Genomic DNA, 112,946 nt, shown 5'->3' with positions numbered 1-112,946 from the left:
ACCACCGCGTCGCCGCGGGCGAGACCGGCATCGGCATCGCCCATGCCTATGGCGTCGATTGGGGCGAGGTGGTGACGATCAACGCGCTTGCCGAGCCCTATATCCTGCGCGTCGGTCAGCGCTTGCGCCTGCCTGCTTCGGCCCGGCCGCTGACCCCTGAGCAGGTCGATGTCGCCGCGCGCGCCGCCGCCTTCCGTCTCGACATCGACGATATCATGACCGGCAGCCAGCCCGCGCTCGCCGCCAGAACGCGCCCCGCCGCCGCCAGCGCCGCGCCGCGCGCGCCCGTCACCACCGCCATCGCGCCGCCCGCCGCCCTTTCGGGCCGTTTCCAATGGCCGCTGCAGGGCAAGCTGATCGCACGTTTCGGTCCGCTTGCACCCGGCAAGGTCAATGACGGGATCAACATCGCCGCCGCGCGCGGGACGCCGATCCATGCCGCGGCGGCCGGGGTCGTCGCCTATGCCGGCGATCAGATTGCGGTCTATGGCGGCCTGATCCTCATCGATCATGGCGGCGGCTGGATGAGCGCTTATGGCCATGCGGCCAAGATCGACGTCCAGCGCGGACAGGCGGTCAAGGCGGGCGAGGTGATCGGCCTCGCCGGCGCCACCGGGCAGGTGCAATCGCCGCAACTCCATTTCCAGCTCCGCAAGAATCGGATACCCGTCGATCCGATGAAGCAGTTGCCGCCGCGATGAGCCGTCGTCCGTCCGACCGACTGAAGCTCCAGCACCGGTTTCAACCGCTGCGCCGCGCGAGCAAATGGCCCGTCTGGGCGGATGTCACCGCGCGGCTCGGCCTCGCCTTCTTGCTGATCGCCTTCGTCGTCCTCGTGCACTGGATCGATCGCGCCGGACTGAAGGACAGCCACGACGGCCACATCAGCTTCCTCGACGTCGTCTATTTCACGATGATTTCTGTCACGACCACCGGGTTCGGCGATATTGCGCCGGTATCGGACCGCTCGCGCCTGATCGAGGCGCTGATCGTGACCCCGATCCGCATCGCCGTGCTCTTCATCTTCGTCGGCACGGCCTATAGTTTCGTCATCAAACGCACATGGGAAAAATGGCGCATGGCTCGCATCCAGGCAAAACTCACCGATCACATCGTCGTTCTGGGCTTCGGCGTCAGCGGCGGCGAGGCGGTTCACGAACTGATCGCGCGCGGCACCGATCCCGCTTGCATTGTCGTCATCGATCCGTCGCACCAGCGCATCAATGCCGCCGAAGCGATGGGTTGCAACGTGCTGGAGGGTGACGCGTCGAGCGACGAAACCTTGCTTGATGTGCGGATCGCCCAGGCCCGCTCGGTGCTGGTATCGGCGGGACGCGACGACACCTCGATCCTGATTGTCCTGACCGTCCGCCATCTTGCACCGCAGGTACCGATCAGCGTCGTCATCCGGACCCAGGACAATGAATTGCTCGCGCGTCAGGCCGGCGCGAACGACGTCATTAACCCGGTCAGCTTCACTGGACTGCTGCTCGCCGGATCGGCGCAGGGTGCGCACATCGCCGACTATATGGCCGACCTGGCCTCGGTATCGGGCAAGGTGCAGCTCAACGAACGTCCGGTGCACCCCGAAGAAATCGGCAAGAGCATCGACGAACTTGCCAGCGGCGGCCGCGGCCTGCGCATCTATCGCGGCGGTCAGCCGATCGGTTTCTGGGAAGCGGGCGCAAAATCCCTGCAGAGCGGCGACATATTGGTCGAAGTCATCCCGTGCGAGGCGTGCGAAGCCGATTAGGCTTTAAGCCCAAGCAGCCGGCGCGTGACAAGGGCGCAAAAATCGCCTATGCGCGCGGCCAATCATGACAATCAAGACCCTCCCCGCCCAGCCGAAAGTTGGCATGGTTTCGCTCGGCTGTCCGAAGGCACTCGTCGACAGCGAACGGATTCTGACCAAATTGCGCGCCGACGGCTATGGCCTGTCGCCCGATTACGCCGGCGCCGACGTCGTGCTCGTCAACACCTGCGGCTTCCTCGACAGCGCGAAGGAGGAAAGCCTGGAGGCGATCGGCGAAGCGATGGCGGAGAATGGCCGCGTCATCGTCACCGGCTGCATGGGCGACGAGGCGGAGGTCATTCGCGCGCGTTTCCCCAACGTCCTCGCGGTCACCGGTGCGCATCAATATGAACAGGTTGTCGATGCGGTCCACGAGGCGGCGCCCCCGACGCAGGGGCCATTCGTTGATTTGATCCCCGAAGGCGGGCTGAAGCTCACCCCGCGCCACTACAGCTATTTGAAGATCAGCGAAGGCTGCAACCACAGTTGCGCCTTCTGCATCATCCCCGATCTGCGCGGTAAGCTCGTCAGCCGCCGCATCGACGCGGTGCTGCGCGAGGCCGAAAAGCTCGTCGCGGCGGGGACGAAGGAGTTGCTGGTGATCAGCCAGGACACCTCGGCCTATGGCGTCGACATCCGGCACCAGCCGCGCGAATGGAAAGGCCATGAGGTGCGTGCGCACATGACCGACCTCACGCGCGAGCTCGGTCAGTTAAAGACCGGCGAAGGTCGCGCGCCGTGGGTACGGCTCCACTATGTTTATCCCTATCCGCAAGTCGATGCGGTGATCCCGCTGATGGCCGAGGGGCTGTTGACGCCTTATCTGGACATCCCCTTCCAGCACGCGAGCCCGAAGATTCTGAAGGCGATGAAGCGCCCGGCGAACGAAGCCAAGGTGCTCGAACGGCTGAAGGCATGGCGCGCGATCGCACCCGACATCGCGATCCGTTCGAGCTTCGTCGTCGGCTTCCCCGGCGAAACCGAAGAGGATTTCCAGTATCTCCTCGACTGGCTCGACGAGGCCCAGCTCGACCGCGTCGGCGCCTTCCGCTTCGAACCCGTCGCGGGCGCGCAGGCTAACGCCCTGCCCGGTCCGGTCCCCGAAGAGGTCAAGGAAGAACGCTATCAGCGGATCATGTCGAAGACCGCAGCGATCAGCGCCGCAAAGCTTGAAGCCAAGGTCGGCCGCACGCTTGCCGTCATCATCGACGAAGTGGGCGAAGCCGACGAAGAAGGCAGCATCGGCGCCACCGGCCGCAGCCAGGCCGACGCCCCCGAAATCGACGGGCATGTCTATCTGCGCGACGTCGCCGCGACGCTGAAAGCCGGCGACATCGTCGATGTGGTGGTCGAAGATGCCGACGAGCACGACCTGTTCGGGGTCATCGCAGGCTGATCACCCTCTTCCTGATGCGCACAAATTGTTGGAACGGCTTTCGCCGATCGATGTTATCTGACAGATAACGATCGGGAATGGGGCCATGCACGCGATCAAGGGGCTGATTGTTGCATCATGTCTGGCGGCTACGCTCGCCGGCTGCGACCCTGCGAAGGGCGGCGACGAAGCGCCGCCGCACGCCACCGACACGGCGCCCAGCCCGTCGCAGACGTCGCTGATAGCGGTTCCGGTCAATGCCGACATCGCACCACTGAAACGCGAACTCGAACGCGCGATTCCAAAGACGCTGTGGACGATCAACCGGCGCGAAAAGGCCTGCGTCGAACCGCAGCGCGTGAAGCTGTTCGGCAAGAAGGTAAAGGTGACGCCGGCGATCCCCTGCACCATCGTCGGGCGGGTCACGCGCGGCGCGCTGCGTATGCGGGGCGAAGGAAACGAGATCGTCGTCGATGTGCCCCTGAATGCGCGGATCAGCGCGCGCGATGTCGGCGGTGTGCTGAAGGGCGAAACCGCGACCGGATCGGCGATGGTGCATGCGCGCGTCCGCGTCGATCTGACCAGCGACTGGCGGATGCAGGGCAAGGCGCGGATCAGCTATGGCTGGACCAATCCGCCGGGCATCGACTTTCTGGGCCAGCGTATCACCTTCACCAACGAAGCCGACGAAAAGCTCCGTCCGGTGATCCGCGACGTCGAGCGCGAAGTGAATCGCGAGATCGGCCGCATCAACATCCGCGCCCAGGCGGCCGACATCTGGCGCCAGGCGTTTACGACAATCGAGCTCAACCGCGAAAATCCCCCGGTGTGGATGCGGGTCACGCCGCAGCGGATCCTCTTCGGCGGGTTCCGCGTCAACGGCCTGCGGCTCGACCTCAATCTCGGGGTCGAGGCGGTGACCGAAAGCTTCGTGTCGAACCGGCCGCAGAATCCGGCGCCGACGCCGCTGCCGCAGCTGGTGCGCGAAATGCCCAAGCCCCATTTCGACGTGCGCGTGCCGGTGATCGCCGATTATGCGCAGCTCGAACCCGTGATCGCGCGGTCGCTCGCCAAACGATCGCTGCGGCCGTTCGACCTGCCCGCCGTCGGCCCCGTCGATGCCCGCTTTGGCAAGCTCGCCGTCTATGGCGCTCCCGACCACAAGATCGCGGTAGGCATCGACATGGACGTGCTACCGGTCGGCGCGAAGCAAGCGCCCACCCGCGGCCGCGTCTGGCTGACCGCGCGTCCGGTGAACAAGCCCGGATCGGCCGAGGTTCGCTTCACCGATCTGCACGTCAAGGGCGACACCAACGGGATCAAGGGCGACATCTTCGTGCTGTTGGCACAGCAACCCGATTTCGCGCCGATGATCGCCGACGCGCTGACCCAGAATTTCACCCGCGATCTCACCGAACTCGAAGCCAAGATCCGCCGCGCGATCGACCAGCGGCGCGAAGGCGACTTCGTCATCCGGACCCGCATCGACAATTTCGAAACCGGCGAGATCAAGGCGTATGGCAACGGCCTCTACCTCCCCGTCCGCATGGTCGGGGCGGCGAGCATCGACTATCGCCCGGCAAAATGATCAGAACAGGCGCGTAAGCGAATAGAAGAGTGCTGCAACGATCGCACTCGCCGGGATGGTGATGAACCAGGCGACGACGACGTTGCTCGCCACGCCCCAGCGCACTGCACTGGCGCGGCGCGCGACACCGGCGCCGATGATGCTGCCGGTGATCGTATGGGTCGTCGACACCGGGATGCCGAGCAGGCTGGCGGTGAACACCATGATCGACCCGCCGGTCGAGGCGGCAAAGCCCTGATGCTGCGACAATTTGGTGATGCGGCCGCCCATCGTCTCGATAATCTTCCACCCGCCCGACAAGGTACCGAGACCGATCGCGATATAGCAGCTGATTGCCACCCAGTGCGGCACATGGAAATCGCCGGTCAGATAGCCGGTCGAATAAAGCAGCACTGTGATGACGCCCATCGTCTTCTGCGCATCGTTGAGCCCGTGGCTGAGCGAATAGGCGGCCGACGAAACGAGATGCAGGCGGCGGAACGTGACCTCGGCGAATTTCGCGGTCGAACGCCGGAACGCCCAGCTGCTGAGCAGCATCACGAGCATCGAGAGCAGCATGCCGAGGAGCGGCGACAAGAAGATCGCGATGACCGTCTTGTTGAGCCCCGACCACTGGATGCCCTCGAATCCCGAATGAGCGATGCCCGCGCCGACGATGCCGCCGACGAGCGCATGGCTCGACGAGGACGGGATGCCCTTCAGCCAAGTGACGACATTCCAGAACATCGCGCCGACCAAGGCGCCGAACACCACCGCGGGCGTGACCAGATCCTTGTCGATCAGCCCCGCGCCGATCGTTTCTGCCACCTTGTGCAATTGCGGAAAAGCGAGGCTCAGGAAATAGGCCGCGAAGTTGAAGAAGGCGGCGAACATCACCGCCTGCACGGGCTTCAGCAGCCGCGTCGCGACAACGGTCGCAATGCTGTTTGCGGCGTCGTGCAGGCCGTTCAGAAAGTCGAACGCCAGCGCGAGGAGGACCAGCCCGACGAGAAGAGGAAATGCCAGTTCGTGCATGAGCGCCCGCCCCGCTTACGCGTGGTCGATGACCAGACCGTCGATTTCGTTCGCGACATCCTCGAACCGGTCGACGACGCGCTCGAGGTGGCTGTAGAGTTCGCGCGCGATCATGAAGTGGATCGTGTTCGACGCACCATGTTCCTTGAACAATCGCTTCAGCCCCGCCGCGTGGATCTCGTCGGCATGCCCCTCCATGCGGACAAGCCGCTCGGTGAGTTCGTGCAGGCGGGTGCCGTTCGCGGCGACATTGCGCAGCAGCGGCAGCGCCTCGACCGTCAGCCGCGCGGCATCGACGATGATCGCCGCGATGTCGCGCATTTCGGGGTCGAACTCCTTGACGTCGTAAAGGTCGATCGCGCCTGCGGTCTTCTGCATCTCGTCGATCGCGTCGTCCATCGAGGCGATGAGGTCGGTGATCGCGCTGCGATCGAAGGGGGTCAGGAAGGTACGGCGAACGGTCTGCAGCACCTCGCGCGTGATCGCGTCGGCGTCATGCTCGCGCTCGACGATCTCCTGGATATGGTCGGCCATGCCCTCGCCGCCCTGGAGCAGCCGCGCCAGCGCTTCCGATCCCGCGGCGAGCGTCGCCGCATGCGCTTCGAACAGGTCGAAGAAATTGCCCTGCCTCGGGAGCAGGCGCTGGAACCAGGCAAACATGCAATTGACCCCTGTCTTTTCCGCAACGTTGAACATGACCCCCGATCGCTGCGCCGCGACGCGAAAGCCGCTGTCGCCGAACGACCGGATAAGGGCCTGAAGATCGGGTTCGTCGACCGCCCCCGCGGCCTCGTCGAAAGTGAACCAGCGCCGCTCGCGCTCGTCCATTTCCTTCCATTCGGAAAGCTCCCGCGTCACGGCGAGCGGAAACACTTCGACATTGTACATGATCGCGGCGCCGTTCGCGCGGCGCTTGCGATATTCATAGCTGCCGATCGAGGTCGGGCAGACCGCGCCGATCACCCCCGCCTCTTCTTCGGCCTCGACCGCCGCCGAAGCGTGGCGGTCCATCCCGGTCAGCGGATTGCCTTTCGGGATCACCCAGCGGCCCGTGCCGCGCGATGTGATGAGCATGATCTCGGTGGGGCCATCCTTGCCCACGCCCGCGAATCGATAAGGAAGCACCGCAATTTGACGCATAAACCGGCCGAAATCCTAAACTACCGCCGGAGCCGCGGTGTTTCATTGCCATTCGGTGACGCCCCTATGACAATATTGTGACAGCGGCAATGGCGCATTGGCCGCGATGCCCTTTCCGTAAACGTCAATTCGATTGCAAAATGCAACGCTGTGCGTAAGCTGCGACCTTAAAGACAAATGGGAGACGAAATGATGGCAGGCATGGACAGCCCCGTGGATCAGGACGTTCTGATCGTCGGCGCCGGCCTTTCGGGCATCGGCATGGCCGCGCATCTCCAGATGCACAGTCCCGGCCGCAGCTTCGCGCTGGTCGAACGGCGGGCCAATCTGGGCGGCACCTGGGATCTGTTCCGCTACCCCGGCATCCGGTCGGACAGCGACATGCACACGCTGGGTTTCGTCTTCGAACCGTGGCGGCACGAAAAGTCGATCGCCGACGGCCCTTCGATCCTCGAATATCTCAACCGCATCGTCGACGAGCGCGGCATCCGCGAGCATATCCGCTTCAACAACAAGGTTGTCGGCGCCGACTGGGACAGCGCCGCCGCGCGCTGGACGGTGACGATGGAGGACGACAAGGGCGCGGTCAGCACGACGACCGCGCGCTGGCTCTACCTCGGCTCGGGCTATTATGATTATGACGAGCCGTTCGACGCCAATTTCACGGGGCGCGAGGATTTTGCGGGGCAAATCATCCACCCGCAATTCTGGCCGAAGGATTTCGACTATTCGGGCAAGAAGGTCGTCGTCATCGGATCGGGCGCCACCGCGGTGACGATCGTCCCGTCAATGGCGGACAAGGCCGCGCATGTGACGATGCTGCAACGCACGCCGACTTGGTATGCCATCCGTCCGGCAAAGGACGGATTCGCCAATTTCCTGCGCAAGATCCTGCCCGAAAAGACCGCCTACCGGCTGACGCGCTTCAAGAATATCCGCCTGCAGGACATCGTTTTCCGCCGCGCGCGCGAAAAGCCGGAAAAGGTTGCGGACTTCCTGACCAAGAAGCTGAAGCAGGCGCTCGGCGACCGTTACGATCCGGTCGCCTTCACCCCGCCCTATAATCCGTGGGACCAGCGGCTCTGCCTCGTCCCCGATGCCGACTTTTTCGAAGCGATGAAGGCGGGCAAGGCCTCCGTCGTCACCGATCATATCGAACGCTTCGACAAGACCGGCATCCTTCTCAAATCGGGTCAGCATCTCGACGCCGACGTCATCATTACCGCCACCGGCCTCAAGCTCGCGGTCGCGGGCAAAATCCCCGTCCGCGTCGATGGCGAGCCGGTCGCGTGGAACGAGCATTTCTATTACAAGGCGTGCATGTTCTCGAACGTGCCGAATTTCTCGGTCGTCTTCGGCTATCTCAACGCCAGCTGGACGCTGCGCGCCGACATCGTGTCCGAATATGTCTGCCGCGTCCTCAACCATATGCGCGATACCGGCACGACGGTCGCGACGCCGCTGCTCGCCGATCCGACGAGCCTGACCGAAGAGAATATCTTCGACTTCTCGTCAGGCTATATCCAGCGCGCGCTCCACATCATGCCCAAAAATGCCGACAAGCTGCCGTGGCGGCTCAGCCAGAATTATGTCCAGGACCGCATCGACATGCGCACCGGCCCGGTCGATGACGGCGTGCTCAAGTTCGGCAAGGCGGCGTCGGTATCGAAGGAGGCATCGGCCCCGGCCCTCGAAGCCGCGGAGTAATCGGCGGGTTCGGTTTTCGCCATATCAAAGGATTGGTGGCGACCGGTTGCAGTCACCTTCTTCATCGTCATCCCGGACTTGATCCGGGATCCATTGTTTCGACGCTGCGTGAATGGATCCAGGATCAAGTCCGGGATGACGAAAGAAGGACCATACAGCGCCACCTTGAGGAAGTGGCAGCGTCCGCCTCCTGACCCCAAAGCCGCCGTCGGCCGCTTCCAGAACCCCCTTGAGCGCCTTCTAATCGACGTGATCCGGCTTCCCTTTGGTCGATCCCGACGCAAAGTCTTCGAGTTCCCTTTCGCTCATCGAATCGTACATCTCCTTCGACGCACCCCGAAGCTCCGATTTCGGCGTATCGCCGCGCTTCGCGCTCAGCGCGGCGCCGGCGGCCTTTTGCTGGGCCTTGGACTTGGCTGGCATGACATGTCTCCTGCCTGCCCCCTCGTCCGACAAACGCGTGACCGGCGGTTTCAGTTCAGCGGCAGAAAATCGCGCTGATACTCGGGCTTCACCACCTTCACCAGCGCGCCGGTCACGGGGACGTTGATCTTGTAATTGCCCTCGGCATAGGGGCCGATCTCATAGGGCGCGATGCCGATCGTCAGCCGGTCGAGATATTTGCCGTCCGACGATCCGAGCCACACCGTCTGAGTCGAAGCGGCGGGACATTTTTCGAAGATGCCGTCGGGATCGTCTGAAGGCGCAATGCCGCGCGCGGCCTTGGCGCGCACGATCGCATCGCAGAAAGGCTTGCGGATCGCCGCGTCGAACGCTTCGCCGCTGGTAAACAGGTCGAGCGGCTTCAGTCGGATCGCGCGGTTGCGGTCCCAGATCAGCGTGTCGAAACTCGTCATGCCGTGCGCGCCGCCGGTATAGGTCGAAATATCGCTCGACAGGCTCAGGAAGCGCGGCGTGTTCGTGACCCGCTCCCACGCCTGCAAATGGCTGTGCGCGTGATAGGGAAAGCCCTCCTTCTTCGCCGCGTCGCGGTCGCGCGTCGCATCGTCGATCAGCGCCTCGCGCTTCTTGGCGCGATCGTTGTCGAGCCATTTCGCAAGGTCCGGAATCGCGGCGGCTTCGCGCGGATAGCTATAAGCGAATTCGATGAGGTCGCTGCTTTCCTTGACGTCCGAGGCGGTCGCAGCCTTCGCCGCCACATCGTCGGCGGCGCCCGGCGGCGCGCCCGGAACCGACGCCGCCGCGACCTTTTCGGCCGGGGTCGGTTCGGGCTCCTTCGAGCAGGCGGAACACAGGGTGGCGGTGATCAGGACGATCGGAAGGCTTTTGCTTGTCATGACAGCTCCAACGCGGGGAATCGACAAAGTTTCCGGGGAAGCCTAGCAGAATTTGCATGACCGATTATTCCGACCTGATCCAGCCCGACAAGGGGCAGGATGCGCGCACGATCCACCTTGTCGACAAGAAGAGCTATGACGACTGGCTGAAGAGCCGCAGCGCGCGCGAACGCGCCGCGCTCGCCGCCGTCCGTTACACGCCCGATGGTTACGCCCATGCTATCCTGCCGGGCGACGACGCCGAAAGCTGGTCGGTCGTCACTGCGGTCGCCAATGTCGACAATCTGTCGGCCTGGTGCCTCGCCAAGCTGGCGCCCCTCTTGCCCGAGGGGCGCTACCGGCTCGACGGACGCCAGCCCGGCAAGGCGCTGTTCGGCTGGATGAGCGGTCAGTATCGCTTCGATGCCTATCGCAGCAAGGAAGAGGCAGGCAGCGGCCCGCGCGTGCTTTTGACCGCCGATGTCGGCGCAATCGCGCCGATGGTGGCCGAAATGCGCGCGACCGCGCTCGTCCGTGATCTGGTCAACACGCCTGGTGCCGACATGGGGCCCGCCGAGCTTGAAAAGGTGGCCGAACGGATCGCCAAGGCGCATGGCGGCAAGCTGACCGTAACCAAGGGCGAAGCGCTCGAACAGGGATATCCGATGATTCATGCCGTCGGGCGCGCCGCGGCAAAGCATCATGCGCCGCGGCTGATCGAAATTCATTGGGGCAAGGCGGATCACCCGCGCGTTGCGCTGGTCGGCAAGGGGATCAGCTTCGACAGCGGCGGGCTCGACATCAAACCTGCATCGGGCATGCGGTTGATGAAAAAGGATATGGGCGGCGCTGCGCATGTGCTCGCCCTGGCGCAGCTCATTATGGAAAGTGGCCTGCCGGTGCGCCTCCACTGTCTGGTCGCCGCGGCCGAAAACGCCATCTCGGGCGATGCCTTCCGGCCCGGCGATGTGCTGAAGAGCCGCAAGGGGCTGACGATCGAAATCGGCAACACCGATGCGGAGGGCCGCCTGGTGCTCGGCGACGCGCTGACCAAGGCGGGTGAGGAAGCGCCCGAACTGCTTGTCGATTTCGCGACGCTGACCGGCGCGGCGCGGGTCGCACTCGGCCCCGACCTGCCCGCGCTCTATGCCAATGACGATGCACTCGCCGACGATCTGCTTGCCGGCGGTATCGATCGCGACGATCCCGTCTGGCGCATGCCGCTGTGGGACGGCTACGCCGATCTGCTCGAAACCGATATCGCCGATCTTGGCAATGCCGGTTCCTCGTCGTTTGCCGGTTCGATCACGGCGGCCTTGTTTCTCAAGCGCTTCGTGCCCGACGGCGCCGCCTGGGCGCATTTCGACACCTTCGCGTGGCGACCTTCTGCAAAGCCCGGGCGGCCGAAGGGTGGCGCGGCGCTGGGGCTGCGCGCAGCCTGGGCGATGTTGCAGGCGCGCTATGACCGGCGCGCCAAAGGTTGAACATCCTTGATAAAGCGCCGCGCGCTGCGCTAATGGCGCGCGATTGTCCGCGGTGGGCGGATCGACCGGAAAACAGGATAGCCAGTGAACGCTGACAGTGGTGACAATCTAGCGACCAATCGCGTGCGGATGGGGCGCCCCGGCGTTGCGGGCGCGGGCCGCGACCGCTTCGGGCTCGCAGGCACCTCGCAAAGCTATGATCCGCGCATCGTCGCGATCCGTCCCGACCTTGCCGACATCGCGGTCGCCGGCAAGTATTTCGCACCGCATTATGCGGCGCCGATGATGATGAGCAGCATCCTGCCCGCCGCCGTACTGCGCGGCACGCCGTCGCCCGATGCCGAACAGACGAGCGAATTGCTCTATGGCGAGGGTTTCGCGCTGCTCGACCTGACCGGGGGCTGGGCCTGGGGTTATAGTCTGGCCGATCATTATGTCGGCTATCTCGCCGCCGATGCGCTCGGCGCGCCGATTGCGCCGACGCACCGCGTCGCCGCGACCGAGGCAATCTTCCACTCCGCCCCCGATGCCGCGAGCGGCGGTTCAGCGGTGCTGCCGATGGGCGCGCTCGTGATGGGCGAAATTGCCGGCGAGTGGCTCGCTACCGCGCACGGCTACCTCCCGCTCGGCGCGCTGGTCGATGCAGACAGCCAGGTTGCCGATGCCGCGGCGGTCGCCGAAGCGATGATCGGGGCGCCCTATCTGTTCGGCGGTCGCACAAAGCGGGGCATCGATTGCTCGGGTCTCGTCCAGCTCGCCTGGGCGGCGGCGGGGGTGCAGCTTCCGCGCGACAGTGACCTGCAACTCTCTGCGCTCGGCGCCGACAAGGATGTAGCGCAGGGCGATTTGCGGCGCGGCGACCTCGTCTTCTTTCCCGGTCATGTCGGGATCATGGCCGACGCCGACACGATCATCCACTCGAGCCGCCGCTGGATGGCGGTCCAGGCCGAGCCGCTCGCCGATGTCGTGGCGCGGTCGGCCGCCAAGGGGCAAGAACCAGCCGTCACCGGCTGCAAGCGGCCGCGTTGAGCCATGACGAGCGTGTTTATCGATGGTGCCGCCGGCACCACCGGGCTTGAAATCGCCGACCGGCTGGCCGGGCGCCAGGAATTTTCACTACTCCAGCTCGACGAGGCGCGGCGCAAGGATGCGGGCGCGCGGCGCGAAGCTCTGAACGCCGCCGATTTCGTCATCCTCTGCCTGCCCGACGATGCGGCGCGCGAAGCGGTGGCGATGATCGACAATGGCCGCACGCGCGTCATCGACGCGTCGACCGCGCACCGCGTCACGCCCGGCTGGGTCTATGGCTTTCCGGAGGTCGTCGGCCATGGTGCGGTGGCCGAAGCGATGCGCGTGAGCAACCCCGGCTGCTATTCGACCGGCTTCATCGCGCTCCTCGCCCCCTTGGTCCGCGATGGCCTCCTCCCCGCCGACTGGCCCTATAGCTGCAACGCCGTCAGCGGCTATTCGGGCGGCGGCAAAAGCCTCATCGAGCGCTTCAAGGCCGACCCCGACATTGCCTGGCGCGGCTATGCGCTGTCGCTGGGACACAAGCATGTACCCGAAATGCAGGCGCGCTGCGGGCTGACGGTCGCCCCGCTATTCTCCCCCGCTGTCGTGCCGGCGCATCGCGGCATGGTGGTCGAGGTGCCTTTGCCGCTTGGCGCGATGTCCGGCGCCGCGCCGGTCGATGAACTCCGCGCGGCGCTCGCCGACTATTATGCGGCAAGCCCGATCGTCGTGATGGGCGACGCCCCCGCGGACGGCGAAATGCTGCTGCGCGCATCGGACCAGGGCGACGATCGCATCGCATTGTTCGTCTTCGCCAATGCCGACGGCAGCCAGGCGCGGCTCGTCACGCGGCTCGACAATCTGGGCAAGGGCGCGAGCGGCGCTTGCGTGCAGAACCTCAACATCATGGCGGGCCTGCCCGAAACGGCGGGGCTGCGGCTTTAGGCGTCAGTGCACCGTATCGAGCGCGGCATCGATCGACAGATAGGTGATCAGCCGCTCGATCTGCCGCCAGCGCGCGAAATGGACATGATTGCCGAGCACCCGATATTGTTCGGCGCGCGCGGCCGCAGCGAAGCCGGCTTCCTCGCCATGCTCGGTCATCAGCGCATACGCGTCGTCGACCGCACCGCGGTCGGCAAGAAATGGTGCTGGAAGCTGCATGGAGTCCCCGTCCGTTGCCTCGAAACACCCCCCTAGCGCGCACGCCTGACCGCGCCGTTCCCAACCGTGATGAACAATCGGGTAAGGTTAATGCAAGCGGCTTGGCGCTTAACCATAGCCTTCGCCTTTCGCCTCTTTGCCGCGCGGCACTGCGCGTGTAAGCAGGGGGCATGCGCAAGATCCTGAAATATGTCGCCATCGCCCTTGTCGTGTTGATCGTTGCGGGCGGGATCGCCTTTTACGTCGCGTCACGTCCCGACATTGCGCGCTTTTCGACTGCCGAACTCAGCGGCCGGGTGCCGGTGATGGCATCGCAGCGCCCCGAACAATTTCCGACGATGAAGGTGCTCGAAGCCACGGGCTGGCCGGCCGGCGAAGCGCCTCGGGCCGCGGAGGGATTGACCGTCGCGCGCTTTGCCGAAGGGCTTGACCATCCGCGTTCGATGCTCGTGCTGCCCAATGGCGATGTACTGGTCGCCGAGGCGCAGAGCCCCCCGCGAAAGGACAGCGGCATCGAAGGCAAGGTGATGAAGTCACTGATGGGCAAGGCCGGCGCCGGCGGCCCGTCGGCCAATCGCATCACCCTGCTCCGCGACGCCAATGGCGACGGCAAGGCGGAAGTGAAGACCGCCTATATCACCGGACTGAACTCGCCTTACGGCATGGCGCTGGTCGGAAAGACGCTCTACGTCGCCGACACCGACGCGCTGCTCGCCTTTCCGTTCGTCGAGGGCGCAACGGCGATGGCCGGCAAGCCGACCAAGATCGTCGATCTGCCCGCCCAGGGCACCAACCGCCACTGGACGAAGAGCCTGGTCGCGGCGCCCAACGGGTGGCTCTACATCGGCGTCGGCGCCGATTCGAACATCGGCGAAAAGGGCATGGGCAACGAGGTCCGCCGCGCCCGTATTCTGGAGGTGCGGCCCGAGAATAAATATATGCGCACCTATGCCGCCGGTATCCGCAATCCCGTGGGCTTGGCCTTCTATCCGGGCAGCAACACGCTGTGGACCGTGGTCAACGAACGCGACATGCTGGGGTCGGATCTCGTTCCCGACTATCTCACCGACGTCGACGAGGGCGATTTCTTCGGCTGGCCCTGGTATTATTGGGGCGGTTTCACCGATCCGCGGGTTGCCCCCGAAGCCGAGGACCGGCGGCAATATGTCAAGCGGCCGCAATATGCGCTGGGCGCCCATGTCGCGCCGCTGGGCATGACCTTCACCAACGGTCTGGACCTTGGCGACCGCTGGGCAAACGGCGCGCTGATCGCGCTGCACGGGTCGTGGAACCGCGATCCGGTGTCGGGATATGACGTCGTGTTCGTCAAGTTCGGCGACAATGGCAAGCCGCTCGACGCCCTGCCCGTCACCCTGCTCGACCAGTTTGTCGCCAAGGACGGCAAGACGACCCGCGGCCGCCCGGCCGATGTCAAGGTCGCCAAGGACGGCAGCGCGCTGGTCGCCGACGATACCGGCGGGATTATCTGGCGGGTCGCGAAGGCGGGCTGATCCGCCAGATCAAGCGGACGCCGACCTACACCCGCATCGGCATCAGCACGTAGAGCGCCGGGCTTTTTTCGCTTTCGCGGATCAGCGTCGGCGCGTTCGCGTCGGCGAGATGGAGTTCGACGGTGTCGCCGTCGACCTGTCCCAGGATATCGCTGAGATAGCGGGCGTTGAAGCCGATCTCCATCGCGTCGGCGTCGTAGCCGGCGGGAAGTTCTTCGGCCGCGGTACCGTTTTCGGGGCTGGTAACGCTGAGCGTGATGCGATCCTTGTCGAGCCCGACCTTGACCGCGCGCGTCTTTTCGCTGGCGATGGTCGAGACGCGATCGACGCCTTGGAACAGGCTCTTGGGATCGACTTTCAGGAGCTTGTCGTTCGCGGTCGGGATAACGCGGCTATAGTCGGGGAAGGTGCCGTCGATCAGCTTCGAGGTCAGCACGGCGTTGCCGAGCTGGAAGCGGATCTTCGACGCCGAGAGGCTGATTTCGACATTGCCTTCGGCCTCGTCGAGCAGCTTGCGGATTTCGCCGACGCACTTACGCGGCACGATAACGTCGGGCATCCCCGCGGCGCCCTCGGGACGCGTCACCGTATAGCGCGCGAGACGGTGGCCGTCGGTCGCCGCGGCCTTGAGCACCGGACCCGTCGAATCTTCGGCGACGTGCAGGAAGATGCCGTTGAGATAATAGCGCGTTTCTTCGGTCGAGATGGCGAAGCGCGTCTTGTCGATGATCTGGATGAGTTCGGCGACCGGCAGTTCGAAGCTGGTCGGCAAATCGCCCTCGGCAATCACCGGGAAGTCGTCGCGCGGCAGCGTCGGCAGATTGAAGTTCGAGCGGCCGGCCTTGACCTGCATCTTGCCTTCGGCGGCGGCGAGGCTGACTTCAGCGCCTTCGGGCAGCTTGCGCGCGATTTCGAACAGGGTGTGCGCCGAGACGGTCGTGGTACCCGGCGTTTCGACCTTTGCCGCGATAGTTTCGACGACCTGCAGATCAAGGTCGGTCGCCATCAGCTTGAGCTGGCCGCTCGCATCGGCTTCGATCAGGACGTTCGACAGGATCGGAATCGTGTTGCGCCGTTCGACCACCGACTGGACGTGGCCGAGGCTCTTCAGAAGCACTGCGCGTTCAATCGTCGCTTTCATTCTTATCCGCCATCCTGTGTTCTGCGGGAGAAGTCCCTGATGGAGCCGGCGCCGCGGACGCAGCGACGCCCCGATTCCCTGCCCCTGGAAATGTCTTCCTTCCTTAACGCGCGCACCGCGCCGCGCAAGCCATGCTTGCATTCCGGCGGCTTTCGCGCAACGGAAGCGCGATGCGGCGGGCGCTATTCCTTCTATTGCTGTGCATCGGCCTGCCCGCGCTCGCCTGGGCGGCGCCGACCGCGCTCGGCATCTTCGATGGCTGGGGCGCCTTCCGAGATCCGGCGACCCCCCGCTGCTACGCGATCGCCAGCCCCGCCGCGACGATCGGGCGGGCGCAGGAAAAAGCCTATGCCAGTATCGGATATTGGCCCAAGGCGCGCATCCGCGGTCAATTCTACATCCGCCTGTCGAAGCCGCGCGCACCGCAGAGCGAATTGCGGCTGACGGTCGGCAGCCGCCGCTTCGTGCTGACCGGCAATGGCGTCCACGGCTGGGCCAGCGATGCCCGCATGGACGCCGCGATCATCGCCGCGATGCGCGCGGCGCCGAGCATGAGCGTCGAGAGCCGGTCGACGACCGGCGGCGCGATTGCCGACACCTATCGCCTGCGCGGCGCCGCGACGGCGATCGACGCGGCAGCGCTGGGGTGCGCCAGCATCCGCTGATGCCGTTTTGGAAAATGGCAGAAAACTGCCGAACTTCATTCGCGATTCACGGTAGCACGCTGCACGGGACCTGATCCGTGGTGGACTTCTTCGACGCGGCGCGAATGGACCCGGGATCACGTCCGGGGTGACGAAGGTGGAAGATTTTGTGCGATCGAAAAATCGCGGAAAACCGCGCAACTTCACTCGCGTTTCATGTTGTGGAGGGGCGCCGGTCGTCATCGGCCAGTTTGAACCACAGCCAACGATTGTAGGAAAGGCCTTTCCGGTCCGCGCCTCCGCCGGGTCAACTGCGCGCAAGCCGCGTCAGCGCCTCGGCCAGAAAATCGAGGACGACGCGGATGCGGGGGACGTGGCGCAGGCGTTCGTGGGTGAGCAGCCACAGGCCGGTCGTGTCATCCTCCCGTGCCGGGATGCAGCGGACGAGATCGGGTTCGCGGTCGGCGAGGAAGGCCGGCAGGATCGTCAGCCCCATTCCCGAACGCACGCCAGCGAGCAACCCCGATGCGGTATCGTAACGCATGACCACCGAATCCTCGAGCCGGTATTGCTTCAGCCACGCCCGATACGGCTCCCAGATATGGCCGCCGCCGCCGATGAAGGGATGCGTCGCCAGTTCCTCGCGGCTGTGCGGAATGCCGTGGCGTCCGGCATAGTCGCGGCTGCAATAGACCGTCCACGGATTATCGGCGACGCGGCGTCCGACGAGACCCGCCCCCGTCGGCTGCTTGCTGCTGCGGATCGCGATATCGGCGGCGCCGCTTGCAAGGTCGCGCGGCTCGTCCGAGGTGTCGAGGTCGATATGGATGCCGGGATGCGCCGCACGCAGGTCGCGCAGGATGGGCGGCAGAAGGGTGATCGCAATAATCTCCATCGTCGTCAGGCTGACGGTCCCGCCCGCGTCGCGCGACTGGGCGCCCACGGCTTCGCCGAACCGGTCCGCAGAGTCGCGGACCGCAAGCGCACTTGCCAGCATCGCCTCGCCCGTCGGCGTCAACGCATAGCCAGCCTGGCGCCGTTCAAATAGCGTGACGCCGGTAGCCGTCTCCAGCGCGGCGATGCGGCGCGCCACCGTCGTCTGGCTGACGCGCAGCGCCTGCGCCGCCGCAAGCGTGCTGCCGCTTTCGGCGACCGCGAGGAAATATTTAAGGTCGTTCCAGTCGAACATGGCGTCTTGTGGGGAATAATCGCCCACGCTTCATTCTGCAATTATGCAGAATGATCGCGCAACATCGTTGCTCCTGCGGCGGCGCGCGCAGGCGTATCTAGGCCTTACCGGCTTCCTCCCCTCCCCCAACCCGCCGGTCAACGGAGACATATGATGAAGATGATGTTGACCCTTGCCGCGCTCGCCGCGGTCGCGCCCGCCCTGCCCGCCCACGCCGAACCGGCGCCCGCGCCACGCAGCGTCGCCGTCGTCCATTCGGACCTCGACCTCAGCACCGCACGCGGCGCCGACAAGCTGGAACGCCGTATCTGGCGCGCGGTCGTCACTGTGTGCGGCAGCGCGCCCGACTATGACCTGAAAGGCAAGAATGACGTTCGCCATTGCCGCCGCGACACGATGCGGCAGGCATCGGCCGACGCCGACCGCGTCATCGCCAGCGCCGCAACGCGCGGCGAACCGATCCGGGTGACGCTCGCCAAATAAGCGCCAAATAGGCGCCAAATAAGCGCGCAGCGCACCGCCGCCGCGGTCAGGCGCGAGCGTCGAACGCGCTGCGCGCCGCCTCGACCGCGGCGAGATGCGCTTCGGCCCAATGCCACACGCCGCAAAAGGCTTCGCCCAGGCTGTGGCCGAGATCGGTCAGCGCATATTCGACCTTCGGCGGCACCACCGGATAGACCGTGCGGCGAACGAGCCCGTCGCGCTCCATGGCGCGCAGCGTCTGGGTCAGCATCTTCTGGCTGATCCCCGGTACAAGCTGCGCCAGCCGGGTGAAGCGGCAGGTGCCATGCTCTTCCAATTCCTCGAGCACGAGCAGCGTCCATTTGTCGGCGACTCGACCGATCAGGTCGTTGACCAGCAGCTCGACGCGCGGATCTGGCGCGGGATCGGCGGCGGCCGAATAATTTTGCATCGCGGGCACGGCTGAAATCCCAATAGTCTCTATCAAGTAAGTATAGCACTTTCAGGTGCCTACTTTCCATTGGAGAGTATTGGCATAAATTGAGCGTCTCCCCAACCCCGAAACGAAGGACAAACGATGAAAACGACAGGCAACACCATCCTGATCACCGGCGGCGGATCGGGCATCGGTCTGGCACTCGCACAGCGTTGGCACGATGCAGGCAATGTGGTGATCGTGACCGGACGCAATAGCGCCAAGCTGGACGCCGCGATCGAAGGCCGGGCCAACATGCACGCGATGCCGCTCGACGTCACCGATGCCGACGCGATCGCCGCCTTTGCCGCCGACGTCGTGCAGCGCTTCCCCGATCTCAACGTTCTGGTGAACAATGCCGGCGTGATGATGTACGAAGCGCTGGACGGCGAGCGCAACCTGAGCGACGCCGAAGCGACGGTCGTCACCAACCTGCTCGGCCCAATCCGGCTGACCGATGCGTTGATCGACCATATCGTCGCGCGCGGCGATGGCGCGATCATCAACGTAACCTCGGGGCTGGCCTTCGTCCCGCTGCCCAAGGCGCCGACCTATTCGGCGACCAAGGCGGCGCTGCACAGCTATACGCAGGCGCTGCGCGTCCAGCTTGCCGGCCGCGTCGACGTGATCGAACTGGCGCCGCCCGCGGTGCGGACCGAACTGACCCCCGGCCAGTCGACGCGCGACGCCTATATGCCGCTGGACGCCTTTGCCGACGAGGTCATGGCGCTGTTCGCCGAAACGCCGACGCCGGCGGAGATTCTGGTGCGCAATGTCCTTCCGCTGCGGCACGCCGAAGCCGAAGGCGCGGTAGCCGAACGGCTGGCGTTCCTCGCCACCCTCTGATGGCCACCCTCTGATCGCCGCCAGCGCGCTCATCCCGAAATGATGCGCCGGACGCCACATCGGCTCTTGCCGAGGCGGCGCCCGGCGCGCATGATCGACCGGCCCGAAAGGACGACGCCCGACAGAGGCGCGCCCGACGGCGAGGTTAGTGGGATGAGGAGATGGGCCAATGAATGCCATTGGCAGATGCGATGCCGCCGCACGCGAGCGGCACCGGGCGCTGGATTTCATCGGGCTGCGTGCCCATGCGACGACGGTCGGATTGATCCAGCTTTGCGAGGAATTGCTGAACAGCGGGGTGCTGAGCCCCGAGGGGCTGGAGCGCATCAAGGGCGCGATCCGCACCGAGCTGACGGTCAGCAGCAACGCGCGCATTTCGAACCATGCCGCGTTCGACGACACGCTGCGCCGTCGGATCGATGCGATCTTTCCCGCCGCCCCCGGCGAACCGCCGCTGGAGCATGTCGGGACGCTCGAAGATTTCGAAGATGCGATGGCCCCCTATCACGGCGCGTGAAGGGCCGCGCTGACGCGCGCAATTGCGCAAAGCGCGCATCGCGACTATAGGGCCGCGCATCATGCAGATCCCCGGCCACATCGATCCCGTTACGACGGGCACCGTTCCCCTGCGCGGCGGCAACCGCGTCGACCTTGTCGGATTGACGCGCGAGGGCATCCGTTCCGCGCTCGAGGACGCGGGGCTCGACGCTAAGGCGGCGAAGCTGCGCTCCAAGCAGATCTGGCACTGGATCTATCATCGCGGCGTCACCGAATTCGACGCGATGACCGATATCGCCAAGGCGATGCGCCCCTGGCTCACCGAACGCTTCATCGTTGGCCGCCCGACGGTCGTTACCGCGCAGGTTTCGACCGACGGCACGCGCAAATGGCTGCTCGCGGCGGCGGACGGCCAGGAATATGAAATGGTGTTCATTCCCGACGCCGATCGGGGAACGCTGTGCGTGTCCAGCCAGGTCGGCTGCACCCTGAACTGCCGTTTCTGCCACACCGGTACGATGCGGCTCGTCCGCAACCTGTCCGCCGGCGAGATCGTCGGCCAGGTCCTGCTCGCGCGCGATGCGCTGGGCGAATGGCCGAAGGGCACGATGGCATCGACCACCGATGTCGACGACGAGGATGACGACGCGGGCCATTATACCGCGGACGGCCGCATGTTGACCAATATCGTGATGATGGGGATGGGCGAGCCGCTCTACAATTTCGACGAGGTCAAGGGCGCGCTGAAGATCGTGATGGACGGCGACGGGCTGGCGCTGTCGAAGCGGCGCATCACCCTGTCGACGAGCGGCGTGGTGCCGATGATGGCGCGCGCGGGCGAGGAAATCGGGGTCAACCTCGCCGTCTCGCTCCACGCGGTGAACAAGGAAATCCGCGACGAGATCGTGCCGCTCAACCGCAAATACGGCATCGAGGAGCTGCTCGCCGCCTGCGCCGCCTACCCCGGCGCGAACAATGCGCGGCGCATCACCTTCGAATATGTGATGCTGAAGGACAAGAATGACAGCGACGTCGACGCGCGCGAGCTGGTGCGGCTGATCAAGCAGTACAGGCTACCGGCGAAGGTCAACCTGATCCCGTTCAACCCCTGGCCCGGCGCGATCTATGAATGCTCGTCGCCCGAGCGGGTGCGCGCGTTCAGCAACATCATCTTCGAAAGCGGAATTTCGGCGCCGATTCGCACCCCGCGCGGGCGCGACATCATGGCGGCGTGCGGCCAGCTCAAGAGCGCGGCGACCAAACCCTCGCGCGCCGAACTCGACCGTATCGCCGAAGAAAAGCAGGCGGCGCTGGGCTAAGGCCGGCTTGCATAGCTATGCTGTGTTGCAAAAACAACACAGGTAATAAAATTGTCATTTTCTGAACGATGCGTTCATTGAAACGACAGGTGCGAACGCCATCTTTGCACATGGGACGCGACCCAAAGGGCGCCCCCTGTCAAAGAAAAGGAAAAGACAATGAAGAAGTTCGCAGTTGCTGCCGCTCTCCTCTCGGCTGTCGTTGCCACGCCTGCCCTCGCCCAGAACGGCGAAGGTCATGTCGAAGTGCGCGGCGGTTACATCACCGGCAGCGGCCTGGACGACGCCACCCTGGGCGTTGCGGGCGGCTATGATTACAACCTGGGCGACAAGGCTTTTGCCGGCGTCGAAATCGCGGGCGACAAGGTGCTGATCGACGGCGCCAAGGTCCAGTTCTCGTCGGGTGCGCGCCTGGGCGCCAACCTCGGCACGAACGGCAAGCTCTACGCGACCGGCGGCTACACCTTCGGCCAGATCGACGATCCCTATGTTGGCGCCGGTTATCAGCACAAGCTGACCCAGAACGTCTATGGCAAGGTCGAATATCGCCACCAGTTCATCAACAACTTCGACGACACCGACGCGTTCGCGGTCGGCGTCGGCTTCGCTTTCTGATCCTTCGGTCAGCGAGAAGAACGGAAAGGGGCGGCCCCGCGGGGTCGCCCCTTTTCTTTTGCGCGGGAAGCCGCCACAGCAGGGCGATGCGCTACACGATCGACGCCCTGTTGACCGGCAAGGCCCGCCGCTTCGGCGCGAAGGGCGAGCCGAGCGCGATCGACAAGCGCGCGGTCGAAGGCCGGCGCGTGGTCGACGCGCTGGGCATCGCGGGCGACGAGCAGGCCGACCTTTCGGTCCATGGCGGCCCCGACAAGGCGATCCACCATTATCCGCGCGATCATTATGGCTGGTGGGCCGAGACGATCGGCGACCATGCGCTGTTGCAGGACGCCGGCGCGTTCGGCGAGAATATCTCGACATCGGGCCTGACCGAGAGCGCGGCGTGCATCGGCGACCGCTATCGCCTGGGCAGCGCGCTGGTCGAGATCAGCCAGGGGCGCCAGCCGTGCTGGAAGCTCGGCCACCGGTTCGGCATCGCGACGCTGCCTGCCACCGTCGTCAGCTCTCGCCGCGGCGGCTGGTATTACCGTGTCATCGAGGATGGTGCGGTCGGCGCAGGCGACGCATTGGAGCTGATGGAGCGTCCGCTGCCCGACTGGAGCGTCGAGCGCGTCTTTCACCTGCTGATCGGCGGGGCGGGCAAGCGCGAACCGGCGGCGCTGCGCGCGCTCGCCGCGATGGACCTGCTCGCCGCCAACTGGCGCGCCCGCGCCGACAAGCTGCTGGGTTAGCGCGGCGTCGGCAGCGCCTGTTCGACGAGCGGCGCCAGCGATGCGGCGACGATTTTCACGCCCTTGGCATTGGGATGCATATTGTCGCCGAGCATCAGCGATTTGTCGGTGACGACATTGTCGAGGATGAAGGGATAGAGGCTCGCGCCATATTTTTCGGCAAGTTCGGGAAATATCGGATTGAACTTGCTCGCATAATCGCTGCCCAGATTGGGCGCCGCCATCATCCCGGTCATCAGGACGGGGATGCCGCGCCGCTTGAGCTCGGCAAGCATCGCGTCGAGATTGGCGCGCGTCTGATCGGGGCCGATGCCGCGCAGCATGTCGTTGCCGCCGAGGCCGAGCAGCACGAGCGCGGGTTTCGCCTTCGCATTGTCGAGAACATAGGACAGCCGCTGCCGCCCCGCCGCGGTGGTATCGCCCGATACCCCGGCGTTCTGGACGCGCACCATGCGACCGTCCGCCGCGAGCGCCGCCTGAAGCTGCGGCGCGAGGCCTTCCCTGGGGCCAAGCTGGTAGCCGGCGTAGAGGCTATCGCCGAAGGCAATGACGAGCGGTGCGTCGGCGGGAAGCACGGGCACCGCCTTCGCCGGATTTTCCTTGCCCGCTGCGGGCGCCGCGGGGGCCTCCGCCGAGCCGCATCCGGCAAGCGGTTGGCAAAGGGCGATTGCAAAACCATATAGGGCGAAAGAGCGCCATCCGGCCGTTCTCATTTCCAAAGGGTCCTTTCTTGACCGACAGCCCCCGACCGCCCGTCGCGCCGACGATGGCGATTGCCGCCCATAATGTGACGCTGACGCTGGGGAGCGACAAGGCCCCCGTCGAAATTTTGCGCGGCGTCGATCTGGAGGTTGCGGCCGGCACCTCGGTCGCGCTGCTCGGTCCGTCGGGATCGGGCAAGAGTTCGCTGATGGCGGTGCTCGCCGGGCTGGAACGCGCACGCGGCGGAACGGTCATGGTCGCGGGGCTCGATTTTGCGACGATGGACGAGGATGCGCTGGCGCGCGCGCGGCGCGGGCGGATCGGTATCGTCCTGCAAGCCTTTCACCTGTTGCCGACGATGACTGCGCTCGAAAATGTCGCCGTGCCGCTGGAGCTGGCAGGGATCGACGACCCGTTCGGGCGCGCCGCGCGCGAGCTGGAGGCGGTCGGGCTCGGCCACCGGATGACTCATTATCCCGCGCAGCTTTCGGGCGGCGAGCAGCAGCGCGTCGCGATCGCGCGCGCGATGGCGAGCGAGCCGCAGATCATCTTCGCCGACGAACCCACCGGCAATCTCGACACCGCCACCGGTCATGCGATCATCGAACTGATCTTCGCGCGGCGCGCGGCGCTCGGCGCGACGCTGCTGATCATCACCCACGATCCCGAACTGGCAGACCATTGCGACCGCGTCGTCGTGATGCACGACGGGCGGATCGAGGAACGAGCTGCATGAGCGCCGATGGTCCCCCTCCCCACCGCTACGCGGCAGGGAGGATTTGATGATCCCGCTGGCGACCCTGTGGCGTATCGCGCGGCGCGATCTGGCGGCGCGGATTCGCGGGCTGCGCCTGCTGGCGGTGTGCCTGTTCCTCGGCGTCGCGACGCTCGCGGCCATTGGCAGCCTGACGAGCGGCATCACCGCCGAACTGGCGTCGCGGGGGCAGACGATCCTGGGCGGCGACCTGCAGTTCGGCCTGCCGCAGCGGCAGGCGAGCGAGGCCGAACTCGCCGGGCTGCGCGGTGCCGGCGCGACATCGGCGACGGTGCGGATGCGTGCGATGGCGAACGCGCCGGACGGCAGCGCGCTGCTCTCCGAGCTCAAGGCGGTCGATGCCGCCTATCCGCTTTACGGCACGATGCGGCTCGAAAGCGGCGCGCGCCGCGGCCCGCCGCCGCCGGGGGCGATCTGGATCGGCAAGGCTCTCGCGTCACGGCTCGACCTGACGGTCGGCGGCGCGGTGAAATTCGGCGACAAATCCTTCCGCATCGACGGCATCATCGCCGACGAGCCTGACCGGCTGGGCGAAGGCTTTACGCTGGGCCCGGTGGCAATCATCGGCCTCGGCGATCTTGCCGCCACGCAGTTGATCCAGCCCGGCAGCCTCTATGAAAGCAAATATCGCGTCCGCCTGCCCGCGGGTGCCGATCCGGTGGCCGCGGGCAAGCGGCTGAGCGCGGCTTTCCCCGACGCAGGCTGGGAGGTGACCGACCGCAGTAACGGCGCGCCGGGCACGCGGCGCTTTATCGAGCGCATGGGGCAGTTCCTGTCGCTCGTCGGCCTCGCCGCGCTGGTGATCGCCGGGATCGGGGTCGGCAACGGGGTCGCCAGCTATCTTGCGGGCAAGCGCCCGGGGCTCGCGACGCTGAAGGTGCTCGGTGCCGACAGCGCGGCGGTGCTGCGCATCTATGGCTTGCAGATATTGGCGGTTGCCGCCGCCGCGATTGCCGCCGGATTGATCGCGGGCGCCTTGGCCCCCGCAGCGATCGGCGCAATCGCGGGCGACGTCCTGCCGGTCAAGCCGGGACTGGCCGTCTATCCGCTGCCGCTCGCGGTCAGCGCCGCCTATGGGCTGCTCATCGCGATTGCCTTTGCGTTGCCACCGCTCGCCGCGACGCGCCATATTCCGGCCGCGGGCCTCTATCGCGCGACGGTCGACGGCGCGGGCCGGATCGAAAAGCGTGTGCTGGCCGCCGTCGCCCTCGCCTTCGCCGCCATCGTCGCCCTCGCGGTCGGCACGGCGCGCGAACCGCTGTTTGCGCTGGGCTTCATCGGGGCGGCGGTGCTGCTGCTCCTGATCCTTGTCGCGCTTGGCTGGCTGGTGCGCCGCATCGCGAGCCGGGTGCCGCGCCCGAAGCGGCCGCTGCTGCGCCTTGCGCTCGCCAATCTGCATCGCCCCGGCGCCGCGACCGGCGCGCTGGTCGTCGCGCTAGGCCTGGGGTTGACGCTGTTCGTCACCCTCGCCGCGATCCAGACGAGCATCACCGCCGAAATCGCGCGCACCGTACCCGAACGCGCGCCGAGCTTTTTCGTCCTCGATATTCCGCGCGACCGGGCGGCCGCGTTCCGCACGCTGGTGACCGGGGCGGACGACAAGGCGGCAATCAACATGATCCCCGCGCTGCGCGGCAGCGTCACCGAATTTGCCGGCAAGCGCGTCGACGAGCTTGCCGAACTGCCCGAAGGCGCGTGGGTGCTGCGCGGCGACCGCGGTCTGACCTATAGCCCCGTGCTGCCCAAGGGCAGCAGCCTGACCCAGGGCCAGTGGTGGGCGCCCGATTACAACGGCCCGCCGCTGGTCAGCGTAGAGGCTGATGTCGCGAAATCGCTGGCGCTGAAAATCGGCGACACACTGTCGGTCAATGTGCTGGGGGTGGAGGTGCAGGCGCGCGTCGCCTCTTTCCGCTCCGTCGAATGGGACAATTTCGGGCTCAACTATGCACTCGTCTTTTCGCCCGGCACTTTCGACGCGGCGCCGCATAACATGGTCGCGACCGTCGCGGTCGGGCCGCAGGCCGAAACCGCGCTGGCGCGCAGCATCCCCCGCGCCTTCCCCTCAGCCTCGCTGATTCAGGTGCGCGATGTGGTGAGCCAGGTGACGAGCCTGCTGACGCAGATGAGCCAGGCGACCGCTGCGGCGGCGAGCATCGCGATCCTGGCCGGCATCGCCGTGCTGATCGGCGCGATTGCCGCAAGCCGCGAGCGGCGCGTCTATGACAGCGTGATCCTGAAACTGCTCGGCGCGACGCGCGGCCAGATTCTGGGGGCGCAGGGACTGGAATATGCGCTGCTCGCCGCAATCCTCGCGCTGCTCGCGCTCGGCCTCGGGCTGGTCGCGGCGCATTATGTGGTGGTCGAACTGTTCGACTTCCGCTTCGCACCCGATCCGCTGGTCGTCGGCGCGACGCTGGTCGGCGGTGCGGGCCTCGCCTTCCTGATCGGCATCGCCGGAAGCTGGCCCTTGCTGTCGGCGAAACCCGCGCAGGCGCTGCGCAGCCTCTAGTTCAAGATCCGCACCACCGCCGAAATCGCCGAGAGGCCGAGCACGACCGCGACCATCGCCTGCCACAGATGCGCCGGAACGCGACCGAAATGGCGGCCGCCTAGATGATTGCCGAGCCACATCGGCACGAACAGCAGCAGCGCGAGGATGAGCAGGCGGTGCGTCGCGAGCCCGGTCCACAGCGCCGCGAGCGTGCCCGCGATGGCGGTGGCGAAGAAGATCAGCATCATCGACGCGCGCGCGGTCCGCGGATCGAGCCGGCGGCGCAGGTAAAAGGGCACGACCGGCGGCCCCGGCATCGCGGCAAAGCCGGTGAGCAGGCCCGACGCAATCCCCGTCCCGCCGATGGCGACGCGGCCGGGCCGGTGTCCCTCGGGCTGTTTGGGCATCAGGATCGCAAGGAAGGCACCGACCGCCACGAGCGTGATCATCAGGCGCGCGACATCGGGGGTGATCGCTTTCAGCGCGAGCATGCCGAGCGGCGTCGTCGCCATCGCGATCAGCCCGATCGGCACCGCGGTATGACGGTCGGCATCGGCCAGGATGACGCGCAACCCGACCGGACCGATCAGCAATTGCAGGATGATCGCCACGACGACCGCTTGCCCCGGCGGCACGATCATCCCGAGCAGCGGCACGAGGATGATCGCCATGCCGAAGCCGGTCAGCCCGCGCACATAGGCCGCGCCGAACGTCATCGCCGCAGCGCCCGCAAAGGTGAGCGGCGCCAGGCCGACGAGAGCCTTGATGCCGGTCAAGCGGGGCGCAGGTCCGGCGGGGTCGCTTCGCCCTTCAGCATCGCGATCGCTTCGGCGAGCGGCAGGATGCGCTGGCCGTCCTGGCCGAGGGTGCGGATTGCAACGGTGCCCTCGTCGGCCTCGCGCTTGCCGACGACGAGCAGATAGGGAACTTTCTGCAGGCTGTGCTCGCGCACCTTGTAGTTGATCTTTTCGTTGCGCAGGTCGGTTTCGACGCGGATGCCCGCCGCCTCGAGCTGCGCCGCGGCGTCCTTCGCATAGTCGTCGGCATCGGACACGATCGTCGCGACGACCGCCTGCACCGGCGCGAGCCAGGTCGGGAAGCGGCCGGCGAAATGCTCGATCAATATGCCGATGAAGCGTTCATAGGTGCCGAGGATCGCGCGGTGGAGCATCACCGGGCGGTGGCGCTCGCCATCCTCGCCCACGTAGGACGCATCGAGTCGTTCGGGCATCACGCGGTCGGACTGGATCGTGCCGCACTGCCACGTCCGGCCGATCGCGTCGGTCAGGTGGAATTCGAGCTTGGGCGCATAAAAGGCGCCCTCGCCGGGCAATTCTTCCCAACCATAATCGTCGTTCGCCATGCCGGCGCGCGCGACCGCATCGCGCAGTTCCTGTTCGGCCTTGTCCCACATGGCGTCGGTGCCGAAGCGCATATCGGGGCGCAGCGCGAGCTTCACCGCATATTTTTCGAAGCCGAGCTGCTTGTAGACGCGGTTGAGAAGTTCGCAGAAAGACCGCACTTCCTCGACGATCTGGTCCTCGCGGCAGAAGATATGGCCGTCGTCCTGCGTGAACTGGCGCACGCGCATGATGCCGTGCAGCGCGCCATGCGGTTCGTTGCGGTGGCAACAGCCCATTTCGGCCATGCGCAGCGGCAGGTCGCGATAGCTCTTGATCCCCTGCCGGAAGATGAGAACGTGCGCGGGGCAGTTCATCGGCTTCAGCGCCATCCACTCGGCATCGTCCGAGACGAGCGGGCCGTCGTCCTCGATGTTCGGCACTTCGTCGGGGATGACGAACATATTCTCGCGATATTTGCCCCAGTGGCCCGACTGCTCCCACTGGCGCGCGTCCATCACCTGCGGCGTCTTGACCTCCTGATAGCCGGCGCCGTCGATCGCGCGGCGCATATAGGCCTCGAGCTCGCGGTAGATGCGATAGCCCTTGGGGTGCCAGAAGACGCTCCCATGCGCCTCTTCCTGAAGGTGGAAGAGGTCCATCTCGCGACCGATCTTGCGGTGGTCGCGTTTCGCGGCCTCTTCGAGCCGCACCAGATGCTCCGCGAACTGCTTTTTGTTAAGCCAGCCGGTGCCGTAGATGCGTGAAAGCTGGGCATTTTTCTGGTCGCCGCGCCAATAGGCGCCCGAGACGCGCGTCAGCTTGAACGCCGCCGGGTCGAGCTTGCCGGTCGAGGCCAAGTGCGGCCCGCGGCACATGTCCATCCAGCCGTCTCCCGAGCGGTAGACGGTCAGTTCCTCGCCCTCGGGCAGTTCGGCGGCCCATTCGGCCTTGAACGTCTCACCCTCGGCCCGCCATTTGGCGATCAGATCGTCGCGTTGCCACACTTCGCGCGTCAGCGGCAGGTCGGCGGCGATGATACGGCGCATCTCCTCTTCGATCAGCGGCAGTTCGTCATCGCGGAAGGCGCCATGCTCGGCGGTCGGCGCGAAATCATAATAGAAACCGTCGTTCGTCGAGGGACCGAAGGTGATCTGCGTGCCGGGAAACAGATTCTGCACCGCCTCCGCCAGCACATGCGCATAGTCGTGGCGCACGAGTTCGAGTGCATCGGCCTCGTCGCGGCTCGTGACCAGCGCGAGGTTGGTGTCGGCCTCCAGCGGACGCATGATGTCGCGCAGTTCGCCGTCGACCTTTGCGGCGAGCGCGGCCTTCGCGAGGCCGGGGCCGATGTCCGCCGCGATCTGCGCCGGAGTAGTGCCGCGCGCGACTTCTCGGGCAGAGCCGTCGGGAAGGGTGACGCGGATCATCTCGGACATCGGAAATCGGGCCTTTCTGGCGGAATAAACTGCGCCCCTTTGCCAGCGCGCGAAAGCAGCGGCAAGGGCCGTTTTCACCGCGAGAGCTTGTAATGATACAATGTATCATTATGTGAACCGCGCCACCCTCTGCCGAAAGTCCGATCCATGTGCCTCCCCGCCCGCCCCTCGTTGCGTTCGCGCGCCGCCGACCTGATCGGCGTCGGGCTGTCGCTCGCCTGCCTTGTCCATTGCCTCGCGCTGCCGCTGCTCCTGCTCGCGGCGCCCGCGCTGAGCGCCTGGCTCTCGCTGCCCGAGAGCTTTCATGCGGTGATCCTGCTGCTCGCCGCGCCCGCGGCGGCGCTCGCGCTGGCCGAGGACCGGCGACACCACCGCCATTGCTATCCCGTCGCCGCGGCACCGATCGGCCTTGCCCTCCTCGCCGCCGGGCTGGCTGCGCACGAAGGCTGGGTCGGCGGCCTCGATCCCGAAACCGGCGACCGCCTGTTCACCACCATGGGCGCGCTCGCCCTCGCCAGCGCACACATCGTCAATTGGCGGTTGCGGCACGCGCAAGGCTGACGCGCGGCGGGCGATTGGCTCGCTTGTCATTGTGTCAATGTCGCTTGACAAGAGCGAATCCCTGTGTCAATGTTCCTTTACTGTTTAACAAGGGAGCTTGACCGATGCCGCCGATTTTCCGTGCTCTTTGCTGGGCCCTCGCCATCATGTGCGTCGCCTTTGCGCATATCCTCGACATCATTCCCGAGAATATCGCGACGATGCTGATCATCGTGCTGCCCGCGATCATGATTGCAACGACGCCGCGCGACGGCCGCGCCTGCGCCAAGCGGACGGCGACCTGAACCGTGGCAAGCGCAACCGAAACCTCCGCCCGGCGTGCCGCAGGATTTTGGGCGATCGCCTTTCTGATCGGCATGTTCGGAACCGCGTGGCTGCTGAAAACGAGCAAGGCCATCGCGGCACCCTGGGGGCTGGCGATCATGATCCTCCCGATGCTGCTGCTGATCCCGATGGTGCGCGCAACCGAGCGCATGCAGCGCGAAACGGGCTGCGCATCGGTCGTCGCCACCCGCTACAACCGCCGGATGCTGGTCGCCTCCTTCGCATATGTGATCGGACTGGGCGGGGCGCTGCTCCTGTTTCGACAGCAGGAGGCAGCCAAGCCTTTCGCCGCGCTGCTCGCGCTGCTGCCGACGCTGCCCGTGTTCGGGATGATCTGGGCGATGGCGCGCTATGTCATCGAGGAGAACGATGAATATCTGCGCGCGCGGACGGTCAACGCGGCGTTGATCGCCACCGGCCTGCTGCTCGCGGTGGCGACTTTCTGGGGCTTCATGACGACCTTCGGCGTTGCGCCGGCGGTGCCGATGTGGACCGCCGTCCCGGTGTGGTGCCTTGGCCTGGGGCTGGGACATTTCATCGGCAAGGTTCGCGGCCTGTGAAGAACCGCCTGAAGGTTCTGCGCGCCGAGCGCGACTGGAGCCAGCAGGACCTGGCCGACCGGCTCGAGGTATCGCGCCAGTCGGTCAACGCGATCGAGACGGGAAAATATGATCCGTCGCTGCCCCTCGCCTTTCGCATCGCCGACCTGTTCGGCCTGCCGATTGAAGCCATATTCCTGAAAGACTGAACCCATGAAACGACTTTCCATCGCCGCGCTGTTCGTCCTCCTGATCGCCACCATCGCACCGCGCGCCAATGCCGCCGAGGCCGGCGCCGGATGCGGTACCGGCCTGCTCGAAGGCAAGCGGATCACGGTCGAGGTCGAAGGCGACGGTCCCGACGTCGTGCTGATCCCAGGCCTTTCCTCGCCGCGCGCGGTCTGGGCGCCCACTGCCGAACGGCTGAAAACGACGCATCGCCTGCACCTTGTCGAGGTGCGCGGATTCGGAGGCGATGCGCCGGGCCTGAATGCCGAGGGCCCGATACTCGAGCCGATGATGCGCGAGATTGCCGACTATATCGACGATTGCATCGTCGATCAGGGACGCCCCGCTCCGGCGGTCATCGGCCATTCGCTCGGCGGCCTGACCGCCATGATGATCGCCGCCCGTGCCCCCAAGGAAGTCGGCCGGCTGATGGTCGTCGACAGCCTGTCCTTCTTCGGCATGTTGTTTGGCCCGACCGCGACCGTCGCGAGCGTCGAGCCGCAGGCCGCCGCGATGCAGACGATGCTCGCCGCAAGGGATAGCGCCGAAGCCGACGAGCGGACGCTGCAGATGATGTCGGCGACCGATGCCGGCCGCGCGCAGGTCAAGGCGTGGACGCAGGCGGCGAACGCGAAGGTCGCGGCGCAGTTGATGTATGACGACATGACCACCGATCTTCGACCCGAGCTGCGCGCGATCGCTGCGCCGTTCACGATGCTCTATCCGCTGGATGCCAGCGTGATGCCCGAAGCGATGGTCGATGGACTCTACAAGGGCGCCTTTACAGCGGCCAAGACCGTGACGCTGAAGCGTATCGACGGCAGCCGCCATTTCATCATGCTCGATCAACCCGAGGCCTTTGCCGACGCGGTCGACAAGTTCCTTTCAGATTAAGTTGATCCTCCCTGTGCTGGCGGCCTGGGGAGGCGGCAGCGGGCTTCGGCTGCCTGGTAGGCGCTCAGCACAAGGTCGGCATATCTCCGGCTGGAACAAGTAAGTGCTCCCCCGCGAGGAGTATCCGGATACCGCCCTTGCCTGCGCCTCGGCCGCTCGCTAGGGCGGCGGCAACCCAAAAGGAGCCGCCAAAATGTTCAAGCGCCTGTTTGTCGATCATCCGAAAAGCGTAGACGAAAATTACGTCGAGCATTTCGGGGTCGCCGCGCGCTTCGGCTTCACGATGATCTGGGGCGGTCTGTGCGCGCTGGTCCACGCGGTCGTGCCCGGCTGGTGCATCACCACCGGCAGCGACACCATCCAGCGGCTCAACAAGATCATGGTCGAACAGCGCCGCGCCAAGGGCCAGGCCGTGGCGCAGATGAACACGGTCGATTGGGTGATCTGACGTCGGTGGGGGCGATCTGGCACCCAAATACCCTTCGCATCGAGCGAAGTCGAGATGCCCCTCGGCCAAGCGTCGCCCCAACGGGTGTCTCGACTTCGCTCGACACGAACGGAATGAGAGGTCGGTTCGATGAGTGAACCCGCAATGCCCGATTATCTGGACCGTCCCGGCCGCCCGCGGCTTGCCTATCGCCATGCCAGCGGCGCGGGGCCGACGATCATTTTCCTGCCCGGCTATATGTCCGACATGGCCGGCGGCAAGGCGACCGCGCTGCTCGAATGGTCGGCGGCCGAAGGGCAGGCCTGCCTGCTGCTCGATTATGCGGGCTGCGGCCTGTCCGACGGACTGTTTTCCGACCAGACGTTGCTCGACTGGCGCGGCGACGTCCTCGACCTGATCGACGCAAAGGTCGAGGGGCCGGTGATCCTTGTCGGATCGTCGATGGGTGGCTGGCTGATGCTGCTTGCGGCGCGCGAACTGGTTGCGCGCGACGGGCCGGCGCGGGTGGCGGGACTGGTCGGCATCGCCGCCGCGCCCGACTTCACCCGCTGGGGTTTCTCGCCGCAAGAAAAGGCGATCATCCTCGCCGAAGGCGCGCTGATCGAAGAAACGCCCTATGGCGATCAGCCCTATGTGACGACGCGCGGCTTCTTCCAGTCAGGAGAGGCGAACTTGTTGCTCGACGGTGAAATCCCCCTCGCCTGTCCGGTGCGACTGCTCCACGGCCAGGAGGATGGCGACGTGCCGCCCGACATCAGCCTGCGCCTTGCCGCGGCGCTTGCCAGCGACGATGTGCAGGTGACGCTGGTCAAGGGCGGCGACCACCGCCTTTCGCGCGATGGCGACATCGCCCTGTTGATCGATACCGTCGCGCGCCTCGCGACCCATCCGGACTGAAGGACAATCATGGCCCGCAGCGACTATAAATTCCATGTGCGCAAACGCGTTCGCTATTCCGAGATCGACGCGCAGCGCGTCGTATTCAACAGCCGCTACCTTGAATATTTCGACATCGGCATCACCGAATATTGGCGCGCGGCGGGTGTATATGATCGCTGGCCCGGCCACGACAGCCCCGAATTCCATGTTGCGCGCGCCGAGATCGACTATCGTGCGCCCATCCTGCTCGACGAGGAAATCGACATCTGCGTGCGCGCGGCGCGGGTCGGGCGCAGTTCGATGGTCTTTCATTTCGAACTGCACGGCGCGGGCGTGGACGATCTGCGCGCGACGGGCGTTCTGGTCAACGTCCATGTCGCCGAAGCGCAGGGCGCGCCGAGCCCGGTCCCCGATGAATTCGTAAATCTGTTCGAAGCGTTTGAAGGTCGCCCGCTTCGTGCCTAATATGGGGGCATGACCAAATATCTCCACACGATGATCCGCGTTTCGGATCCCGACGCCACCATCGACTTCTTCAAGCTGATCGGGCTTGAGGAAGTCCGCCGCTTCGACAGCGAAGCGGGCCGCTTCACGCTGATCTTTCTGGCCCCGCCGGGACAGGCCGGCATTGCCGAGGTCGAACTGACCTATAATTGGCCGCCCGAGGATGGCAGCGCCCCCGAAAGCTATTCGGGTGGGCGCAACTTCGGGCATCTCGCCTATCGCGTCGACAATATTTACGAAACCTGCCAGCGCCTGATGGACGCCGGCGTGACGATCAACCGCCCGCCGCGCGACGGCCATATGGCCTTCGTGCGATCGCCCGATGGCATTTCGGTCGAGCTGTTGCAGGACGGCCATCTGGAACCTGCCGAACCCTGGGCCTCGATGCCCAACACGGGAAGCTGGTAGATCGTGCAACCAAGGCGGCGCGCGCGCGTGTCCGTCTTGGAAGGCATGAGGCCGGCGAGACATAGGAGAAGAGCGTGAGCGCGCTGGAAATCGTCCGCATCCCCGTCCTCAACGACAATTATGTCTGGCTGGTCCACGATCCGGCGAGCTTCGAAACGATGGTCGTCGACCCCGCCGTGGCGGAGCCGGTGCTGGCCGAGGCGGACGCGCGCGGCTGGCCGATCACCGCGATCTGGAACACCCACTGGCACCCTGACCATACGGGCGGCAACGCCGACATCAAGGCAAAGACCGGATGCGAGATCATCGCGCCGGCGGCCGAGCGCGAGCGCATTCCGACCGCCGACCGCCTCGTCGCCGACGGCGACCGGGTCCTGCTCGGCGCGCATGTCGCCGACGTCTGGGCGGTCCCCGCGCACACCGCCGGGCATATCGCCTATCATTTTGCCGGGGACGGCGTGATCTTCGTCGGCGACACATTGTTCGCGATGGGATGCGGGCGCCTGTTCGAAGGCACCGCCGACCAGATGTTCGCGAACATGCAGCGCCTCGCCACCCTCGACGATACGACGCGCGTTTATTGCGCGCACGAATATACGCTGTCGAACGCGCGCTTCGCGGTGACGGTCGATCCCGACAACCGCGCACTGGCAGAGCGCCTGAGCGCGGTCGAAACGGCGCGCGCGCAAGGCATGGCGACGGTGCCGACGACGATCGGCGACGAGCGCGCGACCAACCCCTTTCTGCGCGCGCCCAGCGCAGCGGAGCTCGGCCGCATCCGCGCGCTGAAGGACGCGGCCTGACATGGGTTGCTTCAGCCCTCGTTCAGCGTCCGTCCGCCAAACAACGCCCGTCAGGATCCCTATGATGACCATGCCCCGTTTTGCCCTTTGCACCGTACTGATCGGCGCCGCCGCCTCGCTTGCCGGCTGTGCGCCGTCGGGAAGCGGCACCCCCGGTGCCGCAGCGCTGACGCCCAAGCAGGCGGCGACGCTCGACAAGCAGCTCGCGGGCAAGACGCCCGGCACCCCGGTTAGATGCCTGCCCAATTACCGGACGTCGGACACCATTCGCGTGTCGGACGACATCCTGCTCTATCGATCGGGGCGCAATCTGGTTTACCGCAACACGCTGAAGGGCAGTTGCCCCGGCCTCGCGCGCGACAGCGATATCATGGTCGTGCGCCAGTTCGGATCGTCGACCTGCGAAGGCGACTTCTTTTACCTGGTTGATCGCAGCAGCGGCATTCGCGGTCCGACATGCGTTTTTGGCGAATTCGTCCCCTATCGCAAACCGGCGGGGGACGGCGGCTGAACCAAAGGTTCGGTCACAGGCGGGGTTCCGGTTTGCGCCGAGCTTTTCGGGTCGCGCCCCCGCCTGTATCCTGACGCGAACCTACCCCTTGTAGAGCGCCGCGATCTTGTCCTCATAGACCTTGCGCAGGATGTGGCGGCGGATCTTCATCGACGGGGTCATCTGTTCATTCTCGATCGTGAAGGGTTCGTCGGCAAAGTCGAACTTGCGTACTTTCTCGATCACCGAAAGCTGGCCGTTGACGCGGTCGACCGCCTCGCGGATCGCGGTGCGGAATTTTTCATGCTCGCGCAGCAGTTTCAGATCCTTGGGCAGCCCTTCGACCTCGGCCCATTCGGCCATCCATTCGGGATCGGGCACCAATATGCCGACGAGGTGCGGGCGCTTGTCGCCATAGACCATCGCCTGCAGGATTTCGGGCTGGAGCGTCAGCATCCCTTCGACCCGCTGCGGCGAGACATTGTCGCCCTTGTCGTTGACGATCAGATCCTTCTTGCGATCGGTGATGACGATGCGGCCCTGATCGTCGATATGGCCGATGTCGCCGGTATGGAGCCATGGCCCCTTGTCGGGTTCGGCCGGATCGGGAACGAGGACGCGTGCCGTTTCCTCCTTGTTGCGCCAATAGCCCTTCATGACGAGTTCGCCGCGGACGCAGATTTCCCCGTCGTCGGCGATCCGCACTTCGGTGTTCATCAGTGGCGGGCCGACGGTGTCCATCTTGAGGCCGACCGAGGGACGGTTGCAGCTGATCACCGGCCCCGCCTCGGTCTGCCCATAGCCCTGAAGCAGCGTCAGGCCGATCGAGTGGAAGAAAACGCCGATTTCGGGGTTGAGCGGCGCACCGCCCGAAACGAGCGCTTTCATCCGGCCGCCGAAGCGCTGCTGGATCTTGGGGCGGAACAGCTTGTTGAGGATGAGGTCGACCGGGCGGTCGAGCACGCCGAGGCGGCGCTCATAATCCTTTTCGCCGACGCGCAGCGCCTGGCTGAGCATCCAGTTCGCAAGCTTGCCCTGCTTTTCGACCGACTTGATCATCCGGGCGCGGATCACTTCGAACAGCCGCGGGACGACGACCATGATCGTCGGCTTCGTTTCCTCGATGTTCGAGACGAGCTTTTCGAGGCCCTCGCTGTAATAGATTTGCGCGCCGACCATGATCGGCAGGAACTGCCCGCCCGAATGCTCATAGGCATGGCTCAGGGGCAGGAAGGAGAGGAACACCTCTTCGTCGCCGATTCCGAAATCATTGACCAGCACCTCGGCCGCGCCCGCCGCATTGTGCAGGATCGCGCCATGATGCTGCATCACTCCGCGCGGCGCGCCGCCGGTGCCGCTGGTGTAGATAAGGCAGGCGGTATCATCGCGCGTCATCGCGAGCCCGCGCGCCTTCGCGTCCGCCAGATGCGCCTCGCCGCCTTCGACCAGCGGCGCCCAGTCGTGGACCGCCACCTCGCCCTGCTGGCCGACGCGCAGGCTTTCCATGCTGATGACGATATGCGCGTCGGACCGCATTACCGCGGGCATCAGGGTGCGCGCGAGCTTTGCGGTCGAGACGATGACGGCGCGCGCGCCGCTGTTGTCGAGGATATGCTGGTGATCGCGTTCGGTGTTCGTGGTGTAGGTCGGCACGGTGATGCACCCCGCCGCCATGATGGCGAGATCGGCGATGCAGAATTCGGGCCGGTTTTCGCTGACGAGGACGACGCGGTCGCCCTCCTTCAGCCCCAGCGCGCGCAGATTATGCGCGAGCGCGGCGACCTGGTTCGCAACCTGCCGCCAGCTCAGCGGTTGCCACGCGCGATCGGCCTTGTGCCAGAGAAAGGGGCTTTCGCCGCCCCGTTCGGCACGGTCGAAAAACATCGCGACCAGACTGGGAAAATGGTCGAGATGCGGGTTGTCCAGCTTCATGCCTCTCGCTCTCCTCGGGAGGTTATTGTCGTTGGGTCGTTCTTAGGGTGAACGGCGTTCCGGTTGAAGCCCCCTTCCGGGTCAGTTCTGGGCCGGGGCGCCATCGACCGACGAGGTGCCGGGCCCGCGCGGGTCGGCGGCGCCGCGCCAGCCATCGCCGACGCGTTCGATCGCGTTGAGCTTCGAGCCCAGATCGGTCGGCGTGAAGCTGTAGCCGAAGGGCTTCATCTTCGCCGCGATCGCCTTGCCGAGATCGTCATTCTCGATCAGCACGCCCTGCTGGCCGAAGAAGATATTGGGCAGTTCCATCGCGTCCTGCGCGCTGAGGCCCCAGTCGAGGACGCCGATCAGCGTCTTGGTCACATGCATGATGATCCGCTTGCCGCCCGCCGAGCCGACCGCGAGGATCACCTTGCCGTCGGGCCCATAGACGATCGTCGGCGACATCGAGGAAAGCGGCCGCTTGCCCGCTTCGACGCGGTTGGCGGTCGGCTGCCCGTCCTTGACCGGCACGAAGTCGAAATCGGTGAGTTCATTGTTGAGGAAATAGCCGTTGGCGATGAGCTGGCTGCCGAAGATGCTTTCGACGGTCGAGGTCATCGAGACGACATTGCCGTCCTTGTCGGCGACGACGAAATGCGTCGTGCCATGTTCGGGAATCGGCGGCGCGGCAGCGCGCGGCTTCGCGCCCGGCGGCGTGCCGGGTTCATAATGGCCAGCGGCGCCATAGGGCGAGATGAGCTGGCGGCGTTCGGCCAGATAGCCTTTGTCGAGCAGGCCTTTCACCGGCACATCGACGAAATCGGCGTCGCCGAGATAGGCCGCGCGGTCGGCATAGGCGAGTTGCATCGCTTCGGCCAGCAGGTGCCAGCTCATCGGATTATCCTTGCCCATCGCCTTCATGTCATAACCCTCGAGCATGCCGAGGATGCCGAAGACGGTCGTCGCGCCCGACGAGGGCGGCCCCATGCCGCACACTTTGTAGATGCGATAGGTGGTGCAGACCGCCGGGCGTTCCTTCGCCTGATAGGCGGCGAGATCCTTGAGCGTGAGCTGCGCGTGATTGCGCGGCGCCTTGGCCACCGCGTCGCTGATCGCCTTGGCATTGGCGCCCGCATAAAAGGCTTCGGGGCCGCGCGCCGCAATGTCGCGCAGGATGGCGGCATAGGCGGGGTTCCGGATCACGGTGCCGACGGGCGCGGGTTTGCCGTCGACATAATAGATGGCGCGGGCGGCCGGGAAATCCTTCCACACCGGCTGGAATTGCTCGAGCCAGGTGTAGAGCGCGGGCGTGACCTTATACCCGTCCTCGGCCAGTTTGATCGCGGGCTGGAACAGCGCCTTCCATTCGAGCTTGCCCCATTTCTTGTGCGCCATTTCCATCAGGCGGACATTGCCCGGAACGCCGACCGACAAGCCGCCCGGCACGACGTCCATGAAGCCGCGCGGCTTGCCGTCGGGGCCGAGGAAGCGGTCGCCCTTCGCCGCCGCCGGCGCCTTTTCGCGGCCGTCGATGGTCGAGATGCTGTCGTCCTTGGCATTGTGATAGACCATGAAGCCGCCGCCGCCGATGCCGCTCGATTGCGGTTCGACGAGGGTGAGCACCGCGACCATGGCAATCGCGGCGTCAGCCGCCGATCCGCCCTGATGCAATATCTCTCGCCCCGCCTCGGTCGCGCGCGGGTCGGCCGACGAGGTGACGCCCTGCGCCGCGGCAAGCGACGGAACGGCAAGGACGAAGAGGCTGAAGACAGCAAAGAGTCGTTTAAGCATGGGCGCGACATTGGCGCGGGGGTCTGTCGAGTGCAAGCCCTGTTCCCCCCGCCCGTCTCCCCTCGCCCGTCGGCGCGAGCGCGTCAGGCGTCGGCGCCCACCGCGTCGCTCACCCGCGCAAAGCCGTCGCGCGCGGCGCGAGCTTCGAGGCCGTGCGCGATGCGTGCGGCCAGCCCCGGCCCTTCGAACACCATCGCCGAATAGATCTGGATCAGGCTGGCGCCTGCGCGGATGCGCGCCCAGGCCTGATCGGCATTGGCGATACCGCCGACGCCGATCAGCGGCACTGTTCCGCCGCTTGCCCGGCGAAAGTCGCGCAGGCGCTGCAGCGCAAGATCGTGAAGCGGCGCGCCCGATAGCCCCCCCGCTTCGTCCGCGTGGCGCGAGGCGAGCGGCGGGCGCGTGATCGTGGTGTTCGACACGATGATCGCGGCGAGGCGCTTGTCGATCGCCAGCGCGACGATATCGTCGATGTCGGCGGGTTCGAGATCGGGCGCAACCTTCAGGAAGACGGGCTTGGCCGCTCCCGCGGGCTGCGCCGCCGCGACGCCGTCGAGCAGCGCCTCGAGCGCGCCGCGATCCTGCAAGGCACGCAGGCCCGGCGTGTTGGGTGAAGAAATATTGACGGTCAGATAGTCGGCGAGCGGCGCCATGGCCGCCGTGCCCTTCGCATAGTCGGCGATACGGTCGGCGCTGTCCTTGTTCGCGCCGATATTGATGCCGAGCGGCACCGGCAGGCCGTAGCGGCGCAGGCAGGCGATGCGGTCGGCCGCCTTTGCCTGTCCGCCGTTGTTGAAGCCCATGCGGTTGACCACCGCGCGGTCCTCGACCAGCCGGAACAGTCGCGGGCGCGGATTGCCGTCCTGCGGCAACGGGGTGAGCGTCCCGACCTCGACAAAGCCGAAACCGAAATGGGGCATCGCATGCGCCACGCGCGCATCCTTGTCGAAGCCGGGGGCGAGGCCCACCGGATTCGGGAAGTGCAGCCCCGCCAGTTCGGTCGCCAGCACGGGGCTGGTCAGCGCGCGGCGTGCGCGCGGCAAGGGCTGCAACGCGGCGAGCGTCAGATTATGCGCCGCCTCGCCATCGGTCGCGTGAACGACGGGGCGGACAAGGCCGTAGGCGGCATCGGCGGCGGAGGCAAAAAGCGACATGCCCCCGCCATTGCGCCGGGGCGGCGGCTATGGCAAGCCCCCTGCCGATCAGCCGGAAATCGTTGCAAAATGAGGGGCCTTGCCGGACCCTCAGTCAGCCGGCCAACAGAGGGAGACATTTGTGTCGCATCGCCGTTTCGCCGCCCGCCCGTCCACAGCGATCCTGTCCACCGCGCTTGTGCTGCTGGCAACAGCGGGCTGCACGCCGGCGACCGTGGCGACCGCACCGCAATCGCCCGCGGCGAGCGCACCGGCCGGCGCCGACCTCGCGCAATTCTTCGACAATTATGACGAGGCGCAACTGTCGCTGAGCCCGCAAGGCAAGGCCTATCGCGGCATCCGCGACGCCGATTACGGCAAGTGGAACGACCCGAGCGACGATGCCGAGGTTGCCAGCCACACACTGCAACAGGCGACCGCCGCCGCGATGCGCGCGAGCTTCGACCCCGCGAAACTGTCGCCGGAGGAGGCGCTGTCCTTCGAGCTGTTCAACGCGCAGGCGGCGCGCGCAGAGCGGCTGTTCCCGTTCCGCGACGATGAATATATCTTCGACCAGATGAACGGCGCGCAGAGCCAGATGCCCGCCTTTCTGATCAATATCCACCGCGTTGCCAATGTTGCCGAAGCCGAAGCCTATGTGGAGCGCATTCGCGGCATGGGTCCGGTGCTCGACGCGCTGTCGGCCGAATCGGCGCGGCGCGCCAAAAAGGGCGTCCAGCCGCCCAAGTGGGTCTATGCCTATGTCATCAGCGACATCGAAAATCTGATGAAGCCGGACAATGCGGTGATCGAGGATATCGGCGCAAAGGTCGGCAAGCTCGACATCGACGCCGGCGAAAAGACACGGCTGACCGATGCCGCGAAGGCGGCATGGGCCGAAAGCGCGGGCCCCGCCTATGGCCGGCTGCTCGCCGAAATGAAGCGCCAGCAGGCGGTCGCGCCGACGCAGGACGGCATCTGGCGCCTGCCCGACGGCAAAGCCTATTATGCAGCGCTGCTCGCCAATTACACGACCACCGACATGAGCGCGGCGCAGATCCACGCGCTAGGCCTCTCCGAAGTCGCGCGTATCCACGGCGAGATGAAGAAGATCATGGCGCAGGTGGGCTTCAAAGGGACTTTGCGCGAGTTTTTCGAGCATCTGCGCACCAGCCCGCAATATTATTATACGACCCGCGAGGATTATCTGGCCGATGTCGATGCCAAGGTGAAGGCGATGGAGGCGCGGCTGCCCGCCTTCTTCCATACGCTGCCCAAGGCGCACCTGCAGGTGAAAGCGGTCGAAGCGTTCCGCGAAAAGTCGGCGGGCAAAGCCTTTTACCAGTCGCCCTCGCCCGACGGATCGCGGCCCGGCACCTATTATGTGAACCTCTATGACCTGCGCGACATGTCGAAGACCGAGCTCGAGGCGCTCGCCTATCATGAGGGTATTCCGGGACACCACCTGCAGCGCGCGGTGCAGACCGAACTGACCGGCCTGCCGCCCTTCCGCCGTTTCGGCGGCTTCACCGCCTATACCGAGGGCTGGGGCCTCTATTCGGAGGAACTCGCCAAGGACATGGGCTTTTACACCGACCCCTACAGTGACTTCGGGCGGCTCGGCATGGAATTGTGGCGCGCGTGCCGCCTCGTCGTCGACACCGGCATTCACGACAAGCGCTGGAGCCGCGAGCAGGCGATCCAGTATCTCAAGGACAATACGCCCAACCCCGACGGCGACATCGAAAAAGCGATCGAACGCTATATCGTCTATCCGGGGCAGGCGACCGCCTATCTGATCGGCAAGCTCAAGATCATGGAACTCAGGACGCGCGCGCAGGCGGCGCTCGGCGACCGTTTCGACTATCGCGACTTCCATGACGTGGTGCTCAAATCGGGGCCGGTGCCGCTCGACATCCTTGAGCGCCGCGTCGATGCCTGGATCGCCGCCAGCCGTTGATAGTGCGAATCAAAATTGCGCCTTGACGCAGCCGGGCGTTCTGAAATTATGGCGGGGAAGCAAAAGGCGGCAACAAAGCCACCGAAGGGTCGGTCTCGTCATGTCGGATACGTCAGCCTCATCCGGGCAGATGAGCGGCGAGCAGCCGTTCGAGCTGCACTATTTTCCGCCCGATCCCGATCTGGCGGACATGGTGTCGAGCTTTTACTGTGCGCGCATCAACATGCCGCGCTTCGACGAATATGAGCGCGCCGACCGCCCGCAGTTTCGCTTCATCACCGTCGCCGACGGCGAATATGTCTTTTCGGACGGGCACAGCAGCACGGTACGGCGCGCCAATATCGTCGGGCCGACGAGCGGGCGCGTCCGCGCGATCAGCAACCGCCCGACGCGCATCTTTGGCTTCGGCATGCTGCCCGCCGGCTGGGCCGCGCTGATGGGCAGCCATGGCGAGAAACTGACCGACCGCGCGATCGACGCGGCCGATCTGTTCGGCGACTGGATCAACGAGGTCGCCGACGCGATACTGGGCGCCGCGAACGACGAAGAGCGGCTGATTATCGGTAATAATTTCGTCCGCGCGGTGCTGAAACAGACCGAGGCGCCCGCGATGTGGTTCATCCGCACCGTCGATGAATGGCTGACGCGATCGGCGTCGCCGCAGGTGCATGACCTGGTCGAAGCAACCGGCATGTCGATCCGCTCGGTCGAGCGGATGACCAAACATTATTACGGCCTGTCGCCGCGCATGCTGGCGCGCAAATATCGCGCCGTGCGCGCCGCGGCGGCACTGGCGCGCGGCGAGACACTCGACCAGGCGCAGCTTGGCGACGCCTTTTACGACCAGTCGCACCTGATCCGCGAGATCAAGCGCTTTGCCGGGGCAACCCCGGGACAGCTCGGCAAGCCCACGCTTTATACCGAGGCGACGACGAAGGGCCGCAAACAGCTTGCGGGCAAGGTCAGCCCGATCGTTTCCGAAACCTGAGTCCATTCGCCCTGCCCCACGACGGGACGGTCTTTTTCGGCGCCGAGCGACGATTTGGCGTTTTGATACAATCGCGAATCAGGCCCGCGACCTATCCGGAACCTGCGACCCAGAAGAGCTCTTCCTTTGACGAGGACTGAGACCTTCATCTCGGCACTCATTCGGCTCCGGCTGGATGGGTGCCTTTTTTTATTGCCGGTCCGCGACCTTGCGCCTAGGGCGCTCAGCGACTATCTAATTGGAACGAATTACTCCAATTAAGAATCGTTCGCAGTTCCGCCGGAAAGAGCCATGCGCCTGTCCAACCTTGCCGATTATGCCGTCGTGCTGATGAGCGCCGCCGCGCGCCAGTGCGGATCGGTACCGCTGCATGCGGCGATGCTGGCCGAACAGACGGGCATTCCCGGCCCGACGGTGCAGAAGCTGGTGAGCGGGCTCGCCCGCGCCGGCCTGCTGGTGTCGACGCGGGGCACTGGCGGCGGCGTACGCCTCGCGCGGCCCGCAGCGGCGATCAGCATCGCCGATATTATCGAAGCCGTCGAAGGCCCGATCGCCCTCACCACCTGCGTCGAGGACGGTCGCCACGATTGCGCGCTCGAAGGCAATTGCCGCGTCAAGCCGCATTGGGGCGTCGTCAACAATGCCGTGCGCGGCGCGCTGGCACAGATCAGCCTCGCGAGCCTGAGCGGTGCCCCCGCGCCGGGCGCTGGACGTCCGGGCGGCAGCGCCGGATTGCCCCCTCCAACGGCTCCCGCCTTCGCGGGAGCGACGAGATAAGATTATGACCGATAACAGCGAAACCCCCGTCAAGGATCAGGCAGCCCGCGACGCCGCGCTGCGCGTTGCCGACTATGAGCATGGCTGGTCCTCGGCGATCGAGACCGACTTCGCGCCCAAGGGGCTCACCGAGGATACGGTACGTTTCATCAGCGCCAAGAAGAACGAGCCCGAATGGATGCTCGACTGGCGGCTGAAGGCGTTTCGCCACTGGCAGACGATGGAGACGCCCGACTGGGCGAAACTCAACGTGCCGCCGATCGACTATCAAGACGCGTACTATTATGCAGCGCCGAAGGCGAAACCGAAGCTCGCGAGCCTCGATGAGGTCGATCCCGAGATTCTCGAGGTCTACAAGAAGCTCGGCATCCCGATCGAGGAGCAGAAGGTGCTCGCGGGCGTCGAGGGCGCGCGCAAGGTCGCGGTCGATGCGGTGTTCGACAGCGTCAGCGTCGCGACGACCTTCCGCGAGGAATTGAAGCGCGCGGGCGTGATCTTCCTGTCGATCAGCGAAGCCATCCGCGAATATCCCGAGCTGGTGAAGAAGTGGCTCGGCAAGGTCGTGCCGATGCACGACAATTATTTTGCGACGCTCAATTGCGCGGTCTTCTCGGACGGGACGTTCGTCTACGTTCCCGAGGGCGTGCGCTGCCCGATGGAGCTCAGCACCTATTTCCGCATCAATGCCGAGAATACAGGGCAGTTCGAACGCACCCTGATCGTCGCCGACAAGGGCGCGTACGTCTCCTATCTCGAAGGCTGCACCGCGCCGATGCGCGACGAGAACCAGCTCCACGCCGCGGTGGTCGAACTGGTCGCGCTCGACGATGCCGAGATCAAGTATTCGACGGTGCAGAACTGGTACCCCGGCAATGCCGAGGGGCTGGGCGGCATCTATAATTTCGTCACCAAGCGCGCGCTGTGCCAAGGCAAGCGCAGCAAGGTGTCGTGGACGCAGGTCGAAACCGGCAGCGCGATCACGTGGAAATATCCGAGCTGCGTGCTCAACGGCGACGACAGCGTCGGCGAATTTTACTCGGTGGCGGTCACGAACAATTTCCAGCAGGCCGACACCGGCACCAAGATGATCCACAATGGCAAGCGCACGCGCTCGACCATCGTTTCGAAGGGGATCAGCGCGGGCAAGTCGAACAACACCTATCGCGGCCTCGTCCGCGTCGCGCCCAATGCCGAAGGGGTGCGCAACTTCACCCAGTGCGACAGCCTGCTGCTGGGCGACCAGTGCGGCGCGCACACCGTCCCCTATATCGAAGTCCGCAACCCGACCGCGACCGTCGAGCATGAAGCGACGACGAGCAAGATCAGCGACGACCAACTCTTCTACGCGATGCAGCGCGGACTGGGGCAGGAAGAAGCCGTGGCGCTGATCGTCAACGGCTTCGCCAAGGAAGTGCTGCAGCAACTGCCGATGGAATTTGCCGTCGAAGCGCAGAAACTGCTCGGAATCAGCCTTGAGGGGAGCGTGGGGTGAGTTGGTGGCGCTATCTTCTGGCTGTCGCCATTCTAATCGTGCTCGGCTATTGGCTTTTCGGCCTTTGGTTAATGTCCGTTCTCGGCGACGGCATCCCGTGGACTGGAATGGTCGATGGGACTGTGCATCTTGGCGCCCTTTTTAGAGTCTATGGCCTTCCGTTGTTCGCTTTCGGGCTATTCCGGCTGGCAACACACTCTCCAAAACTTAGAGAAACCGATGCTCAATATTGACAACCTCCACGCCACCGTCGCGGACAAGCCGATCCTGAAAGGCCTGTCGCTCGCCATCAATGCGGGCGAGATCCATGCGATCATGGGGCCTAATGGCGCGGGCAAGTCGACGCTCTCCTATGTCCTCGGCGGGCGGCCGGGGTATGAAGTCACCGAGGGTTCGGCGACCTTCGACGGACAGGATCTGCTCGATATGGACCCGCACGAGCGCGCCGCCGCTGGCCTGTTCCTTGGCTTCCAGTATCCTGTCGAAATCCCCGGCGTGTCGAACGTCCAGTTCCTGCGCGAAAGCCTGAACGCCCAGCGCAAGGCGCGTGGCGAGGAACCGCTGTCGGGCGGCGATTTCCTGAAGCTGGCGCGCGAGAAGGCAGGGCTGCTCAAGATGGACATGGACATGCTCAAGCGCCCCGTGAACGTCGGCTTTTCGGGCGGCGAGAAGAAGCGCAACGAGATGGTGCAGATGGGCATCCTCGACCCCAAGCTCGCGATCCTCGACGAGACCGACAGCGGCCTCGACATCGACGCGCTGCGCATCGTCGGCGACGGGATCAACGCGATCATGCGGCGCCCCGACAAGGCGGTGCTGCTGATCACCCATTATCAGCGCCTGCTCGACTATGTGCGGCCCGATTTCGTCCACGTCCTCGCCGGCGGCCGAATCGTCAAATCGGGCGGGCCCGAACTCGCGCTTGAGCTCGAACGCGAAGGCTATGCGGAGATCGCGGCGTGAGCATCCATACGCCCCTTTCCTTTCTTCGTCATGCCGGACTTGATCCGGCATCCATGACCGCGTGGACTCCGGATCAAGTCCGGGGTGATGAAGTGTGGGAGGTCGCCGAGTGACGACCACCGCCCTTCCCACCCGGCGCGACGAAGCGTGGCGCTACAGCGACATCGACGCGGTGACCGAGGCGTGGCCGTTGCCCGCGCCCGAAAGCATCATGGTGCCCGCGGGCGGCGACTTCAAGCGTGCGATCGTGCAGGATGCAGGCGCGATCCATCAGATCGAGATGAGCGTCGGCAAGGGCGCGACAGCGTCGCTGCATGTGCTCAACATTGGCGGCGCCTATGGGCGTATCGAACTCGCGGTGACGTTGCACGAGGGCGCCGACTTCAATCTCGGCGCGGCGCAGATCGGCGGGGGTGCACAGACGCTCGAGATCGTCACTACCGTCACCCACGCCCAACCCGGCGCGACGTCGCGGCAAATGGTGCGTTCGGTCCTCGGCGGTACCGCGACGGGCACCTATCTCGGAAAGGTTGCCGTCGCGCGCGACGCGCAGCAGACCGACAGCGAACAGGATGTGAAGGCGATGCTGCTCGAGCGCAGCGCAACCGCCAATGCCAAGCCCGAACTCGAAATCTTCGCCGACGACGTCAAATGTGCGCACGGCTGTGCGATCGGCGAACTCGACGCGATGAGCCTCTATTATCTCCAGTCGCGCGGACTGCCCCCGGCCGAGGCGAAGAAGATCTTGCTGCAGGCTTTCGTGGCTGGCGTTTTCGACGGCGCCGAGGATGAGGAAAAGCTGCAAGCGCTCGCGCTCACGAAATTGGGGGAATTGGTGTGAGCAATCCCTCCTCCCCGTTCGCATCGAGCGAAGTCGAGATGCCCATCGGTCATGCGCGCCCTCAGGGTGTCTCGACTTCGCTCGACACGAACGGGATTAGAAATCAGTTTCCCGGCCTGACGCCCGGCTGGCACTATCTCGACACCGCCGCGACCGCGCAAAAGCCGCAGGCGGTGATCGACGCGACGGTAAACGCGATGGGCCGCGATTATGCGACCGTGCACCGCGGCGTCTATGCGCGCTCGGCCGACATGACGCTCGCCTATGAGGCGGCACGGCGGCGGATCGCAGGGTTCATCGGCGCGAAGGAGGATCAGATCGCCTTCGTGCGCGGCGCGACCGAGGCGATCAATCTGGTCGCTTATTCGCACCCTAAGAAGGGGCGCGTGCTGCTCTCCACGCTCGAGCATCACAGCAATATCGTGCCCTGGCAGCTCGCGGGCTGGCAGGTCGATGTCTGCCCGCTGACCGCCGACGGCTGCATCGACTTGGACGCCGCCGAAAAGCTGCTGATCCCCGATCACACTATGGTCGCCTTTGCCCATGTATCGAACGTGCTCGGCAGCCCGCTCGACGCCGCGCGCGCCGCGGATCTTGCGCATCGCGTCGGTGCCGAACTGCTGATCGATGGGTGCCAGGCCGTGCCGCGCCTGCCTGTCGATGTCGCGGCGCTCGGCTGCGACTATTATGCCTTCTCGGGGCACAAGCTTTACGGACCGACCGGCATCGGCGTGCTGTGGAGCAACAAGCTCGACGCGCTGCCGCCCTGGCAGGGTGGCGGGTCGATGATCGACCGGGTCACGTTCGAAAGGACGACCTACGCACCCGCCCCGACGCGTTTCGAAGCCGGCACGCCCGCGATTGTCGAGGCACTGGGGCTCGCGGCGGCGGTGGATTATGTCGAAGCGATCGGTGTCGAGGCGATCCACGCGCATGAATGTGCGCTGGTCGGCAGTTTGCGCGAGCAGCTCGCCCGCAAGAACAGTATCACGCTGTTCGGCCCCGACAGCAGCGCCGGGATCGTCAGTTTCGCGATGGCGGGGGTTCATCCGCACGACATCGGCACTATCTTGGACGAAAGCGGGGTCGCGATCCGCGCCGGGCATCATTGCGCGCAGCCGCTGATGGCGCATCTGGGCGTACCGGCGACCGCCCGCGCGAGCTTCGGGCTCTACAGCAATGCAGACGATGTGACGGCGCTGGTCGAAGGATTGGCGCGCGTCGAGAGGATTTTCGGATGAGCGAAGAAAACAGCATCAGGATCGAGGAAGTGGAAAGCGTCGCGCCGCCGCCCAAGGCGCGCGTCGAGGATGCCGAAACCGCGCCCGAGAAGCTGGAGCGCAAGCGCGATTATCTGGAGGGCTTTCTGGCCGCCAAGCCCGCCGCGGTCGATCCGCACGGCGTCGGCGGCGACCTGTACGAAGCCGTCGTCGCGGCGCTCAAGGATATTTACGATCCGGAAATTCCGGTGAATATCTATGACCTTGGCCTGATCTACAATGTCGAGATCGACGAAGGCCATGTCGTCGTCACCATGACGTTGACCACCCCGCACTGCCCCGTCGCCGAATCGATGCCTGGCGAGGTCGAGTTGCGCGTCGGCGCGGTGCCCGGCGTCGGCGATGCTGAAGTGAACCTTGTCTGGGATCCGCCCTGGTCGCCCGCCAATATGAGCGACGAGGCGCGGCTCGAATTGGGAATGCTGTGATGACTGAAGCCAAGACACCCGAGAAGACGCGGACAGCCCGCCCCGCCGCCGTCACGCTGACGCCCGGCGCCGAAGCGCGCATCGCAAAGCTGATGGCGGCCGCGCCCGACGGCGCGATCGGGGTCAGGCTGTCGACGCCGCGGCGCGGCTGTTCAGGCCTTGCCTATTCGGTCGACTATGTGACCGAAGAGCAGAAATTCGACGAGAAGATCGAAACGCCCGGCGGCGTGTTTTACATCGACGGCGCATCGGTGCTCTATCTGATCGGCAGCACCATGGACTGGGTAGAGGATGATTTCGCAGCGGGTTTCGTATTCGAGAACCCCAACGCCAAGGGCGCGTGCGGCTGCGGCGAGAGCTTTACGGTCTGACGGTCGATCTTAGGGTCAGGGACCCTAGCGGCAGACCGTCCACCCCGCCGTCCGCGCCGCCATATCGAGGTGGAAATGGTCGGCGTGCGCCCGATTATAATCGGGCGACAGCAGCGTACTGAACAGCCCGCACGACCGATCGCGCACCGCGTGCAGGAAAGCTCCTTTCGCACCGCGATCGTCCCAGTCGGCACGCAGCGCCACACGCGTCCCGTCAGCAAGGATGAAGGCCGAAATGTCGATTGCATTGGCGGTCGAATGTTCGCTTTGCGCCCGTCGCCCGGCAATTTTGCGGCAATTATAGCTGCCCAGATTTTCAAGGCCGACAACCTTCTGTCCGAAATGATCCTGCGCCGCGGGCTGAACCACATCGCGCGTCCATAGCGCCAGCGCCGCGGTCATGGCGCAGCCGGGTGCGGCGTTCGCGGGACGCATCGAGGGGACAAGGCGATTGCCGGCGAGGATCATGCGCTGGCTCGCAAGGCATTGCCCCTCGCCGACCGCAGGGCGCCGCGCGTATCGCTCGCCCGCGCGGTCGAACACCGCAAAACAGGCCTCATCCTCGCCCGCCAGCCGCACGAGCTTACGATGCGTTGCCCAGCCCCTCGGCTGCGCGAGGTCGAAGGGCGCAAAGGGATCATGTTCGGGATGCGCGCGCAGCCACATCATCGCGCGAATTGCAACGATGCTGAGCAAAATCATCACGCAGAAGCGGACAAGGTAGGTGCGGAAAGCTGTCACTACCGCAGGGTGGGGCACCGCGCCCTGCGGAGCAAGATCAGAGCGGGTCGAAGGTGACCGTCAGCCCGTCTTTCGGGCGCGGGATCGGCCACATGTGCCAGTTGGGGGCATAGCCGTCGGCGATACGGATGCGATGCGTCGTCAGCACATGGTGGAAGAAGATTTTCGCCTGCATATAGGCGAAGTGCAGCCCCAGACACATATGCGCGCCGCCGCCGAAAGGAACCCATGCATATTTGTGGCGACCCCGCACCGCTTCGGGCGCGAAGCGCAGCGGGTCGAAGCGTTCGGGGTCCGGCCAATATTCGGCCATCATATGCGTATAGCTCGGGTTGATCCCGACATTGGTGCCGGCGGGAATATGGTAGCCGCCGAATTCGAAATCCCGGAGCGCGCGGCGCGGGATGGCGGGCACCGGCGGGATCAGTCGCAACGCTTCCTTGAACGCCATTTCGGTCAGTTCAAGCTCGCCGAGGCTGTTGTGCCCTACACCCTCGCCCGCCGGCGCGACGGACAGCATTTCGTCGCGCAGCCGGTCCTGCCATTCGGGATGCCGGGCGAGCAGCCAGACGAGCGAGGTGATCGAACTGGTGATGGTGTCATGCGCCGCCATCATCAGGAAGTTCATGTGGTCGACGATCGCCTCGACGCTGAGATACTCGCCGTCATCGTCCTTGGCGTGACAGATTTGGGTGAAAATATCCTCGCCTTCCGATGCCCGGCGTTCGGGCACCAGTCGCGTGAAATAATCGACGAGGAATTTGCGCCCGGCGACCCCGCGGCCCATGGCGGTGAAGGGCATCGGCACGCGTATGATGCCGATCGACGCCTGCACCATGTCGACGAACGCCTTGTTGATCCGTTCCGCCTCCGGCCCCCAGGGGATGCCGAGAAAGCTCGTCGCGGCCAGGTCGAGCGTCAGCTGTTTGATCGCCGGATAGAATTTGAAGCTCTTGCCGCTCCATGCGCCGATGCGGCTGCCGATACCCTCGTTCAGTGCGCCGGCATAATGCCGCATCGGTTCGGGCTTGAAGGCGACCGACAGCGTCTTGCGGTCGGCGCGATGCTTTTCGAAGTCCATCAGCATCAAGCCGCGCGGGAACAGGAGGTTGAGCACCGGCCCCCACCCCTGTTCGGACGAGAAGATCTTTTCGCGATCGAACAGGACAAGCTCGTTCGCTTCGGGCCCGACGAGCGACACGCCGCGGCCGCCGAAGCTTTTGGCGCGATAGACCTTGCCGTGCTGCGCGACCATGCGGTTGGTGAAGCCGACCGGATCCTTGAGCTGCGCCAGCGTCGTGCCGAGCACGGGAATCCCGTCGTCGCCGGGAATATGATCGAGCGCGGTCTCCGCGTTACGCGGCATCCAGTGCGCGGTCTCGGGTCCGAAGCGGCGTTCCGACCATTCGATCGTCGTGGGGGCATTCATCGCGGCAAATCCTTCATTTTGTCCGATGTCGGCGCAGACTATCGGCTTACTGACATTGTTGCAAGTAAGTCTTATTCCGGCGGCGGCGACCATTCACCGCAAATTCAACTCGCTTCGTGCAGTTTCGATTCCGATATGGCGCCTCCATCGCGGCGCCAAGGAAGGATGGCATCATGCCCAACAGCCTCAAAAAGCCCCTCTCTCTCGCGCTCGGCGCTCTCGCCACCGCGACGCTCGGCGGCTGCTACTATGACGGCGATCTCTATGGCCCGAGCTATGCCTCGGCGGGGGTCTGCGCGAACGACTATTATGATTATGATCCCTATGCCTATTCGGACGGCTATGGCTACGACTGTTACGATCCGACCGACTATAGCGGCGGCTTCGTCCAGATCGGTTTCGGCGGCGGCTGGTACGACAATTATTATTACCCCGGCTACGGCATGTGGATGTTCGACAATTATCGCAACCGCTACCCGCTGCGCGGCCAGTATCTGAACTATTGGGGCGGGCGCCGCGCCTGGTGGAAGCATCGCGGCGACCGCGGCGACGGCCACTGGCAAGGCCGCCCGCCGTCGAGCGGCGGCGATCACGGTGGACGCCCCCATCGCCCCGGCGGTTGGCAGGGGCATGATCGGGACGGCGACGGCCAGCATGGCCAGCATGGGACGCGCCCGCCCGGCGGTCGGCCCGGCGCCGGTACCCCGCCGACCAGCGGCAACCCCGGACGCCCCGATCGCGGTCCGGGCGTCATCCGCCCGCGTCCGCCGGTGGGCAGCCCCCCGACGACAGAGCCTGGCGATCAATTCACTGTACCGCGGCGCCCCGCGGGTGGCCCGGGTGTAATCCGCACGCGACCGGCGCCTACGGGCGAATGGACAGGAAGCAGGCAACGCTCGTCTCCGGTTGTGACCGCGCCGCCTGCCAACCGCACGACCCCGGCTCCGCAGCGACCTTCACCTGCCTTGCGGACGCCGCCCCCGCGGCCGCCTGCGGTAAGCGCACCGCCGCCGACGCGTCCCACAGGCGATGCACCGCGCCGGAGCCGTGGCGACCGGTCCGGACACGTTCGCGAAAACTGACCGATGCCGGGCTGCCGGCCCCGATCAGGCGGGTGATGGCCGCGCTTCGTCCTTCGTGCCCGCCGACACCACGGTCGCCGCAACGAGGTCGCCGATCACGTTGAGCGTCGTGCGGCACATGTCGAGGAAGCGGTCCACGCCGAGCACGAGGCCGATCCCTTCGGGCGGCACCCCGACCGAGGCGAGGATGAGCGCGATCACCGGCAGCGACCCCGCCGGTACCCCCGCGGTGCCGATACCGCCGAGGATGCAGACGAGCATCACCATCAGCTGCTGCTGAAGTGTCAGGTCGATGCCGAAGAATTGCGCAAGAAAGATCACGGTCACGCCTTCGAACATGGCGGTGCCGTTCTGGTTTGCGGTAGCGCCGAGCGTCAGCACGAAGCGCGCCACTTGGTCGGGCAGGCGCAGCCGGTCGTGCGCAACGCGCAGCGCGGTGGGCAGCGTCGCGTTCGACGACGATGTCGCGAACGCCATCACGAACGCTTCCTGCGTCTGACGGAAGAAGGCCGTCGGCGACTTGTTCGCAAGCAGCCGCAACATCACCGGAAAGACGATGAACATCTGGAGCCCGAGCGCCAGCAGCACGACCCCGACATAAGCCGACAGGCGCACCATCAGATCCCAGCCGAACTGGGCGGCAAGATTGAACATGAAACAGAAGATGGCGATCGGTGCGAGCCGGATGACGAGGCCGATCAGCTTCATCGACACTTCGAACACGCCCTCGATCGCGGTCTTGAGGGCCGCCGTCTGCGGCGTCCGGACGAGCATCAGGCCAATACCGAAAAAGAGTGCGAAGAACATCACGGCGAGCACATCATTCTCGCTCATCGCGCCGATGAAATTGCTCGGCACGATCGCAACGAGCGCATCCATCCCCAACTTCGCCTCGCCCGCGCGGTCGGTAATCGCCCTGGCGCCTTCGGCGCCCTCGGCGATCAGATTCCGGGCCAGCGCCGGATCGACCCCCGCCCCGGGCTGGATTAGATTGACGAGCAGCAGGCTGATCGCGACGGCAATCGACGAGACGACGACCGTGTAGAGCAGCGTCCGGATGCCCACCGATTTCAACGCCCGCATCTCGCCCATTTCGGCGACACCAACGATCAGCGCCGACACCAGCAGCGGGATCACGAGCATGAACAGCAGGCGCAGGAAAATCTGGCCGATCGGACCGGTGACGTAAGTCGTTGCACTGTCGACCCAGCCGGCGCCCGCCGCACCATAATGGGCGGCAAGTCCGGCGATCAGGCCACCGACGAAACCGAACAGCATACGCCATTGCAATTGCTTGGCGCGCGCCTCCTCATCCCCGCCGGGCGGGGCTTTGGTTTCGGTCATGGCTCAGCTCCTTGCGCGCCCGTGGGTGGGAGCGGCCGAAAAGCTGGGCGTCAGGCGCGGTCGGCCGGGGGCGTGGTCCTATCCTCGACCATATCTTCCTGAAGGTCCAGCCCCCGCATCCCGTGATGCGACGTATGCGCCGGTGCATGCGGACGGTCGTCGAACGCCGGATCCTCGACCTCCAGCATGCCTTCCCATTTGGTGATGACGCTGGTCGCCACCGCATTGCCGACGACGTTGGTCGCGGTGCGCCCCATGTCGAGGAACTGGTCGATCGCGAAGACGAGCGCGACGCCCTCGACCGGAAGGTCGAACATGGCGAGCGTCGCGGTGATGACGACCAGGCTGGCGCGCGGCACTGCCGCAATGCCCTTCGACGACACCATCAGGGTCAGCAGGATCAGGATCTGCGTCGTGATCGACAGTTCGATGCCATAGGCCTGCGCGATGAAGATGGTCGCGAAGCTTGCGTACATCATCGACCCGTCGAGGTTGAAGCTGTAACCGAGCGGCAGCACGAAGCCCGAGATGCGGCGCGGCACCCCGAAGCGGTCGAGCTGTTCGAACAGCTTCGGCATCGCGGCTTCGGACGAGGCGGTCGAGAAGGCGATCAGGATCGGTTCGCGGATATAACGGATCAGTTCGACGATCCGCTTGCCGAGGAAGATCGCCCCGATGCCGAGCAACAGCGCCCACAGTACGACGAGCGACATGTAGAATTCGGTGAGCAGTTCGGCGTAGGTCGCAAGGATGCCGAGCCCATATTGTGCTACCACCTTGGCGAGCGCACCGAACACCGCGAGCGGCGCGAGGCGCATGACATAGCCGGTGATCTGGAGCATCAGCTCGGCGAGCGCCTCGGCCCCGCGGACGAGCGGCGCGCCCTTCTCGCCGATCGCCGACAGGCCAACGCCCGCGAACAGCGCAAAGACCAGAATCTGGAGGACGTTATTTTCGCCCATTGCGGCGACGATATTCTTGGGGAAAATATGTTCGACAAATTCGAACAGGTCGAGTTTCTTGACCTCGCCGACTTCGGCCGCCGAATGGGCGCCGACGGTCAGATGCAGCCCGGCGCCCGGTTCGAGCACATTGACCATGATCAGGCCGAGGCTGATCGAGATCAGGCTGGCGATGATGAACCACGAAATGGCGCGGACCCCGATGCGGCCGAGCGCCGAGCTGTCGCCCATATGCGCGATCCCCGCGATCAGCGTGCCTAGGATCAGCGGCGCAACCAGCATCTTGATCAGATTGAGGAAAATATTGGCGAGCATCGAAAAGCCGCGCAGCCAATTATCGAAGGCCTCGCTGCCCGCGGGCACCATAACGCGCACCAGATAGCCGGCGACGACCCCCAGAACCATGCCGATCAAAATGTAGATTGTGAGGCGTTTCGCCATCAATTCGCTCCCCTGTTCCGGTCCCCGCCGAATGTAAATGGGGGGCCTAACAGCCCGCTGCCCGCGGAGCAATTGCCAGAATCTTCAGAGCCTACACAAGAAAAGTAATGGCTGCGCAGGTCGCGGCGCCGACGGCAAGCGTCAGCGGAATGCCCGCGCGGAAAAAATCGATGAAGCGGTAATTGCCCGCCGCATAGACCAGCGTGTTCGTCTGATAGCCGATCGGTGTGGCGAAGCTGGCCGATGCGGCAAACATGACCGCGATCACCAGCGGATAGGGATCGACCCCCAATTGCCGCGCCACCGCGATCGCCAGCGGCGTCACCAGAATGGCGACCGCGTTGTTGGTGACGATTTCGGTGAGCAGCACCGACAGGATATAGGTCGCAACGACCAGCCCCCACGGCGGTACGCTGCGCAGCAACGGCGTCAGTTCGCCGACGACCAGTTCGACGCTACCCGAATTTTCGAGCGCCAGCCCGACCGCGAGCATCGCGAAGATCAGGACAAGGACATTGCCATCGATCGAATCCCACGCCTCGTCGGCGTCGATGCAGCGCGTCACCAAGATCAGCCCGACCCCGATGATCGCGGCGACGCCGATGTCCATGACATTGAAGGTCGCCAGCAGGATGACGCCGACGAGCGCGCCGATGGCGATCGGCGCCTTGTTGCGGCGAAACTCGCGCTCGCTGGTCGAGCCGACGCCATAGAGGTGCGGATGGCCGTAGAGCTGTTCGATCTGGTCCGCCGGCCCCGTTACCAGCACGCGATCGATCGCCTGAACGCGCGCATTGGGGAGGTCGGGGCCCGGCGTCTTGCGAAAGCGCGCCATGCCGAGGATGCGGACCTTAAGCGACGAGAGAAAGGGTATTTCGATCAGCCGGCGACCGATCGCCGGGTGGCTGGGGGCGATCATCGCCTCGACGATCGCCTCGTCATTCTGGTCGGCATTGTCGTGCCCGGCGGTCAGGCCGATAGCGACATTCTTGTTCGCGCGCAGCGACAGGAGTTCGGCAAGCTCAAGCCGCAGGACGAGGCGGTCGTCGGGCTCCAATATATCGTCGGCAAGGTTCGACCGGCGCAGCGTCGCACCGCGCTTCATCGCGACGAGCTTCACATTGGCGCGCTTGACGAAGGGCACGTCGCCGACACGCCGCCCGACCAGATTGCCGTCCTTCAGGATGCGCACTTCGGAGAGGAAGGTGCGATGTTCCTGGCTGAGCGCGATCTGCGACGGTGAATCGTCGGGCAGAAAGCGGCGCGCGATCAGCAGCAGCGCCAGCGTCCCCGCTACCCCCGCAACGAGCCCGACCGGGGTGATGGTGAAGATGCCGAAGCGATCGAGGCCATAATCCTGTGCCACCGCGGCGACGAGCAGGTTGGTCGAGGTGCCGATGAGCGTCGTCGTGCCGCCGAGGATGCAGACGAAGGACAGCGGCATCAGCAGCCGCTTGGCGCTGATCCCCAGCGCGCTCGCCAGCTTGAGCATGATCGGGATCATCACGACCACGACCGGCGTGTTGTTGAGGAAGGCCGAGGCGACATAGACGCCGAAGAACATCTCCGCGAGCGCCAGCTTCGGGTGTCGCTGCGCCCGGGCGATGATGCGGTTCGCGATCGCGTCGAGCGTGCCGGTGCGCAGCAAGGCGCCCGATAGGATGAACATCGCGCCAATCGTCACCGGCGCCGAATTGGAAAAGACCGAAAAAAGATCCTTGCCCGACAGGATGCCGAGGAAGAGGAAGGTGCAGGTCCCGAGGATCGCGACGACGGTCGCCGGGAAGCGCTCCATCACGAAGCCGACGAACATCAGGGCGAGCACGACAAGGCCGATGATCGCCTGATGCTGGGCGATAAAGGCCTGCGCCGCGGCGATCATTCGGCGACTATCCGCACTGCGCGCGCTGGAGCAGCTTGTGGTCGGCGAGGACGAGCGCCATCATCGCTTCGACCACCGGCGCACCGCGGATACCCACGCAGGGATCGTGGCGCCCCTTGGTGACGATGTCGGTCGCCTCGCCCGCCTTGTTCACCGTAGGCACAGGGGTCAGGATCGAACTGGTCGGCTTGAAGGCGACGCGCACCACGACGGGTTGGCCGGTCGAGATGCCGCCCGCAATGCCGCCGGCATTGTTCGAGAGGAAATCGGGGCGGTTGCTGCCGTCGCTCGCGGGGCGCATCGGATCGGCATTTTCCTCGCCGCGCAGCCGCGCCGCGCCGAAGCCCGCACCGATTTCGACGCCCTTGACGGCATTGATACCCATCATCGCAGAGGCGAGGTCGGCATCGAGCTTGGCATAGATGGGCGCGCCCCAGCCGGCGGGAACGCCGCTCGCGGCACATTCGATTACCGCGCCGAGCGAACTGCCCGACTTGCGCGCGGCGTCCATCAGCCCTTCCCAGCGCTGCGCCGCGGCCGGGTCGGGACAGAAAAAGGGATTGCGATCAATCTCTTCGAGATCGAAGTTCGCCGGGTCGATCGCATCGCCGCCGATTTCGGCGACCCACGCATGGATCTGCACCTCGGGCAGGATCAGCCGCGCGACCCCGCCGGCCGCGACGCGCGCGGCGGTCTCACGCGCGCTCGACCGGCCACCGCCGCGATAGTCGCGGATGCCATATTTGGCGTCATAGGCATAATCGCCGTGGCCGGGGCGATAGGCCTGGGCAATCTCCCCATAATCCTTCGACCGCTGGTCGACATTCTCGATCATCAGGCTGATCGGGGTGCCGGTCGTCTTGCCCTCGAACACCCCCGACAGGATGCGCACCTGATCGGGCTCCTGCCGCTGCGTCGTGTGCCGCGACTGGCCCGGGCGGCGCTTGTCGAGCCAAGGCTGAAGATCGGCTTCAGACAGCGCGAGGCGCGGCGGACAGCCATCGACCACCGCGCCGAGCGCCGGCCCGTGGCTTTCGCCCCAGGTGGTGAAGCGCAGAACGCGACCGAAGCTGTTGAAACTCATGTGCGCGGCGTCCTGTCCATGAACTCGATGCGGTTGCCGAAGGGATCTTCGGTGAAAAAACGGTAACGCCCCTCGACGGAGCTGTCATCCTTCGTCGGATGACCATGCGCCTCGACCCGTGCGCGCAACGCGTCGAGCGCGTCGGTGGCGAGCGCGACATGCGCCTTTCTGGCAGGCCGGAAATCGCCCTCGACCCCCAGATGCAATTGCCGGTCGCCGAGCGCGAACCAGCAGCCGCCGCGCGCCGCCATGTCGGCGGGCTTGGGCAGTTCGGCGAGGCCCAATAGCGCGCCGTAAAAGGCGCGCGCCTGCGCTTCGCCGCCCATCGGCATGGCGATCTGGACATGATCGAGGGCGAGCGCGAAATCCATGCCCCGCCGATGGCGGGAATCGCGCCGCAATTCAAGCGCGCTCAGCCCATCCGCGCAAAGGCAGGGGCATAATCGGCCCGGCCCGCGACCGGCCAGACGGCCGCCGGATCGAGCATCATCGCCATCAGATGCTCGCCCGCGAACGGCGACGCGAAGCGCGCCGCAAGATCGGCGGAAAAGCCAAAGCGCGTGTAGTAGGCCGGATCGCCAAGCACGACGCACAACGCGATCTCCTGATCGCGCAGCGCCGCCAGCCCCTCGCGGATCAACATGCCGCCAACGACCTGCCCCTGCCAATCGGGAAGCACGGCCACCGGCGCGAGTCCGGCCGCAGCAAGAGGCCGGCCGTCCGCGACCGCACTCATGCGACTGAAGAGGATATGCCCGGCGACCGTACCGGCGCACTCGGCAACGAGCGAAACAAGCGCATCGCCATCGGCCTCAACCAGCGCTACAAGTTCGGCCTCACCCTGATAGCCAAAGTCTGTTGCGGCGAAAGCTGCGCGATGCACCGCCGCGATTGCCGCCGCGTCCGTCGCACGGGCGCGGCGGACCACGATCGCATCAGGCAAGCGCGATATCCGGCGCGTCTTCCTGCTTCATCCCGACGGTGTGGTAGCCCGCATCGACATGGTGCGTTTCACCGGTGACGCCGCCCGACAGGTCGCTCAGCAGATAAAGCGCCGAACCGCCGACATCGTCGATCGTGACGTTGCGGCGCAGCGGGGCATTATATTCATTCCACTTCAGGATCAGACGGAAATCGCCGATGCCCGACGCCGCAAGCGTCTTGATCGGCCCTGCGGAGATCGCGTTGACGCGGACGCCCTGCGGGCCATAGTCGTTGGCGAGATATTTGACGCTGGTTTCGAGCGCCGACTTCGCCACACCCATGACATTGTAATGCGGGATGACCTTCTCGGCGCCATAATAGCTGAGGGTCAGCAGCGAACCGCCGCCTTCGCCCGTGTCGGGATCGAAAGGCGTCATCATCGCCGCCGCGCGCTTGGCGACAGCGGTGAAGCTGTAGACGCTGATGTTCATCGTCATCAGGAAGTCGTCGAGCGTGACATCGGCATAATGGCCGCGCAGCGCCTCCTTGTTGGTATAGCCGATCGCGTGGACGACGAAGTCGATCGTCGGCCAGCGCGCCGCGAGCGTCGCAAAGGCCGCGTCGAGATTGTCCATGTCGGACACGTCGCAATCGATCAGGAAATCGCAGCCGAGTTCGTCGGCGAGCGGCTTGACCCGCTTGAGCATCACGTCGCCCTGATAGGAGATCGCCAGCTCGGCGCCGTGCGCGTGCAGTGCCTTCGCAATACCCCATGCGAGCGATTTGTCGTTCGCGAGGCCCATGATCAGCCCGCGTTTGCCCTTCATCAGACCCGTCATTTAACTTCTCCGGCCTTTTTCTCTTCGACTTTATCTTCGACTATGATGTCGTCCACGCGCCCAATAGCGTCATGACCCAAATCCTCAACCTCTACCAAGGCTGCATTGAGTTCGGCGCCGATCACCATACCCAATCCGACGAGGTAGAAAAAGAACAGCGCGATCATGACGCCGGCAAGGCTGCCGTAGGTCGCGTCATAGCGGAACAGGCTGGCGAGCAAAGGCGGAAGCGCCAGGGTGACCGCCATCCACCACAGGGTGGTGAAGAGCGCGCCGGGCCATTTGGGAAATTGTCGCCCGCGATATTTCGACGGCGTCAGCGACAGGAAGAGAAAATAGATGGCGGCGAACAGCCCCAGCCCCGATACGCCGCGCGAAATGGCGACGACGCCCGCCGACTGATAGGCAGAGGGCAGGACGCGCTCGACGAACTGTTCGATGCCAACGATCAGCACCTGCATGCTGAACGAGATCAGCATCAGCACGACCGCGCCGGTGACGATGCCGATCGACACCAGCCGATAGTGGAAAAAGCCCTTGGAAAAATGAGTGCCATATGCGCGGCGCAAGATGTCGCGGATCGTTTCGATCAGGCTGCCGACGGTCCACAGCGCGACGAGCGCGCCGAGCCAGAGGAAAATGCCCGTCCGCGCGCTCATTACCTCGGCGATCGGCCCCGCGAGCGCGCGCGCAACCGATGGCGGCATCGTCGAAAAGACCGCTTCGATCGCCCGCTCGCTGCCATAAGCGCCGCCCACGAGACTGAGCACCGCAGCGAGCAGGATGAAGAAGGGAAAGAGCGCGATCAGCGCAAGATAGGCAAGATTTCCGGCGTGGATGAACCCGTCGGTGTATGTGCCGACCACCACCCGGCGCGCGACGCGAAAGATACGCGTCCCGGGGCCGAGCGTTTCGCGTCCGCGTTCGATGACGCCCTGCGCCCGCCCGCGAAGGTGCATGCGCTTGGCGCGCTCGGCGCGTGCCTCGGGCGAATGGGGCGAGTGGCCTTCGGCCAGAAATTCCCTGCCGACCTCTTCGGCGACCTGACGTTCGAGCGCTGCGGCGTCTTGCTGCCCGGGACGTTCAACCACACATCACACGCCAAGATCGGCCCGCACCGGCCGCGTATCGGTCCAACCTTCGAGCGCCTTTTCGAGCGCCGTGTCGCCCGAAGGAATGTCCACCATCAACCGGACGAGCTGGTCGCCGCGGCCGCCGCCCTTGCTGCTGAACCCCTTGCCCTTGAGGCGCATCACCTTGCCCGACGAGGAACCCGCTGGGATCGACAACATCACCGGTCCGTCGACGGTCGGCACCTTGATCTTCGCGCCCTTGACCGCTTCGTTCAGCGTGATCGGCAAGTCGAGCCGGATATTGTCGCCATCGCGTTCGTAGAAGGGATGATCCTTGACGCTGATAGTTACGATGCCGTCGCCATTGCCCCCGGGCCCCGGCTGCCCCTTGCCCGCGAGGCGCATCTGCGTTCCGGTTTCGACCCCGGCCGGCAGCTTGAGGTCGATCGTCTTGCCGTCGGCAAGCGTAATCCGCTGCATCGCCTGGGTCGCCGCGTCGACGAACGAAACGCTCAGCCGATAGGCGACATTGGCGCCTTTTTGCGGCGGTGCGCTGCGTCCCCCGCCGAAACCAAATCCGCCGCCACCACCGCGACCGCCGAACAGGCCTTCGAATATGTCGCCGAAGTCGGCGCCCTCGCCACCAAAACCGCCGAAGCCCCCCTGCGGCCCGCCGCGCGGGTCGCCCCGAAAGCCGCCGCCGCCACCTCCGAAACCGAACGGCATGGCGGGATTGCCCTCTGCATCGATTTCGCCGCGATCGAACTGCGCGCGCTTTTCCTTGTCGGACAACAGGTCATAGGCTTTGGTGACGTCGGAGAATTTCTCCGACGCCTTCGGATTTTCCTTGTTCCGGTCGGGATGCAGCTCTTTTGCAAGCTTGCGATAAGCGGATTTGATTTCCGCTTCGCTCGCGTTTTTCGCCACGCCGAGGGTGGAATAGGGATCTGCCATCTGTCTCCTGTAGCCCGATAAGTGACTGGCCGTGAAGGGCCGATTGCGAGCCATGTGGTAATGGCCGCGCAGAGGGTCAAGTTCCCGACGCTTTTGCTCGACCAGAGGCGCGACGCGGAGTATTGAGCCGGCATGACGACGACCGATCCTTTCGCGCTATTCGACCTATGGTATGGCGAGGCACGCGCGAGTGAACCCAATGACAGCAATGCGATGGCGCTGGCGACCGCGACGGCGGACGGCCATCCGTCGGTGCGGATGGTCCTGCTGAAAGGGCATGGCCCCGACGGGTTCGTCTTCTACACCAATCTCGACAGCCGCAAGGGCGGCGAACTTGCGGCGAACCCGCATGTCGCACTGCTCTTTCACTGGAAGTCGCTGCGCCGACAGATTCGCATCGAAGGCCCGGTATCGACCGTCGACGACGCAACCGCCGATGCCTATTTCGCGACGCGCAGCCGCGACAGCCAGCTCGGCGCCTGGGCCAGCCAGCAGTCGCGTCCGCTCGACGCGCGTGAAAGCTTCGAAAGCCGCTTTGCCGAAATGCAGGCGCGCTTCGAAGGACAGGACGTGCCGCGTCCGCCACGCTGGTCGGGCTGGCGCGTGACGCCCGAGCGAATCGAATTCTGGCAGGACCGGGCGCATCGCCTGCACGAACGCACGTTGTTCGTGCGCGCGGGCGATGGCTGGACGAGCGGACTGCTCTACCCATGAGCTGGCGCCGCCTGCCGATCACGCGCGTCGACGCCTTTGCCGAGCGGGCGTTCGAGGGAAATCCGGCGGCCGTCATGCCGCTTGATGAGTGGATGAGCTACGCGATGCTTCAGGCGATCGCGGCGGAGAATAATCTGTCCGAAACCGCCTTCGTCGTTCCCGACGAAACGAGCGAGGCCGATTACGAACTGCGCTGGTTCACGCCCAAGCAAGAGGTCGCGCTGTGCGGCCACGCGACGCTGGCGAGCGGACATGTGCTGCTGACCACCGCCCAGTGGCGCGGCGACATGCGTTTTCGCACGCGCCACGCGGGCATCCTCGTTGTCGCGCGCGATGACGAGGACGGATATCGCATGCGCCTGCCCGCCTATCGCCCCGAACCCAAGCCGCTGGCGAAGATCGCGGCCGCGGTCGGCGGGTCGCCGGTCGAAACGCTGTGGCATGAGGGGCGCTATGCGCTGCTCGTCTATGCCGATCCGCGCGAGGTGCGCGCGCTGGCGCCCGACATGGCGGCGCTCAAGGCGCTGGGCGACGTACAGGCGATCGCCACCGCCGACGGCGCGGGCGACCCAGCAGGCGCCGATGTCGTGAGCCGCGTGTTCGTGCCAAGCGCGGGGATCGATGAAGATCCCGTCACCGGGTCGGCGCACTGCGTCCTTACCCCTTATTGGACGCGCCGACTGGCGCGCGACCGCTTTACCGCCTGGCAGGCGAGCGAGCGCGGCGGGCGAGTCGGCTGTCATATCGACGGCGATCAGGTCGAGCTTTCGGGTCGCTGCGTCACGACGCTGACCGGCGAATTCCTGCTCTGACGATCGCGGCGTAGCGCCTTAGAGCGCGGCAGTCAGATCGGCGAGATGGCGGCGGAGCGCCGGGAACTGCTTGTCCTTCGTTATGCCGAGCCGCACCATCGTGATCCGCTGCGACGGCGACACGATGATATATTGCCCCTGATGCCCGATGCAGGCGAACAGGTCGTTCGGCCCGCGATCGGGCCATAGCGCTGCCCCCACGCCCGCGGGCCGCGCGCGATTGAGCCAGATGTGCCCGCCATAGCCGGCATCGTTGGGCGACGGCGTCAGCATGAAGCGCATCCAGGTTTCGGGGAGCAGGCGCTGGCCGTTCGCAACACCATGATTGCGCAGGAATTCGCCGAACTTCGCATAGTCGCGTGCGGTCGCGTGCATGATCGATCCGCCGACCATCGTGCCATGCGCATCGAATTCGGGGGTCAGGCTGGTCATCCCCAGCGGCTCGGTCAAACGGCCGTGAATGAAATCGAGCATCGCGTCGCGCCGCGCGTCGGGGTTCGAGGACGGGGTCAGTGCATCGGTCAGGATATCGGCAAGGATGACGCTGGTCGCCGAACTATAGTTGAAGACTTCACCCGGTTTGGCGATAGCGGGCTTGCCCTCGGCAAAGGCGGCCATATCCTGCGCGCCCTTGCCGAACAACATGTCGACCGTGTCGCCGCGCCACACCGGGTCGCCTTCCTCGACATGCTCAAGGCCCGATGACATGTGCAACAGATCCCTGAGCGCGATCGTGCCGCGCGGATCGCCGCTGCGTTGCCACGCCGCGACTGGCGCCGGGCCATCGAGCGACAATTGGCCGTCGGCGACCAGAAAACCGGTCAGCACCGCGGTGATGCTCTTGGCCATCGACCAGCTGATAAGCTTGGTATCGGGGCCGAAGCCGGCGCCATAGCGTTCGTAGATTGGCTTGCCGTCGCGCAGGACCAACAGCGCGCGCGTCTCGCCGACATCGCCGGCATCGTCGAACAGCGCATCGGCCTTCGCCTTCACCACCGGATCGAGCGCCGGGAGCGCGGGCGACGCAGCGACCGGCACGACATCGTCGATCGACGCGCCCAGCCGCGGTGCTGGTGCGGGCGGCGCCATGCTGCCCTGACCGGCGGCGTGCGTCAGCGACCAGCCACCCAGAAGCGCGAGCGCGGCACTTGCCAGCAAGAGTTTTTTCGTGATCATGGCCGCCCGTGAGTAACACCAACCCACCCGAAACGGCAACGGGCGAACCTGCCGCGGCGCCGACACCGACCGGCGAGCGCCCCGACGTGCCGCGCCGCCTGCACGGCCGCAAGCGCCGGGCGAGCCGTTGGGGCGGCTGCCTGCCGTGGGCTGCGGGGTTCGGCGCCCTGTTGCTGATCTTCCTGATCTGGCAATTTCCGTCGTTCAAGGCGCAGGCCGAACTCGGCTCGGCCTATGCCGCGCGCGTCGGTTGTTCGTGCCGCTATGTCCAGGGACGCAGCCTCGACAGTTGCCAGACGGACTTCGAACCCGGCATGGAACTGGTGTCGCTCAGCGACGATCCGGCGACGAAGACGGTGACGGGCAGCGTGCCGCTGCTCGCATCACGCAGCGCGCGCTATGCCGGCGCCAATGGCTGCCTGATCAATCCCGCACCCTGAACCGCTTCGTGATCAGCGCGAAAGCCGCGGGGACGCCGAAGACGAGCAGCCACACCGTCGCCTCCTCGTCCCAGCCATAGCCGGCGGAAAGCACGCCGAAGAGCAGATTGGCGACCGATACGACCAACCACAGGACCAGAAAAAGCCGGGTCGCGCGGGCGGCATCGCGAATGGACAGGCGTAGCAGGACCAGCAGGGCCAGCGCGGCGATGAGCATGATCATGGTGTGCGACATGGATTCCTCCCCTGAAACATCCGGCTAGGCATCGGGATCGGCGCCGAACAAGCGGCCGAGCCCGGGCGCCCAGCGCTGCCAGCCGCCGTTGAGCGATCCCCATTCCCAGATCGCGGTGAACAACAGCGCGCCGAAAATTCCCATGCCGAGCGTCAGCGGCTGCCAATGGCCGAACCAGGCCGCGGCGCCGATCGCGAGCAGCAGCGCGCAGCCGAGCATATGCGAAAAGGGCGGCAGCGGCCGATCGTTCGTCGCGCGCTTGAACCCCATATTGCCGACGAGGAAGAGCAGCGCGCCGCCGACGGCAACGGCGAGATAGGCCGGCTCGATATGCCCCTTGGGGTGGGCGAGCAGCATTTCGTCGGCGACCGCCGAGACGACGAGCCCCGCGACGATCGGGATATGCCAATAGGTATAGGCGTTGCGCGCGAGAAGGCCGGCGTCGCCGCTCACCTCGATCAGCTTGCTCCCGCGCACCGCGCCGGTGTCGAAATAGAGCCACCACAGCGCCGCGCTGCCCAGGAAGCAGGTCACGAAAGCCGTCCAGTGGAGCGCGTCCTGTGGCAACGTCGCAAAGGTCGCGCCGGTGACGAGCACCCCCTCACCCAGCGCAATGATGATGAACAGCGCGCAGCGTTCGGCCATATGCGCCCCGGCGATGTCCCAGTCAGCCGCGTTCGACCGGCCCAGCCCTGGCGTCGCAAAAAAGGCGAAGGGACCGGCATATTCGATGGCGAGCGCCGCCGCCCAGCACAGCATCCGCACCTCGGCATCGGCGAAGCAGCCCGCGATCCACAGGGGCAGGGTGAGCAGCGACCAGAAGGCGATGCGCGCGAAATTGCGTGCGCGCCCGTCGTGGATCCCCCAGCTTGCCCAGACGACATAAAGCGACCGCCCCAATTGCATCGAACAATAAGCGGCGGCGAACAGCCAGCCATTCTTGCCGAACGCGTAGGGAATGGCACTCGACAGCGCGAGCCCCGCGAGCATCAGCAGGATCAGCATCAGGCGGACATTGGCGCGGTCGGGGTTGAGCCAGTTCGCAACCCAGGTCGTGTAAATCCACACCCACCAGACCGCGAACAGCAGGATCAGCGCCTGCAACGCCCCCATCAGCGACAGATGCGCGAGCAGACCGTGCGAAAGCTGGGTTATCGCGAAGACGAAAACGAGGTCGAAGAACAGCTCGATATAGGTGACTGGCGCATGGCCGTGCGCGTCACGCGCCCGAAACAGATTGGTCCTCGCCATCGACGCTCGCCCTCCCCTTCATAAGTTTGCGCCACTGGCCGGGAGACATAGCAAGCCTGCGCCGAAACACAGAACAAAGATGCGCGTGACTCGAAAAGCCGGTTGCAAAGGCGATTTCGGCGACGCTCAGCGGCCGGTTGAGCAGAAACCAGCAGGCGCGGCGCAGCCGCTGATGCAGCACATATTGCGCCGGCGTGCGCCCCGTCGCGCGCGCGAACTGGACGATCAGATTATTGACCGACATGCCGGCTTCCTCGGCAAGTTCGTGCACCGACAGCTGGGTTTCGAGGCCCTTCTGGATATAACGCATCAGATCGTCGATGCGCCGCGCGATGCCCGGCTGTACCGGAAGCGTTGCCGTGGTTGCGAGCCGTTCGGCGATCGCGGCGATGAGCGCGTCGCCCGCCTGGGCATCGCCCGCCGCGAGCGCGCGGGCGAGCGCCGCCATCGCCGGATCGTCATGCCCCGCGATCGCCCGCGCATGGGGCGAAACGGCGAGCCGGTGGTGCGGAATTTCGACCTCGATGCTACGCACCGCGCCGCCCTGCGCCGTCGCACGATATTCGTGACCGAAGGGCGCCAGCCACATTTCGCCGGGGATCGGATCGCCAAGCGATGTTCGCCGTCCGTCGAGCCAGGTCTCGAGCCAGTGGTAGCTGCCCGCTTCGTAAAGGATCAGCATGTGACAATCGCCAGACACCGTCCAACTGCTCGGGCCGTCGATCCGGTCGACCTTGGCGATTGCCCTGACTTCTCCCGCGTTCATCCAGCGAATATGCCGAATGCGGGAGAATCTGAAAGCCTGCAATATAGGCCAAATCTATGGTTAAATCGCACCTTCAGTTTTTGGGTCGCAAACCAGTGGACGGACTGAAGGTGCACCCCAAAACCGACCCCTCCGGCGGGCGACTGTTATAGTCGTCCGCCGTTTTTCGGGCTCCGCTAAACGGCGACGCGGGTCAGTTTGCGGCGAGAAATTCGTCCATCGCGGCGTTGACCGCATCGGGCGCTTCCCAAGGCACAAAATGGCCGCAGCCCGGCACCTTCACGATGGAGATATCGGGCACCAGTTCTTCGATCCCGTCGAGATTGCACGGGGGCAGCGCGACATCGTCGAGCGCCCAGACGACCAGCGTCGGGATCGTCAGCTTCGGAAAAGGCATCGCGGGCGGCTCGGCATAGGGGTCGTCCATTGCGGGCACATTGGCGGGCGAACCGCGATACCAGTTGATCATTGCGCGGCAGGTGTCGCGATCCTCCCAATCCTTGAGCAGCCGGGCGATCTCGTCGGGCGGCTGGATCCCGCCGCTCGGCACCCTGCCCGCAAAGGCATGGGCAAGGATGCCCGCGATGCCATGCTCCTCGATAATCGCATCGCTGGCAGGATCGCGGAAGGTGCGGATATACTGGCTCGCGGCGCGCTGCTCGGCATTGGTCAGCAGCAGGCGCTGAAAGATCGCAGGGTGCGGCGCATTGGCGATGACCGCCCGCGTGACGCGGCCCGACCATTCGGGATGCAGCCCTCCTGGCTGACCGCCGAGCGCCACGCCCCACGCGATCGCCCCACCCCAATCATGCCCGACGACCGTAAAATCGCCGACGTCCAGCGCGTCGGCGAGCGCAAAGATATCGGCGATCAGCTTGTCGGGGGTGTAGGAGGCGGCGTCCTGCGGCTTCGACGACCCGCGATAGCCGCGCTGATCGGGCGCGATGCAGCGGAAATGCTGCGCGAAATGCGGCAGCTGAAAGCGCCAGGTGCGGTGCGATTCGGGAAAGCCGTGGAGGAATATCAGCACCGGCGCATCGCGCGGCCCCATATCAACAACGTCGAGTTCGACCCCCGTCGCCAGCCTGACCCGCACCTGATCGAAATCGCCGCTCATGCATCGCTCCTCTGGTTTCATTTCAAAACCGTCTGGCCGAGCGCGGCGCCGCTGGCAAGCTGCAACAAATGGCGGGTCGGTGGCGACTGCGGCGGCGTTTGGCGGATTGGCGGCATTGGGTTGGAGAGCGGACGTTGCGGCAAATCGCCTTGCGTTCGCCGGCGCAAGCCGGGGTGCAAGTCCGGGATGACGATGCCGTAAATATCGTACTTCGGTCGCAACCCGACCACCGCATCCGCTTGCACGCACCCACGCATCCGCTAAAGACGCCCGATGGATCAGATCGTCATTCGCGGCGGCCAGCGACTCAAGGGCCGTATCCCCATCTCGGGCGCCAAGAACGCCGCGCTCACCCTTCTACCCTGTGCGCTGCTGACCGACGAGCCGCTGACCCTGCGCAACCTGCCGCGGCTCGCCGACGTCGATGGCTTCGGGCATCTGCTCAACCAGCTCGGCTGTTCGACGACGATCGAAGGATCGCGGCCCGAGGATTTCGGCCGCGTGATGACCGCGCGCGGGACGACGCTGACCTCGACCGTCGCACCCTATGACATCGTCCGCAAGATGCGCGCGTCGATCCTCGTGCTCGGCCCGCTGCTCGCGCGCGCGGGCGAAGCCACCGTGTCGCTGCCGGGCGGCTGCGCCATCGGCAATCGCCCGATCGACCTGCATCTGAAGGCGCTGGAAGCGTTCGGCGCCGAGATCGAGCTCGCGTCGGGCTATGTGAAGGCCGTCGCCCCCGGCGGGCGCCTTGCCGGCGGCAAGTTCACCTTCCCCGTCGTCTCGGTCGGCGCGACCGAAAATGCGGTGATGGCGGCAGTTCTCGCCAAGGGCACCTGCGTTCTCGAAAACGCCGCGCGCGAGCCCGAGATCGTCGATCTGTGCAACTGCCTGGTCGCGATGGGCGCGCATATCGACGGCATCGGGACCGAAACGCTGACGATCGAAGGCGTCGACCGCCTGCATGGCGCGACCTATCGCGTGATGGCCGACCGCATCGAGGCGGGCAGCTACGCCTGCGCCGCGGTGATCACCCAGGGCGATGTCGAACTGGTCGGTGCCAAGGCCGACGAGATGGAAGCGACGCTCGCCGCGCTGCGCGAAGCCGGTGCGACGGTCGAGACGACCAAGGCCGGGATCCGCGTCGCTATGGACGGCCGCGCCGAGCCCGTCACGCTATCGACCGCGCCCTACCCCGGCTTTGCCACCGACATGCAGGCGCAGTTCATGGCGATGGCGACGCTCGGTACGGGCGCCTCGCTGTTCACCGAGACGATCTTTGAAAACCGCTACATGCACGTCCCCGAACTCGCGCGCATGGGCTGCGACATCCAGGTCAAGGGCCGCACCGCGATCGTCCGCGGCGTCGATCATCTGGTCGGCGCGCCGGTGATGGCGACCGACCTGCGCGCATCGATGAGCCTGATCATCGCGGGGCTGGCGGCGCAGGGCCAGACCGAGGTCAACCGCGTCTATCACCTCGACCGCGGCTATGAGCGGCTGGAGGAAAAGCTGCAGGCGGTCGGCGCCGATATCGAACGGATCAGCGCGGGCTAGTCGCTCTCGACCGGCATCGACACCATATTGCCGCTGACGGAGGGTTTGGCAGGCCGTTTCGCGACCGCAATCACCAGTCCGACAAGCGCGACCGCGCCGCCCGCGATCGACAGCGGCGCCCAGTGATACCCCTCGAGCGCGGTCGAAAAGCCCATCGCGATGATCGGTATGAGCACGCTCGACCACGCCGCCTGGCCCGGCCCCACCGCGCGGATGACGCCGAAATAGAGCGGAAAGGTCACTGCGCTCGCAATGACGCCGAGATAGAAGACGCCGCCGATATAGGCCGGCGTCGCCTCGATCTGCGGCTGACCGGTGGTGATCCACGCAAAGGCGCCGTCGGCAAGCGCGCCGAACAGCATGGCCCACGCGATCATCACGATCATCGACTGCGCGCGCGCGAAATGCGTCCCCTGCATCACATTGGAAATCGAGGCGCTGAGCACCCCCGACAGGGTGAGCGCGGTTCCGATCAGCACGGCGTGCGCGTCGAGCGCGGCGGCGCGATATTCGTGCAGGATCATCATCGCCACCCCGACGATCGCAATCCCCGCCCCCGCCAGAAAGCGCCCCTCGACCGGCGTGCGGAGGAACAGGCGGCCAAGCAACGTGTTGGGAACGATCAGCAACGCGAACAGCACCGCCACCAGCCCCGACGTGATATGCTGTTCGGCGCGGTAGACGAAATTGAAGTTGAAGGCGAATTGCGCGACGCCGAGCATGGCGGCAAATGCCAGCGCGCGCGGACCCGGCATCAATTGCTCACGGCGGACGACGGCAAAGGCGAACATTGCCGCCGCCGCAACCGCAAAACGATAGGTGACCGACCAGCTCGGCGGTACGATGCCAAGCTGTCCCTTGATGACGATCCAGGTCGACCCCCAGATCAGCGTTACCAGCGCAAAGGGAAGCAGGACGCGCGGGCTGAGCAGCGACGCCGACGGTGCGGTCATAGCGCCGCGATCGCGGCGGCGAGCGGCGCCACTGCGGCGGCATCCTGGTCCCAACTCGTGACAAGACGAGCGGCGCCCTCGCCCCAATCGTAAAAGTCGAAGCCCCGGGCGCGCAGGTCGGCGGCTTCCTCGGCGCTCAGCCGCACGAAGAGTTCGTTCGCCTCGACGGGGTGCATCAGCCGGTCGCCGCACGCCTGCGCGAGCGCCTGCGCGCCGGCGTTGGCGGCGCGCGCATTGGCGAGCCACAGATCGTCCTTCAGCATCGCGCGAATCTGCGCTGCGACGAAGCGTCCCTTGCTGAGCAGATGTCCGCCGCGCTTCTTGAGCTCGCGCACCCCCGCCCCGCCGCTGCCACCAAAGAAAACCAGTGCCTCGGCCATCATCGCACCATTTTTGGTGAAACCGAACGACAGCGCATCGACTCCCGCGCGCCACGTCACATCGGCGGGCGAACAGCCGGCGAAGGCGACTGCATTGGCAAAACGCGCGCCATCCATATGCAGCTTCATGCCATTGGCGCGCGCTATTTCACTGATTTCGCGCACTTCGTCCGGCCGCCACGCCAGGCCATATTCGGTGGCGTTGGTGATGCTGATCGCGGCGGGCTGCACCTGATGCACATCCCTGCGGATACCGGCGATCCGCGCCTTCAGCGCATCGGCGTCGATCTTCGCGCCCGCGCCCGGCAGCGTCATCAGCTTGGCGCCGCCCGAATAGAAGGTCGGCGCGCCGCATTCGTCGACTTCGATATGCGCCTCTTCATAGCAGAGGATGCCCTGCCACGGCCGCACGAAATGGGCGAGGATGATGCTGTTCGCCGCGGTGCCGGTCGCGATCCACACCACCTCGCAAGAGGTTTCGAACAGGTCTGAAAAGGCCGCGTCGAGCGACCGGCTGATCGCGTCGCCGTCATAGGCGGTGTCGACATGATTGGCGGCGACGAGCGCCTCCATTACGGCGGGATGGACGGCGGCGGCATTGTCCGAAAAAAAGCGCATGGCGGTCATGACGTCGCCCTTAGCGCAGGATGTGACGTCATGCTAAGCCGTTATTTGTGAAATTCAGTGCCATTCGTTCGCGAAATCGAGACAATATACTTTCCAAAGGAAGTTAATGGCGACGGCGATAGATTTTCCGGCCCAGCGAGCGCGACCAGCGCACGTAATAAGCGCCGGGCAGTAGCAGGCGCGTGGCGATGCCATGCGTCGTTACGATCAGGGCAAAGCGTGGCAGCCAGACAAGGCAGGGCATCCATTCGTGACGGGCGGAATCATGGGCGGGCGGCGCATCCATATGCTGTTCTCCGAGTCCGCCCCATGCCGCAAATTAGCATAGGCGACCGGAAATGAAGACCGGAAACGGCATGTCGCGCGACCATCGGCCCGGCAATCCGGTTCAACCGCCGCTGAGACTGTTTATCGTGAAAGCGATGACGCCGATGTTGAAGACGAAAGCGGCAAAGCTCTGGACCAGCGCGATGCGGCGCCAATGCGGGCTGTGGATCTCCACATCGCTGGTCTGAAAGGTCATCCCCAGCGTGTAGGCGAAATAGGCGAAATCCCAATATCCGGGCTGGCGCTCGCCGGGAAATTCGATGCCGCCGCGATACTCGCCCTTGCGATCGGGCGCGTAGAACAGATGCGCATAGTGCAGCGCGAACACCATGTTGAAGAACAGCCAGGCGACGAGCAGCGTGCCGAGCACCAAAATCTTCTGCCAGAGCAGCGGCGCGTCGGCGCGGCCGTGGAGAATGAAGCCGACGCCGAACAGCACAAGCATCAGCACCGCGACGGTGATCGCGAGCGAGATGAGCTGATCGGGATCGTTGCGCTGGGCCTGTTCGCGGATCGCGCCATTGCCGTCGCGGAACAGCGGCACCAGCGTTGCGAAGAAGACCAGTGCTGCGGCGACGAAGCCGAGCAGCGCCGCCTCGGGCCAAGCGAAGCGCAGATGAAAGAGCAGTATGTCGGCGAGCAGGACGGTGAACAGCACAAAGCGCCACGGCACCCGGGCCTGCCGGATCGCCGTCTTGCCCGTCTGCGTCACCGATCGCGCTTCGCGAGCAACTTGAGACGCAGCGCGTTCAGCTTGATGAAGCCCGCCGCATCCTTCTGGTCATAAGCGCCGGCATCATCCTCGAACGTTACATGCGCTTCGCTGTAGAGGCTGTTCGGCGACTTGCGGCCGACGACGCTGGCATTGCCCTTGTAGAGCTTCAGGCGGACGGTGCCGCTCACCTTTTCCTGACTGTGGTCGATCGCGGCCTGCAGCATCTCGCGCTCGGGCGCGAACCAGAAGCCATTGTAGATGAGCTCGGCATATTTCGGCATCAGCTCGTCCTTTAGGTGCGCCGCGCCGCGATCGAGCGTGATGCTTTCGATCCCGCGATGCGCCCGGGCATAGATTTCGCCGCCCGGCGTTTCGTACATACCGCGCGACTTCATGCCGACGAAGCGGTTTTCGACGAGGTCGAGGCGGCCGATGCCATGCTTGCGGCCAAGGTCGTTGAGCGCCGCAAGCAGCGTCGCGGGCGACATCGCCTGACCGTTGAGCGCGACGCCATCGCCGCGTTCGAAATCGATCGTGATATATTCGGGCGCGTCGGGTGCATCCTCGGGATTCACGGTGCGCGAATAGACGTAATCGGGCGTTTCCTGCCACGGATCCTCGAGCACCTTGCCTTCCGAGGACGTGTGCAGCAGGTTCGCGTCGGTCGAGAAGGGGCTTTCGCCGCGCTTGTCCTTCGGCACCGGAATCTGGTTCTTTTCGGCGAAGTCGATCAGCGCGGTGCGGCTCGTCAGATCCCATTCGCGCCACGGCGCGATCACCTTGATGTCGGGGTTGAGCGCATAACAGGACAGTTCGAAGCGCACCTGGTCATTGCCCTTGCCCGTCGCGCCGTGCGCCACCGCGTCGGCGCCCGTTTCGCGCGCGATTTCGACCAGCCGCTTCGAAATCAACGGCCGCGCGATCGACGTGCCGAGCAGATAATCGCCTTCATAACGCGCATTGGCGCGCATCATCGGGAAAACGAAGTCGCGCACGAATTCCTCGCGCACATCGTCGATATAGATATGCTCGGGCTTGATCCCCATCAGCTCGGCCTTGGCCCGCGCCGGTTCGAGTTCCTCGCCCTGTCCCAGATCGGCGGTGAAGGTCACCACCTCGCACCCATAGGTGACCTGCAGCCATTTCAGGATGACGCTGGTGTCGAGTCCCCCTGAATAGGCAAGGACGACGCGCTTGATGGATTCGGACATGGCAGCACCTTCTGGCGGGAAATGACGCGGGCGCGGCTAGCAGGACTGCCGACGCGGCGCAACGGCCCGATCGGAAAAAGAGACGGAAAACTGCGAAACTTCACGCGCAAATCATAGTCGCGCAGCCGCTGGCGGCCTCAACGGCAGCCCAAACGCGACAAGAGAACCGAGGCGCAGGGTCAAACTATCTCCCTCTTCGCTTTAGGGGCGATCGGGTCGAAGCGGCGAAGCGGCGAAGCGGCGAAGCGGCGAAGCGATCAATATGGGTGGAAATAAACGGCATAAACAGGAGGCTAGCGCGACCCGGTTTTGTAGGACAGCGACTTTCTGGGATGAAATGGCGGCATCCGACCGGTTGCGGACTTATTTTCCTTCGTCATCCCGGACTTGATCAGGGATCCATTCACGCAGCGTCGGAATAATGGATCCCTGATCAAGTCCGGGATGACGACTGAGGTGGAGCCCAGCATCTATATGTGTTCCCCGGCGAAGGCCGGGGCCTAGGGCTTTACGGCACCGACGTCAGCGTTCGACGCCCTAGACCCCGGCTTTCGCCGGGGAACACGAAGCGGTGAGCGGCGAAGTCCCCTTCCACCCCGAAGCAGACCCCTGTCGCCCTTCCCATCGCGAGGCTAAAGATAATGCCCCTCGGCTTCAGCCATATAGTCGCGGGTCAGCGGCAGGGCGTGGCGGCTGCGGGCGAACTGGATCTGGTAATTGCCCATCCCGCCGCTTTCGAAGGCCGCGGTGGCGCCGGCCAGGTAGAAGGTCCACATGCGATAGAAGCGTTCGTCCATCATGGCGACGATCTCGCCCCGATGCGCCAGCGTGCGCGCATACCATTGGCGCAGCGTAAGCGCATAATGCAGCCGCAGCGTTTCGACGTCGGTGACGATCAGCCGGCTCTTTTCGCTCGCCGCGACCGTTTCGCTGAGCGCGGGGATATAGCCGCCGGGGAAGATATATTTGCGCGTGAAGGCGTCGGTCGCGCCGGGTTTACCGAAACGGCCGATGGTGTGGAGCAGCATCACGCCGTCGGCGGTCATCAGATTGGCGCAGGCGCGAAAGAAGGTTTCGAAATTGGCGGCGCCGACATGTTCGAACATGCCCACCGACACGATCCGGTCGAAACCCCCGACCTCGCGCTCGGCAAGGTCGCGATAGTCGATCAGTTCGAAGCGCACCCGGTCGGCCACACCCGCCGCCGTGGCGCGTTCGCGGGCGAGCGCGAGCTGTTCTTCGGACAGGGTGATCCCCAGCACCTCGACCCGTTCGAGCTGCGCGAGGGCGATCGCCATGCCGCCCCATCCGCAGCCGATGTCGAGCACGCGCTGCCCCGGCGCGAGCGCCAGCTTGGCCGCGATATGCGCCTTTTTCGCCGCCTGAGCCTCCTCCAGCGTCATGTCGGGGCGCGGCCAATAGGCGCAGCTATATTGCATGTCGCTGTCGAGGAAGAGGCGGTAGAGGTCGTTGCCGATGTCGTAATGATGCGCGACATTCGCGCGCGACGAGCGCCGGCGGTTGATCGAATTGAGCCGCGTCTTCATCCCCTCGATCCATTCGCCGAGCGCGGTCTTGTCCTTGAGCTTTGCGCCGCGGTCCCACGGCGTGTTCGCGCGCAGCAGGCCGATCAGCTCCATGATATCGCCCTGAACGATCTCCATCTCGCCGTCCATGAAGGCTTCGGCGGCGCCGAGCCGCGGATCGAGGATGATGCGGCGCATCCCCTTTCGCGTGGTAAAACGCACCGTCACTTCGGGATAGCCGGCGGCTGGCGCGCCGAAGCTTTCGCTGCTCCCGTCCGGCGACAGGACGGTCAGCTGGCCGTGACGGATGACGCGGGCCAGGAACGGGCGGAGAATGGACATGGGTGCGACCTTTTTTTGCGTCTTGCCTGCCCCCTGCGGCCCCCTAAATACCCGCATACCATTCATAATCAATGCGGTCTTCCCAGAAGCCGCCCTTCCCCGCCCCCACCTTTTCGAGGCTGGCGACCGCTTCGATGCCGGTCAGATATTTGGCATGCTTGTAACCGAGCTGCCGCTCGATCCGCAGCCGCAACGGCGCGCCGTTGGCGATCGGCAATACCGATCCGTTGAGCGCCCACGCAAGGATGGTTTGCGGATGAAGCGCATCGACCATGTCGCAGCTTTCATAATAAGCCGCGCCTCCGATCCGGTCGGCACAATGAAAGACGATATAGCGCGCCGCATCGCGCACCCCTGCCGCTGCCAACACTTGGCGCAGTTGCGGCCCCATCCATTCGGCGATCGCGCTCCAGCCCTCGACGCAGTCGTGGCGGGTGATCTGCCGACGTTGCGGCATCGCCCGCAAATCGGCGAGCGACAGCGACAAGGGCCGCGCGACCAGCCCCGATACGCGAACACGCCAGTCGGCAAAGCCGTTCGCGGCGTGCGCGGCATAGTCTGCCCCTTCGGGCAGGCGGGTGCCGTTGGCGCGAAAGACGGGCGACAGGTCGGCGCGGCCATATTCGGGGGCGAGGGCGTCGCGATCCGTCAGCGCCCGCTGGCTGGCGCGGTTCATCTCCTCGCCCATCGACAGGATCTTGCGCACTGCGGGCGCCTCGTTGACCCGATCGCACGCAGCGAGCAGCGGCAGCGCGGCCGCCATACCGCCCGCGCGGACGATCAGTTCGCGTCGCGGCAGGATCAGGCCGGTCATGCGTTTTCTCCCACGCGAGGCTTGTCGGCCGGCAGACGGAACCAGCCCGTAAGCATCGAGCGCAGTTCGTTGACCGGCCCGGCGAGCAGCACCATCGCGATATGGACGAGGAAGAAGGCGACGAGCGCCCAGGCCAGGATGAAATGGATCGAGCGCGCCGACTGGCGCCCGCCGAACAGGTCGAGCAGCCACGGCGCCGCGGCGTTCATCCCCGGCGACATCGTCAGCCCGGTTGCGATCATCAGCGGCAGCAGCACGAAGATCACGCCGATATAGCTGAGCTTTTGCAGGATATTGTACCGCGCCGCCGCTTCGCCCGTCGGAAAGCGCAGCCGGGCGTGATCCTTGATATCCTGCCAGATATGCCCCGGCGACCATTCGGGGCGCCGGACGTGCAGATCCTTGCGCAAATGCCCGCCGATCGCGGTCCACAGCATATAGAGCGTCAGGCTGATCGCCAGCACCCAGGCGAAGAAGAGGTGCCAGCGCCGCCCGTCGGCAAGGCTGTAGCTGGTGGGAATCGTCGCCCAGCCCGGAAAGGCCCAGGTCTTCGTCGCACCATTGGCGTCGGTCCAGCGGCCAAGCACACCCGTCGTGTCGATCTCGACCGCGGCAATGCGGAGGTAGCCGCGATTCGCCTTCGACCCGATCGACAGCCACGGCTGGTCGTAGTTCGCGCCATATTGCCCCCAATAGAGGCGCGGGTGCGCGTTGAAGATCATCAGCCCGCTCATCAGCATGACGAGCAGCGTCGCGGCGTTGATCCAGTGCCAAAGCCGCGTCGGCAGCCGATGGCGATAGACGCGCGGCGGCGGGGCGGCCGCGGGGGCGACGGGGGACTGGTCCTCTTCCATATCCCTCATTCGCTCCCGCTCCCTCTCCGGTTACGCCGTCGTTGCGATCATGCCGCGGGCTGAGCCGCAAATTCCTCGCGATATTTGTTGCGCAGGCTGACCTTGTCGATCTTTTCGCTGCCCAGCTTCGGCAGCGCATCGGTTGCCATCCAGATGCGATAGGGCACCTTGAACGCCGCCAGCCGCTCCTGCAGGAAGTCCGTCAGTTCGTTTGCATCGACGCTGCTCTCGGGTTTCAGCCACACGACCGCGCCGACTACTTCGCCCAGCCGCTCGTCGGGCAGGCCGAACACCGCGCATTCGTTGACGTCGGCATGTTCGTAGATCGCCGCCTCGACCTCCTGACAGCTGATATTCTCGCCGCCGCGGATGATGATGTCCTTCTTGCGATCGACGATGAACAGATAGCCGTCGGCATCAAGATAGCCGAGGTCGCCGGTGCGGAAATAGCCATTGTCGAAAAAGGCCGCCTTGGTCGCCGCCGGATTGTTCCAATAGCCTTCGAAATTGCAGATCGACCGGATGCATACTTCGCCGACCTGTCCCTGCGCGAGCGCCGCGCCATTGTCGTCGAGGATCGCAAGATCGACGAGCGGTTTCGACGCCGGGCCGGTCGAAAGCGGCTTTTCGACGTAATTTTCGTTGATGATGCCGCAGCCCACGGCGTTGGTTTCGGTAAGGCCATAGCCGAGCAGCGGCTTGCCCTCGCCCATTTCGGTCGCCAGGCGCTTCACATGTTCGGGCGGGCGCGGCGCCCCGCCGCCGGCGTAGCTCTTGCACGTCGACAGATCGTAATTCTTGCGGTTCGGATGGACGAGAATCTCGTAGCTCATCAGCGGCACGCCGACGAAATAATTGACCTGTTCGTCCTGGATCAGCCGCATCGCCTCTTCGGCATTCCACTTCGGCATCAGCACAAGCTTCCGGCCGAGCGCGAAGCTTTGCAGGAACACCGGGATTTCGGCGGTGACGTGGAACAGCGGGGTGCAGATCAGCGTCGCGGGCTGAATATCGGACATCTGCCCGTCTTCGGTCAGAAGATGGACGATGCTCGCGGTCTGGGTGACATAGTTGAAGATCGCCTGGACCACCGAACGGTGACGCGAATAGGCGCCCTTCGACTGACCCGTCGAACCGGAGGTAAAGAGAATCGTCGCCAGATCATCACCCGTCAGCGCGGGCAAGGCGGTGTCGGCGCTGCCGCTGACCGGCGCGATCGCTTCGGCGATCGGGCGCGTGATGTCGAGCGTCACGACCTTGGCACTGTGCGTCACGCCGGGTTCGGCCAGTCGCGCCGCGCGCTGCGGATCGGCGATCACCAGCTTCGCCTCCGCATCCTCGATTCCCGCGGCCAGCTCGCCGCCCTGCCACCAGCCGTTGAGCAGGGTCGCGCAGCCGCCCGCAAGCAGGATGCCGAGGTAGCTGACGCACCAGACATTGGCATTGCGCATCGCCAGCCCGACACGGTCGCCGCGCGCGACGCCGTGCGTTTCGATCAGTCCCGCCGCAACTTTCCGCGCGGCGGCATAGACCTGTTTGAAGCTCAGCCTTTCATCGCCTTCGACCAGAAAGGTGGCGTCGCCATGCTGCGCACAAAAAAACGCAACATAGTCGCCCAGATTCGTCGGCGCATTGGTGATGAAGGGCAGCGAACGCCCGTCCTTTTCGATGGATCCGACCTGGATCGGCCCGCCCGGGCCGGTGATCAGTTCATATGCGGCGTCCAGGCGCAGATCGAGCGCGGATGGCATCCTGTATCTCTCCTCTTGGTCTCGTGGCGCTTACCCCTTATGGGGAAGCCCTCTCCTGGGGAAGGTTCCGAGAATATATGTTTCTTTTTGCAACCCTAGCCGAAGCAACGCAATATGTGAACTTCCATGACCTGATGGGAGACAATAGCGCGATTGCCTTTTCGGTATTCGGGCTACCGATCCGTTGGTACGCCCTCGCCTATCTCGCGGGCATTTTCGTCGGCTATTGGTATCTTACCAAGCTGATCGACCAGCCGGGCTCGCCGATGGCGCCCCGTCACGCCGACGACATGATCTTCTATGCGATGCTGGGAATCATCCTGGGCGGACGCATCGGCTATGTCCTGTTCTACAATCTGGAATCCTACATTCGCGACCCCGCCGCGGTCTTTCGCCTCTGGGACGGCGGCATGTCGCTGCACGGCGGCGTGCTCGGCGTGCTGGTCGCGATCTGGTATGTGACGCGCAAGGAGAAGCTCAGCTTTCTGCGCTTTTGCGACTATGTTGCGTGCGTTGTGCCCTTCGGCCTCTTCTTCGGCCGCCTCGCCAATTTCGTGAACGGAGAGCTGTGGGGTCGCGCCACGACGGTGCCGTGGGCGATCATCTTTCCCGAAAGCGGGACGATGGACCCGCGACATCCCAGCCAGCTTTACGAAGCCGGGCTGGAAGGCATCGTCATGATGGCGGTGCTCGCCTGGTTCTTCTGGCGCACCGATGCGCGCTACAAGCCCGGATTCCTGTTCGGCATGGCCGCGATCCTCTATGGCGTCAGCCGTTTCGTCGTCGAATATTTCCGCGAGCCCGATGTCCAGCGCCAGTGGGTCGTCGATATGACCGGCCTGTCGATGGGCCAGTGGTTGACCGTGCCGATGCTGCTCGCCGGCATCTGGCTCGTTGCCACCGCCAAGGGCCGGCGCCAGCGCGTCGAACCCGTCGCGGGGTCCGACAGCATTGCCTGACGGACCGCCGACCCCCGACGATTTGATGAGGGAAATTGCCGCGGCGCGGACGGTGACGGTCGCCGATTATATGGCGGCGGCGAACGCGCATTATTATGCGACGCGCGACCCGCTCGGCGCCGCGGGCGATTTCACCACGGCGCCCGAAATCAGCCAGATGTTCGGCGAAATGGTCGGCATCTGGATCGCCGACCTGTGGACCCGTGCGGGCGGCCCCGCCTTTCATTATGTCGAACTGGGGCCGGGGCGCGGCACACTCGCCGCCGACGCGCTGCGCACCGCCGCCCGCTTCGACTGCAAGCCGCAGGGCCTCCACCTCGTCGAGACGAGCCCCGCGCTGCGCGCGGCGCAATCGGCGCGCCTGCCGGACGCAGAGCATCATGACGAGATCGACAGCCTGCCGGACGACCTGCCGCTGATCGTCATCGCCAATGAATTTTTCGACGCGCTGCCCGTCCATCAATATGTGGCAACGAAGGACGGCTGGCGCGAGCGCATCGTCGTGCGTGGGGGCAACAGCATAACTGCTGCTCCGGACACGGTTCCAGCCGACGAGGCCATACCGCCAGCGCTGCGCGACCGCACCGAAGGCACGATCGTCGAAACCGCGCCCGCCGCCGCCGCGGTGATCCATCGGTGCAGCGCGAGGCTCGCACGGCAGGGCGGTGCGCTGCTCGCAATCGACTATGGCTATTGCGGCCCCGCCACCGGCGACACGCTGCAGGCGGTAAAGGCGCATCGTTTCGCCGATCCCTTCGCCGATCCGGGCGAGGTCGACCTGACCGCCCATGTCGACTTCGCGGCGCTTGCCCATGCCGCGCGGCGCCCCGGCACGAACGTCTTCGGCCCCGTTGATCAGGGCGCGTGGTTGCAGGCGATGGGCATCGACGCCCGCTTGCAGACGTTGGTCGCTGCCTCGCCCGCACGCGCGGGCGATTTGCAGAGACAGCGCGACCGGCTGGTCGCGGGTGATCAGATGGGAACATTGTTCCAGGCGATGGCGCTGACCGGCGCCGGCTGGCCGCAGCCCGCCGGATTCGATAGTTCGGGAGAGATTGCATGACCGACGTCACGCTCGCCACCGCTGCCGACGCCGACGCGCTGTCGCGCTTTGCCGAAGCCGCCTTCGTGCAGACCTTCGGTCATATCTACGATCCCGCCGACCTGGCGAGCTTTCTCGCGGACTGGAATCCGCCCGAGAAACTGCGCGCGCAGATCGCCGATCCCGCGATGGTAGTCGCGCTCGTCCGCGGCGCCGACGAGGCGATCCTCGGCTATATCAAGCTTGGCCCCATCGATTTCGATCTGCCCGATGGGCAGCCGGCGGAGGGCGCGACCGAACTCCACCAGCTTTATGTCGCCGCCGAAGCCAAAGGGACGGGCGTTGCCGCGGCGCTGATGCAATGGGGCATCGACTGGGCGCGCCAAAGGGCATCGATCCTCTATCTGTCGGTCTTCACCGAGAACCCGCGCGCGCAGGCTTTTTACCGCCGCTATGGCTTCGTCGATGTCGGCCGCAACGCATTCCGCGTCGGCAATCATATCGACGAAGACCGGATCTGGAGGCTCGACCTGTGACCCCGCCTTTCACCACCGCCGCCCCGCTCGCCGGGGTCGCGCACGGATTTTTCGGACGGCGCGGCGGCATGTCGACCGGCGACCTTGCCTCGCTCAACTGCGGCGTCGGATCGGGCGACGATGCCGCGCTGATTGCGGAAAATCGCCGCCGCGTCGGCGCCACCGTGCTGCCCGGCGCTACTCTGACAGGGCTTTATCAGGTGCATGGCAATCGCTGCCATATCGTCGATGCGGACAGCGACCTTGCCGCCCGACCCGAAGCCGACGCGCTGGCGACGCGCACGCCGGGCATCTTGCTCGGCATCCTCACTGCCGATTGCGTCCCGGTGCTGTTTGCCGATCGCTCGGCCGGCGTCGTCGCGGCGGCCCATGCCGGGTGGAAAGGCGCAATCGCGGGGGTCACCGACGCGGCGCTCGGCGCGATGGAAAGCCTCGGCGCGCGGCGCAGAAATGTCGTCGCCGCGATCGGCCCCTGTATCGGCCGCGCGTCCTATGAGGTCGATGACAGTTTCGTGCAGCGCTTCGTCACCGACGATCCCGCCAACGAACGCTTCTTCGCGGCCGGCAAGCCGGGACACGCCATGTTCGACATCGCCGCCTATGTCGCGGCGCGCCTCGCGGCCGCGGGCGTCGCCAAGGTTGCCATCGGCGGGCAGGACACCTACGCCGAAGCAGAGGAATATTTCAGCTATCGCCGCGCCTGCCATAAAAGCGAGAACAGCTATGGCCGGCAGCTTTCGGTGATCGGATTGGGGGACGGATGACGCGCACGCGCCTGCTCGGGCTGATCGGCGGCTTGCTGGCTTTCGTCGCGATGCTGGCGCTGCCGGCCCCCGCGGGCATGGAACCGACGGCGTGGCGCGTTGCGGCGCTGACCGTCCTGATGGCAATCTGGTGGATGACCGAAGCGATGCCGCTGACCGTCACCGCACTCCTTCCCTTCCTGACCGTCCCGGCCTTCGGGGTGATGGACGCCAATGCCATCGCCAAGGAATATTATTCGCCGATCCTGTTTCTGATCCTGGGCGGCGCGTTCCTCGCGCTCGCGATCGAGCGCGTCGGGCTGCACCGCCGGCTCGCACTGGCGCTGCTCAAGCGCGCGTCGCCGACCGCGACCGGGCTGCTCTTCGCCTTCATGGCGGCGACCGCGCTGCTCAGCATGTTCATTTCCAACACGTCCACCGCGCTCATCATGGTGCCGATCGCGCTGGCGGTCGTCGGAGCCGCCGGCGCCCGCGAGGGCGATACCGAGGGTTTCCCCGGCGCCGTGATGATGGGGATTGCCTTCGCCGCTTCGCTCGGCGGACTGGGCACATTGGTCGGCAGCCCGACCAACGCCATTGCCGCGGGCCTGATCGAGCGGACGCTCGGGCTGCACATCTCCTTCCTCGACTGGGCGATTTATGGCGTGCCGGTGGTGCTTGTGTCGGTGCCCTTTGCGATGATCGTCCTTGCGCGGGTGCAGCGGCTTGCCGAGCATCCGTTCGACGGGCGCGCGGCGGCGGCCGCGCTCGGCAACCAGGCAATCTGGTCGACCGCCGAGCGGCGCGTCGTGCCCGTGTTTCTGCTCGTGCTGATCGCCTGGGTGATGCAGCCCTGGCTCGAACCGCTGTTCCCGAAGGGCGCGCTGACCGACGGCACCGTCGCGGTGGCGGGCAGCCTGCTGCTGTTCGTCGTGCCCGACGGTACCGGCCGGCCGCTGCTCGTCTGGAAGGAAGCCGATCGCGCGCCCTGGGGCGTCATCATGATGTTCGGTGGCGGGCTTGCCCTCGCTGCCGCAATCACCCAGAGCGGACTTGCTGCCTGGCTGGGCGCCGTTCTCGCACCGCTCGGTTCGATCCCGACGATCCTCCTTGCGGCGGTGATCGTCGCGCTGACGATCCTGATCACCGAATTCGCCAGCAATGTCGCAACGGCGAGCGGCATCATGCCCGTGCTCGCCGCGCTGATCGCGGCCACCGGCACCGATCCCGTCCTCCTTGCCCTGCCCGTCGCGATGGCGGCAAGCTGGGGCTTCATGCTGCCATCGGGAACCGGCCCCAACGCGCTCGCCTGGGCGACGGGCAACATCGCTCTGCCGCGTATGCTCAAGGCGGGGCTGGCGCTCGATCTGCTCGGCGTACCGCTGCTGATCGGCATTATCTGGGCCATCGCCGCGCTTGCCTGACCCGGCTGACCGCGAACCGGTTTCAATCGTAACCAGCCTTGCTATAGCTGCGCGATCATTTTCAGGAGCATGTCATGGCCACGCGCGGCAAGAACAAGGCGAATATCGAAGCAGTCGGCGGCAAGAAGCTGACCCCCGCGACGCAGATGATGGGGCACGGCTATGACCCTTTTCTGTCCGAAGGTTCGTTGAAGCCGCCGATCTTCCTGACCTCGACCTTCGCGTTCGAAAGCGCGGCGGCGGGCAAGCGCTTCTTCGAACATATCACCGGCAAAAGGCAGGGCCCCGCCGACGGCCTCGTCTATTCGCGCTTCAACGGCCCCAATCAGGAGATCGTCGAAGATCGGCTCGCGCTGTGGGACGGCGCCGATGATGCGCTCGTCTTTTCGAGCGGGATGTCGGCGATCGCGACGCTGATGCTGGCGCTCGTCGGACAGAATGACGTGATCGTTCATTCGGGTCCGCTCTATGCCGCGACCGAAACGTTGGTTGCACGCATCCTGTCGCGCTTCGGCGTCGGCTTCGTCGATTTCCCGGCGGGCGCGACGCGCGAACAACTCGACGACGTGCTGGCCCGCGCCCAGGCGCTCGCCGACGAAAAGGGCGGCAAGGTCGCGCTCGTCTATCTCGAAAGCCCGGCCAACCCGACCAACGCGCTCGTCGATGTCGAGGCGGTGCGCGGCGCACGCGATGCCGCCTTCCCCGGCGACCACAAGCCCGCGATCGCGATCGACAACACCTTCCTCGGCCCGCTCTGGCAACAGCCGCTCAAGCAGGGCGCCGAACTCGTGGTCTATAGCCTGACCAAATATGCCGGCGGTCATTCGGACCTGGTCGCGGGCGGTGTGGCGGGCGATCAGCGGCTGATCGACATCATCCGGCCGATGCGCAACACGATCGGCACCATCTGCGATCCCAACACGGCGTGGATGCTGCTGCGCAGCCTCGAGACGCTCGAACTGCGCATGAGCCGGGCGGGCGAGAATGCGCTGAAGATCTGCACCTTCCTGCGCGATCATCCCAAGGTCGAAGGACTAGGCTATCTCGGCTTCATTGCCGACCCGCGCCAGCAGGACATCTTCGACCGCCACTGCAGCGGCGCGGGATCGACCTTCTCGCTGTTCATCAAGGGCGGCGAGGAAGAGAGCTTCCGCTTTCTCGACTCGCTCAAGATCGCGAAGCTCGCGGTCAGCCTCGGCGGCACCGAAACGCTCGCGAGCCATCCGGCGGCGATGACGCATCTGTCGGTCCCCGACGAACGCAAGAAAGCGTTGGGCATCACCGACAATCTCGTCCGCATCTCTATCGGGATCGAGGATGCTGACGATCTGATCGCCGACTTCGCGCAGGCACTGGACGCGGTCTGAGCGGAAGCGAGGCAAGCCCTCCCGCACCGCCGGGATGACTATGTCTTCTGCCGCCAGTCGACGACGGCCCATCCCCGCTGCGGCGCCAGCTTCTTCAGCGCGCGCGACGGCGTCGTCGCCACCGCCTCGTCGGCGAAGCCCAGCATCGGATGATCGGAGACATGATCCGAATAGGCGCGGATGTGCGCGTCTTCGCGGGTGATGGCATTATCGGCGAGCCATTCGCCGATGCGCGCGAACTTGACCGCGCCATAGCAATTGTCGCCCGCCAGCCGCGCGTGGATATGATCGGCGCCGTCGGGTGCGTCGAGGCGGGTCGCCAGCACATCGTCGATGCCCAGCCGCCGCGCGATCGCATCGACATAGAGATGGAAGGACGCGGTCGCGAGGAGGACGCGGTAACCCGCCGCGCGGTCGGCCGCGATCTGGTCGAGCGCCGCCGCGTGCACGCCGCGCGCGATGACCTGATCGGCATAGCTTTCGGCGAGCGGAGCGATCTCGGCGCGGTGGAAACTCTTTCCGACCAGCAGCCGCAGATTGATCGCCTTCAGCCGCGACCGGTCGATCAGCCGCAAGGAATAGGCAGCGGCGGCAAGCGCCACCAGCGGCAGCAACAGCAGCCGCCATTGCTGGCGCCGCCGCGCAACGTGCATCAGAAAGCCGCTATACGTCCCCGACCGCGTGATCGTGCGGTCCATGTCGTACATCGCGACACGATGCGCATAGTCGCGGACGGGATCGAGCGTCGGAACCTCCATACTCCCGCTATAACCGCGCGCCCACCGCCGGCCAAGAGCGCAGCCTGCCGCAAGCGCGGCCAATTCGCTTGCCGTGCACTGGCAAATAATCCAATGTCGCCCGCGTCATGGCGGTTTGGGCGGACTTCGAAACGAATGATGGCGCTGACGGCGCAGAGGTCCGCTTCTCGGGCCGGTTGACGCTCGCCCGGATGGGCGACCTGCCGCAGCGGCTCGACGAGCTTGGACCGATTTCGCTCCTCGATCTTTCAAATATTACCCGCATCGACACCGTCGGGGCGTGGATCGTGACGCGCACGATGCATCGCCACGACGCGAAGGTCGTCGGCGCGAGCCAGGATGCGCAGCGGCTGCTCGACGCGCTGGCGAACGACACCAGCGAGTATCGCATCCATGGCGACCGGCGCCCTGCCTGGGTGCGTATGCTCGAACAGCTCGGCACCGCAAGTGTGGCGATCTGGAACGAACTGCTTGGCATCATCGGCTTTTTCGGCGCGATGGTCGTCGCGCTGTTCAACCAGATCCGCGCGCGCCGCGCGATCCGCTGGAATGCGATCGTCACGCGGTTCCAGACCGTCGGCGTCGACGCGCTGCCCATCATCGGGCTGATGAGCTTCCTTATCGGCATCGTCATCGCGCAGCAGGGATCGGTGCAGCTCAAGCAATTCGGGCTCGAGGTGTTCACGATCAACCTCGTCGGCCGTGCCTCGATCCGCGAGCTGGGATTGCTGATGACCGCAATCATGGTCGCCGGCCGGTCGGGTTCGGCCTTCGCCGCGCAAATCGGAACGATGAAGCTGACCGAGGAAGTCGATGCGATGCGCACGATCGGCGTGTCGCCGATGGAGGCGATCGTCCTGCCGCGCGTCGCGGCATCGACGATCACCATGCCGCTGCTCGGCTTTTATGCCAGCATCTGCGCGATCATCGGAGGCGGCATCTTCTGCTGGGTCGGGCTGGAAATCCCGCCGCTGACCTATGTCCAGCGCATCCGTGAAATCATCCCGATGACCGATTTCTGGATCATGCTGATCAAGGCACCGGTTTTCGGCATCCTGATCGGCGTCACCGGCTGTTACGAAGGGATGCAGGTGCGCCAGAATGCCGAGCAAGTCGGCAAGCGGACGACCTCGGCGGTTGTCGCCGCCATCTTCCTCGTCATCGTTCTCGACGCCTTTTTCGCCGTTTTCTTCACCTCGCTGGGCTGGAACTGATGGCCGAGCTCATCGAACCCGAAAAATTCGACATTGCGATCAAGGTGCGCGGCCTGTGCAACCAGTTCGGCGATGCGGTGATCCACGAAGACCTCGATCTCGACGTGCGGTCGGGCGAGATATTGGGAGTCGTCGGCGGATCGGGCACTGGCAAGTCGGTGCTGATGCGGTCGATCATCGGGCTGCAGATCCCGACCGCGGGCGAGGTCGAAGTCTATGGCAAGACGCTCGACACGATCGTCGACGAAGAGGAATCGCGCGACCTGCGCCGTCGCTGGGGCGTGATGTTCCAGGGCGGTGCGCTGTTCTCGACGCTCACCGTTGCGGAGAATATCCAGGTGCCGCTGCGCGAATTTTATCCGCGCATGGACTCTGAACTGCTCGACGAAATCGCGGCCTACAAGGTCGCGATGGTCGGCCTGCCAAACGATGCCGGCCCCAAATATCCGGCCGAGCTGTCGGGCGGCATGGTCAAGCGTGCGGGACTGGCGCGGGCGCTGGCGCTCGATCCGGCGCTGCTGTTCCTCGACGAACCGACCGCGGGGCTCGACCCGATCGGCGCCGCGAAGTTCGACGAGCTGATCCGCGAACTGGCCGACACGATGGGGCTGACCGTGTTCCTGATCACCCACGACCTTGATTCGCTCTACGCCACCTGCGACCGGGTCGCGGTGCTGGCCGAGAAAAAAGTGATCGCGGTCGGCACGATTCCGGAACTTCTTGCCACCGAGCATCCTTGGATACAGGAATATTTCAACGGACCGCGCGGACGCGCCGCCTCTGGCAGCAACGACGCGCTGACGCGGGCAGATAGGAAGAGCTGATGGAAACGCGGTCGAACAATGTTCTGGTCGGGGCCTTCGTCCTGCTGTTCACCGTTGCGCTCGCGCTGTTCGTGGTCTGGCTGGCGAACGACAGCGGCGGCAAGCGTCAGGAATATGATATATTTTTCAAACAGTCTGTCGACGGATTGAACAAAGGCGCACAGGTGCAATTCTCCGGCGTTCCCGTCGGCCAGGTGCGGCAGATCGCGCTGTGGCCCGACGATCCGCAATTCGTCCGCGTGCGTATCGAAGTCGACGAGCATGTGCCGGTGCTGCAGGGGACGACCGCGGCGCTGGAAGGCGTCGGCTTCACCGGCGTATCGCAAATCTCGCTCGACGGCGCGGTCAAGGGCGCGCCGCCGATCGCCGACAAGGGCCCCGCCGGCAAACCGGTCATCCCGACGCGCGTTGGTGGGCTCGGCGAACTGCTCAACACCGCGCCGCAGCTTCTCCAGCGCCTGTCGACGCTGACCGAGCGGCTGGCCGAACTGGCCGACGACAAGAATCAGGCGAGCTTCGCGGCGATCCTGAAGAATGTCGAGCAATCGACCGCGATCCTCGCGCGCAACGGACCGGCGATCGAAGCCGCGCTCGCCGACACGCGCGTTGCGATCCAGCAGACGGGGACCGCGGCCGAACAGATCGGCAATCTTGCCGCCGCGACGCAGGGCACGATCGACCGCAATGTCGATCCTGCGATGCGCAATCTGCGCGACACGCTCGCCTCCGCAAACAAGTCGATGCAGACGCTCGAATCGGCGATTTCGGACGCCCGGCCCGGCCTCAAGACCTTCAGCGAAACGACGATTCCCGAAGCGAATGCGCTGATCCGCGACCTGCGCCGCACCTCCTCCTCGCTTTCGAGCCTGACCGACAAGCTCGATCAGCAAGGCGCGGGCGCGGTGCTCGGCGGCAGCAAGCTGCCCGATTACAAGAAATGAGGATGACGACCGCCATGCCCCACCCGCTTCGCCGTCTTCGCACCCCCGCGCTGCTCGCGCTGGGCGCGCTGTCGCTCTCGGCCTGTGTCAGTTTCGGCGGCAAGGCGCCGCCCTTTCTGCTCACGCTCGATTCCGATGTCGCCCCGGTCGTCGGCGAGGCGCGCTCGGCGGGCGAAGCGCAGACGCTGACGATCCTGATCCCGAATGCGCCGCAAAAGCTGCGCACCACGCGCATCCCGGTGCAGCAGGACGATGCGAGCGTCGCCTATGTCAAGGACGCCCAGTGGGTGGAGGCGCCGCAGCGCCTGTTCCAGCGGCTCCTGTCGGAAACCGTTGCGGCAAAAACCCCGCTGGTCGTGCTCGACGAAGGTCAGTATCTGACCGCACCGGGCGAACAGCTTGCCAGCCAGCTGCTCGAGTTCGGCGTCGATGCGCGCACCAACGAAGCGGTCGTCTCGCTCCAGGCGATGCGCGTCGCGGCGGGCGGCAAGACGGTCACACAGCGCCGCTTCGAGGTGCGCGAACCGATCGGCGGCAAGATCGAGGCAAAGCCGGTCGGCGAGGCGCTGACCCGCGCCGCTAACAAGGTCGCCGCGGACGTCGCGGCCTGGCTCGCAGGCTGACGCGCGCCGCGCCTCTTCGTCGCTCCACTCTTGCACTTTGCGCGCCTGCCCCTTAGGGGCGAGCCGCGGCCGCGATAGCCGCCTTTTTCGCGCATCGCCTCTTTCGGGTTTCCGGCGTGCGCCTCCCGCACGAGCCCGCCTGACGAAAGGACTCGCGCATGGGATGGTTCATCCTGGCAATCGCCGTTTTCACCGAAATTTGCTGGGCACTCAGCCTGAAATGGGCCGCAACGCTGGGCACGTGGCAGGCCTCGACGGTGCCGATCGCGCTCAGCTTCCTCAACATGGCGCTGCTCGCCTTTGCGATGCGCGAGATTTCGGCCGGCACCGCCTATGCAATCTGGACCGGCCTCGGCGCGGTCGGCGTCATCATCGGCGGTATCGTCCTGTTCGGCGAAAAAATCGGCACCGTGCAGATCGGCTTCATGGCGCTGATCGTGATCGGCGTCGTCGGCACCAAGCTGTCGGCGCCGGCCTGATCGCTCAGCCCAGCAAGCTCTTCGACGCCTGTTCGGTCGTGTCGCGCGACAGGCCGGGCTGGGCGAGGATGCGTTCCAGTTCGGCGCGCATCATCGCGGCGCGCGCCTCGTCGAAGCGCTTCCACCGCCCGAGCGGCGGGATCATTCGCGCCGCGGTCTGCGGATTGCGCGGATCGAGCGCGATGACAAGGTCGGCGATCAGCCGATAGCCCGCGCCATCGGCCTGATGAAAGGCCGCCTGATTGCCCGTGAACGCCCCATAAAGCGATCGCACCCGGTTCGGATTGGACAGGGTGAAATCGGGATGCTCGGCCAGCTGGCGCACCGCCTCCACCGTGTCGGGGCGCATCGACCACGCCTGTACCTGGAACCATTTGTCGAGCACGAGCGGATTGTCGCGGTAGCGCTGATAGAAGATGTCGAGCGCATGGGCGCGTTCGTCGCTGTCGCCATGCGCGAGCGTCGCCAGCGCCGCCTGACGCTCAGTCATGCCGTCGGCATCCGAAAACACCCCGAAGACAAGCGCCGGGATATCGGCGATCCCCGTCGCGGCAAGATAGGCGAGCGCGACGCCGCGCAGGCGCCGTTCACCCTTGGCGTGCGGCGACAGGTCGGTCGCCGGCGGTGCCTTGCCCGCCAGTATCGCGCGCCATTCCTCCTCGAGCGCGCGGCCGATCGCGGCCTGCAGCGCCAGCCGTTCGCGGCGGATTGCGTCGGGATCGACGGTGAGCATCTGGTCGCCGATGAACGCCTCGCTGGGCAGCAGCACCGCCTCGGCAACGAAGGCCGGATCTTCGCCGCGCCCACGCAACGTCTGCGCCACCGCATCGACCACCGCCCGATGATCGACTTCATTCCCCGCCGCTGCCGCGACAAGCGTGTCGAGCATGAGCTGCTGCAAGGCTTCGTAGCGCGCGAAGGGGTCGTGATCATGCGCCGCAAGCCAGGCGAGTTCCCCCTGCGCGCGATCGAAATCGACGATGACCGGTGCCGAAAAGCCGCGGTTGACCGACAAGGCAGGGCGCCCGTCGAAGGCGCCGAGCGCGATCCGCTGCGTCGCACCGGTCAGCGTCACCAGCGTATCGGGCAGCGATGCACCGCCGCTTCTATCGAAGGCCGCGATACGCAGCGGCATCATCATCGGCAGTTTTTCGGGCTGGCCGGGGGTCGGCGGCACGGTCTGCACCACATCGAGCGCCCACTGCCCCTGATCCTCTGAAAGCGTCAGCTTGAGCCGCGGCGTCCCCGCCTGCTCGTACCAGCGGCGGAACTGGGTCAGGTCGATCGCCCCGCCCTCCTCCATCGCGCGCACGAAATCCTCGCACGTCGCGGCCTCGCCATCGTGGCGGTCGAAATAGAGGTCGGTGCCGGCGCGGAAGCGCTGCGGACCGAGCAGGGTCGCCATCATCCGGATGATCTCCGCGCCCTTGTTGTAAACGGTCGCGGTGTAGAAGTTGCTGATCTCCTGATAGCTGTCGGGCCGGATCGGGTGCGCGAGCGGCCCCGCATCCTCCGGATACTGTGCGGCGCGAAGCAGGCGGACATCCTCGATTCGCTTGACCGGTGCGGAACCCATATCGGCCGAAAAACTCTGGTCGCGATAGACGGTGAAGCCTTCTTTCAGGCTGAGCTGGAACCAGTCGCGACAGGTGACGCGATTGCCCGACCAATTGTGAAAATATTCGTGCGCGACCACCCCCTGCACCCCGTCATAGTCGAGGTCGGTCGCTGTGTCGGGATCGGCCAGGATATAACGCGTGTTGAAGATGTTGAGGCCCTTGTTCTCCATCGCCCCCATGTTGAAATCGCTGACCGCGACGATGTTGAACAGGTCGAGGTCATATTCGCGGCCATAGACGCGCTCGTCCCACGCCATGCTGTCCTTGAGCGCCTGCATCGCGTGGCCGGTGCGGCCCTCGTCGCCCGCGCGCACCCAGATGCCCAGTTCGACCTTGCGCCCCGACATGGTGGTAAAGCTGTCGCGGTTGACGACAAGATCGCCCGCGACGAGCGCGAAAAGATAGGAAGGTTTCGGCCAGGGATCTTCCCACAAAGCCCAATGGCTGCCGTCGTCACCCGCACCCTTTGCAACGCAATTGCCGTTCGACAGCAGGATCGGAAAGGCCGTCTTGTCGCCCGTCATCCGCACCTTGTAGCGGCTGAGGACGTCGGGACGGTCGGGATGGAAGGTGATCCGCCGGAACCCCTCGGCCTCGCACTGGGTGCAGAGCATGCCGTTCGAGGCATAAAGGCCCATGAGCTGGGTATTGGCCGTGGGATCGATCGCCGTATCGACCTCGACGACGGCGTGGGTACGATCGCCGAGATCGACGATCAGGTCGGCCCCCTCCATGTGCCAATCGTTCCAGCTTTCGCCATCGACGCACACCGCGAGCGGCGTCAGGCCGTCGCCGCGCAGCGTCAGCGGCGCCGGCGCATCGGCATGGCGCACGACCGACAGCGCCGCACCCACGCGCGTCGTATCGAGGCCGAGCGCGAAATCGAGCGCGATGTCGGGCACCTGCCATTCGGGCGGGCGATAATCGCTGCGGTGGATGGTGACGGGCGGAACGGGGGAGGAAGAAGCGTCGGTCATAATGCGGGTCTAGGCTTGCGCCGCGCGCCGCGCAATAAGGGCGGCGATGGGACATATGCTGATTTTCGGAATGGGCTATGCGGCGGGCCATATCGCCGACCGGTTGCGCGCGCGCGGGTGGGAGGTGAGCGGGACGACGCGCGACGGACGCGGCGACAGCATCGCCTTCGCCGACGAGGCCGCGGTGCTGGGCGCGCTGCGATCGGCGACGCATATCCTGTCGTCGGTGCCCCCGGCGGACGGCACCGACCCAGTGCTCGCCCGCTATGGCGAGGCGGTGGCGCTCGCGCCGGCGGGGTGGACCGGATATCTTTCCTCGACAGGCGTTTATGGCGATACCGGCGGCGCGTGGGTCGACGAAAGCGGACCGGTGAAGGGCCGCCGTCCCGACCGCAACGCCGCCGATGCGGCGTGGGCCGCACTGCGCGGCGACATGTGCGTCTTTCGGCTGCCGGGCATCTATGGTCCCGGCCGCAGCATCCTCGATCGTATCCGCGAAGGCCGTGCGCACCGGATCGATCTGCACGACCAGGTTTTCAGCCGCGTCCATGTCGACGATATCGCAGGCGGCGTGATCGCCGCCTTCCGCGGCCCGGCGGGCGTCTACAATCTTGCCGACGAGGCGCCGTGCCACCAGAACCGCCTCGTCGAATGGGGCTGCGCGCTACTGGGGGCGTCGCTGCCGCCGCTGCAATCGCTCGACGCCGCCGGCCTGTCGCCCGCCGCGCGCGCCTTCTATGCCGAGAATCGCCGCGTTGCGAACGGCAAGGCGAAACGACTGCTGGGGTGGATTCCGCGCTACCCGAGTTTTCGCGAGGGACTGGCGGCCTGTCTTTAGGCCAGCGGCTCCACCCTCCACGGGGCGACGGTCAAATCCAGATATCGATTGCGTGGATCAAAACGCCCACCAGTCCGCCGACCAGCGTGCCGTTGATGCGGATATATTGCAGATCGTCGCCGACCGCATTTTCCAGCCGGTCGGTGATCGTTTTCGCGTCCCAGCCGCGGATCGTGTCCGACACCAGCTTCAGCGCCGTCTCGCCATAGCTGTCGACCGCGCCGACGACGGCGCGGCGGGCGTAGCGGTTGAGCGTGCGTTTGATCGCCTGGTCCTCGCCCAGCATCGCGCCGAACTGCGTCACCAGCTCGCCGATCCGGCCCGCGAGCATCGTCTCTGGATCGCGCGCCGCGCGCAGCAAGGCGCCCCGCCCCTGTTCCCACAATCCGTCGAGCCAGCGCTTGACCGCCGGGTTGTCGAGCAGTTCGTCGCGCACCCGCGCAACCTTTTCCTGCATTTCCGGGTCATGCTGCAGATCGAGCGCCAGCTTTGCGAGCCCCTCTTCGACGCGGATGCGGATCGGATGGGTTTCGTCGACCGCCATTTCGCTGAGCAGCTTCGACAGGCCGGCGACGATGCGGTTCGAAATGCTCTCGTCGAGGCCGGTGAAGCGGACGATGGCCCCCGAATTGTCGTGGACCATCTGGTGGATCAGATGCTCGTTGAGGTCGAGCGTCTTCGACCCCCATTTGACCATCGCATCGAGCAACGGTTGATGCCGCCCCTCGGCCAGCGCCGCCTGCAGCGCCTGCCCGAGCAGCGGCGCGACATCGAGTTCGCGCAGCCGGTCCGCGATCGCCGATTTGACCATGCCGCCGAGCCGCTGCTGATCGAGCGCGCCGAGCCCGTCGGCGATGATCCGCGACGCGCCGAGCCTCAGCCGCCCGCCGCCCTCGGCAGGCTGCGAGAGGAATTTGCCGACTGCGCCCGCAACATCGACCGTCTGCATCTTGCGCGCGATCAGGCGCGGCAACAGGAAATTGGTGAGCAGAAAGCGCGCCAGCGTGTCGCCGATGCGATTCTTGTTACGCGGCACGATCGCCGTGTGCGGGATCGGCAGCCCCATCGGGTGACGGAACAGCGCGGTCACGGCAAACCAGTCGGCCAGCCCGCCGACCATCGCCGCTTCGGCAAAGGCGCGGACGAAGCCGACGGCGGGATGCACATCCTGATAATATTTTGCGGTCACGAAGACCGCGGCCATGAAGAGCAGCAGTCCGGTTGCCACAATGCGGACGTTGATGCCGCCGGTCGGAACGGCGACGCCCACTCCGGCGGGGTGGGCGCGCCTGCTTTCGGTCGGGGGCGATACGCTGGTCATGCCGTTCAAATGGGGCAGCCCGCCAAAGGTTGCAACCGGCGGACCGCGCGCGCGGTCGCCGGTCGCGTCCGGTTACTCGGCCGGCTGCGGCGCGGCATCGCCGTGCGGCCGCGTATCGTCGCCCTTCTTGTAGGTGAGCAGATTGCTCGAGAAGAAGCGGCCAAGGCGCTTTTCGATGCTGTCGGCCAGGCTGAAGCCTGCGGGCACGATCAGCAGCGTCAGCATCGTCGACAGGATCAGGCCGCCGATGACGACCACGCCCATCGGCGCGCGCCATGCACCGTCACCCGACAGCGACAGCGCCGTCGGCACCATGCCCGCGACCATCGCGACGGTCGTCATGATGATCGGCTGCGCGCGCTTGCGCCCTGCATCGACGAGGGCCTCGACCTTGCCGATCCCCTTGTCCATTTCCTCGATCGCGAAATCGACGAGCAGGATCGAGTTTTTGGCGACGATCCCCAGCAGCATCAGCAGGCCGATATAGACGGGCATCGAGATCGGCATCCCGGTCACGAGCAGGCCGAGCAACCCGCCGAGCGGTGCCAGCAGCAGCGACGACATGTTGACCAGCGGCGACAGGAAGCGGCGATAGAGCAGCACGAGCGTCGAGAATACGAGCATCAGGCCCGACACGACCGCGATCAGGAAGTTCTTGATCAGCTCGGCCTGCCACTTCTGGTCGCCCTGGATGACCTTGCGGATGCCCTGCGGCATATTCTTGACCGCGGGCAGCGCATCGATCTTTTGCTGCGCATTGCCCGTGACAAGGCCGGGCGCAAGATCCGCCCCGATGACGATACGCCGCGTCTGATTGTAGCGACGCAATTCGGTCGGACCGGCGCCGAAGCCGATTTCTGCCACCGATTTCAGCGGCACGGTCGTCCCGCGCGAGGTCGGCACCGGCAGATTCTCGATCGTCGCGAGGCTGCGGCGCGAATCTTCTGACAGCAGCACGCGGATCGGTATCTGGCGATCGGACAGGGAGAATTTCGCCGCATTCTGATCGATATCACCCAGCGTCGCGATGCGGATCGTCTGGCTGAGCGCCGCGGTGGTCACGCCGAGTTCGGCGGCCAGATCCATGCGCGGATTGACGATGATCTCGGGCCGCGGAATGTCGCCCTCGATCCGCGGCGCGCGCAGTTCCTTGAGCTTGCTCATTTCGTCGACGATCTTGAGCGCGTGCTTTTCCAGCGCGACCGGATCGTCGCCGCCGATCACCATCGTGATGTCGCGGCCCGAAAAGCCGCCCGACTGGCTCTGGAACGACACGCGCGCATCGGGAATCGCCGTCAACTTCGGCTGCAGGCTGCGTTCCCATTCGACGCTGCTGATATCGCGGTCCTTCTTGAGCGTCAGGAAGGCATTGCCGCCGCCGACATTGACGTCGAAAAAGGCCGTATCGACGGCGGGGCTTGCGCTGAGTATCGACGAAACCTGGTTCGCGATATGCTCGCTCTGCGCCAGCGTCGATCCCGGCGGCAGCTCATATTTGATCTGGCTGTAATCGCTGTTGATCGTCGGCTGGAACTGCTGCGGCAGCGTGGCGAACAGGACGATGCTCAGCACGAAGGCCGCGGCGCCGATGCCGACGATCCACACGCGGTGATCGAACAGCCGTGCCCAGGCGCGCTGCAGCATGAACTTGGCCCAGCCGGTAAAGGCCCATTGGCGCATACCGACAAACCAGGCGAGCGCACCGAGCAAGATCGCAAGCAAGCTGGTCGCAAGGAAGACGATCACGGTCAGCGCCGGCGTGCGCAGCAGGAAATACAGCGCCGTATTCGGCGCATCCTGACCGACCGGCACCGGCTGGAAATAGGCGTAGGCCGAATAGAGGACGAAGATGCCCGACAGGATCAGGGGAACAGCGAGGAAGGCGAGCCGGGTCGGAACCGCTTCGTAGCGGGCGCGCACCGCGTGATGCTTGCCATTGTCGAGCGTCCAGCGCAGCACGCGCTCGTAACGATCGATCCACGGCCCTTCGGCGTGCGCCTGTTCGCCATGCGCGGCCAGGAAATAGGCCGCGATCATCGGCGTTATCATACGCGCGACGGCAAGGCTCATCAGCACCGCGAACACCACGGTCATCCCGAACTGGATGAAGAACTGGCCCGAGATGCCGGGCATCAGCGCGACGGGCAGGAAGACCGCGACGATCGACATCGTCGTCGCCACAACCGCGAGCCCGATTTCGTCGGCGGCGTCGATCGAAGCCTGATAGGCCGTCTTGCCCATACGCATATGTCGGACGATATTTTCGATCTCGACGATCGCGTCGTCGACCAGTACCCCGGCGACAAGGCTGAGCGCCAGCAGCGACAGGCTGTTGAGCGAAAAGCCCATCAGATCCATGAACCAGAAAGTCGGAATGGCCGACAGCGGGATCGCCATCGCGCTGATCATCGTGGCGCGCCAGTCGCGCAGGAACAGGAAGACGACGACGACGGCGAGCACCGCGCCTTCGATCATCGCGGCCATCGAGCTGCGATATTGTTCCTTCGTATATTCGGTGCGGGTGAAGAGGATCTTGAACTTCACCTTGGGGTTGTTCTTCTCGATCTCCGCCAGCTTTTTCATCGCCTCGTCATGGACGCTGACGTCGGACGAGCCCTTCGCCTTTTCAATCGAGAAGGACAGCACCTGACGGCCGTTGATCTTCGCCAGATTACGCTGTTCGGCATAACCGTCGGTCACCTTGGCCACGTCGGAAAGCTGGATCGTCCGGCCGTTGCCGATCGAAATGCGCGTTTCGCCGAGCTGGAATGCATTCTGCGCGTTGCCGAGGACGCGGACCGCCTGTTCCGACCCGGCAATTTCGGTGCGCCCGCCCGCCGCGTTCAGATTGACCTGACGGAGCTGCTGGTTCACCTGGCTCGCGGTCAGGCCATAGCTCTGCATCCGCGCGGGATCGAGGATCACGCGGATTTCGCGGTCGACCCCGCCCGAACGGCGCACCTGGCTCATACCCGGCACCGACAGCAGCTCTTTTGCGACCGTATTGTCGACGAACCACGACAATTGTTCGAGCGTCATGTCGGTCGCTTCGACCGAGAAATAGGTGATCGGGCCGCCGGCGATATCGACACGGATCACCTGCGGCTCGAGAATCCCGTCGGGCAGATTGCTGCGGATTTGGGAAATCGCCTGATTGACGTCATTATAGGCGCGATCGATCGGTGTCCCGATCGCAAATTGCACCATCGTACGGCTGCTGCCTTCGCTGACATAGGAGGACAATTCGTCGACGCCGCTGACGCTGCGCACCGCAGCTTCGACGCGCTGCGTCACCTGCGTTTCGAGTTCCGCTGGCGCAGCGCCCGGCTGCGCGACGATGACCTGCACCGCCGGGAATTCGATATCGGGATTGTCGTTGACGTCCATCCGGTTGAAGCTGACGATCCCCGCCAGCAGCAGCAGCGCGAACAGGACGATCGGCGGCACCGGATTGCGGATGCACCAGGCGGAGATGTTGCGAAAGCTCATGATTCAAACGCCCTTGTGCGCAGTCGGTCCGGGGAGAGGCTTATTGCGGCGATTTCTGGATCGTCGGCTTCACCTTGTCGCCGACGTTGAGGAAGGCGCCCGCCAGCACGACGACCTTTTCGTTGCCGGTCAGACCCGACGCGATCGACACGCCGCCATCGGTGACGGTGCCGACCTTGACCGGACGCCGTTCGATCTTGTCGTCCTTGCCGACGATCAGGACATAATTGCCCTCGGGACCGCTCTGCACCGCGCTTTCGGGAAGCAGAGGCGCCTCGGCCGAACCCGAGACCAGGCGAGCGTCGGCGAAGCCGCCGGGACGCAGTGCATCGCTGTAAGGGACGGCAATGCGCACGGTGCCCTGCCGCGTGTCGGGATTGACGACCGGCGACACCTGCCACACCTGTCCGGCGATCTGCAGGTTGGTGCCGACCGGGGTTACGGTCGCGCGTGTTCCGGTGCGGACGCGCTGGAGATCGCCCTCGGCCAGTTGCGCGAGCATTTCCATTTCGCCGGCCTTGGCCATGCGGAACAGCACGCCGCTGCCGGCGCCGACGACCTGGCCCGGTTCGACCTGACGCGTAAGCACCAGACCCGCCGCAGGCGCGACGATGTTCAGACGGCCGTTGCGCGCAACGGCTTCCTTATACTGCGCTTCGGCAACGCGAACCCGCGCGTTCGCAGAATCGCGCGTCGCGCGCTTGCGGTCGAGGTCCGCTTTCGAAATGAAGCCGCGTCCGACCAGCGCTTCGGCGCGATCGAGTTCGGATTGCGCCAGATCGGCGTCCGCCCTGGCGACGCGGATCGATGCGGAAAGGCTTGCGGCCTGCTGCGCCTGCACCGAGCGGTCGATCACCGCGAGCGTCTGGCCCGCGCCGACCCACTGACCGGGTTCGACCAGAACCCTGACGACCTGGCCGCCCTCGCCCGCGATACCGACCGGCATCTCGCGCCGTGCGGCGATGGTGCCATTGGCGGCGATGACCGCTTCGACCGACTGGCGGCCCGGGATCATCACCGTCACGGTCGGCGTGCTGGCGCCCGCAGCGGCGCCCGCGGCGCCGCCCGAGGCCGCGCCGTCGCCGGCCTTGCCCGAACCGAACGCAAACCAGGCGACGGCAAGCACGATCGCGGTCAACACCAGCGCGACGATCAGGATCGTACGCTTGCGGCGATTGTCCGCCTCTTCGTAAAAGCTTTGGGTCGAACCCGCCAGGCTATCCATCGAATCCACTTTCCGCTCGTAGTTCACATCGAACTCCCCATCCCTCCGCGCCGGCGTGTGCCGCAGCCGTCAACGACGACCGCCCCCTCTTCCGAACGGTAGGACAAATATGTCGAAGGTGTATTACCCTATTACATCACCACATACAAGAGGCGATTGAGCCCGTGCACACCCCGCACACAGCTGCGCGCGACTAGGCGAAATCATCCGTCTTTTCCAGCGTTTATGCCCATGAAAAAGGGCGGCCTGCTGCCGCAGACCACCCTTTTTCGAGCCTTCGCTCCGTTTTGGAGCTATGTCGGTTTCAGCGCTTCAGCGCACCCTGCCCCGCCGGACCAGATTGACGATGGCAAGCAGGATCACGGCGCCCAGAAAGGCCGTCAGCAACGTCTTCGGATCGAACGCGTCACCACGCAAATGGCCGCCGCCGATCAGACCGCCGAGCAGAAACCGACCCAGAATAGAGCCGATGCAGCCGACGATGATATTCAGGAAAATGCCTTGTTGTGCGTCGGTACGCATTACGATGCTGGCAAGCCAGCCGATGATGCCGCCCACGACGATAGCGATGATGAAATCGATCATGACATTGACCCCCTACGATCATTGTTGCCCGCCTGTCTGCGGGTATGTGCTTGATAACGCGAACGGCCCCGATTGCCTAACGAATTGGCGGCGACCCGAAGGACGCCGCCATCGGACGTCAGCGGACGCTGCCGCGGCGCACCAGATTCACGATCGCCAGCAGGATGATCGCACCCAGCAGCGACACGAGGAAGCTGTACAGCGTAATCGCGTTGTTGATCGAACCGCCGCCGATCAGCAAGCCGCCGATGAAGGCGCCGATGATGCCGACGACGATATTGAGCAGGATGCCCTGCTGCGCGTCGGTGCGCATGACGATGCTGGCGAGCCAGCCGACCACACCGCCGACAACGAGCCAGATGATAATGCCGATCATGTTGCAATCTCCTCCTTGGACACAGTCGAACATCGATGCGGCACCCGTTCCGACGCTCGGCCGGTCGCGGTGCGACATCGCTTCAACGATGCGATCATAATGTCGATGGAGGGCGAAAAGTTCCCGGCCGCTTCCCCGAAAGGTCACGGCCGGGACAGTGGGATCAGTTCCGGTCGGGGAACTGCTCCGGGTCGCAGGACGGGATTTAGGGGGATTGGTGCGCCGCGGTTGTGACAGACATCACAGGCGCCAAAAAAAGTGCCGAAGGCAGGCAGCGGCAGCGAAATGCGCACCGCGCAAACGAAATGGGGGCCGACATCGCTGCCAACCCCCACTATCCGGTTTCGATCGTTGCGCGTCCGTTCCGCTTCATCCCGAACCGCTGGCCTGGCGACCAGCAGCCCGCCAAACGATGCGTCGCGGCGCGCGCCGGCTCGATCCGGCGATGGTTCGGTCGGCCCCCTTTCGGGGGCCGGCCTCACCCGGAAAGCCCTTCGTCATCCGGTCTGCGCGTCCGCCGAAGCGGTCGCCGTCCAAGCGACGGTCTGCTTTCCCGTACCCGATCGGGTTCGCCTCAACTCGTGGGAATCGCGGCGTTCCGTGATCGAGCTATCGGTCAATTTCCTCGTCAACCGGCCCGTTCTCTTCTGGCTAGTCTTGCAACCACCCTTCGTGTCCCGGCGGTCCGACGTCTCTGTCGTCCGATGATTTGAAGCTGACATGAAGGCCACGGAGCGCCAAATAAAAAACGCGCTTTCGCGCGCAGTACACTCCGCCTTCTGTGGATAAGTCCGGCATTAGCAACAAGCGGATTCGGTGCAGCATTTTTGTAACAGCGCTGCAGCATTTTCGGATTCGCCCAGAGGCGGTTTGACCGACGACTCGCCGATCCGACTCGCCCCGCGCGACGACGACTCGCGACTCAGCGGGCGCCCAGATCGCCCTTGCCGACGGTTCCCGACGCCATTTCGAGCATCCTGTCGAGGCTCTTGCGCGCGGCAAGGCGCAGGTCCTCGTCGAGTTCGATCTGCGGCTTCAGGTCGCGCAGCGCGATGTAGAGCTTTTCCATCGTGTTGAGCGCCATATAGGGGCAGATGTTACAGTTGCAGTTGCCGTCCGCACCCGGCGCACCGATGAAATTCTTCTCGGGCAGCGCGAGCTGCATCTGGTGGATGATATGCGGTTCGGTCGCGACGATCAGCGTATCGCCGTCGAAGGTCTTGGCGAATTGCAGGATGCCGCTGGTCGATCCGACATAATCGGCATGATCGACGATATAGGGCGGGCATTCGGGGTGCGCCGCGACCGGCGCGTCCGGATGCTGCGCCTTCAGCTTCAGCAGCTCGGTTTCGCTGAAGGCTTCGTGGACGATGCACACGCCGGGCCAGAGCAGCATGTCGCGCCCGAACTTGCGGTTCAGATAGCCGCCGAGGTGGCGGTCGGGACCGAAGATGATCTTCTGTTCGGGCGGGATCTGGCTGATGATCGTCTCGGCGCTCGATGAGGTCACGATTACGTCGCTGAGCGCCTTTACCGCCGCTGAGCAGTTGATGTAGGTCAGCGCGATATGGTCGGGATGGGCGGCGCGGAACCGCGCGAATTGTTCGGGCGGGCAGCTGTCCTCCAGGCTGCACCCGGCGTCGAGATCGGGCAGGATCACGATCTTTTCGGGGCTGAGAATTTTCGCGGTCTCGGCCATGAACTTGACCCCGCAAAAGGCGATGACATCGGCATCGGTCTCGGCCGCCTTGCGCGAAAGCTCGAGCGAATCGCCGACGAAATCGGCAAGATCCTGAATTTCCGGCTTCTGGTAATAATGCGCCAGAATCACCGCATTGCGCTCCTTGCGCAGACGATCGATCTCGGCGCGCAGGTCGAGGCCGGAGAGATTTTCGCGGACGGGAGCAGTCATGGCGGTTCCTTGTCGGTGCTTGTCGGGCGCTCCCTACACCGCCGTCAGCGCGAGGGCAAACGCGCCCGCCGCGCCATATGTCGGCTGCGGCCGGTCAGCCGCCGCCAAGGCGCCGCGCAAGCTCCTCGACCGGCGGTGCCAATGCGAGCGAGTAGACCGCAATGCGGGTTACCACGACCGCGAGCGCGACCCGGATCGTCGCCGGGTGCACGCGCCCGATCGTGCGGCGGTCATGGAGCGCGATCAGGCCGACGATCGCGAGTTCGACGAGGCCGATCGGAATGTCGGACCAGCCGATCATCAGCGGTAGCGGCAAGACGCGCCCAAGCGCCGGTTCGAGGACGATGATCGTCGCCCCCAGCATCAGGCGCCGGTGCCAGTCGGTGGCACGGCGGCGGCGGATCGCAGCATAGACAAGCACCCCGAAAGCGATCGCTTCGATTGCGGTCAGCGCGAGAAAATAGGGTGCGGTGAAAAAGGGCGGCTGGCGGTGCAGGATCACCGCGGCAAAGCCGGTGAAGATGCCAAGCCCGACGATGATCGTCGCCAGCGCGGCGCCGGTCCAGCCAAGCTGGCGGTGCAGCGTCCGGTTGCCCGCCGCCGCCAGGCGAGGCTGGACTACGAGAAGCCCGAGCCAGCCGAACATCGCCAGCGCGTGCAGATGCACCCAAATCGGTGCGGCTACCGGATCGGCCAGCCCGCGAAATGCGAACTGGGCGAATGCGACAAAGATGAAAAGCGCGAGGCCGATTGCCATACGCTGCCAGAAACGCTCGCCGGCGAGCGCGCGATTTGCGGTCGTTGCCATGCCATACCCCCCTCAGGCCGGACAGGCGGCGGAAGCTAGCGTGAAGCCCGCTCGGACGAAAGCCGAAATTTCGGTGAGGCTCAGCGCCCGAAGCGCGCCGTAACCTTGGCGTCGATCCCCGCGGCTTTGAGCGGCATCGAAAAGCTTTGCTCGATCGCCGTCCGGGCGGCATTTTCGGCGAGCCGCATCGGCGTGTCGCCCCGCGCCTGTCTGATCAATTCGGCCTGCCCCGCCTTGCGATTCGCGGCATCGAGCGCCCGTTCGGCATCGGTGAGCGTCAGAAGGATCAGCCCGTCGCGATATTCGCTGATCGCGTCGATGTCGATTTCCGGGCCCGCGAGGCGTAGTGGCGGCAAGGTCACGGTCAGCGCGTTGGTCGCCGCATCCCAGTCGAGATCGGCGGACTTCAGCTTGGCGAGATCGACCTCGTACCGCACCGTCCCCGGCATGATCAGCGTCTTCTTGGCTTCCAGCCCCAGCCGGCTCTGCGTCGAGGTCACGACCGCGACATAGCGGGCGGTGAAGGGCACGAGGACATTCTGCTCCTGAAGCCCCTGCAGGCTCGCCGCGACCACGGTTTGCGGATCATAGCTCTTCTGCCACCCGTCCCACGCGCGCCATCCCAGAAAGATGGCGAGCGCCAGCAGCGCGACGATCAGGACGCGGAACGATCCCCTGGTCATGCCACCAGACGCCAGCAGTCCGCGTCGCGCGCCACCCGGCCGCGGCTTTCAAGGTCGAGAAGATGGGCGAGCACCGATCGGCCCGCGGCGCCGGTCAGGCGGGGGTCGAGCCCCTTGTACATATGCTTCACCATATCAGGGACGACGCGCGGCCCCTTTTCGAGTTCCCGCAATATCTGGCGCTCGCGCTGCCTGCGATGCCCCAGCATGCCGCGGACGAGCTGTTTGGGCTTTGCGACCGCCGGACCGTGCGCCGGATAATAGACGCGGTCGTCGCGGTCATAGAGCTTGGCAAGGCTCGTCATATAGGCGGCCATGTCGCCGTCGGGCGGGCTGACGACGCTCGTCGACCAGGCCATGACATGGTCGCCGGTGAACAGCGCGCCGCTTTCGACAAGCGCATAGCATAAATGGTTCGACGTATGGCCCGGTGTCGCCACCGCCTCGATCGTCCAGCCATCACCGGCGATCCGCTCGCCGTCGGTCAGCACGCGGTCGGGCGCATAATCGGGATCGAAGGCCGAATCGGCGCGCGGGCCATCGTCCGAAAGCGCGAGCGGTGCGCAGCCGATGATCGGCGCGCCCATCGCCTCTTTCAGCGGCGCTGCCGCGGGGCTGTGGTCGCGGTGCGTGTGGGTGCAGAGGATCGCCGCCACACGCTGCCCTTCGACGGCGCGCAAAATCGCATCGACATGGCCCGCGCCATTCGCGTCGGGCGGATCGCCGATGCTCATCCCCGATCCCGTCGGGCCGGGGTCGATAATCGCAACATCGCGCCCGGCACCGACGATCCATGTCTGGGTGCCGGTGAAGGTATAGGGGGACGGATTGGGCGCAAGCACGCGGCGCACCAGCGGCTCATGCTGTTCGCAGTCGCCGGCACGGATCGTGTCGGGCCAGGGTTTTTCTTCGCTCACCCTTCCCATGTGGCATCGCGCGGGCGAAAGGAAAAGCCCGCGCCCGCCGAAAGAAGGGCAAAAGGGGGGGCGGAGAAAGGAAACGGGGAAGAACCGCGCTCCCTTTCCCCGCCCCTGCCGCCGATCCCAACCGGGGAGCAAAGACCGGCGTCAAAGCTGATCCGGTTATTGGCCCTTTTCGGCCTCGGCTATGGCGCGATCCATGTCGGCGATCACCTTGGCGCGCATTTCGCCGGACATCGCGCTACGGCTGTCGGCCGCCAACCGGTCGCGCGCCTTTTTGAGCGCCGCGACCCGATCGGCCTTGCTCGCCCCGGCATCGCCGCACACCATCATCACCATGCGGTTGCGGCCGCCCTGTTCCTGTTCGTCGCTGGAAAACAGCCGAACCGATTTCTGCCCGTCCTTGCAGGTGGCCGTCGCCATCGCCTTGCCATCCTTCGAGCGCCAGGCGCCTTCGCCCATCGGAGGCATCGGCGGGAGTGGCGGCATCGGCGGCATTGGAGCCAGCGCGGTGCGGAAGCGCTCGGTGCGCTTGGCTTCCAGCTTGTCCGCAATGGCCTCGGCGCGCGCGCCGCTGATGCCCTGTTCTTTCAGCGTCGCCAGAATGTCCTCGCGCGACAGATTCCCCGGCAAGTGAAGCTCGAACCGCCGTCCCTCTCCGGTACCGGGCGCCAGCGCGACACGCGCCGCCTTGCCGTCGCCATCGACGATCTGGCGCACGACCACGCGGTTCACTTCGCGCCGCGTGCCGTCGGCCGAGGTCGTCACGGTTTCGCTCTCGCCATCGCCCTTGGTGGTGACGATCATGATATGGTGCGGACCGTCCGCAACCGGCTCAAGAGGTGCGGGAGGGGCCGGGGGCGCTTCGGGCGCGGCGGGCGGTGCCGGCGGTGCGGGCGGCGCGATCACGCCGGCGTCCTGGACATGCGCGGTGGCGGTCCCGGCGGGGACGAGCGTCGCGGTCGCGCCGAGCACGGCCAGCGTTGCGCTGCCGACGAGAAGCTTTCCGGCAAGGCGTCGCTTTTTCGAAATATCCTGCTGCGTCAACATGGTCAGCCTCTCCTGCAGATTATCGTGAACCGCCATCGGGGCGGCAAGTGATAGGCGCGCACCGACCGCTGCCTTGGCGATGGCAGCGGCATAATGGGCGGTGCGCACGCGGCGTTCGGCGGTGTCGGCCATCGTCAGCACGCGCGCGTCGCACGCCGCCTCCTGGTCGAAACGAAACGCCCGGATCGCGCGCCACGCGAGCGGGTTGAACCATTGCGAGGCGAGCAGCAGCAGCGCGGCGCTGTTTGCCCACAGATCGCCGTGGCGATGGTGCGCAAGTTCATGATCGATCGCTAGCGCGCGCTCTTCGGCGGCGTAGCGGGCGAAAAAGTCGTGGGGCACCGCCACATATCGGCTGAAAAGGCCAAAGGCGACGGGACCATCGACGGCGCCGCTCATGACGAGACGGATCGATCCGATCGGTTCGAGCGCGACCGCCTGCTCCAGCACCAGCCGCCGGAAACGCATATGCCGCACGATCGCCGTCGCGATCAGCAACAGCGCGCCCGCCATCCACAGGGTGAACAGCAGCGGCAGCGCGTCGGCCAGCCCCCAACTCGGTTGCGGCATCGCCGCCGGCGTCCCGATCGTCCGCGCCGCGTCGGCCGCCTCGATCAGCATCACATCGGCCGGGACGCTCGCCGCGACCGGCGCTGCCACCGGATCGGCCAAGGGCAATGGCGGCAGCACCAGCCGCAGCGCCGGCACGAGCCAGAGCGCATAGGTCAGGCGCGGACCGAACTGGCGCGCGAAAGGCTTGCGCACCAGCAGCACCGCGAAGACGAGCAGAGCGGTGGTGACGAGCGTGTCGCCCCATATCTGGAGGATGGTCGCGCCGCTCATGATTTGAGCTTCCGGAGCAGCGCCTCGATCTCGGCGATGTCGGTGTCGGTCAAGGCTTCGCGGTCGGCGAGATGCGCGATGAGCGGGCTGACGCGGCCGCCGAAGAGGCGGTCAACGAAACGCTGCGACTCGTCGCCCACCGCCGCGTCGCGATCAACCGCCGGACGATAGAGATAACGCCGGCCGTCGGCCTCCGCCGAAACGGCGCCTTTCTGTACGAGCCGCGCGAGCAGCGTCTTGACCGTTGCCTGCGTCCAGCCATTCGCCCGGCCGACGCGCGCGGTCAGATCGGCCGCGGACTGCGGGGCGTCGTCCCACAGTGCGGCCAGCACCTGCATTTCGGATTCGCTTGGTCGTTCCGCCACGGTGAACCCCTCCCTTCGGCTGCGACAATTTATGCGACTACAAATGTAGTCAATTGACTGAACGGTCGATGAACGGGATTTTTCCGGCCGGTGTCGGGATTTTTGACAAGTCGGGCGCGCGGTAAGAAATCGCTAACCAGCGTAACCCGCTGATTTGCGCGACGGCCCGAAAATGGCACGGCACTTGTATAGTAAGATATGTTCCCGAGTGTTCCGCTCAATGGAGCGGTGGGGGGCATCGGTCTGGTCCCTGATGCCCCCTGCCCCCACCGGGACATCCCCACTTGCCCCCGACGCAGACGGGGGGCGGAGCGGCCTTCAGGCCCCGCCCCCCGGATGCATTTCCCGCATCGATTTCGCTGTTGTTACGGCTTCAGCCCGAAGCGGGCATAATCGCGTTCGGTCGACGGCGACAGCTGGCGCGCAATCGCAAGATCGGCCGCGGCATCGGTGGCGCGGCCCAGCCGCTGGTAGACGATCGCACGCAGGAAGCGGCTCGATGCGAGCGACGGCACCTGCAGCAGCGCCGCGTCGAGATCGCGCAGCGCATCGTCGTTGCGGCCAAGGCGCAGCCACACCAGCGCGCGGCTGTCCAGAATATGCGCCGTGCTGTCCGCCAGCTCCATCGCCGAGGTGCAGTCCTTGAGCGCGCTGTCGACCGCGACTTCGCGCGACGCCTTCACCCAGCAGCGTGCGTTGAGCAGGTCGGGCGACCCCGGCTTTGTCGCAACGAGCGCATCGAGTTCGTCGATCGCAGCCTTGGGATCGCCGAATTCCCCGACCATCGCCGCCTTGGCGAGCCGGAGGTCGCTTTTCGATTTGCCGCCGAGCGCGATGCGATCGTCGAACATCCGCGTCGCCGCGGCGACATCGCCCTTTTCCGCGGTCAGCATCGCGACAGCCCCGATTGCGCCCAGCGACGAGGGGTCGAGCTTGCGCGCCTCTTCGGCATCGGCGAGCGCGCCCGCAATATTCCCCAACTCCTTGCGCACTCCCGACCGGGACAGATAGGCGTCCTCCGACGGCTGCAGCGCGATCTGGCGGGTCAGCGTCTGCTCCGCCCCCTTGTAATCGCCGATGCCGCGCTGGAATGACGCTTCGCTGATCAGCGCCGACACATTTTCCTCATCGGCCTTGGCGGCGTTGACCGCATAAATCGACCGCACTGCGTCGAGCTGCGACGTCGATGGTGCGCCTTTCAGGTTCCAGCGCCGCCGCGCATCCTCGGGCGCGACCAGTCGCGGGGTCTGGCTGATGACGGTGGCAACGCGGTCGCGCTCGTCCGCGACATCCGTCGGCGCGATTTCGACGCCACTGCTCGCCAGCACCTCGTCGACGACGACATAGCCGTCGGCCATCGTCACGCTGCGCTTGACATCGACGCCGGCGAGCCGCGCGTCGAGCGCGCCTTCGCCCTCGATCTTGTAGTCACGGCCACCGTCGGGCAGCCGGACGCGCAAACGATAATGCGCATAGTCAGGCGCGCCCGTCGCTACGGGGATATTCGCCCAGGAAGCGCGCGCGCGGTCGGGCGAAAATTCGATCAGATTGCCGACGCGCGATAGCCAGCGCTCGCTGTGATTATCCTCGCGCTCCCACCCCGATCCGAACACGCCGCGCGCGGTGATCGTCACGCTGCCGTCCGCGGCGTCGGGTTTGGCTTCCAGCTTGTCGAACTGCGCCTGCCCGACGAAATTCTGCAGCAGGCCGTTCAGCATGTCCTCCTGCTCCTTGGGACCGAGCTGCGCGGTCGACAGGGTAAGCAGGCTGGCGAGCTGGCCGCGCACGACCATGTCGACCTTGATGACCGACGGAAGGTCGATGCTGGTGCTTTCGTCGGCATCGAGCGCCAGGTCGATCGTCGGACGCGCCGGACGGCGCAGCGCGATCTTCTCCAGCTCCGCTCCTTCGGCGCGCACCGGCAGGACATAGCCGAAGGCCGGCGTATCGCGAATATCGGCGAGCCGCGTGCCAAGGCCCGTCCCGTCGAGCCACAGCGGCTCGCCGCCGATGGTCGCCTTGACGATGACATGGTTGAAGGCCAGCGCCGTGGGCAGGCGGCTCGCCACCGCATCGCCAAGCTGGGCGTGCGCAAGCACCGGTTCGGCATCAATGTCCATCGCGTGCAGCATCGCGAGCAACAGCAGCGTCTTCGCCTTGCAGTCGCCATAGCGGACGTCCCATGTCTTCGCGGGCGTCTGCGGCACATAATTGCCGCCGTCCATGCCCACCGCCAGATAGCGGACCTTGTCCTGCACGATTTGCAAGGCTTTGGCGGCGCGTTCGAGCGGGTCGGTCGTCGCCGCCTTGATCGCCGCCACTTCGGCGGCGAGCGGGCTGTCGTCCGCGATGGTGCCGGCCGTCGCGTACAGCGGCGCCATCACCTTCGACACGTCGGACCAGCCCGAAAAGGTCGATGCCTCGATCAGCGGCGGGCTGCGAAAGCGCATTGGCGCGTCCGACGGCATTTCCGCCTGTTTCGCGATCGGCAGGGTGACGGGCAGCTCGTAATAGGCGCCCTTGCGCACCGGCTTCAGCGTGACGCCATTGGCGAAGGATTTCCATTGCAGCTTGTCGTCGGCGCGCCAGGACAGGCGGTAGCTGCCCGATCCGATGCGCGCGGGTTCGGCGATCAGCGGCACCGCCAGCTGCGCGTGGCCGCCCAGCGCGTCATCCTTGTTGGTAATCGACATGCGCAGCCGCAACATGTCGCCCACGCGCAGTCCCTCGACGGGCAGATTGGCCGACAGGATGCCGGTCAGCTCGCGCTGTTCGAGCGCTTCTTCGCGGCGCAATACGGTAAACTTCTGGCCGCCCGCCAGCGCGTCGATCACCTGCCCGTCGCGGATGATCGACAGTTCGTGGACGATCAGATCGCCCTTGTCCGGCGCCCAGCCGACCGTCACATTGCTGTTCTGCGCCAGTTCTTCGGGCGTGTTGAGCTTGATGACGGTGTCAGTGTAGTTCCAGACCGTCGCGCCATCGACACGCTGTTCGATATCCAGCACCTGCAACCCACCGCCCGGTGCAGCGTCGGGCAAGGTCGTGGCCAGCGCCCAGTCGGGGGCAGGCTGATAGAGCGGTTGCTCGCCCGCCAACGCCGACCCGACCGGACCAATCAGTAAAACTACACCAGCAACACGTCCCCATCCGGCCATCGGCCTTTTCCCCTAATCAAATGCCCCAAAACAAATTCCAGCCTGCATGGGCTGACGGCGCGATGCAACCGCCATTCCATGCCAGCATGGATCTATTGGTCAGCCGGCGACGGCGCGGCCCCGCGCATAAAGGAAATAGACGGCCAGACCGCCGATGTTCCAGACGAGGAACCACAGCTGCGTCTTTGCCGGCAGGCTGAAGAAAAGATAGATGCACCCCAGCACCGCGATGCCGCCGACCACCCACGGCATCGGCGCGCAGAAGGTCCGCGGTGCGTCGGGCGCGCGGCGGCGCATGATGAGCATGCACACCGACACTGCGGTAAAGGCCGCCAGCGTTCCCGCATTGGCCAGCGCCGCCAGCTCGCCGAGCGGGATGAAACCCGCCAGCACCGCGACGACTGCGGCGGTGAAGATCGTGATCCGCACCGGCGTCCCGCGCGCCGACAGCTTCGCCAGGCTGGCGGGCAGCAGGCCGTCGCGCGCCATGGTGAAGAAGATACGGCTTTGACCATAGAAGAAGGCGAGGATCACGGTCGGCAGCGCGATGACTGCGGAAATCGCCAGATAATGGGCAGCGAGCGGCTGGCCGAGTTCACGCAGGATCAGCGCCAGCGGCTCGGGGCTGTTCGCGAACCGGCTGTAGGAAATTGCGCCGACCGCGGCGACCGCGACGGCGATGTAGATCAGGACGCAGGCGATCATCGATCCGACGATCCCGATCTTGAGGTCGCGGTCGGGATTCTTCGCCTCCTCGGCGGCCGTCGCGATTGCGTCGAAGCCGTAGAAGGCAAAAAAGATGATCGCCGCCGCCGCCATTACACCGCGCTCGACGCCGTCAGGCCCCATATGCTTGGCAAAGCCGAACGGGCTGAAGGGTTCGAGATTGGCGGCGTCGAAGGCGGGCAGCGCGACCGCCGCGAACACCGCAAGCGCGACGATCTTGACCAGCACGAGAACGGCGTTGACCGTCGCACTTTCGCGCGTGCCATAGAGCAGCATGCCTGCGACCACCGCGATGATCGCGATCGCCGGCAGGTTGACGATCCCGCCGAGTTCGGGGCCTTGCATCAATTCCTGCGGCACCTGCGCCCATTCGTGGAGCAGCGGCGCGGCATAGCCCGACCAGCCGACCGCGACCGCGCTGACGACCAGCGAATATTCGAGGATCAGGCTCCATCCGACGATCCACGCGATCAGTTCGCCGATCACCACATAGCTGTAGGTATAGGCGCTGCCCGACGCGGGGATCATCGTCGCCATTTCGGCATAGGCGAGCGCGGCGCAGGCGCAGATCAGTCCGGCGATGACGAACGAAAGGATGACCGCGGGGCCCGCCTTGTCGGCGCCGACGCCGATCAGCGTCAAGATACCGGTGCCGACGATCGCGCCGACACCGAGCGCGACGAGATGCGGCCAGCCGAGCGTGCGCGCAAGCTTGTGTTCATGCGCGTCGGGAACGATCGCCTTGCGGCGAAATAGGCTGTCGGACATGCGGCACACTCCCCTGTGTCACGATATGGCGTGTTACTTTATTGCCGACTTTTGGAACGGTCGGCCGGGGAAGGCAAGCGCCGCCTTATGGCGCCTGTCTCGCCATCCACATCGCGCGCGCCCCCAGCCCCGCGGCAAGCGCGATCGCGAGCCCGTAAGCCAGCGGTGCCGACCACAGAACGGTGCGCGCACCGAGGACGGCACCGCCCGCCAGCCCCGCCCATAGCCCCAGATGATGACGCCACCGCCGGTCGCCCTCGCCGCGAAGCGCGTTGGCGATCTTCTGCCCCATCTGGACGAG

The 112,946-nt window shown here is 65.4% G+C and carries 111 protein-coding genes (2 of these 111 only partly in view); 55 read left to right on the top strand and 56 right to left on the bottom strand.

The window, feature by feature from the left end; all coding sequences use genetic code 11:
• The 4 genes from L0963_RS11050 to L0963_RS11035 all read left to right on the top strand — a co-directional run.
• Positions 1–701: the 3' portion of a peptidoglycan DD-metalloendopeptidase family protein gene (locus tag L0963_RS11050; RefSeq protein WP_234179503.1), read on the top strand. Its footprint begins 370 nt before the window's first position; 701 of the gene's 1,071 nt are visible here — the last part of the coding sequence; its start codon lies beyond the left edge, outside the window; its stop codon occupies positions 699–701.
• Complete coding sequence (locus L0963_RS11045; RefSeq protein WP_062902067.1) at positions 698–1,753, top strand: potassium channel family protein; 1,056 nt, start codon at positions 698–700, stop codon at positions 1,751–1,753. Before L0963_RS11050 ends, L0963_RS11045 begins: the two co-directional genes overlap by 4 nt.
• A 64-nt stretch (positions 1,754–1,817) precedes the next feature.
• Positions 1,818–3,188: a 30S ribosomal protein S12 methylthiotransferase RimO gene (gene rimO, locus L0963_RS11040; protein ID WP_234179501.1), complete on the top strand. Its 1,371-nt coding sequence runs from the start codon at positions 1,818–1,820 to the stop codon at positions 3,186–3,188.
• 85 nt (positions 3,189–3,273) lie between these two features.
• The gene (locus tag L0963_RS11035; protein WP_234179498.1) at positions 3,274–4,755 is read left to right on the top strand and encodes a DUF4403 family protein; all 1,482 of its coding nucleotides are present in this window, start codon (positions 3,274–3,276) and stop codon (positions 4,753–4,755) included.
• Here the strand turns inward: L0963_RS11035 and L0963_RS11030 are convergent, their stop codons facing one another.
• Both L0963_RS11030 and L0963_RS11025 read right to left on the bottom strand, forming a co-directional pair.
• Entirely contained in the window at positions 4,756–5,769 is a 1,014-nt protein-coding gene (locus L0963_RS11030) for an inorganic phosphate transporter (RefSeq protein WP_062902064.1), read from the bottom strand.
• Between the two features lie 15 nt (positions 5,770–5,784).
• The gene (locus L0963_RS11025; protein WP_234179496.1) at positions 5,785–6,909 is read right to left on the bottom strand and encodes a DUF47 family protein; all 1,125 of its coding nucleotides are present in this window, start codon (positions 6,907–6,909) and stop codon (positions 5,785–5,787) included.
• Between the two features lie 201 nt (positions 6,910–7,110).
• On the opposite strand from L0963_RS11025, the gene L0963_RS11020 reads away from it, so the two are divergent.
• The gene (locus tag L0963_RS11020; RefSeq protein ID WP_082819918.1) at positions 7,111–8,616 is read left to right on the top strand and encodes a flavin-containing monooxygenase; all 1,506 of its coding nucleotides are present in this window, start codon (positions 7,111–7,113) and stop codon (positions 8,614–8,616) included.
• 240 nt (positions 8,617–8,856) lie between these two features.
• On the opposite strand, the gene L0963_RS11015 is transcribed toward L0963_RS11020, so the two are convergent.
• Both L0963_RS11015 and L0963_RS11010 read right to left on the bottom strand, forming a co-directional pair.
• Positions 8,857–9,039, bottom strand: a complete 183-nt coding sequence (locus L0963_RS11015; RefSeq protein ID WP_234179493.1) for a DUF3008 family protein — start codon at positions 9,037–9,039, stop codon at positions 8,857–8,859.
• Between the two features lie 50 nt (positions 9,040–9,089).
• Entirely contained in the window at positions 9,090–9,914 is an 825-nt protein-coding gene (locus L0963_RS11010; RefSeq protein WP_234179490.1) for a DUF3298 and DUF4163 domain-containing protein, read from the bottom strand.
• Between the two features lie 56 nt (positions 9,915–9,970).
• On the opposite strand from L0963_RS11010, the gene L0963_RS11005 reads away from it, so the two are divergent.
• The 3 genes from L0963_RS11005 (at position 9,971) to argC (ending at position 13,333) form a co-directional block, all read left to right on the top strand.
• Entirely contained in the window at positions 9,971–11,377 is a 1,407-nt protein-coding gene (locus tag L0963_RS11005) for a leucyl aminopeptidase family protein (RefSeq protein WP_062902061.1), read from the top strand.
• An 84-nt stretch (positions 11,378–11,461) separates the two neighbouring features.
• A complete protein-coding gene (locus tag L0963_RS11000) occupies positions 11,462–12,406 on the top strand; it encodes a C40 family peptidase (protein WP_234179488.1) in 945 nt (314 codons plus the stop codon).
• A gap of 3 nt (positions 12,407–12,409) precedes the next feature.
• Positions 12,410–13,333, top strand: a complete 924-nt coding sequence (argC, locus tag L0963_RS10995; protein ID WP_234179486.1) for an N-acetyl-gamma-glutamyl-phosphate reductase — start codon at positions 12,410–12,412, stop codon at positions 13,331–13,333.
• 3 nt (positions 13,334–13,336) lie between these two features.
• Here the strand turns inward: argC and L0963_RS10990 are convergent, their stop codons facing one another.
• Positions 13,337–13,552, bottom strand: coding sequence for a hypothetical protein (locus tag L0963_RS10990; protein ID WP_003047427.1), 216 nt, complete (start codon positions 13,550–13,552; stop codon positions 13,337–13,339).
• 170 nt (positions 13,553–13,722) lie between these two features.
• Here L0963_RS10990 and L0963_RS10985 point away from each other — a divergent pair, with 170 nt between their 5' ends.
• Positions 13,723–15,063: a PQQ-dependent sugar dehydrogenase gene (locus L0963_RS10985; RefSeq protein WP_062902058.1), complete on the top strand. Its 1,341-nt coding sequence runs from the start codon at positions 13,723–13,725 to the stop codon at positions 15,061–15,063.
• Positions 15,064–15,088: 25 nt separating this feature from the next.
• On the opposite strand, the gene dnaN is transcribed toward L0963_RS10985, so the two are convergent.
• Positions 15,089–16,204, bottom strand: a complete 1,116-nt coding sequence (gene dnaN / locus L0963_RS10980; RefSeq protein WP_058813473.1) for a DNA polymerase III subunit beta — start codon at positions 16,202–16,204, stop codon at positions 15,089–15,091.
• 170 nt (positions 16,205–16,374) lie between these two features.
• Between dnaN and L0963_RS10975 the strand changes: the two genes are divergently transcribed.
• Entirely contained in the window at positions 16,375–16,869 is a 495-nt protein-coding gene (locus tag L0963_RS10975; RefSeq protein WP_062903151.1) for a hypothetical protein, read from the top strand.
• A gap of 286 nt (positions 16,870–17,155) precedes the next feature.
• Here L0963_RS10975 and L0963_RS10970 read toward each other — a convergent pair whose 3' ends face one another.
• A complete protein-coding gene (locus L0963_RS10970) occupies positions 17,156–18,064 on the bottom strand; it encodes a LysR family transcriptional regulator (protein WP_234179483.1) in 909 nt (302 codons plus the stop codon).
• A gap of 126 nt (positions 18,065–18,190) precedes the next feature.
• Between L0963_RS10970 and L0963_RS10965 the strand changes: the two genes are divergently transcribed.
• Positions 18,191–18,520, top strand: coding sequence for a UrcA family protein (locus L0963_RS10965; protein ID WP_234179482.1), 330 nt, complete (start codon positions 18,191–18,193; stop codon positions 18,518–18,520).
• A 46-nt stretch (positions 18,521–18,566) separates the two neighbouring features.
• Here the strand turns inward: L0963_RS10965 and L0963_RS10960 are convergent, their stop codons facing one another.
• Positions 18,567–18,950 (bottom strand): winged helix-turn-helix transcriptional regulator, encoded by a 384-nt coding sequence (locus L0963_RS10960; RefSeq protein WP_062902055.1) that lies wholly within the window; start codon positions 18,948–18,950, stop codon positions 18,567–18,569.
• Between the two features lie 126 nt (positions 18,951–19,076).
• Here L0963_RS10960 and L0963_RS10955 point away from each other — a divergent pair, with 126 nt between their 5' ends.
• The 5 genes from L0963_RS10955 (at position 19,077) to L0963_RS10935 (ending at position 22,986) form a co-directional block, all read left to right on the top strand.
• Entirely contained in the window at positions 19,077–19,820 is a 744-nt protein-coding gene (locus L0963_RS10955) for an SDR family oxidoreductase (RefSeq protein WP_062902054.1), read from the top strand.
• A 169-nt stretch (positions 19,821–19,989) separates the two neighbouring features.
• Entirely contained in the window at positions 19,990–20,337 is a 348-nt protein-coding gene (locus L0963_RS10950) for a hypothetical protein (protein ID WP_234179480.1), read from the top strand.
• Between the two features lie 61 nt (positions 20,338–20,398).
• Positions 20,399–21,637, top strand: coding sequence for a 23S rRNA (adenine(2503)-C(2))-methyltransferase RlmN (gene rlmN, locus L0963_RS10945; RefSeq protein ID WP_234179478.1), 1,239 nt, complete (start codon positions 20,399–20,401; stop codon positions 21,635–21,637).
• 159 nt (positions 21,638–21,796) lie between these two features.
• Positions 21,797–22,252, top strand: a complete 456-nt coding sequence (locus L0963_RS10940) for an outer membrane protein (RefSeq protein ID WP_003047453.1) — start codon at positions 21,797–21,799, stop codon at positions 22,250–22,252.
• 86 nt (positions 22,253–22,338) lie between these two features.
• The gene (locus tag L0963_RS10935) at positions 22,339–22,986 is read left to right on the top strand and encodes an MOSC domain-containing protein (RefSeq protein WP_062902053.1); all 648 of its coding nucleotides are present in this window, start codon (positions 22,339–22,341) and stop codon (positions 22,984–22,986) included.
• Here L0963_RS10935 and L0963_RS10930 read toward each other — a convergent pair.
• Positions 22,983–23,699, bottom strand: coding sequence for an arylesterase (locus L0963_RS10930; protein WP_234179477.1), 717 nt, complete (start codon positions 23,697–23,699; stop codon positions 22,983–22,985). The two genes, L0963_RS10935 and L0963_RS10930, sit on opposite strands and share 4 nt — an antisense overlap.
• Before the next feature lie 53 nt (positions 23,700–23,752).
• Here L0963_RS10930 and L0963_RS10925 point away from each other — a divergent pair, with 53 nt between their 5' ends.
• Complete coding sequence (locus tag L0963_RS10925) at positions 23,753–24,424, top strand: ABC transporter ATP-binding protein (protein WP_062903149.1); 672 nt, start codon at positions 23,753–23,755, stop codon at positions 24,422–24,424.
• A gap of 46 nt (positions 24,425–24,470) precedes the next feature.
• Positions 24,471–26,972 carry an ABC transporter permease gene (locus tag L0963_RS10920; RefSeq protein WP_234179475.1) on the top strand — a complete coding sequence of 834 codons (2,502 nt, stop codon included), beginning with the start codon at positions 24,471–24,473 and terminating at the stop codon, positions 26,970–26,972.
• Here the strand turns inward: L0963_RS10920 and L0963_RS10915 are convergent.
• Positions 26,969–27,730: a sulfite exporter TauE/SafE family protein gene (locus L0963_RS10915; protein ID WP_062767915.1), complete on the bottom strand. Its 762-nt coding sequence runs from the start codon at positions 27,728–27,730 to the stop codon at positions 26,969–26,971. The genes L0963_RS10920 and L0963_RS10915 overlap by 4 nt on opposite strands.
• Positions 27,727–29,733, bottom strand: coding sequence for a threonine--tRNA ligase (gene thrS / locus L0963_RS10910; RefSeq protein WP_234179473.1), 2,007 nt, complete (start codon positions 29,731–29,733; stop codon positions 27,727–27,729). The genes L0963_RS10915 and thrS overlap by 4 nt, the downstream gene beginning before the upstream one ends.
• Positions 29,734–29,880: 147 nt before the next feature.
• Here thrS and L0963_RS10905 point away from each other — a divergent pair, with 147 nt between their 5' ends.
• From L0963_RS10905 to L0963_RS10855, 11 genes are all read left to right on the top strand, one after another.
• Positions 29,881–30,294: a MerC family mercury resistance protein gene (locus L0963_RS10905; RefSeq protein WP_234179472.1), complete on the top strand. Its 414-nt coding sequence runs from the start codon at positions 29,881–29,883 to the stop codon at positions 30,292–30,294.
• A gap of 104 nt (positions 30,295–30,398) precedes the next feature.
• Positions 30,399–30,578, top strand: a complete 180-nt coding sequence (locus L0963_RS10900; protein ID WP_202988257.1) for a hypothetical protein — start codon at positions 30,399–30,401, stop codon at positions 30,576–30,578.
• Between the two features lie 3 nt (positions 30,579–30,581).
• Positions 30,582–31,178: a hypothetical protein gene (locus L0963_RS10895; protein WP_234179470.1), complete on the top strand. Its 597-nt coding sequence runs from the start codon at positions 30,582–30,584 to the stop codon at positions 31,176–31,178.
• A complete protein-coding gene (locus tag L0963_RS10890) occupies positions 31,175–31,366 on the top strand; it encodes a helix-turn-helix transcriptional regulator (RefSeq protein WP_011541000.1) in 192 nt (63 codons plus the stop codon). The genes L0963_RS10895 and L0963_RS10890 overlap by 4 nt, the downstream gene beginning before the upstream one ends.
• A gap of 4 nt (positions 31,367–31,370) precedes the next feature.
• Entirely contained in the window at positions 31,371–32,279 is a 909-nt protein-coding gene (locus L0963_RS10885) for an alpha/beta fold hydrolase (RefSeq protein WP_062902046.1), read from the top strand.
• A 193-nt stretch (positions 32,280–32,472) separates the two neighbouring features.
• Complete coding sequence (locus tag L0963_RS10880; protein ID WP_062902045.1) at positions 32,473–32,727, top strand: DUF6356 family protein; 255 nt, start codon at positions 32,473–32,475, stop codon at positions 32,725–32,727.
• A 129-nt stretch (positions 32,728–32,856) separates the two neighbouring features.
• Entirely contained in the window at positions 32,857–33,624 is a 768-nt protein-coding gene (locus L0963_RS10875) for an alpha/beta fold hydrolase (protein ID WP_062902044.1), read from the top strand.
• Between the two features lie 9 nt (positions 33,625–33,633).
• A complete protein-coding gene (locus tag L0963_RS10870; RefSeq protein ID WP_234179467.1) occupies positions 33,634–34,071 on the top strand; it encodes an acyl-CoA thioesterase in 438 nt (145 codons plus the stop codon).
• Positions 34,072–34,080: 9 nt separating this feature from the next.
• Positions 34,081–34,518, top strand: a complete 438-nt coding sequence (locus L0963_RS10865) for a VOC family protein (RefSeq protein WP_062902043.1) — start codon at positions 34,081–34,083, stop codon at positions 34,516–34,518.
• A gap of 74 nt (positions 34,519–34,592) precedes the next feature.
• Positions 34,593–35,321: a hydroxyacylglutathione hydrolase gene (gene gloB, locus L0963_RS10860; protein ID WP_062902042.1), complete on the top strand. Its 729-nt coding sequence runs from the start codon at positions 34,593–34,595 to the stop codon at positions 35,319–35,321.
• 64 nt (positions 35,322–35,385) lie between these two features.
• Positions 35,386–35,832, top strand: coding sequence for a hypothetical protein (locus L0963_RS10855; RefSeq protein ID WP_234179466.1), 447 nt, complete (start codon positions 35,386–35,388; stop codon positions 35,830–35,832).
• Between the two features lie 81 nt (positions 35,833–35,913).
• On the opposite strand, the gene L0963_RS10850 is transcribed toward L0963_RS10855, so the two are convergent.
• From L0963_RS10850 to L0963_RS10840, 3 genes are all read right to left on the bottom strand, one after another.
• On the bottom strand, positions 35,914–37,743 hold the full coding sequence (locus tag L0963_RS10850) for an AMP-dependent synthetase/ligase (protein ID WP_062902040.1): 1,830 nt from the start codon (positions 37,741–37,743) through the stop codon (positions 35,914–35,916).
• 81 nt (positions 37,744–37,824) lie between these two features.
• Positions 37,825–39,516, bottom strand: coding sequence for a gamma-glutamyltransferase (ggt, locus tag L0963_RS10845; protein ID WP_234179463.1), 1,692 nt, complete (start codon positions 39,514–39,516; stop codon positions 37,825–37,827).
• Positions 39,517–39,599: 83 nt separating this feature from the next.
• Positions 39,600–40,670 carry a quinone-dependent dihydroorotate dehydrogenase gene (locus L0963_RS10840; RefSeq protein WP_234179461.1) on the bottom strand — a complete coding sequence of 357 codons (1,071 nt, stop codon included), beginning with the start codon at positions 40,668–40,670 and terminating at the stop codon, positions 39,600–39,602.
• Positions 40,671–40,791: 121 nt separating this feature from the next.
• Here L0963_RS10840 and L0963_RS10835 point away from each other — a divergent pair, with 121 nt between their 5' ends.
• From L0963_RS10835 to L0963_RS10795, 9 genes are all read left to right on the top strand, one after another.
• Complete coding sequence (locus tag L0963_RS10835; RefSeq protein WP_062902037.1) at positions 40,792–42,609, top strand: DUF885 domain-containing protein; 1,818 nt, start codon at positions 40,792–40,794, stop codon at positions 42,607–42,609.
• Between the two features lie 130 nt (positions 42,610–42,739).
• The gene (locus L0963_RS10830) at positions 42,740–43,597 is read left to right on the top strand and encodes a helix-turn-helix domain-containing protein (RefSeq protein ID WP_003047907.1); all 858 of its coding nucleotides are present in this window, start codon (positions 42,740–42,742) and stop codon (positions 43,595–43,597) included.
• A gap of 291 nt (positions 43,598–43,888) precedes the next feature.
• Positions 43,889–44,374, top strand: a complete 486-nt coding sequence (locus L0963_RS10825) for an SUF system Fe-S cluster assembly regulator (RefSeq protein ID WP_234179459.1) — start codon at positions 43,889–43,891, stop codon at positions 44,372–44,374.
• A gap of 4 nt (positions 44,375–44,378) precedes the next feature.
• Entirely contained in the window at positions 44,379–45,866 is a 1,488-nt protein-coding gene (sufB, locus tag L0963_RS10820; RefSeq protein WP_062902035.1) for a Fe-S cluster assembly protein SufB, read from the top strand.
• Positions 45,867–46,085: 219 nt separating this feature from the next.
• Positions 46,086–46,829, top strand: a complete 744-nt coding sequence (gene sufC, locus L0963_RS10815) for a Fe-S cluster assembly ATPase SufC (protein WP_062902034.1) — start codon at positions 46,086–46,088, stop codon at positions 46,827–46,829.
• A gap of 109 nt (positions 46,830–46,938) precedes the next feature.
• Complete coding sequence (locus L0963_RS10810) at positions 46,939–47,670, top strand: SufD family Fe-S cluster assembly protein (RefSeq protein ID WP_062902033.1); 732 nt, start codon at positions 46,939–46,941, stop codon at positions 47,668–47,670.
• Between the two features lie 38 nt (positions 47,671–47,708).
• Positions 47,709–48,911 (top strand): aminotransferase class V-fold PLP-dependent enzyme, encoded by a 1,203-nt coding sequence (locus L0963_RS10805; protein ID WP_234179729.1) that lies wholly within the window; start codon positions 47,709–47,711, stop codon positions 48,909–48,911.
• Positions 48,908–49,378, top strand: a complete 471-nt coding sequence (locus L0963_RS10800; RefSeq protein WP_062902032.1) for an SUF system Fe-S cluster assembly protein — start codon at positions 48,908–48,910, stop codon at positions 49,376–49,378. The genes L0963_RS10805 and L0963_RS10800 overlap by 4 nt, the downstream gene beginning before the upstream one ends.
• Positions 49,378–49,749, top strand: a complete 372-nt coding sequence (locus L0963_RS10795) for a HesB/IscA family protein (protein WP_058812758.1) — start codon at positions 49,378–49,380, stop codon at positions 49,747–49,749. Before L0963_RS10800 ends, L0963_RS10795 begins: the two co-directional genes overlap by 1 nt.
• 24 nt (positions 49,750–49,773) lie before the next feature.
• Here L0963_RS10795 and L0963_RS10790 read toward each other — a convergent pair whose 3' ends face one another.
• The gene (locus L0963_RS10790) at positions 49,774–50,490 is read right to left on the bottom strand and encodes an extensin-like domain-containing protein (protein WP_234179457.1); all 717 of its coding nucleotides are present in this window, start codon (positions 50,488–50,490) and stop codon (positions 49,774–49,776) included.
• 37 nt (positions 50,491–50,527) lie between these two features.
• A complete protein-coding gene (locus L0963_RS10785; RefSeq protein ID WP_234179454.1) occupies positions 50,528–51,919 on the bottom strand; it encodes a cytochrome P450 in 1,392 nt (463 codons plus the stop codon).
• A gap of 173 nt (positions 51,920–52,092) precedes the next feature.
• Between L0963_RS10785 and L0963_RS10780 the strand changes: the two genes are divergently transcribed.
• A complete protein-coding gene (locus L0963_RS10780) occupies positions 52,093–53,001 on the top strand; it encodes a hypothetical protein (protein WP_234179452.1) in 909 nt (302 codons plus the stop codon).
• 24 nt (positions 53,002–53,025) lie between these two features.
• Here L0963_RS10780 and L0963_RS10775 read toward each other — a convergent pair whose 3' ends face one another.
• From L0963_RS10775 to L0963_RS10735, 9 genes are all read right to left on the bottom strand, one after another.
• A complete protein-coding gene (locus tag L0963_RS10775) occupies positions 53,026–54,345 on the bottom strand; it encodes a dicarboxylate/amino acid:cation symporter (RefSeq protein ID WP_062902029.1) in 1,320 nt (439 codons plus the stop codon).
• Between the two features lie 50 nt (positions 54,346–54,395).
• On the bottom strand, positions 54,396–55,748 hold the full coding sequence (locus L0963_RS10770) for a dicarboxylate/amino acid:cation symporter (RefSeq protein ID WP_003047950.1): 1,353 nt from the start codon (positions 55,746–55,748) through the stop codon (positions 54,396–54,398).
• 91 nt (positions 55,749–55,839) lie between these two features.
• Positions 55,840–57,630 (bottom strand): SLC13 family permease, encoded by a 1,791-nt coding sequence (locus L0963_RS10765; protein WP_234179450.1) that lies wholly within the window; start codon positions 57,628–57,630, stop codon positions 55,840–55,842.
• Positions 57,631–57,637: 7 nt separating this feature from the next.
• On the bottom strand, positions 57,638–58,714 hold the full coding sequence (aroC, locus tag L0963_RS10760; protein ID WP_234179449.1) for a chorismate synthase: 1,077 nt from the start codon (positions 58,712–58,714) through the stop codon (positions 57,638–57,640).
• On the bottom strand, positions 58,711–59,085 hold the full coding sequence (locus L0963_RS10755) for a VOC family protein (protein WP_234179448.1): 375 nt from the start codon (positions 59,083–59,085) through the stop codon (positions 58,711–58,713). Before L0963_RS10755 ends, aroC begins: the two co-directional genes overlap by 4 nt.
• 41 nt (positions 59,086–59,126) lie before the next feature.
• Entirely contained in the window at positions 59,127–59,657 is a 531-nt protein-coding gene (locus tag L0963_RS10750) for a GNAT family N-acetyltransferase (RefSeq protein WP_234179446.1), read from the bottom strand.
• Positions 59,650–60,477 carry an enoyl-ACP reductase FabI gene (gene fabI, locus L0963_RS10745; protein ID WP_234179444.1) on the bottom strand — a complete coding sequence of 276 codons (828 nt, stop codon included), beginning with the start codon at positions 60,475–60,477 and terminating at the stop codon, positions 59,650–59,652. The genes L0963_RS10750 and fabI overlap by 8 nt, the downstream gene beginning before the upstream one ends.
• Positions 60,474–61,568, bottom strand: coding sequence for a YihY/virulence factor BrkB family protein (locus L0963_RS10740; RefSeq protein ID WP_234179441.1), 1,095 nt, complete (start codon positions 61,566–61,568; stop codon positions 60,474–60,476). The genes fabI and L0963_RS10740 overlap by 4 nt, the downstream gene beginning before the upstream one ends.
• 3 nt (positions 61,569–61,571) lie before the next feature.
• Positions 61,572–62,504, bottom strand: a complete 933-nt coding sequence (locus L0963_RS10735) for a DnaJ C-terminal domain-containing protein (protein ID WP_003047962.1) — start codon at positions 62,502–62,504, stop codon at positions 61,572–61,574.
• Between the two features lie 132 nt (positions 62,505–62,636).
• Here L0963_RS10735 and pdxH point away from each other — a divergent pair, with 132 nt between their 5' ends.
• Positions 62,637–63,218, top strand: a complete 582-nt coding sequence (gene pdxH / locus L0963_RS10730) for a pyridoxamine 5'-phosphate oxidase (RefSeq protein ID WP_003047963.1) — start codon at positions 62,637–62,639, stop codon at positions 63,216–63,218.
• The gene (locus tag L0963_RS10725) at positions 63,215–64,030 is read left to right on the top strand and encodes a PhzF family phenazine biosynthesis protein (RefSeq protein ID WP_234179440.1); all 816 of its coding nucleotides are present in this window, start codon (positions 63,215–63,217) and stop codon (positions 64,028–64,030) included. Before pdxH ends, L0963_RS10725 begins: the two co-directional genes overlap by 4 nt.
• An 18-nt stretch (positions 64,031–64,048) precedes the next feature.
• Here the strand turns inward: L0963_RS10725 and L0963_RS10720 are convergent, their stop codons facing one another.
• Positions 64,049–65,206 (bottom strand): serine hydrolase domain-containing protein, encoded by a 1,158-nt coding sequence (locus tag L0963_RS10720; protein ID WP_062902023.1) that lies wholly within the window; start codon positions 65,204–65,206, stop codon positions 64,049–64,051.
• Between the two features lie 8 nt (positions 65,207–65,214).
• Here L0963_RS10720 and L0963_RS10715 point away from each other — a divergent pair, with 8 nt between their 5' ends.
• Entirely contained in the window at positions 65,215–65,646 is a 432-nt protein-coding gene (locus tag L0963_RS10715; RefSeq protein WP_202988256.1) for a hypothetical protein, read from the top strand.
• Here the strand turns inward: L0963_RS10715 and L0963_RS10710 are convergent.
• The 5 genes from L0963_RS10710 to L0963_RS10690 form a co-directional block, all read right to left on the bottom strand.
• Complete coding sequence (locus L0963_RS10710; protein ID WP_234179438.1) at positions 65,630–65,881, bottom strand: hypothetical protein; 252 nt, start codon at positions 65,879–65,881, stop codon at positions 65,630–65,632. The two genes, L0963_RS10715 and L0963_RS10710, sit on opposite strands and share 17 nt — an antisense overlap.
• 24 nt (positions 65,882–65,905) lie before the next feature.
• Positions 65,906–67,132 carry a low temperature requirement protein A gene (locus tag L0963_RS10705; RefSeq protein ID WP_062902022.1) on the bottom strand — a complete coding sequence of 409 codons (1,227 nt, stop codon included), beginning with the start codon at positions 67,130–67,132 and terminating at the stop codon, positions 65,906–65,908.
• Positions 67,101–67,898 (bottom strand): AraC family transcriptional regulator, encoded by a 798-nt coding sequence (locus L0963_RS10700; protein ID WP_062902021.1) that lies wholly within the window; start codon positions 67,896–67,898, stop codon positions 67,101–67,103. Before L0963_RS10700 ends, L0963_RS10705 begins: the two co-directional genes overlap by 32 nt.
• 193 nt (positions 67,899–68,091) lie before the next feature.
• Complete coding sequence (locus tag L0963_RS10695) at positions 68,092–69,015, bottom strand: alpha/beta fold hydrolase (RefSeq protein WP_062902020.1); 924 nt, start codon at positions 69,013–69,015, stop codon at positions 68,092–68,094.
• A gap of 17 nt (positions 69,016–69,032) precedes the next feature.
• Positions 69,033–69,260, bottom strand: a complete 228-nt coding sequence (locus tag L0963_RS10690) for a hypothetical protein (protein WP_202988254.1) — start codon at positions 69,258–69,260, stop codon at positions 69,033–69,035.
• 28 nt (positions 69,261–69,288) lie between these two features.
• Between L0963_RS10690 and murA the strand changes: the two genes are divergently transcribed.
• Positions 69,289–70,572 (top strand): UDP-N-acetylglucosamine 1-carboxyvinyltransferase, encoded by a 1,284-nt coding sequence (murA, locus tag L0963_RS10685; protein ID WP_234179436.1) that lies wholly within the window; start codon positions 69,289–69,291, stop codon positions 70,570–70,572.
• Here the strand turns inward: murA and L0963_RS10680 are convergent.
• The 9 genes from L0963_RS10680 to L0963_RS10640 form a co-directional block, all read right to left on the bottom strand.
• Entirely contained in the window at positions 70,569–71,525 is a 957-nt protein-coding gene (locus tag L0963_RS10680) for a DMT family transporter (protein ID WP_062902019.1), read from the bottom strand. The genes murA and L0963_RS10680 overlap by 4 nt on opposite strands.
• Positions 71,522–72,523, bottom strand: a complete 1,002-nt coding sequence (locus L0963_RS10675) for a threonine aldolase family protein (RefSeq protein ID WP_062903144.1) — start codon at positions 72,521–72,523, stop codon at positions 71,522–71,524. The genes L0963_RS10680 and L0963_RS10675 overlap by 4 nt, the downstream gene beginning before the upstream one ends.
• Positions 72,524–72,635: 112 nt before the next feature.
• Positions 72,636–72,818, bottom strand: a complete 183-nt coding sequence (locus L0963_RS10670; protein WP_062902018.1) for a hypothetical protein — start codon at positions 72,816–72,818, stop codon at positions 72,636–72,638.
• Between the two features lie 102 nt (positions 72,819–72,920).
• Positions 72,921–73,571 carry a DUF1345 domain-containing protein gene (locus L0963_RS10665; RefSeq protein ID WP_062902017.1) on the bottom strand — a complete coding sequence of 217 codons (651 nt, stop codon included), beginning with the start codon at positions 73,569–73,571 and terminating at the stop codon, positions 72,921–72,923.
• Entirely contained in the window at positions 73,568–74,785 is a 1,218-nt protein-coding gene (locus L0963_RS10660) for an argininosuccinate synthase (RefSeq protein WP_062765536.1), read from the bottom strand. The genes L0963_RS10665 and L0963_RS10660 overlap by 4 nt, the downstream gene beginning before the upstream one ends.
• Positions 74,786–75,417: 632 nt before the next feature.
• Entirely contained in the window at positions 75,418–76,653 is a 1,236-nt protein-coding gene (locus L0963_RS10655; protein WP_234179435.1) for an SAM-dependent methyltransferase, read from the bottom strand.
• Between the two features lie 43 nt (positions 76,654–76,696).
• A complete protein-coding gene (locus tag L0963_RS10650) occupies positions 76,697–77,467 on the bottom strand; it encodes a molybdopterin-dependent oxidoreductase (RefSeq protein ID WP_234179433.1) in 771 nt (256 codons plus the stop codon).
• Positions 77,464–78,321 (bottom strand): cytochrome b/b6 domain-containing protein, encoded by an 858-nt coding sequence (locus tag L0963_RS10645; protein WP_062902014.1) that lies wholly within the window; start codon positions 78,319–78,321, stop codon positions 77,464–77,466. The genes L0963_RS10650 and L0963_RS10645 overlap by 4 nt, the downstream gene beginning before the upstream one ends.
• A 47-nt stretch (positions 78,322–78,368) precedes the next feature.
• Positions 78,369–80,072 (bottom strand): class I adenylate-forming enzyme family protein, encoded by a 1,704-nt coding sequence (locus tag L0963_RS10640; protein ID WP_234179431.1) that lies wholly within the window; start codon positions 80,070–80,072, stop codon positions 78,369–78,371.
• Positions 80,073–80,149: 77 nt separating this feature from the next.
• Here L0963_RS10640 and lgt point away from each other — a divergent pair, with 77 nt between their 5' ends.
• The 6 genes from lgt to L0963_RS10610 all read left to right on the top strand — a co-directional run bounded on the left by lgt (position 80,150) and on the right by L0963_RS10610 (position 86,143).
• The gene (gene lgt, locus L0963_RS10635; RefSeq protein WP_062902012.1) at positions 80,150–81,031 is read left to right on the top strand and encodes a prolipoprotein diacylglyceryl transferase; all 882 of its coding nucleotides are present in this window, start codon (positions 80,150–80,152) and stop codon (positions 81,029–81,031) included.
• A 25-nt stretch (positions 81,032–81,056) separates the two neighbouring features.
• A complete protein-coding gene (locus L0963_RS10630; RefSeq protein WP_062902011.1) occupies positions 81,057–82,094 on the top strand; it encodes a class I SAM-dependent methyltransferase in 1,038 nt (345 codons plus the stop codon).
• Positions 82,091–82,609, top strand: a complete 519-nt coding sequence (locus tag L0963_RS10625) for a GNAT family N-acetyltransferase (protein ID WP_062902010.1) — start codon at positions 82,091–82,093, stop codon at positions 82,607–82,609. The genes L0963_RS10630 and L0963_RS10625 overlap by 4 nt, the downstream gene beginning before the upstream one ends.
• Positions 82,606–83,373 (top strand): peptidoglycan editing factor PgeF, encoded by a 768-nt coding sequence (gene pgeF / locus L0963_RS10620; RefSeq protein WP_062902009.1) that lies wholly within the window; start codon positions 82,606–82,608, stop codon positions 83,371–83,373. The genes L0963_RS10625 and pgeF overlap by 4 nt, the downstream gene beginning before the upstream one ends.
• On the top strand, positions 83,370–84,776 hold the full coding sequence (locus tag L0963_RS10615; RefSeq protein ID WP_062902008.1) for an SLC13 family permease: 1,407 nt from the start codon (positions 83,370–83,372) through the stop codon (positions 84,774–84,776). The genes pgeF and L0963_RS10615 overlap by 4 nt, the downstream gene beginning before the upstream one ends.
• Before the next feature lie 74 nt (positions 84,777–84,850).
• On the top strand, positions 84,851–86,143 hold the full coding sequence (locus L0963_RS10610) for a cystathionine gamma-synthase family protein (protein WP_062902007.1): 1,293 nt from the start codon (positions 84,851–84,853) through the stop codon (positions 86,141–86,143).
• 38 nt (positions 86,144–86,181) lie between these two features.
• Here the strand turns inward: L0963_RS10610 and L0963_RS10605 are convergent, their stop codons facing one another.
• Positions 86,182–86,901 carry an HAD family hydrolase gene (locus L0963_RS10605; RefSeq protein ID WP_234179429.1) on the bottom strand — a complete coding sequence of 240 codons (720 nt, stop codon included), beginning with the start codon at positions 86,899–86,901 and terminating at the stop codon, positions 86,182–86,184.
• A 107-nt stretch (positions 86,902–87,008) separates the two neighbouring features.
• Between L0963_RS10605 and L0963_RS10600 the strand changes: the two genes are divergently transcribed.
• The 5 genes from L0963_RS10600 to L0963_RS10580 all read left to right on the top strand — a co-directional run bounded on the left by L0963_RS10600 (position 87,009) and on the right by L0963_RS10580 (position 90,982).
• Positions 87,009–88,115 carry an ABC transporter permease gene (locus L0963_RS10600; RefSeq protein WP_003049217.1) on the top strand — a complete coding sequence of 369 codons (1,107 nt, stop codon included), beginning with the start codon at positions 87,009–87,011 and terminating at the stop codon, positions 88,113–88,115.
• On the top strand, positions 88,115–88,939 hold the full coding sequence (locus tag L0963_RS10595) for an ABC transporter ATP-binding protein (RefSeq protein ID WP_003049215.1): 825 nt from the start codon (positions 88,115–88,117) through the stop codon (positions 88,937–88,939). The genes L0963_RS10600 and L0963_RS10595 overlap by 1 nt, the downstream gene beginning before the upstream one ends.
• Entirely contained in the window at positions 88,939–89,880 is a 942-nt protein-coding gene (locus tag L0963_RS10590; protein ID WP_003049211.1) for an MlaD family protein, read from the top strand. Before L0963_RS10595 ends, L0963_RS10590 begins: the two co-directional genes overlap by 1 nt.
• A gap of 14 nt (positions 89,881–89,894) precedes the next feature.
• Complete coding sequence (locus L0963_RS10585) at positions 89,895–90,503, top strand: ABC-type transport auxiliary lipoprotein family protein (protein ID WP_234179427.1); 609 nt, start codon at positions 89,895–89,897, stop codon at positions 90,501–90,503.
• Positions 90,504–90,661: 158 nt separating this feature from the next.
• Complete coding sequence (locus tag L0963_RS10580) at positions 90,662–90,982, top strand: DMT family transporter (RefSeq protein WP_003049205.1); 321 nt, start codon at positions 90,662–90,664, stop codon at positions 90,980–90,982.
• Positions 90,983–90,986: 4 nt separating this feature from the next.
• On the opposite strand, the gene pepN is transcribed toward L0963_RS10580, so the two are convergent.
• Complete coding sequence (gene pepN, locus L0963_RS10575) at positions 90,987–93,578, bottom strand: aminopeptidase N (protein ID WP_234179424.1); 2,592 nt, start codon at positions 93,576–93,578, stop codon at positions 90,987–90,989.
• A 46-nt stretch (positions 93,579–93,624) separates the two neighbouring features.
• Here pepN and L0963_RS10570 point away from each other — a divergent pair, with 46 nt between their 5' ends.
• The gene (locus L0963_RS10570) at positions 93,625–94,416 is read left to right on the top strand and encodes an SDR family NAD(P)-dependent oxidoreductase (RefSeq protein WP_234179422.1); all 792 of its coding nucleotides are present in this window, start codon (positions 93,625–93,627) and stop codon (positions 94,414–94,416) included.
• 31 nt (positions 94,417–94,447) lie between these two features.
• Here L0963_RS10570 and L0963_RS10565 read toward each other — a convergent pair whose 3' ends face one another.
• The 14 genes from L0963_RS10565 to L0963_RS10500 form a co-directional block, all read right to left on the bottom strand.
• Positions 94,448–95,737: a DUF445 domain-containing protein gene (locus L0963_RS10565; RefSeq protein ID WP_234179420.1), complete on the bottom strand. Its 1,290-nt coding sequence runs from the start codon at positions 95,735–95,737 to the stop codon at positions 94,448–94,450.
• A gap of 72 nt (positions 95,738–95,809) precedes the next feature.
• Entirely contained in the window at positions 95,810–99,226 is a 3,417-nt protein-coding gene (locus L0963_RS10560; protein WP_058812899.1) for an efflux RND transporter permease subunit, read from the bottom strand.
• A gap of 40 nt (positions 99,227–99,266) precedes the next feature.
• A complete protein-coding gene (locus L0963_RS10555) occupies positions 99,267–100,451 on the bottom strand; it encodes an efflux RND transporter periplasmic adaptor subunit (protein ID WP_062902003.1) in 1,185 nt (394 codons plus the stop codon).
• 312 nt (positions 100,452–100,763) lie between these two features.
• Positions 100,764–101,036 (bottom strand): GlsB/YeaQ/YmgE family stress response membrane protein, encoded by a 273-nt coding sequence (locus tag L0963_RS10550; protein ID WP_058812897.1) that lies wholly within the window; start codon positions 101,034–101,036, stop codon positions 100,764–100,766.
• Positions 101,037–101,154: 118 nt separating this feature from the next.
• Positions 101,155–101,409: a GlsB/YeaQ/YmgE family stress response membrane protein gene (locus L0963_RS10545; protein ID WP_058812925.1), complete on the bottom strand. Its 255-nt coding sequence runs from the start codon at positions 101,407–101,409 to the stop codon at positions 101,155–101,157.
• A gap of 925 nt (positions 101,410–102,334) precedes the next feature.
• Entirely contained in the window at positions 102,335–103,324 is a 990-nt protein-coding gene (gene nadA, locus L0963_RS10540; RefSeq protein WP_062902002.1) for a quinolinate synthase NadA, read from the bottom strand.
• 94 nt (positions 103,325–103,418) lie between these two features.
• Positions 103,419–104,132, bottom strand: coding sequence for a hypothetical protein (locus L0963_RS10535; protein ID WP_062902001.1), 714 nt, complete (start codon positions 104,130–104,132; stop codon positions 103,419–103,421).
• 80 nt (positions 104,133–104,212) lie between these two features.
• Complete coding sequence (locus L0963_RS10530) at positions 104,213–104,815, bottom strand: DUF4230 domain-containing protein (protein WP_062902000.1); 603 nt, start codon at positions 104,813–104,815, stop codon at positions 104,213–104,215.
• On the bottom strand, positions 104,812–105,741 hold the full coding sequence (locus L0963_RS10525; protein ID WP_234179419.1) for an MBL fold metallo-hydrolase: 930 nt from the start codon (positions 105,739–105,741) through the stop codon (positions 104,812–104,814). Before L0963_RS10525 ends, L0963_RS10530 begins: the two co-directional genes overlap by 4 nt.
• A 156-nt stretch (positions 105,742–105,897) precedes the next feature.
• Positions 105,898–107,628, bottom strand: a complete 1,731-nt coding sequence (locus L0963_RS10520) for a M56 family metallopeptidase (protein WP_062901998.1) — start codon at positions 107,626–107,628, stop codon at positions 105,898–105,900.
• On the bottom strand, positions 107,625–107,993 hold the full coding sequence (locus L0963_RS10515) for a BlaI/MecI/CopY family transcriptional regulator (protein WP_062901997.1): 369 nt from the start codon (positions 107,991–107,993) through the stop codon (positions 107,625–107,627). The genes L0963_RS10520 and L0963_RS10515 overlap by 4 nt, the downstream gene beginning before the upstream one ends.
• Positions 107,994–108,358: 365 nt before the next feature.
• Positions 108,359–111,151 (bottom strand): DUF3857 domain-containing protein, encoded by a 2,793-nt coding sequence (locus L0963_RS10510; protein ID WP_062901996.1) that lies wholly within the window; start codon positions 111,149–111,151, stop codon positions 108,359–108,361.
• A gap of 99 nt (positions 111,152–111,250) precedes the next feature.
• Positions 111,251–112,645 carry an amino acid permease gene (locus L0963_RS10505; protein ID WP_234179417.1) on the bottom strand — a complete coding sequence of 465 codons (1,395 nt, stop codon included), beginning with the start codon at positions 112,643–112,645 and terminating at the stop codon, positions 111,251–111,253.
• A gap of 85 nt (positions 112,646–112,730) precedes the next feature.
• Positions 112,731–112,946, bottom strand: partial view of a YoaK family protein gene (locus L0963_RS10500; protein WP_062901994.1) — the end only. Its footprint extends 426 nt past the window's final position; 216 of the gene's 642 nt are visible here — the last part of the coding sequence; its start codon lies beyond the right edge, outside the window; the stop codon is at positions 112,731–112,733.

The sequence above is a fragment of the Sphingopyxis sp. NFH-91 genome (assembly GCF_021401285.1).
Classification (GTDB): Bacteria; Pseudomonadota; Alphaproteobacteria; order Sphingomonadales; family Sphingomonadaceae; genus Sphingopyxis; species Sphingopyxis terrae_A.
This window is presented reverse-complemented; position numbering and strand designations above follow the sequence as displayed.

Coding starts and splice junctions, on each gene's coding strand:
- L0963_RS10725 (WP_234179440.1), top strand. CDS start 63,215: ATGAGCTGGCGCCGCCTGCCGATCACGCGCGTCGACGCCTTTGCCGAG.
- L0963_RS10850 (WP_062902040.1), bottom strand. CDS start 37,743: ATGAAGCTGGACAACCCGCATCTCGACCATTTTCCCAGTCTGGTCGCG.
- L0963_RS10695 (WP_062902020.1), bottom strand. CDS start 69,015: ATGAGCGGCGATTTCGATCAGGTGCGGGTCAGGCTGGCGACGGGGGTC.
- L0963_RS10640 (WP_234179431.1), bottom strand. CDS start 80,072: ATGCCATCCGCGCTCGATCTGCGCCTGGACGCCGCATATGAACTGATC.
- L0963_RS10630 (WP_062902011.1), top strand. CDS start 81,057: ATGAGGGAAATTGCCGCGGCGCGGACGGTGACGGTCGCCGATTATATG.
- L0963_RS10710 (WP_234179438.1), bottom strand. CDS start 65,881: ATGTCGCACACCATGATCATGCTCATCGCCGCGCTGGCCCTGCTGGTC.
- L0963_RS10960 (WP_062902055.1), bottom strand. CDS start 18,950: ATGCAAAATTATTCGGCCGCCGCCGATCCCGCGCCAGATCCGCGCGTC.
- L0963_RS10795 (WP_058812758.1), top strand. CDS start 49,378: ATGACTGAAGCCAAGACACCCGAGAAGACGCGGACAGCCCGCCCCGCC.
- nadA (WP_062902002.1), bottom strand. CDS start 103,324: ATGACTGCTCCCGTCCGCGAAAATCTCTCCGGCCTCGACCTGCGCGCC.
- L0963_RS10920 (WP_234179475.1), top strand. CDS start 24,471: ATGATCCCGCTGGCGACCCTGTGGCGTATCGCGCGGCGCGATCTGGCG.
- L0963_RS10840 (WP_234179461.1), bottom strand. CDS start 40,670: ATGTCGCTTTTTGCCTCCGCCGCCGATGCCGCCTACGGCCTTGTCCGC.
- L0963_RS10735 (WP_003047962.1), bottom strand. CDS start 62,504: ATGGCAGATCCCTATTCCACCCTCGGCGTGGCGAAAAACGCGAGCGAA.
- L0963_RS10870 (WP_234179467.1), top strand. CDS start 33,634: ATGGCCCGCAGCGACTATAAATTCCATGTGCGCAAACGCGTTCGCTAT.
- L0963_RS10555 (WP_062902003.1), bottom strand. CDS start 100,451: ATGGATAGCCTGGCGGGTTCGACCCAAAGCTTTTACGAAGAGGCGGAC.
- L0963_RS10600 (WP_003049217.1), top strand. CDS start 87,009: ATGGCGGTTTGGGCGGACTTCGAAACGAATGATGGCGCTGACGGCGCA.
- thrS (WP_234179473.1), bottom strand. CDS start 29,733: ATGTCCGAGATGATCCGCGTCACCCTTCCCGACGGCTCTGCCCGAGAA.
- rlmN (WP_234179478.1), top strand. CDS start 20,399: ATGCAGATCCCCGGCCACATCGATCCCGTTACGACGGGCACCGTTCCC.
- L0963_RS10520 (WP_062901998.1), bottom strand. CDS start 107,628: ATGAGCGGCGCGACCATCCTCCAGATATGGGGCGACACGCTCGTCACC.
- L0963_RS10680 (WP_062902019.1), bottom strand. CDS start 71,525: ATGACCGCACCGTCGGCGTCGCTGCTCAGCCCGCGCGTCCTGCTTCCC.
- L0963_RS10965 (WP_234179482.1), top strand. CDS start 18,191: ATGAAGATGATGTTGACCCTTGCCGCGCTCGCCGCGGTCGCGCCCGCC.
- L0963_RS10655 (WP_234179435.1), bottom strand. CDS start 76,653: ATGTCCATTCTCCGCCCGTTCCTGGCCCGCGTCATCCGTCACGGCCAG.
- L0963_RS10930 (WP_234179477.1), bottom strand. CDS start 23,699: ATGAGAACGGCCGGATGGCGCTCTTTCGCCCTATATGGTTTTGCAATC.
- L0963_RS10650 (WP_234179433.1), bottom strand. CDS start 77,467: ATGACCGGCCTGATCCTGCCGCGACGCGAACTGATCGTCCGCGCGGGC.
- sufC (WP_062902034.1), top strand. CDS start 46,086: ATGCTCAATATTGACAACCTCCACGCCACCGTCGCGGACAAGCCGATC.
- L0963_RS10720 (WP_062902023.1), bottom strand. CDS start 65,206: ATGATCACGAAAAAACTCTTGCTGGCAAGTGCCGCGCTCGCGCTTCTG.
- L0963_RS10525 (WP_234179419.1), bottom strand. CDS start 105,741: ATGGGAAGGGTGAGCGAAGAAAAACCCTGGCCCGACACGATCCGTGCC.
- L0963_RS10755 (WP_234179448.1), bottom strand. CDS start 59,085: ATGGATTTCGCGCTCGCCCTCGATCATGTCCAGATCGCCATGCCGATG.
- L0963_RS10955 (WP_062902054.1), top strand. CDS start 19,077: ATGAAAACGACAGGCAACACCATCCTGATCACCGGCGGCGGATCGGGC.
- L0963_RS10595 (WP_003049215.1), top strand. CDS start 88,115: ATGGCCGAGCTCATCGAACCCGAAAAATTCGACATTGCGATCAAGGTG.
- rimO (WP_234179501.1), top strand. CDS start 1,818: ATGACAATCAAGACCCTCCCCGCCCAGCCGAAAGTTGGCATGGTTTCG.
- dnaN (WP_058813473.1), bottom strand. CDS start 16,204: ATGAAAGCGACGATTGAACGCGCAGTGCTTCTGAAGAGCCTCGGCCAC.
- aroC (WP_234179449.1), bottom strand. CDS start 58,714: ATGAGTTTCAACAGCTTCGGTCGCGTTCTGCGCTTCACCACCTGGGGC.
- sufB (WP_062902035.1), top strand. CDS start 44,379: ATGACCGATAACAGCGAAACCCCCGTCAAGGATCAGGCAGCCCGCGAC.
- L0963_RS10940 (WP_003047453.1), top strand. CDS start 21,797: ATGAAGAAGTTCGCAGTTGCTGCCGCTCTCCTCTCGGCTGTCGTTGCC.
- L0963_RS10580 (WP_003049205.1), top strand. CDS start 90,662: ATGGGATGGTTCATCCTGGCAATCGCCGTTTTCACCGAAATTTGCTGG.
- L0963_RS10530 (WP_062902000.1), bottom strand. CDS start 104,815: ATGACCAGGGGATCGTTCCGCGTCCTGATCGTCGCGCTGCTGGCGCTC.
- L0963_RS10805 (WP_234179729.1), top strand. CDS start 47,709: ATGCCCATCGGTCATGCGCGCCCTCAGGGTGTCTCGACTTCGCTCGAC.
- L0963_RS10905 (WP_234179472.1), top strand. CDS start 29,881: ATGTGCCTCCCCGCCCGCCCCTCGTTGCGTTCGCGCGCCGCCGACCTG.
- L0963_RS11045 (WP_062902067.1), top strand. CDS start 698: ATGAGCCGTCGTCCGTCCGACCGACTGAAGCTCCAGCACCGGTTTCAA.
- L0963_RS11005 (WP_062902061.1), top strand. CDS start 9,971: ATGACCGATTATTCCGACCTGATCCAGCCCGACAAGGGGCAGGATGCG.
- L0963_RS10825 (WP_234179459.1), top strand. CDS start 43,889: ATGCGCCTGTCCAACCTTGCCGATTATGCCGTCGTGCTGATGAGCGCC.
- L0963_RS10785 (WP_234179454.1), bottom strand. CDS start 51,919: ATGAATGCCCCCACGACGATCGAATGGTCGGAACGCCGCTTCGGACCC.
- L0963_RS10590 (WP_003049211.1), top strand. CDS start 88,939: ATGGAAACGCGGTCGAACAATGTTCTGGTCGGGGCCTTCGTCCTGCTG.
- L0963_RS10900 (WP_202988257.1), top strand. CDS start 30,399: ATGCCGCCGATTTTCCGTGCTCTTTGCTGGGCCCTCGCCATCATGTGC.
- L0963_RS10615 (WP_062902008.1), top strand. CDS start 83,370: ATGACGCGCACGCGCCTGCTCGGGCTGATCGGCGGCTTGCTGGCTTTC.
- L0963_RS10505 (WP_234179417.1), bottom strand. CDS start 112,645: ATGTCCGACAGCCTATTTCGCCGCAAGGCGATCGTTCCCGACGCGCAT.
- L0963_RS10885 (WP_062902046.1), top strand. CDS start 31,371: ATGAAACGACTTTCCATCGCCGCGCTGTTCGTCCTCCTGATCGCCACC.
- L0963_RS10935 (WP_062902053.1), top strand. CDS start 22,339: ATGCGCTACACGATCGACGCCCTGTTGACCGGCAAGGCCCGCCGCTTC.
- L0963_RS10990 (WP_003047427.1), bottom strand. CDS start 13,552: ATGCAGCTTCCAGCACCATTTCTTGCCGACCGCGGTGCGGTCGACGAC.
- L0963_RS10705 (WP_062902022.1), bottom strand. CDS start 67,132: ATGGCGAGGACCAATCTGTTTCGGGCGCGTGACGCGCACGGCCATGCG.
- L0963_RS10765 (WP_234179450.1), bottom strand. CDS start 57,630: ATGATCGCCGCGGCGCAGGCCTTTATCGCCCAGCATCAGGCGATCATC.
- argC (WP_234179486.1), top strand. CDS start 12,410: ATGACGAGCGTGTTTATCGATGGTGCCGCCGGCACCACCGGGCTTGAA.
- L0963_RS10975 (WP_062903151.1), top strand. CDS start 16,375: ATGCGGCGGGCGCTATTCCTTCTATTGCTGTGCATCGGCCTGCCCGCG.
- L0963_RS10800 (WP_062902032.1), top strand. CDS start 48,908: ATGAGCGAAGAAAACAGCATCAGGATCGAGGAAGTGGAAAGCGTCGCG.
- murA (WP_234179436.1), top strand. CDS start 69,289: ATGGATCAGATCGTCATTCGCGGCGGCCAGCGACTCAAGGGCCGTATC.
- L0963_RS10770 (WP_003047950.1), bottom strand. CDS start 55,748: ATGGCGAAACGCCTCACAATCTACATTTTGATCGGCATGGTTCTGGGG.
- L0963_RS10535 (WP_062902001.1), bottom strand. CDS start 104,132: ATGGCAACGACCGCAAATCGCGCGCTCGCCGGCGAGCGTTTCTGGCAG.
- L0963_RS10855 (WP_234179466.1), top strand. CDS start 35,386: ATGACCATGCCCCGTTTTGCCCTTTGCACCGTACTGATCGGCGCCGCC.
- L0963_RS10880 (WP_062902045.1), top strand. CDS start 32,473: ATGTTCAAGCGCCTGTTTGTCGATCATCCGAAAAGCGTAGACGAAAAT.
- L0963_RS10775 (WP_062902029.1), bottom strand. CDS start 54,345: ATGACCGAAACCAAAGCCCCGCCCGGCGGGGATGAGGAGGCGCGCGCC.
- L0963_RS11015 (WP_234179493.1), bottom strand. CDS start 9,039: ATGCCAGCCAAGTCCAAGGCCCAGCAAAAGGCCGCCGGCGCCGCGCTG.
- L0963_RS11030 (WP_062902064.1), bottom strand. CDS start 5,769: ATGCACGAACTGGCATTTCCTCTTCTCGTCGGGCTGGTCCTCCTCGCG.
- L0963_RS10875 (WP_062902044.1), top strand. CDS start 32,857: ATGAGTGAACCCGCAATGCCCGATTATCTGGACCGTCCCGGCCGCCCG.
- L0963_RS10550 (WP_058812897.1), bottom strand. CDS start 101,036: ATGATCGATTTCATCATCGCTATCGTCGTGGGCGGCATCATCGGCTGG.
- L0963_RS10605 (WP_234179429.1), bottom strand. CDS start 86,901: ATGGAGGTTCCGACGCTCGATCCCGTCCGCGACTATGCGCATCGTGTC.
- L0963_RS10670 (WP_062902018.1), bottom strand. CDS start 72,818: ATGGATGCGCCGCCCGCCCATGATTCCGCCCGTCACGAATGGATGCCC.
- L0963_RS10585 (WP_234179427.1), top strand. CDS start 89,895: ATGCCCCACCCGCTTCGCCGTCTTCGCACCCCCGCGCTGCTCGCGCTG.
- L0963_RS10625 (WP_062902010.1), top strand. CDS start 82,091: ATGACCGACGTCACGCTCGCCACCGCTGCCGACGCCGACGCGCTGTCG.
- pepN (WP_234179424.1), bottom strand. CDS start 93,578: ATGACCGACGCTTCTTCCTCCCCCGTTCCGCCCGTCACCATCCACCGC.
- L0963_RS11025 (WP_234179496.1), bottom strand. CDS start 6,909: ATGCGTCAAATTGCGGTGCTTCCTTATCGATTCGCGGGCGTGGGCAAG.
- L0963_RS10830 (WP_003047907.1), top strand. CDS start 42,740: ATGAGCGGCGAGCAGCCGTTCGAGCTGCACTATTTTCCGCCCGATCCC.
- L0963_RS10950 (WP_234179480.1), top strand. CDS start 19,990: ATGAATGCCATTGGCAGATGCGATGCCGCCGCACGCGAGCGGCACCGG.
- L0963_RS10660 (WP_062765536.1), bottom strand. CDS start 74,785: ATGTCCGAATCCATCAAGCGCGTCGTCCTTGCCTATTCAGGGGGACTC.
- L0963_RS10510 (WP_062901996.1), bottom strand. CDS start 111,151: ATGGCCGGATGGGGACGTGTTGCTGGTGTAGTTTTACTGATTGGTCCG.
- L0963_RS11010 (WP_234179490.1), bottom strand. CDS start 9,914: ATGACAAGCAAAAGCCTTCCGATCGTCCTGATCACCGCCACCCTGTGT.
- fabI (WP_234179444.1), bottom strand. CDS start 60,477: ATGACGGGTCTGATGAAGGGCAAACGCGGGCTGATCATGGGCCTCGCG.
- L0963_RS11035 (WP_234179498.1), top strand. CDS start 3,274: ATGCACGCGATCAAGGGGCTGATTGTTGCATCATGTCTGGCGGCTACG.
- L0963_RS10925 (WP_062903149.1), top strand. CDS start 23,753: ATGGCGATTGCCGCCCATAATGTGACGCTGACGCTGGGGAGCGACAAG.
- L0963_RS10610 (WP_062902007.1), top strand. CDS start 84,851: ATGGCCACGCGCGGCAAGAACAAGGCGAATATCGAAGCAGTCGGCGGC.
- lgt (WP_062902012.1), top strand. CDS start 80,150: ATGTTTCTTTTTGCAACCCTAGCCGAAGCAACGCAATATGTGAACTTC.
- pdxH (WP_003047963.1), top strand. CDS start 62,637: ATGACGACGACCGATCCTTTCGCGCTATTCGACCTATGGTATGGCGAG.
- L0963_RS10700 (WP_062902021.1), bottom strand. CDS start 67,898: ATGAACGCGGGAGAAGTCAGGGCAATCGCCAAGGTCGACCGGATCGAC.
- L0963_RS11020 (WP_082819918.1), top strand. CDS start 7,111: ATGGACAGCCCCGTGGATCAGGACGTTCTGATCGTCGGCGCCGGCCTT.
- L0963_RS10565 (WP_234179420.1), bottom strand. CDS start 95,737: ATGACCAGCGTATCGCCCCCGACCGAAAGCAGGCGCGCCCACCCCGCC.
- L0963_RS10780 (WP_234179452.1), top strand. CDS start 52,093: ATGCCCAACAGCCTCAAAAAGCCCCTCTCTCTCGCGCTCGGCGCTCTC.
- ggt (WP_234179463.1), bottom strand. CDS start 39,516: ATGCTTAAACGACTCTTTGCTGTCTTCAGCCTCTTCGTCCTTGCCGTT.
- L0963_RS10675 (WP_062903144.1), bottom strand. CDS start 72,523: ATGCGCTTTTTTTCGGACAATGCCGCCGCCGTCCATCCCGCCGTAATG.
- L0963_RS10865 (WP_062902043.1), top strand. CDS start 34,081: ATGACCAAATATCTCCACACGATGATCCGCGTTTCGGATCCCGACGCC.
- L0963_RS10985 (WP_062902058.1), top strand. CDS start 13,723: ATGCGCAAGATCCTGAAATATGTCGCCATCGCCCTTGTCGTGTTGATC.
- L0963_RS10560 (WP_058812899.1), bottom strand. CDS start 99,226: ATGAGCTTTCGCAACATCTCCGCCTGGTGCATCCGCAATCCGGTGCCG.
- L0963_RS10570 (WP_234179422.1), top strand. CDS start 93,625: ATGGGACATATGCTGATTTTCGGAATGGGCTATGCGGCGGGCCATATC.
- L0963_RS10645 (WP_062902014.1), bottom strand. CDS start 78,321: ATGGAAGAGGACCAGTCCCCCGTCGCCCCCGCGGCCGCCCCGCCGCCG.